The 89,300-nt window shown below is 60.0% G+C and carries 75 protein-coding genes and 15 pseudogenes; 44 read left to right on the top strand and 46 right to left on the bottom strand.

The features are described 5' to 3' along the window. Both NKH41_RS23390 and NKH41_RS23385 read right to left on the bottom strand, forming a co-directional pair. A partial coding sequence (locus tag NKH41_RS23390) for an aminopeptidase P family N-terminal domain-containing protein (RefSeq protein WP_352934229.1) occupies nucleotides 1–491 on the bottom strand: 491 nt, incomplete at its 3' end. 321 nt (nucleotides 492–812) lie between these two features. After that, nucleotides 813–1,730: a class I SAM-dependent methyltransferase gene (locus tag NKH41_RS23385; protein WP_352934226.1), complete on the bottom strand. Its 918-nt coding sequence runs from the start codon at nucleotides 1,728–1,730 to the stop codon at nucleotides 813–815. A gap of 78 nt (nucleotides 1,731–1,808) precedes the next feature. On the opposite strand from NKH41_RS23385, the pseudogene NKH41_RS34205 reads away from it, so the two are divergent. Further along, nucleotides 1,809–1,919, top strand: a pseudogene (locus NKH41_RS34205) (transposase); the annotation flags it as partial. A 303-nt stretch (nucleotides 1,920–2,222) separates the two neighbouring features. On the opposite strand, the pseudogene NKH41_RS23375 reads toward NKH41_RS34205, so the two are convergent. Next, nucleotides 2,223–3,289: pseudogene (locus tag NKH41_RS23375) on the bottom strand (IS110 family RNA-guided transposase). Nucleotides 3,290–3,385: 96 nt separating this feature from the next. Here NKH41_RS23375 and NKH41_RS23370 point away from each other — a divergent pair. From NKH41_RS23370 to NKH41_RS23350, 5 genes and pseudogenes are all read left to right on the top strand, one after another. Next, nucleotides 3,386–3,595, top strand: a pseudogene (locus NKH41_RS23370) (transposase domain-containing protein); the annotation flags it as partial. Between the two features lie 388 nt (nucleotides 3,596–3,983). Further along, nucleotides 3,984–4,903: pseudogene (locus tag NKH41_RS23365) on the top strand (IS5 family transposase); the annotation flags it as partial. Nucleotides 4,904–5,912: 1,009 nt separating this feature from the next. After that, the gene (locus tag NKH41_RS23360; RefSeq protein ID WP_502906044.1) at nucleotides 5,913–7,235 is read left to right on the top strand and encodes an MmgE/PrpD family protein; all 1,323 of its coding nucleotides are present in this window, start codon (nucleotides 5,913–5,915) and stop codon (nucleotides 7,233–7,235) included. A gap of 458 nt (nucleotides 7,236–7,693) precedes the next feature. Beyond that, complete coding sequence (locus NKH41_RS23355) at nucleotides 7,694–7,912, top strand: hypothetical protein (protein WP_352934220.1); 219 nt, start codon at nucleotides 7,694–7,696, stop codon at nucleotides 7,910–7,912. Beyond that, a complete protein-coding gene (locus NKH41_RS23350) occupies nucleotides 7,905–9,242 on the top strand; it encodes an amidase (protein WP_352934218.1) in 1,338 nt (445 codons plus the stop codon). Before NKH41_RS23355 ends, NKH41_RS23350 begins: the two co-directional genes overlap by 8 nt. 44 nt (nucleotides 9,243–9,286) lie before the next feature. On the opposite strand, the pseudogene NKH41_RS34200 reads toward NKH41_RS23350, so the two are convergent. Both NKH41_RS34200 and ectB read right to left on the bottom strand, forming a co-directional pair. After that, nucleotides 9,287–10,557 (bottom strand): annotated as a pseudogene (locus NKH41_RS34200) (MATE family efflux transporter). 859 nt (nucleotides 10,558–11,416) lie between these two features. Next, nucleotides 11,417–12,685 carry a diaminobutyrate--2-oxoglutarate transaminase gene (gene ectB, locus NKH41_RS23335; RefSeq protein ID WP_352934215.1) on the bottom strand — a complete coding sequence of 423 codons (1,269 nt, stop codon included), beginning with the start codon at nucleotides 12,683–12,685 and terminating at the stop codon, nucleotides 11,417–11,419. Nucleotides 12,686–13,242: 557 nt separating this feature from the next. Between ectB and NKH41_RS23330 the strand changes: the two are divergent. Beyond that, a pseudogene (locus NKH41_RS23330) lies at nucleotides 13,243–13,464 on the top strand (transposase); the annotation flags it as partial. Here the strand turns inward: NKH41_RS23330 and NKH41_RS23325 are convergent. Next, nucleotides 13,409–13,630, bottom strand: a pseudogene (locus NKH41_RS23325) (biotin synthase BioB); the annotation flags it as partial. The pseudogenes NKH41_RS23330 and NKH41_RS23325 overlap by 56 nt on opposite strands. Nucleotides 13,631–13,685: 55 nt before the next feature. Then, nucleotides 13,686–13,811: pseudogene (locus tag NKH41_RS23320) on the bottom strand (LacI family DNA-binding transcriptional regulator); the annotation flags it as partial. A gap of 130 nt (nucleotides 13,812–13,941) precedes the next feature. On the opposite strand from NKH41_RS23320, the pseudogene NKH41_RS23315 reads away from it, so the two are divergent. The 5 genes and pseudogenes from NKH41_RS23315 to NKH41_RS23295 all read left to right on the top strand — a co-directional run bounded on the left by NKH41_RS23315 (nucleotide 13,942) and on the right by NKH41_RS23295 (nucleotide 17,398). Beyond that, a pseudogene (locus NKH41_RS23315) lies at nucleotides 13,942–14,961 on the top strand (sterol desaturase family protein). Between the two features lie 15 nt (nucleotides 14,962–14,976). Next, nucleotides 14,977–15,336: a Gfo/Idh/MocA family protein gene (locus tag NKH41_RS23310; protein ID WP_352934212.1), complete on the top strand. Its 360-nt coding sequence runs from the start codon at nucleotides 14,977–14,979 to the stop codon at nucleotides 15,334–15,336. A gap of 9 nt (nucleotides 15,337–15,345) precedes the next feature. Further along, on the top strand, nucleotides 15,346–15,684 hold the full coding sequence (locus NKH41_RS23305) for a Gfo/Idh/MocA family protein (protein ID WP_352934209.1): 339 nt from the start codon (nucleotides 15,346–15,348) through the stop codon (nucleotides 15,682–15,684). 3 nt (nucleotides 15,685–15,687) lie between these two features. Continuing rightward, a pseudogene (locus NKH41_RS23300) lies at nucleotides 15,688–16,727 on the top strand (HPP family protein). 356 nt (nucleotides 16,728–17,083) lie between these two features. Continuing rightward, a complete protein-coding gene (locus NKH41_RS23295; RefSeq protein ID WP_352934241.1) occupies nucleotides 17,084–17,398 on the top strand; it encodes a gamma-butyrobetaine hydroxylase-like domain-containing protein in 315 nt (104 codons plus the stop codon). Nucleotides 17,399–17,439: 41 nt separating this feature from the next. Here the strand turns inward: NKH41_RS23295 and NKH41_RS23290 are convergent, their stop codons facing one another. Then, a complete protein-coding gene (locus NKH41_RS23290) occupies nucleotides 17,440–18,048 on the bottom strand; it encodes a DUF7146 domain-containing protein (RefSeq protein ID WP_502906043.1) in 609 nt (202 codons plus the stop codon). Between the two features lie 904 nt (nucleotides 18,049–18,952). Continuing rightward, the gene (locus NKH41_RS23285; RefSeq protein WP_352934203.1) at nucleotides 18,953–19,288 is read right to left on the bottom strand and encodes a hypothetical protein; all 336 of its coding nucleotides are present in this window, start codon (nucleotides 19,286–19,288) and stop codon (nucleotides 18,953–18,955) included. A 726-nt stretch (nucleotides 19,289–20,014) separates the two neighbouring features. On the opposite strand from NKH41_RS23285, the gene NKH41_RS23280 reads away from it, so the two are divergent. Both NKH41_RS23280 and NKH41_RS23275 read left to right on the top strand, forming a co-directional pair. After that, nucleotides 20,015–20,467 (top strand): helix-turn-helix domain-containing protein, encoded by a 453-nt coding sequence (locus NKH41_RS23280; RefSeq protein ID WP_123170541.1) that lies wholly within the window; start codon nucleotides 20,015–20,017, stop codon nucleotides 20,465–20,467. A gap of 145 nt (nucleotides 20,468–20,612) precedes the next feature. Then, nucleotides 20,613–20,945 (top strand): hypothetical protein, encoded by a 333-nt coding sequence (locus NKH41_RS23275; RefSeq protein WP_352934201.1) that lies wholly within the window; start codon nucleotides 20,613–20,615, stop codon nucleotides 20,943–20,945. Nucleotides 20,946–20,987: 42 nt separating this feature from the next. Here the strand turns inward: NKH41_RS23275 and NKH41_RS23270 are convergent, their stop codons facing one another. From NKH41_RS23270 to NKH41_RS23260, 3 genes are all read right to left on the bottom strand, one after another. Further along, the gene (locus tag NKH41_RS23270; protein WP_352934199.1) at nucleotides 20,988–21,686 is read right to left on the bottom strand and encodes a transglycosylase SLT domain-containing protein; all 699 of its coding nucleotides are present in this window, start codon (nucleotides 21,684–21,686) and stop codon (nucleotides 20,988–20,990) included. Nucleotide 21,687: 1 nt separating this feature from the next. Beyond that, entirely contained in the window at nucleotides 21,688–22,044 is a 357-nt protein-coding gene (locus NKH41_RS23265; RefSeq protein ID WP_352934197.1) for a hypothetical protein, read from the bottom strand. Nucleotides 22,045–22,256: 212 nt separating this feature from the next. Beyond that, nucleotides 22,257–22,706 carry a hypothetical protein gene (locus NKH41_RS23260; protein WP_352934195.1) on the bottom strand — a complete coding sequence of 150 codons (450 nt, stop codon included), beginning with the start codon at nucleotides 22,704–22,706 and terminating at the stop codon, nucleotides 22,257–22,259. Nucleotides 22,707–22,914: 208 nt separating this feature from the next. On the opposite strand from NKH41_RS23260, the gene NKH41_RS23255 reads away from it, so the two are divergent. Continuing rightward, nucleotides 22,915–23,985 (top strand): acyltransferase family protein, encoded by a 1,071-nt coding sequence (locus tag NKH41_RS23255; RefSeq protein ID WP_352934194.1) that lies wholly within the window; start codon nucleotides 22,915–22,917, stop codon nucleotides 23,983–23,985. Beyond that, a complete protein-coding gene (locus NKH41_RS23250; protein ID WP_352934191.1) occupies nucleotides 23,982–24,260 on the top strand; it encodes a hypothetical protein in 279 nt (92 codons plus the stop codon). The genes NKH41_RS23255 and NKH41_RS23250 overlap by 4 nt, the downstream gene beginning before the upstream one ends. 579 nt (nucleotides 24,261–24,839) lie before the next feature. Here NKH41_RS23250 and NKH41_RS23245 read toward each other — a convergent pair. Next, a complete protein-coding gene (locus tag NKH41_RS23245) occupies nucleotides 24,840–25,646 on the bottom strand; it encodes a hypothetical protein (protein ID WP_352934188.1) in 807 nt (268 codons plus the stop codon). 971 nt (nucleotides 25,647–26,617) lie between these two features. On the opposite strand from NKH41_RS23245, the gene NKH41_RS23240 reads away from it, so the two are divergent. Next, entirely contained in the window at nucleotides 26,618–27,346 is a 729-nt protein-coding gene (locus tag NKH41_RS23240; RefSeq protein WP_352934185.1) for a helix-turn-helix transcriptional regulator, read from the top strand. A gap of 666 nt (nucleotides 27,347–28,012) precedes the next feature. Here NKH41_RS23240 and groL read toward each other — a convergent pair. The 8 genes and pseudogenes from groL to NKH41_RS23200 form a co-directional block, all read right to left on the bottom strand. Beyond that, on the bottom strand, nucleotides 28,013–29,656 hold the full coding sequence (gene groL, locus NKH41_RS23235) for a chaperonin GroEL (protein ID WP_352934182.1): 1,644 nt from the start codon (nucleotides 29,654–29,656) through the stop codon (nucleotides 28,013–28,015). A 65-nt stretch (nucleotides 29,657–29,721) separates the two neighbouring features. Next, nucleotides 29,722–30,018 carry a co-chaperone GroES gene (groES, locus tag NKH41_RS23230; protein ID WP_352453535.1) on the bottom strand — a complete coding sequence of 99 codons (297 nt, stop codon included), beginning with the start codon at nucleotides 30,016–30,018 and terminating at the stop codon, nucleotides 29,722–29,724. 628 nt (nucleotides 30,019–30,646) lie between these two features. Continuing rightward, nucleotides 30,647–30,838 carry a hypothetical protein gene (locus NKH41_RS23225; protein ID WP_352934179.1) on the bottom strand — a complete coding sequence of 64 codons (192 nt, stop codon included), beginning with the start codon at nucleotides 30,836–30,838 and terminating at the stop codon, nucleotides 30,647–30,649. Between the two features lie 108 nt (nucleotides 30,839–30,946). Next, nucleotides 30,947–31,475, bottom strand: a pseudogene (locus NKH41_RS23220) (IS6 family transposase); the annotation flags it as partial. A 263-nt stretch (nucleotides 31,476–31,738) separates the two neighbouring features. Next, nucleotides 31,739–32,833: a radical SAM protein gene (locus NKH41_RS23215; protein WP_352934177.1), complete on the bottom strand. Its 1,095-nt coding sequence runs from the start codon at nucleotides 32,831–32,833 to the stop codon at nucleotides 31,739–31,741. Continuing rightward, nucleotides 32,830–34,083, bottom strand: a complete 1,254-nt coding sequence (locus NKH41_RS23210; RefSeq protein WP_352934174.1) for an APC family permease — start codon at nucleotides 34,081–34,083, stop codon at nucleotides 32,830–32,832. Before NKH41_RS23210 ends, NKH41_RS23215 begins: the two co-directional genes overlap by 4 nt. 86 nt (nucleotides 34,084–34,169) lie before the next feature. Further along, nucleotides 34,170–35,057, bottom strand: coding sequence for a YqcI/YcgG family protein (locus tag NKH41_RS23205; RefSeq protein ID WP_352934172.1), 888 nt, complete (start codon nucleotides 35,055–35,057; stop codon nucleotides 34,170–34,172). Nucleotides 35,058–35,426: 369 nt separating this feature from the next. Beyond that, a complete protein-coding gene (locus NKH41_RS23200) occupies nucleotides 35,427–36,074 on the bottom strand; it encodes an RNA-dependent RNA polymerase family protein (protein ID WP_352934169.1) in 648 nt (215 codons plus the stop codon). Here NKH41_RS23200 and NKH41_RS23195 point away from each other — a divergent pair. From NKH41_RS23195 to NKH41_RS34195, 4 genes and pseudogenes are all read left to right on the top strand, one after another. Beyond that, entirely contained in the window at nucleotides 35,958–36,743 is a 786-nt protein-coding gene (locus tag NKH41_RS23195; RefSeq protein WP_352934166.1) for a sugar phosphate isomerase/epimerase family protein, read from the top strand. The genes NKH41_RS23200 and NKH41_RS23195 overlap by 117 nt on opposite strands. Before the next feature lie 614 nt (nucleotides 36,744–37,357). Beyond that, nucleotides 37,358–37,516 (top strand): hypothetical protein, encoded by a 159-nt coding sequence (locus NKH41_RS23190; RefSeq protein WP_352934164.1) that lies wholly within the window; start codon nucleotides 37,358–37,360, stop codon nucleotides 37,514–37,516. 337 nt (nucleotides 37,517–37,853) lie between these two features. Beyond that, nucleotides 37,854–38,020 (top strand): annotated as a pseudogene (locus NKH41_RS23185) (NAD(P)H-dependent oxidoreductase); the annotation flags it as partial. Continuing rightward, a complete protein-coding gene (locus NKH41_RS34195) occupies nucleotides 37,998–38,711 on the top strand; it encodes a MucR family transcriptional regulator (protein ID WP_502906042.1) in 714 nt (237 codons plus the stop codon). The pseudogene NKH41_RS23185 and the gene NKH41_RS34195, both read left to right, overlap by 23 nt. 205 nt (nucleotides 38,712–38,916) lie before the next feature. Here NKH41_RS34195 and NKH41_RS23175 read toward each other — a convergent pair whose 3' ends face one another. Next, entirely contained in the window at nucleotides 38,917–39,267 is a 351-nt protein-coding gene (locus NKH41_RS23175) for a hypothetical protein (protein WP_352698838.1), read from the bottom strand. Between the two features lie 944 nt (nucleotides 39,268–40,211). Between NKH41_RS23175 and NKH41_RS23170 the strand changes: the two genes are divergently transcribed. Further along, nucleotides 40,212–41,450 (top strand): DUF1173 family protein, encoded by a 1,239-nt coding sequence (locus NKH41_RS23170; RefSeq protein WP_352934161.1) that lies wholly within the window; start codon nucleotides 40,212–40,214, stop codon nucleotides 41,448–41,450. Between the two features lie 526 nt (nucleotides 41,451–41,976). Here NKH41_RS23170 and NKH41_RS23165 read toward each other — a convergent pair. Next, nucleotides 41,977–42,576, bottom strand: coding sequence for a thermonuclease family protein (locus NKH41_RS23165; RefSeq protein ID WP_352934158.1), 600 nt, complete (start codon nucleotides 42,574–42,576; stop codon nucleotides 41,977–41,979). A gap of 472 nt (nucleotides 42,577–43,048) precedes the next feature. Here NKH41_RS23165 and NKH41_RS23160 point away from each other — a divergent pair, with 472 nt between their 5' ends. From NKH41_RS23160 to NKH41_RS23095, 14 genes are all read left to right on the top strand, one after another. Further along, the gene (locus NKH41_RS23160) at nucleotides 43,049–44,062 is read left to right on the top strand and encodes a lytic transglycosylase domain-containing protein (RefSeq protein ID WP_352934155.1); all 1,014 of its coding nucleotides are present in this window, start codon (nucleotides 43,049–43,051) and stop codon (nucleotides 44,060–44,062) included. Between the two features lie 12 nt (nucleotides 44,063–44,074). Next, nucleotides 44,075–44,383 carry a TrbC/VirB2 family type IV secretion system protein gene (locus tag NKH41_RS23155; RefSeq protein ID WP_023819752.1) on the top strand — a complete coding sequence of 103 codons (309 nt, stop codon included), beginning with the start codon at nucleotides 44,075–44,077 and terminating at the stop codon, nucleotides 44,381–44,383. Nucleotides 44,384–44,388: 5 nt separating this feature from the next. Next, on the top strand, nucleotides 44,389–44,697 hold the full coding sequence (locus NKH41_RS23150) for a VirB3 family type IV secretion system protein (protein ID WP_023819753.1): 309 nt from the start codon (nucleotides 44,389–44,391) through the stop codon (nucleotides 44,695–44,697). 2 nt (nucleotides 44,698–44,699) lie between these two features. After that, a complete protein-coding gene (locus NKH41_RS23145; protein WP_352934238.1) occupies nucleotides 44,700–47,111 on the top strand; it encodes a VirB4 family type IV secretion/conjugal transfer ATPase in 2,412 nt (803 codons plus the stop codon). Continuing rightward, complete coding sequence (locus tag NKH41_RS23140; protein WP_352934152.1) at nucleotides 47,108–47,989, top strand: hypothetical protein; 882 nt, start codon at nucleotides 47,108–47,110, stop codon at nucleotides 47,987–47,989. The genes NKH41_RS23145 and NKH41_RS23140 overlap by 4 nt, the downstream gene beginning before the upstream one ends. 51 nt (nucleotides 47,990–48,040) lie before the next feature. After that, nucleotides 48,041–48,715 carry a type IV secretion system protein gene (locus NKH41_RS23135; protein ID WP_352688689.1) on the top strand — a complete coding sequence of 225 codons (675 nt, stop codon included), beginning with the start codon at nucleotides 48,041–48,043 and terminating at the stop codon, nucleotides 48,713–48,715. Nucleotides 48,716–48,938: 223 nt separating this feature from the next. Continuing rightward, a complete protein-coding gene (locus tag NKH41_RS23130; protein ID WP_352688692.1) occupies nucleotides 48,939–50,009 on the top strand; it encodes a TrbL/VirB6 family protein in 1,071 nt (356 codons plus the stop codon). A 13-nt stretch (nucleotides 50,010–50,022) separates the two neighbouring features. Next, nucleotides 50,023–50,754: a VirB8 family type IV secretion system protein gene (locus NKH41_RS23125; RefSeq protein WP_352688695.1), complete on the top strand. Its 732-nt coding sequence runs from the start codon at nucleotides 50,023–50,025 to the stop codon at nucleotides 50,752–50,754. Next, the gene (virB9, locus tag NKH41_RS23120) at nucleotides 50,751–51,587 is read left to right on the top strand and encodes a P-type conjugative transfer protein VirB9 (RefSeq protein WP_352934147.1); all 837 of its coding nucleotides are present in this window, start codon (nucleotides 50,751–50,753) and stop codon (nucleotides 51,585–51,587) included. Before NKH41_RS23125 ends, virB9 begins: the two co-directional genes overlap by 4 nt. Before the next feature lie 7 nt (nucleotides 51,588–51,594). Next, entirely contained in the window at nucleotides 51,595–52,920 is a 1,326-nt protein-coding gene (virB10, locus tag NKH41_RS23115; protein ID WP_352934143.1) for a type IV secretion system protein VirB10, read from the top strand. Next, nucleotides 52,886–53,932 carry a P-type DNA transfer ATPase VirB11 gene (gene virB11 / locus NKH41_RS23110; RefSeq protein ID WP_352739483.1) on the top strand — a complete coding sequence of 349 codons (1,047 nt, stop codon included), beginning with the start codon at nucleotides 52,886–52,888 and terminating at the stop codon, nucleotides 53,930–53,932. Before virB10 ends, virB11 begins: the two co-directional genes overlap by 35 nt. Next, entirely contained in the window at nucleotides 53,910–56,231 is a 2,322-nt protein-coding gene (locus tag NKH41_RS23105; RefSeq protein ID WP_352934139.1) for a type IV secretory system conjugative DNA transfer family protein, read from the top strand. The genes virB11 and NKH41_RS23105 overlap by 23 nt, the downstream gene beginning before the upstream one ends. 219 nt (nucleotides 56,232–56,450) lie before the next feature. After that, nucleotides 56,451–56,774, top strand: coding sequence for a type II toxin-antitoxin system RelE/ParE family toxin (locus NKH41_RS23100; RefSeq protein WP_352934136.1), 324 nt, complete (start codon nucleotides 56,451–56,453; stop codon nucleotides 56,772–56,774). Beyond that, entirely contained in the window at nucleotides 56,771–57,052 is a 282-nt protein-coding gene (locus NKH41_RS23095; RefSeq protein ID WP_006205593.1) for a helix-turn-helix domain-containing protein, read from the top strand. Before NKH41_RS23100 ends, NKH41_RS23095 begins: the two co-directional genes overlap by 4 nt. A gap of 131 nt (nucleotides 57,053–57,183) precedes the next feature. On the opposite strand, the gene NKH41_RS23090 is transcribed toward NKH41_RS23095, so the two are convergent. Next, entirely contained in the window at nucleotides 57,184–59,325 is a 2,142-nt protein-coding gene (locus NKH41_RS23090; protein ID WP_352934132.1) for a relaxase/mobilization nuclease domain-containing protein, read from the bottom strand. 125 nt (nucleotides 59,326–59,450) lie between these two features. Next, the gene (locus NKH41_RS23085; RefSeq protein ID WP_352917069.1) at nucleotides 59,451–59,861 is read right to left on the bottom strand and encodes a hypothetical protein; all 411 of its coding nucleotides are present in this window, start codon (nucleotides 59,859–59,861) and stop codon (nucleotides 59,451–59,453) included. A 325-nt stretch (nucleotides 59,862–60,186) separates the two neighbouring features. On the opposite strand from NKH41_RS23085, the gene NKH41_RS23080 reads away from it, so the two are divergent. The 3 genes from NKH41_RS23080 (at nucleotide 60,187) to NKH41_RS23070 (ending at nucleotide 61,701) form a co-directional block, all read left to right on the top strand. Then, nucleotides 60,187–60,879, top strand: coding sequence for a ParA family protein (locus NKH41_RS23080; RefSeq protein WP_352739476.1), 693 nt, complete (start codon nucleotides 60,187–60,189; stop codon nucleotides 60,877–60,879). Next, nucleotides 60,876–61,217: a hypothetical protein gene (locus NKH41_RS23075; RefSeq protein ID WP_352567064.1), complete on the top strand. Its 342-nt coding sequence runs from the start codon at nucleotides 60,876–60,878 to the stop codon at nucleotides 61,215–61,217. Before NKH41_RS23080 ends, NKH41_RS23075 begins: the two co-directional genes overlap by 4 nt. A gap of 211 nt (nucleotides 61,218–61,428) precedes the next feature. Next, nucleotides 61,429–61,701, top strand: coding sequence for a WGR domain-containing protein (locus tag NKH41_RS23070; RefSeq protein ID WP_023819768.1), 273 nt, complete (start codon nucleotides 61,429–61,431; stop codon nucleotides 61,699–61,701). Here NKH41_RS23070 and NKH41_RS23065 read toward each other — a convergent pair. Beyond that, nucleotides 61,659–62,732: a thermonuclease family protein gene (locus NKH41_RS23065; RefSeq protein WP_352934127.1), complete on the bottom strand. Its 1,074-nt coding sequence runs from the start codon at nucleotides 62,730–62,732 to the stop codon at nucleotides 61,659–61,661. The two genes, NKH41_RS23070 and NKH41_RS23065, sit on opposite strands and share 43 nt — an antisense overlap. A gap of 462 nt (nucleotides 62,733–63,194) precedes the next feature. Between NKH41_RS23065 and NKH41_RS23060 the strand changes: the two genes are divergently transcribed. Both NKH41_RS23060 and NKH41_RS23055 read left to right on the top strand, forming a co-directional pair. Next, nucleotides 63,195–63,437, top strand: a complete 243-nt coding sequence (locus NKH41_RS23060; protein ID WP_352934124.1) for a hypothetical protein — start codon at nucleotides 63,195–63,197, stop codon at nucleotides 63,435–63,437. A gap of 328 nt (nucleotides 63,438–63,765) precedes the next feature. Next, nucleotides 63,766–65,061: a DUF2130 domain-containing protein gene (locus NKH41_RS23055; protein ID WP_352934121.1), complete on the top strand. Its 1,296-nt coding sequence runs from the start codon at nucleotides 63,766–63,768 to the stop codon at nucleotides 65,059–65,061. Between the two features lie 147 nt (nucleotides 65,062–65,208). Here the strand turns inward: NKH41_RS23055 and NKH41_RS23050 are convergent, their stop codons facing one another. From NKH41_RS23050 to NKH41_RS23040, 3 genes are all read right to left on the bottom strand, one after another. Then, on the bottom strand, nucleotides 65,209–65,520 hold the full coding sequence (locus tag NKH41_RS23050; protein ID WP_031213246.1) for a DUF736 domain-containing protein: 312 nt from the start codon (nucleotides 65,518–65,520) through the stop codon (nucleotides 65,209–65,211). Between the two features lie 1,116 nt (nucleotides 65,521–66,636). Next, nucleotides 66,637–67,563, bottom strand: coding sequence for an ArdC family protein (locus NKH41_RS23045; RefSeq protein ID WP_352934235.1), 927 nt, complete (start codon nucleotides 67,561–67,563; stop codon nucleotides 66,637–66,639). Nucleotides 67,564–67,900: 337 nt separating this feature from the next. After that, entirely contained in the window at nucleotides 67,901–68,488 is a 588-nt protein-coding gene (locus NKH41_RS23040; RefSeq protein ID WP_352934118.1) for a hypothetical protein, read from the bottom strand. A 514-nt stretch (nucleotides 68,489–69,002) separates the two neighbouring features. Between NKH41_RS23040 and NKH41_RS23035 the strand changes: the two are divergent. Continuing rightward, nucleotides 69,003–69,289, top strand: a pseudogene (locus NKH41_RS23035) (alkylphosphonate utilization protein). Between the two features lie 70 nt (nucleotides 69,290–69,359). On the opposite strand, the gene NKH41_RS23030 reads toward NKH41_RS23035, so the two are convergent. The 12 genes and pseudogenes from NKH41_RS23030 to NKH41_RS22975 all read right to left on the bottom strand — a co-directional run bounded on the left by NKH41_RS23030 (nucleotide 69,360) and on the right by NKH41_RS22975 (nucleotide 84,603). Beyond that, a complete protein-coding gene (locus NKH41_RS23030; RefSeq protein ID WP_352934115.1) occupies nucleotides 69,360–69,626 on the bottom strand; it encodes a hypothetical protein in 267 nt (88 codons plus the stop codon). Further along, complete coding sequence (locus tag NKH41_RS23025; RefSeq protein WP_352934112.1) at nucleotides 69,626–70,510, bottom strand: DUF7007 domain-containing protein; 885 nt, start codon at nucleotides 70,508–70,510, stop codon at nucleotides 69,626–69,628. Before NKH41_RS23025 ends, NKH41_RS23030 begins: the two co-directional genes overlap by 1 nt. After that, nucleotides 70,507–70,983 (bottom strand): UCP036055 family protein, encoded by a 477-nt coding sequence (locus NKH41_RS23020; protein WP_352934109.1) that lies wholly within the window; start codon nucleotides 70,981–70,983, stop codon nucleotides 70,507–70,509. The genes NKH41_RS23025 and NKH41_RS23020 overlap by 4 nt, the downstream gene beginning before the upstream one ends. 95 nt (nucleotides 70,984–71,078) lie before the next feature. After that, nucleotides 71,079–72,817, bottom strand: a pseudogene (locus NKH41_RS23015) (ParB N-terminal domain-containing protein). A gap of 571 nt (nucleotides 72,818–73,388) precedes the next feature. Then, complete coding sequence (locus tag NKH41_RS23010; protein WP_352934107.1) at nucleotides 73,389–73,859, bottom strand: Ros/MucR family transcriptional regulator; 471 nt, start codon at nucleotides 73,857–73,859, stop codon at nucleotides 73,389–73,391. 421 nt (nucleotides 73,860–74,280) lie between these two features. Further along, nucleotides 74,281–74,469 carry a hypothetical protein gene (locus tag NKH41_RS23005; RefSeq protein ID WP_352934104.1) on the bottom strand — a complete coding sequence of 63 codons (189 nt, stop codon included), beginning with the start codon at nucleotides 74,467–74,469 and terminating at the stop codon, nucleotides 74,281–74,283. Between the two features lie 351 nt (nucleotides 74,470–74,820). Further along, nucleotides 74,821–79,883, bottom strand: a pseudogene (locus tag NKH41_RS23000) (helicase-like domain-containing protein). A gap of 86 nt (nucleotides 79,884–79,969) precedes the next feature. Beyond that, the gene (locus tag NKH41_RS22995; RefSeq protein WP_352934101.1) at nucleotides 79,970–80,368 is read right to left on the bottom strand and encodes a DUF3085 domain-containing protein; all 399 of its coding nucleotides are present in this window, start codon (nucleotides 80,366–80,368) and stop codon (nucleotides 79,970–79,972) included. Nucleotides 80,369–80,378: 10 nt separating this feature from the next. Beyond that, nucleotides 80,379–80,984: a DUF1419 domain-containing protein gene (locus NKH41_RS22990; RefSeq protein WP_352492053.1), complete on the bottom strand. Its 606-nt coding sequence runs from the start codon at nucleotides 80,982–80,984 to the stop codon at nucleotides 80,379–80,381. 321 nt (nucleotides 80,985–81,305) lie between these two features. Next, on the bottom strand, nucleotides 81,306–82,205 hold the full coding sequence (locus NKH41_RS22985; RefSeq protein ID WP_352934098.1) for a DUF3991 and toprim domain-containing protein: 900 nt from the start codon (nucleotides 82,203–82,205) through the stop codon (nucleotides 81,306–81,308). Nucleotides 82,206–82,385: 180 nt separating this feature from the next. Further along, nucleotides 82,386–82,574 (bottom strand): hypothetical protein, encoded by a 189-nt coding sequence (locus tag NKH41_RS22980; protein ID WP_352632958.1) that lies wholly within the window; start codon nucleotides 82,572–82,574, stop codon nucleotides 82,386–82,388. Between the two features lie 1,132 nt (nucleotides 82,575–83,706). After that, the gene (locus NKH41_RS22975) at nucleotides 83,707–84,603 is read right to left on the bottom strand and encodes an AbiU2 domain-containing protein (protein ID WP_352934095.1); all 897 of its coding nucleotides are present in this window, start codon (nucleotides 84,601–84,603) and stop codon (nucleotides 83,707–83,709) included. A gap of 388 nt (nucleotides 84,604–84,991) precedes the next feature. Between NKH41_RS22975 and NKH41_RS22970 the strand changes: the two genes are divergently transcribed. After that, nucleotides 84,992–85,714, top strand: a complete 723-nt coding sequence (locus NKH41_RS22970; RefSeq protein WP_352934093.1) for an Abi family protein — start codon at nucleotides 84,992–84,994, stop codon at nucleotides 85,712–85,714. Between the two features lie 16 nt (nucleotides 85,715–85,730). Continuing rightward, complete coding sequence (locus NKH41_RS22965) at nucleotides 85,731–86,063, top strand: hypothetical protein (RefSeq protein ID WP_352934232.1); 333 nt, start codon at nucleotides 85,731–85,733, stop codon at nucleotides 86,061–86,063. Between the two features lie 526 nt (nucleotides 86,064–86,589). Here NKH41_RS22965 and NKH41_RS22960 read toward each other — a convergent pair. The 5 genes from NKH41_RS22960 to NKH41_RS22940 all read right to left on the bottom strand — a co-directional run bounded on the left by NKH41_RS22960 (nucleotide 86,590) and on the right by NKH41_RS22940 (nucleotide 89,021). After that, nucleotides 86,590–86,703 (bottom strand): type II toxin-antitoxin system prevent-host-death family antitoxin, encoded by a 114-nt coding sequence (locus NKH41_RS22960; protein WP_352785185.1) that lies wholly within the window; start codon nucleotides 86,701–86,703, stop codon nucleotides 86,590–86,592. Nucleotides 86,704–86,805: 102 nt separating this feature from the next. Beyond that, nucleotides 86,806–87,477 (bottom strand): hypothetical protein, encoded by a 672-nt coding sequence (locus tag NKH41_RS22955; RefSeq protein ID WP_352934090.1) that lies wholly within the window; start codon nucleotides 87,475–87,477, stop codon nucleotides 86,806–86,808. A gap of 37 nt (nucleotides 87,478–87,514) precedes the next feature. Continuing rightward, nucleotides 87,515–87,808 carry a hypothetical protein gene (locus NKH41_RS22950; protein WP_352934087.1) on the bottom strand — a complete coding sequence of 98 codons (294 nt, stop codon included), beginning with the start codon at nucleotides 87,806–87,808 and terminating at the stop codon, nucleotides 87,515–87,517. Next, nucleotides 87,808–88,371, bottom strand: a complete 564-nt coding sequence (locus NKH41_RS34190) for a DUF2442 domain-containing protein (RefSeq protein ID WP_502906041.1) — start codon at nucleotides 88,369–88,371, stop codon at nucleotides 87,808–87,810. The genes NKH41_RS22950 and NKH41_RS34190 overlap by 1 nt, the downstream gene beginning before the upstream one ends. 401 nt (nucleotides 88,372–88,772) lie before the next feature. After that, nucleotides 88,773–89,021 (bottom strand): DUF982 domain-containing protein, encoded by a 249-nt coding sequence (locus tag NKH41_RS22940; RefSeq protein ID WP_352934084.1) that lies wholly within the window; start codon nucleotides 89,019–89,021, stop codon nucleotides 88,773–88,775. Nucleotides 89,022–89,300 lie beyond the last annotated feature (279 nt).

Here is an 89,300-nt window from a genome sequence, read left to right as displayed (position 1 = left end):
TAGGCGAGTTCCGCCGGCGACTTCACTCGTTGCAGCGTAACAACCATGCCATCGGCATCGATAGCGTTTGAGAGATCCAAGTGACCGGAAAGCGCGGCATGACCTTTCATGCCAAGTATTTTTGCCCCCATTTCGACGCCAATCCGACCGGATTTCCAACGCTCCTTGACCAGATCAGCAATCGGTTGCCATGGCGTGCGCTGGCTCGAACCAATGTATTTCTCCGGATAACTTAGGACGCGCGGTTGGGGCAGGTACGACGTCCGTGTTGCGCAGAAGGTATCGATCTCGCGCAATATCAACCACGGATCTTCTTCGTCCTGACACACGAGAACCAGTTGTGGGACGTAATCGGAATACCCCTCATAACCAGTCAGATAGTTCATATTTGACTCGTTTAGGACGAGCAGTGCGTCAATGCCACGCTCCGCCATCTGTTGGCGAAGTCGATTCGTGCGTTCGCGATATTCTTGTTGGGTAAATGCTGGCATTATTAGCTCTCCTACCTTTGTAAAGATGAAGCGGGCGGCAACCTTGCGGAAACCGACAATGTGCGGAGCCTGCCAAAGCGCGAGCTACCGTTGGGGGATGCGCTAGATGCCTGCCCGACATGCTTTGGCTGGTGAAGGGCGGCGGCGGCCAATTGGCATACTTTCTCGAAGGCGTACGTTGGCCAACGCGCAAAGTCTCAAAAAACCATAGGTCTTGCCGAAATCCCCTAAGATAGGCGTCTAACGATGGATTTCGCCGCTGGATGGTCTTCTAACGGTTTCTCGGACAGACACCAGTTCAGCTAGGCTATGCCGTTGATATTATTTGTGTGCGACTACCACGAGGCGCGAGCTATCGGCTGTAAACGGTTCCCCTTCCTTCCCATAAGCTTCAACAGTCTCGAAGCCCGCGCTTCGCAACATGCGAACATATTCAGAAAACCCATATTGCCTGTAAGAAAGGTGCGTTCGTCTAACGCGTCCATCGCGGACGATAATCCTTTCGAGGTTCTCGCGATCGCTTAGTACATCGTTGCTAAATATATCGATTCGTACATCGTCGTTACGCTGCGCAACGGAGCATATAGGAAACTTGTGGCGCGGGTCGAAGCGAGTGGGGTTATCTATCAGCAGACGTCCGCCCTTTCGAAGTGAAGAAGCGGCCTCACGAAGAACTCTCTCATTATCCGCGTCATCGAAATAGCCAAACGTCGTGTACCATAGAAAAGCCGCGTCGAATCGATCTCTCCAGGGAATTGAGCGCATGTCGCCCAGAACATACTCGACATTTACACCGCGTTCAGCCGCATCCGCTTCGGCTTTTTTTAGCAAGGTCGGCGCGATATCAAGTCCGGCTACCTGCGCTCCTTTTTCCGCCAATCGGTTGGTAATCCGCCCATAGCCACACCCAAGTTCAAGAACTGAGTTCCCTTGGGCAAGAGAAAGAAGATTCCAAATTACTCCAACTTGCCGGTCGCTTGTCGCCGGCGAATTGATCACATCCCCAAAATAGACGTAATCATCTCCGAAGTATGAGTCGATTTCAGGTAGCAAAATGGTTTCTCCTGCAGCATCATTCATATGTTTTTCCTTTAATTTGATGGCATGTTCATCACTTAGGTCTTGGCTTATTTCGCACATGGTGAACATTCTATAAAGATAATATTTGTGAATCTTTTTCACACTATTGTAAAAATTGTAAAATTTTTGCAACAGTCTACACTGTTTTACAACAGTCATTGAGCATCCCGCGTTGGAGACTGTATCGTCAGCCGGCATGGGGTTCTCTCGAGGCACATTCCGGCCTTCTCTTCTGCTGGGCATTATGCGCACCGCGTCGCCGTTTCCAACCACCGCCTCATCGACGTTGAGGACAGCGCGGTTCGTCTCCGCTGGAAGGACTACCTGCCCAGCAATCGGCAAATGGTCACCGTCACATGACGAGTTGCAGGGTCAAGTGATATCGAAGGCGCATAATTCCTCCTTTTCTGTTGGCGGAGCTTCCAGGATTTGAGCCCAACTGCGTTGACGCGGCGCGGCGTATTTCCGAGCCTGGTCCAACTCACATGCGGTCGCCGTCTGGGACGGCTGCACCAATATCCCGCATTCGGCGGGCAAGGGCTCAGGAGGACGCGACCATTCTTCCTGTCGGTGGTTCAGACCAGCGGCGGATTCGGTTGTCTCCCTGGAATCCGCGGGGGCTGATTGGCACAGGCATGCAGGGTTGATCGCCTAGGCGATTTTCATGACGGCGCCCTCGAGGACCACCCCTGCGGTCGCATATTTCCAGAGACCGACGAGCAACTTTCGTGCGAACGCGACGATCGCTGTTTTGCGCCCGCGCCCAGCGTTACACGCTGCTCGTTCGCGGAACCAACGAGAGAGCGCTGACTCGGCCTGGTAGCGCAGCCACAGCCAGGCAAGCTCGATCATCGTTGTTCTCAGCCGGGAATTGGCAGCGTTTGAGACGCCTTGCTCGCGGTCGATTGATCCGCTCCGCCAAGGCGTCGGTGCAAGCCCGGCATAGGCTGGAACCTGCCTTCGGTTGTCGAACTTTCGGAACAGCCCTTCCGTATACAAGATGGCGGCACTCTCGGGGCCAATGCCTTTGAGGTCGAGCAGGAACGCCACAGGCGTGTCAGCGACATCGGCGGCCAGCAACGCGTCACGCTCGGCTTCGACTGACTTGATCTGCTCGAACAGCAGCTCGAGGCGATCGAGTTCGCGAATGAGCTGCGCCTTGAGCTGCCTGCCCAGCACACGGCCATCACCCGTCCGGAGATCGTCAAGCCGGTCGCGCCGGTCACGTCGCAGCGGATCATAGCCGGTTATCCCTTGCGCAAATAGCAGCCCTTGATGCGATTGGCGTGGCTCGTCCGCTCACTGACCAGGACCTTGCGCTCCCGGCAGATCCGGCGCCGATCCTCTGCTTCGGGCGTCGGTGGCTTCGCCATCGCGCATACGCGTGGCTCGCCGCGTTTATAAGCAAGCAGTGCGCGCACCAGCGTTTCGCCGTCGATCTTATCGGTCTTCGCCCGCCGTCGCCGGCGCGAGGTGGCAATGGAGGCAGGGTCAAGAACATGGCTCTCGATCCCCTCACGCTCCAGGACACGGTGGATCCAAAACCCGTCCAAACCGGCCTCTTGGATGACGACAAATCGGAAAGGTCTCCCGGTGCGCAATTGAGCCTTTTCCCGAAGCTGTGCAAAGCGCGCCAGCAGTCCCGCAATATCACCACCTCGCACCGCATGCTTCGACATACGCTCATCCCCGACCGTAGCGCCAAGATGGGTGCGGATAGCGGCAGGCGCCTCGGGCCGATCAGTTGCAACATAAAGCAGGATTTGCCTTCACAAAGTTAATTTGACCAGCAACCCCACTCTGCCACAGCGTGCTTGACCAGAAAAAATGCTCTGTTTGCTGGCCATGAAGTCGGGGCCGAAAACTGGGCGCTGCTCTCATCCGTCGTGGCTACCTGCAGGCTCAACGACGTCAATCCCGTTGCCTACCTCGCCGAAACCCTCGACGCCATCATCAACGGCCATCCGCAGAGCCAGATCGAGGAACTCATGCCTTGGCGATTCCGGAAAACACCAAATCCATAGGCGATCGGCGAGGCGCTTACGAAAGAGGAAGACCGTCGTCGCATTACTCGAGAGCGTCAGGTGCTAACCGGCGAACGAATGTTAACCGTATCCAGGATTATTGTTTGCACAGGCATCTCCGATCGACTGGAACTGCTTCTCGTTCAAGGCCGCGGAGGCCACGCGAGCCGCGTTGCTGGCCAAGGCGCAAGAGGCGGCAAACCGCAATCGTCGGCCGTGAAGAATACGGAAGCCGCTGATATCGCATAGGAATAGTCTACTTTTCAGGCTTCCGAATTGCAGGTAACGGCCAGTTTGTGGATAGTTTTCTCGCAATTCCAGTTTGCGATTTCGCCGCCTGGCGAAGCGTGATTCACTGCTTTCATCGCAGTGAATCGGGAGCCAGGCGATGGGCAGACCACGCGAGCGGCGCGAGACTGGAGAACAGGATCTGTTCCGCGCTCGCCTTGATCAGATCCTCACATGAACGATGAGATGGTGCGGCTGGCCCGCACCATCGACTGGCCGGTGCTGGAGGCGCGCTTCGGTGCGGTCTATTCAGACGGTCCCGGCATGCCGCCGCTGCCGACCCGTCTGATGGCGGGGCTCGCCGTCCTCAAGCACACCTTCAACCTGTCAGACGAGGCGCTGTGCGCACGCTGGATCGAGAACCCGTATTTCCAGTATCTGTGCGGCGAGGAGTTCTTCCGCCACGACCTGCCGTTCGACCGCTCCTCGATGATGCGCTGGCGCAGCCGCATGGGCGAGGAGCGGATCATGGTGCTGCTGCAGGAAAGCCTCAGCATTGCGGTCAAGACTGGGGCGATGAAGCCGCAGGATACGCGCCGGGTCATTGTCGACACGACGGTTCAACCCAAGAACGTGATGTTCCCGACCGACGCCAAGCTCATCCATCGCGCCCGCGAGCGGCTGGTGCGGCTGGCGAAGAAGACGCGGCTCGACCTGCGTCAGTCCTATGTCCGGGTCGGCAAACAGGCGCTGATCATGTATCAGCGCTACGCCCACGCCAAGCAATTCAAGCGGGCCAACAAGGCGCTGCGCAGGCTCAGGACGTATCTGGGGCGCACCGTCCGCGACATCTCCCGTCAGATCGCCGGCGACGCGGAGCTGGACGCGCTTTTCAAATGGTCGCTCTACCAGGCCTCCACCGTTCTCGAACAGCGTCAGCGCCAGCGCGGCCGCAAGATCTACAGCCTGCATGCGCACGAGGTGGAATGCATCGGCAAGGGCAAGGCGCACGCGCCCTACGAGTTCGGGGTGAAGGTGTCCGTGGCGACGACGCTGAAGCGTTCAAAGGGCGGCCAGTTCATCGTGATCGAATGCGCCGTGATGAAGGCTGTTTGACCCTAATTCCGTAATCCGCCAGGACCCGATCATTCCTGGCCGATCCAGGTGGATGAACCGATAGCTGCCATGGCCTGAATGCCGTTTTGTAGAATAGTTTCATCCTCCTGAGCCCTTGCTCGCCGCAAGCGATTTGGGTTGACGCTGCCAAAGTGGAGGCGTTGACCACACCACTTGAAGGAGGCGTCCGTGGGTGAAGTTAGCACAATCGGTCTCGATCTGGCGAAGATGGTCTTCCAAGCGCATGGCGCCGATGCGTCGGCGGGAGATTGGTGCAGCCGTATTGAACGGCGACCGCATTGAGGTTGATCATGCTCGGAGACGCTCGGGTCATGCAACCGGGCTCAGACCTTGGATGCCGAAACAGTCCTGGGGTTCAGCTCATGCGTTTGCTGAATTTATCCTTGACCCCAAGAAGGCCACATCAGGCCAGGTAGCAGCGCACACAAAGATCGCAATCCTCCGAAATGGTTGAAGAATCCCCTGCCACTCTCCATAGCAGAAACGTTGCAACACATCCATCCTCCAGGCCATCGATACCTGTCGGGTTGTCGGGTACCAGACACGGTAGTGTTCGGATTGGCTTCCTGCGGAGCTCTCATCTAAATCTCTGATGAGTAAGCAGAATATTATTTCTGCGGCTCTTTCTGCGCGGTTGGCACGACTTTTGAGACCCATCGTCACGAGGCGGCAGAGGCTGCCAGCCGATAATTCATGTCGTGGGTCATATCGCAATCGATGGAACGAAGGAAAGAAGCAGCATGTCAGGTCCGCGCCAGATCGCATTCGGTGGGGCTATCGGTAATCCAGACCTCCCAAAATACGCTTGCCGCTCTGTCAGCTTCAGGCAGAACTGTCTTGATCGTCGGCTTCGAGCCAAGGCACGGGCAACAAGATGGACAGTGGCGCTAATAAGTGCCGTGCGCGGCAGGCCATTTCATTCGCCAAGAACGTGATCTATCGGAGCGCTAAGGTGCAGTCCCTAACTGAACTCGCCGACTTCGTTAGCAGCTACTCCGAAGGTGCGCTGCCAGCGGCTACACGGCAGACAATTTCATTGCTCATATTAGATCTCATCGGCGCTACCGCCGCGGGCCTGCAATCCCCGTTAGCGGATGCCGCCAGGAGGGCCGCGCTGGAAGCCTACGGCGAAGGCTCCATCAGCATTTGGTTGACAGACCAACACTCTAGTGTCGTAGGCGCCGCGATGGCGAATAGCGCTGCCGCAAGCGCGCTGGACATCGATGATGGTCACCGCAGCGCAGGGGGCCATGCCGGTGCCGGCGTCATTCCCGCCGCCTTGGCAGTGGCTCAGGCTGTCGGCGCGTCAGACTCGGAGACCGTGGTTGCAATTGCACTCGGATACGAAATCGCTCTGCGAGTCGCGAGCTCTCGTCCTGTTAAAACAATCGATACCTATGCAAGCGGACGGTGGGTCAGCTATGGAGCTGCGGCAGCAGCTTGCCGTCTCTTAGGTTTGAGTGCAACAGAAACCGCCCATGCGCTGGCGATCGCCGGCTCCGAAGGACCTATCGTCTTTTTGACCGCGAACTCCAAGTTCGAGGGCAGCACGATCAAGGAAGGGATTCCCCCTGCCGTGGTTGCAGGTATCACCGCGGCCTATCGCGCGCGGGCAGCCGCAACTGGCCCGCTTGATCTTCTTGATGACCACGATCGGTTCACTCGCCAGCTATTGACAGGCAATGTTGGGTCATCGTGGGAAGTTGAAAGGTGCTACCTCAAGCCATATGCATGCTGCCGCTACATTCACGCAGCAATCGATGCGATCCTTGCCATGCGTCGGGACGGAGAAGAAATACGAAAGCTACGCATCGAGACTTTCCCGCAGGCGATGCGCCTAGCAAACGAGCGTGCCCCCAGCACCTTGGAGGGTGGACAGTACAGCTTCTATTTCAGCTGCGCGGTGGCGGCTTTATACGGTCGGGAAGCTCTACAGCCTATGGAGATGGAGCGTCTTGCAGATGCACATGTTCTCGAGTTGGCCGCGCGCATTGAGCTTGAGCCGTCGCCCATTTTTGCTTCCGCATTTCCAGTCGGAACCCCTGCACGTGTCGTCATGGATCAAGGGGGCGGCCCCGAAGAGATGATCGTGTTGCATCCGTTAGGAGATGTCGCGAACCCGTTATCTACGAACCAGATAATGGAGAAGTTCAAAAACATCGCCCGAAAAAGCCTTCACCCGCAGTGGCAGGACGAGATCATATCGGCGATAGCTAGCCTCGACACCGCAGGCTTTCTGCCTCTTCTGGCTGCACTCACGCCGCTGGAAAGCTGAAACTTTGAAAGAGATCGCGCCGGAGGGAAGGCCCCACGTGAGGTAGCCTGATCTTCCAGAATTTGTCAGCCCGATGAGTGAGGCGTTCACTCGGACTATGCAGGGGACCGCCAACATCTTTCGTGTCAGCGGGGCGGGGCTTGAGGGGGGCTTGAGGGGACCTGGGGCGGCATAAGGAGACAGAGGAATTACGGGCGAAGCTCGGCGACGCCTTGCCACGCTCGACCTTTATGCTGCTGAATTCCGATGGTGCCGTCCAGCATGTTGCCGGCATGGAGAACTTCAAGTTCATGGTCGCCATTGACAAGAACGCGGAGGCGCGATGCTGACATCGCGCCGGCTGTCACGGCTGTATCGGATCCGTCAACTAACTTTACAGAATCTTTGCAACCGCAGGTCGCTGACAATGGTACCTTGGTGAGAGTAATTCACTGAGCATCCGTGGCGAGAGAGGAACGATGGCAAAACCGCGTCTGGAGACCTTGAAGTCCATCGCCCCCGAGATTGTCGGTAGACAACTCATCGACGACGACCTTGAGCAGTTGATAACGACCCGTTTCGGAGTCGTCTCCAGCTTTGAGAGCGTGCTCTCGGATTTGCGCAGAATTGTCGCCAAGGACCTGGGCCACATCGGGCCGGACGCCGCGGCGCAAGCATCAGACTCTGGCCATGACTGATTCAAGGTCAATCAAGACGATCGTGGCCGCACTCGAGAGCGGCAACCGGTCCGCGGTCGAAATTGTCAGAGAATGCATCGCTGCGGCCGAACGGACCAATTCCTCGTTGCGCAGCTTCATTACGGTGGCCGCTGACCACGCGCTGAACCAAGCAGGGAAGTCCGATGTACGCCGAAGGGCGGGCCGCGTTCTGGGCCCACTTGACGGAATTCCTTACGCCGCGAAGGACATGTTCGAAACGCGCGGCATCCGAACCACCGGTGGCAGCAGGGTTCTAGAGAACAACGTGCCGGACACGTCGGCGGCAGCCATTTGCATGCTGGACGCGGCGGGGGCGGCCCTGATCGGGAAAACGAACCTCCACGAATTCGCCTATGGCGCGACCGGGGAGAACCGCTGGGCCGGAACGGTCGTCAACCCGCATGACGAGACAAGGCTCGCTGGCGGCTCTAGCAGCGGCTCCGCGGCGGCCGTGGCGGCTGGCATTGTGCCGTTCGCGCTCGGCACGGATACCGGCGGCTCGGTTCGCGTTCCGGCCGCGCTCTGCGGCATCGCCGGGTACAAACCGAGCTATGGCCTGATCAGTCTCGATGGCGTCATCCCCTGTTGCTGGTCGTTGGACCATGCGGGCGTACTCGCGGCCTCAGTTGAGGATCTAGAGCTTGTCGTCAGGCACATCGCGAAGCTCCCGCCGGCGACGCAACCCGGCGCGGCGCTGAGGGTTGCGCTGGTCGAGGGCTGCGAGGAAAAATGCGAGGAGTCGGTGCGAGACGCGTTCCTCGCGACCAAGGCGCACATGCGAAGGTGGGGGGCAACGTTCGGCGCGATCGAACTCCCAGACCAGTCCGAAGCCCGCACAGTCTCGTTGACAATTCAACTCGCCGAGACCCTTACCTATCACGGCCCCAATCTCGCCCGCGATCGCGATCGATTCGGTGCTGACCTGCGCTGCGGTATGGTGTTGGGCCAGTTTCTGTCGGCAGAAAGCTACATCCAGTGTAAGCGCATGCTGGGAACTTACAGGCGAGCGTTTGCGCAGACCATGCAGACGTTCGATGTCCTGCTGACGCCGGCGTGTCCGATCACGGCGCCGCAGGTCGGGACCATTGACGTAGCCTTTGCGGGGCAGACTATTCCGGTTGGCAATGCGTTGACGTTGTTCACTTCCTTCTTCAACTTGGTAGGCGCGCCGGCGCTAGTGTTGCCGGTCTCCTCGCCGAGCGGCGGCCTGCCGGTCGCTGTGCAGATTGTTGGATCGCCCGGCTCCGATGCCCAGCTCTTCGGGATCGCCCTCATTCTCGAGAACCTATGCAAGGTGTGCAAATCCTGACCATGGCGAAGCAGTCCCTTCAAGCAACCCGGCACGATGAGTGGTCATTCCACGAAAGCGGTGTCGGCGCGGCGACGCAGGATCAGCAACAGGCTTGTCCCTCGCACGAGCTGAAAAACATGAAATGCGGCCCAGAGCCCGTGGTTGCCGAACATTTGGCCGAATGCGATCAAAGCAATGACAAAGGCTGCGAAGGATAAGAGCATCATATTGCGCACGTCGAGCCACCAACTTGCGCCCACGAAGACGCCGATGATCTGGAAGGCCAGTACGCCGCTCGGTGCCGCGAAGGCGGACCATGGAAGATAGTGAACCGCCTCGGCACGCAGCTCCGCTGCCATTGTTATGGCGCCAATGAGCTGTTCGCCGAATACCAAGATCACAACGCTCGCAAGGCCCGCAAGCACGAATCCCCACCCTGCAGACAGTCTGACGGCTCGCGAGAAAGCCGGCTGACAACGTGCGCCAATGGCTCGCCCGGCGAGCTGTTCGGCGACTGCCCCAAACCCATCAAGGAGTTAGGCCGCAACCATGCATATATGCATCAGCACCGCATTGGCGGCGAGGGTCAACGTACCAAGCTGGGCGCCTGTCCCGCGGACAGCAAGTAGGCGCCCAGGAGCATACACGAAGGGATCACTATGTCACCGCTGAGGTGAAGCATCCGCCTTCTCGCCACCATGTTGAACGTATGCTGTCGCGACATTTCGCCTGCAACACCCCAGCCGAGATAAAGACCTAGGAAGACGACATTCATCCCGTTCAGAAGAAGTCCGAGGCCTGAATTGCCGCGACCTAGTCTAGGAAATTGCCGAGAATGGTATAGTTAAGTGAGGGCGGCAGGCACCGCACCGCAACAAGGCGGATGCGGATGTAGAGGTCCATTGTGGCGGTCACAGGCTGTCCCGTGTTCATGAACGATTCACCAGCCGTGGCAATCAACGGCGAAAACAACAGCAAGGCCAGCCCGGAAATCGCGGCGATGACAAATGCCCGCCAGAAGACCGCCCTCTCTTCCAGAGCGTCGTTCCTCCCGAAAGCCTGGGCTACTAGCGCGGTCGTGCCGGAGCGCAAGTAATTGAAGGTTGCGAAGACGATGTCGAAGAGCACCGCCCCGGCCGCAAGACCTCCAACCGAAGCTGCATTTGCCGAATCGGCCGACTACCGCCGTATCGACGAGGCCGAGCAGTGCCGTCGTGAGGTATGCGAGCGTCATCGGGATGGCGACTGCTAGTACCTGCCGACTGGTTACCCGGAACGGCCTGGAGCTCGGATTGGCGCTTTCTGTTCCATTTTCGGCTCCTGTTGGATCGATTGCACCGTTTTTTATTACCGGCGATATGCCCCGGAGCCACGGGATCGCCGCAACAGCCAGACCGGCGATCTCTGCCATGGGCCTACATCACCAAAGGCTGACCTCAAGGCCTGAGAGGAGCGCCATTGTTCGACCAAACCCGTCAGGACGAGGTAGCTTCCACCTGTCTCAAGTTCGATCCGGCTAGCCAGTACGAATCTTTTCGGTATCCGGTTCGTAGACAAGGCTGGTCATATCGCCGTGTAAGGCAAAGACAGTGGCGTGCAAGGCATTACGAAGCGCGGAAGTCTTCCGAACTGTCGGCGAGATAAGTGTGCTTTTGCCAGAAGTGCTCCTGCTTCGTTTCCTGCCGGAAGAACATCCACCCGGCTTGACACGGACCCACTTGATCTCCGGCTCTGGGTATCCTTTCAGTTGCGGGTTGTTCAGAAAGGCTCTGAGAAAGCGCCCAAACTTCATCGCGCGCGCCTCTGCCTTCTCGCCCGGGTAGAAGCCGATGGGGCCTTCAAAACGGCACTTGCTTGGCCCCGAGGCGAGCCACTCGCCTCCCGATATCGTGCCGAACGTCAACGCTATCGGTTGGCGACGCCGGCGTAATTATGCTGAGTTCTGGGTCGCTCCGCGAGATCTTAGTCGTGCTTTGTCGGATAGCTGATGTCGATGTGATACGCCTCACTTGCGCCAGAGCCAATTGGGTCGGCGTTGTGCAGCACGTCAACGGAGGGACGCTGCAAATCGTGGAGTTCAATCTTCGCGAGAGCAACGCCACGCAAGAGCTCGGCTGCCAGAACGGGTGGGTCCACATCTGCATAGTCAAGCCGGCGGGCTCGGTTCCTGCCAGTCGTGTATTGCACAATGTCTAGGCGTTTGCGTGCACAGACGTATCCAGAATGTCCAGACCACGATGAAGCGCCTGCTTGTCGATGGTTAAGGGAGGGAGAAGCTTGATGACCTCGTCCTCTGCGCCGCATCGCTCCACCACAAGCCCATCTTGAAAAGCCTTGCTGACGATTTTTTCGGCAAGTTTACCCGTATTGCAATCAAGCCCTAGCATCATGCCCCTTCCACGGGCGGAGAGGCTGTGATCTCGGCTACGTTCAGTGATCTGCCGAAGGCGCTCGCCCATGATTCGCCCTGCCTCTGCAACGTGATCTGACAACTTTTCATTGGTCCAGTATTTCTGTAATGCGGCAGTCGCCGTCACGAGCGCAAGGTTATTGCCTCTGAATGTGCCGTTGTGTTCGCCCGGTCGCCAAACGTCTAGTTCAGGTTTGAGCAGCAAAAGAGACAGCGGCAGCCCACAGCCACTAAGGGACTTGGACAACAAAACGATGTCTGGCGCCAAATCAGCGAACTCGAAACTGAAGAAACTGCCCGTTCGTCCGCAGCCTGTCTGAATATCATCCACAATCAGAAGGACGCCGTACTTTTTGCAAAGTCGCTCGATTGCCCGTAGCCAATCTTTGGTAGCAGGGTTTATGCCGCCCTCGCCCTGGACGGTTTCCGTAATGATGGCAGCGGGCAGATCGACACCACTGCTTGCATCACCAAGCACCCTGTCCAGACAGTCCGAAGTGTCTTTATCGGCTCCCCAATACCCATCATAGGGCATGAACACTGCGCCGGTTAGAGGAAGGCCTGCCGCGCCTCGGTAATATCGGTTACCCGTTACCGCAAGGGCGCCCAAACTCACTCCATGAAAGCCGTTGGTGAATGAAATGATACCGGGCCGCCCGGTGACTTTGCGTGCGAGTTTCAAAGCGGCTTCCACGGCGTTGGCTCCGGTGGGACCAGGAAATTGAAACTTGTAGGTCAGACCACGCGGCCGCAATATTATTTCGTCAAAACGCTCTATAAACTCTCTTTTGGCTGAGGTAGCCATATCCAAGCCGTGAACTATCCCTCCCGAGTCCAAGTATTTAATTGCGTCATTTAGCAAATCAGGATCGTTGTGACCGTAGTTGAGGGTGCCCGCGCCAGAGAGAAAGTCGACAAACTCGCGACCGTCCTCGTCCTCGAGAATGGCTCCTTCAGCCGTCCTGAATACTACAGGAAAGGACCGCGAATATGACCGCACGTTCGATTCGAGGTTTTCGAAGGTAAGTAGCGAGTTGGCGTTACTGAGCATAATCGATCCTCAAGATTACAGTCCTGCGCACGATCTTATGCGAATCGTTGAGCCAACGCTTTACCATATCCCTGTGGCTCATAAGATGATTTTAAGTGAATTTCAGGTTACGAGAGTTTTTCTGTAATGTAATATTTGAAACAATATCGCCGTTTGATCTTGCATGGGCAGATAGGCAAATATGCACCTCGAAATCTCGATAAACGCCCGGTTCGCCGGTCGATCTCGATTTGCCGCACGCCAGATCCAGAGGAATATTGATCGGGCATAGTGCGGGCGAGAGCGGTCACGGCTTCCAAGGCATGGCCGGTACGGCGATCCCCGCTCTACGGGCCACGGCCAGACACTCGTCCACCACATCTATCGCGCCGTCGATTTCGACCAGGCTTCCGTATGGAAGCTGTGGAACGGCGGACAAGGCCTTATAAACTGCCCCCGGCCGCCTCTCGAGCATTCAAAGGCGCTTCTTCCAGGCAATCCATGAGGCGGTAAGAGGCCGTTTCGAAAATCGGCTTGCTGGGGTTTCGTCTGAGGCTGGGTTATGATTCAAGCTGTGGATGTGGACAAAGCAGAGCCGTGGCCGGATGGCCCAGATCGCCAAGAAGATCAAGCGCTACCCGTCGGATTTGACGGATGAGGAGTGGGAGCAGTTCGCGCCGCTGATGCCCAAGCCTGGGCGGCGTGGCCGTCCGCGCGAGGTTGATTTTCGCGAGGTGATCAATGCGGTGCGCTACCTGGTCCGTTCGGGGCCGGCAGATTGGCCAGCGTCACCAGCATATCGATCCGGTCGATTGCCTCTTCGCCCATGCCGGATTGACGGACATGCTCGAGCGTCTCGAGACGGTCGGCGAAGCTGCGCGTGCTGATGATCTCGCTGTAGTGGCGTTCCGACGTATCGATGTTGTGGTTGTAGGTTTCCCGGTGAGGCCATTGCAAAGGCGATGCGGATGGTGCGCAGCGGGGTTCGAAAGCTTAGCCGATCCAGCCGCAGCCGGTGGGCCGCCGCCAGTACCAGCTGCTCGCGCTTTGGCGACACACCACCGCGATTGTTGATGATCCGGTCCACGGTTGAAAGGCTGACGCCAGCATCCCGCGCGATCTGTTTCAGCGTTGTCGTCTTGGTCATGGCCGATTTTGAAGGTTTCCCTTCAAAATCCAACTGTCGGGCCGGTCCGTTGTCAAGCTAATTTCCCACGCCACGCCATCGCGGCGGCTATGTTCGAGGCCGTGCCGGCGGCGGGATGCGGAGGAATGTCATGGACGACGCGCGTTACGGGACCCCGACAAGCGCGGGGACTGGAAGCCTAACAAGCTGATCGAATATCCGCCAGTCTTCGTCTGGCCGGCGCGGCCCTTGCGCATTGGGAAATGGCTGTTCGGCTATCCGGGTTACATTCTTCCCTGGAATTGGTCTATGCAGTTCTCGCCGCGATCCTGTGGCTCTACCTCACGCCAGACAGGGCGACGATGAAGACTTTCTCGCCCGGCTGGGTGGGGTACCTGCTCGCGCGAAATTGGGTAATCGTGCTGCTGTTCTTCGGCGGCTTTCACCTCAGGCTCTACATCCGCAAGCGGCAGGGAAGCAGCTTCAAGTTCAACGCCAGGTGGCCGTCCACGGACAATCCCGCCTTCCTGTTTCGCAACCAGACGGCCGACAACATGATCTGGACGCTGCTGAGCGGCGTGCCGATGTGGACGGCCTACGAGGTGCTGACGCTCTGGGCCTTCGCCAACGGCTTCATCCCCTATGTTAATTTTCAGGAGCACCCCGTTTACTGTATCGTCGTGATGGCGCTGATCCCGACTTTCCGCGACCTGCACTTTTATTGCGTGCACAGGCTTATCCACTGGCCGCCGCTCATCATCTGTGCACAAGCTGCATCATAACAACGTCAATCCGGGGCCGTGGTCGGGGCGGGCCATGCACCCGGTGGAGCACCTGCTCTATTTCTCGGGCGTGCTGATCCACTGGATCGTGCCGTCGCACCCGCTTCACGCCGTCTTCCACCTGCTGCATGGGGGCTTTCGCCGGCGCCTGGCCACGTCGGCTTCGACAAGCTTGTGGTTGGGGAGGGGACCGTGGTCGACACCCATTCCTATGACCATTACCTCCATCACAATGTTTCGAGTGTAACTACGCCGATGGCGTTATCCCGCTCGACAAGTGGCTCGGCACTTTTCACGACGGTTCCCCCGAAGCGCAGAAACGCATGGACGAGCGCTTCATGGCGCGGGCTCGTCGTCAGGCGGAAAAGCATGCTTCCAGGTCGGCCTGAGGACCGGTCGCGCTCTTGACCATCGGAATCGGTGTCGTCGGCGCAGGCATCATGGGGGCGGACCATGCGCGCACGCTGGCAACCCATGTCGGCGGCGCCGAACTCGTCGCCGTCTCGGATCCCGACGAGCGGCGGGCGAGCGAAGCGGCGCGGGCCAACGGTGCACGCCGCCACTACACGGACGGCTTCGCGCTGATCGAGGACGAGGCGGTTGAGGCCGTCGTCATCGCCTCTCCAGATCATACTCATGCCGGGTTGGTGCTCGCCTGCCTGCGGACGGGCAAGCCGGTGCTGTGCGAGAAGCCGGTCGCGCCGACTGTCGGGGAGTGCCTCGAACTGGTCGAGGCCGAGCGCCGCACCGGTCGCATGATCTAGGTCGGTTTCATGCGCCGCTTCGATCCTGCCTATGCCGGCATGCACGAGACGCTCACGTCCGGCCGGCTGGGGCGGCCGCTGCTGCTGCACTGCGCCCATCGCAACGCCGCCGCGCCTGGCTGCTTCACGCCGGAAATGTCGATCACCAACGCGACGGTACACGAGTTCGACATCCTGCACTGGCTGACCGGGCTGGAGGTGGTTGCCGTTACGGCCATGCGTTCGGCCCGCAAGGGCGAGGGCGAGCTGCGCGACCCCATATTGCTGCTGCTCGAACTAGAAGGTGGTGTGCTGGCCGACGTCGAGATCTTCATGAACGCGGCCTACGGCTACGATATCCGCGCCTAACGTTTGCGAGAAACGGCACGGTGGAGCTTAGCCGGCCGGCGCCCAACCTCGCCCGGCACAACGGCGCGGAGGCGAGCGCCTTCCCCGGCGCGGCTGCTCGCCTGCATCGGGGCCATTATCGGCATCGCATTGACTGGCGTGATCAGTGCGCTGGCGAACGGGTCTGGCCCACATGTCGAACTGCTGGTTGCTCCAATGGGAGCATCGGCCGTGCTGCTCTTTGCCGTGCCTTCAAGCCCGCTGGCGCAACCTTGGTCGATTATCGGCGGCCATACGATTTCGGCGCTGGTCGGGGTGATCGTGGCGCATTTCGTGCATGAACCCGTGCTTGCTACCGGCATTGCGGTGGCGCTGGCTATCGCCGCTATGTCATTCACGCGCTGCCTGCATCGGCCGGGCGGCGCCGCCGCCTTGACCGCGGTGTTCGGCGGACCGGCCGTCTTCAGCTCCGGCTTGCTGTTTCCCTCGTTCCGGTGGCGCTGAACTCGATCGTGCTGGTCGCACATGTGGCGGCCCCTGCCCTTAAAAGCACGCATGAAACGATCGATCCGCCGGCGCGCGAGCGGGTCGGATTCCGGCCCGAGGAAGTCGATGCCGCGCTCAGCGCGCTGGAGGGAACCTTCGATATCGGCCGCTCTCGAGCGGCTGCTGCGGCAGGTCGAGTTGCAGGCGATGGTACGCTCCCACTGGACCCCGCTGTGCGAGGACATCATGTCGTGCGATGTGATTTCGGTCGATGAACATGCGCCTGCCGACCAGACGCGTTATTTGTTGCTTGACCACAACATCCGGACGCTGCCGGTGACCGACGCCGAGGGCGGGCTGGTCGGCGTAGTTGCCCTGCGCGAGCTGACGAAGGCGACCGACACGGTGAGGGCTGTGATGTCGAAGGCTGGCACGGCCTCTCCCGACACGACGGCGATGAGCCTTTTTTGCTCATCGTCCATGCCGAGCGACGCATTCTTGGGCTGATCACTCAGACCGACCTGCTGGCGGCGGCAGCGCGCGTGCACATGGCAGACACAACGCTGGCAGCGGCATAAATAGTGATCCGGATTTAAGTGCGGCCTTCCGCCCTAAGAAATTCCTCTTTACAAGTACATCGACCTTCTGAAACGCGACCGCGCTCTCAACCGCTACACTACTCTCTCGGCTGGCCTTCGGTTCGTGCAGCGGGCGCGGGATACAGGCAACCTTTGCCGCTCTATAGCGACACGCACCGGGAGCGAGCAGATGTGAAGTCGATCGCATTGGCCAAGGTAGAGGCCAGCGACCGGAGGACCCATTATTTGGCACGCTCGATGCCGTTGAGGTGGGCGGCAACCAACCCATCTTGTTCCGCCCCGATTTATCCCGGTTTCAATAAGCATGCTGGCCGCAGGCAATTTATTGCGTGTCCATGTTCCGCTGGTCCCTAGGATGGGGCGAACCATCAGGGAACGCCGTGATACCTCTTGAGCTCAAGGTCACCGCCGCGCGCAACCTTCTCTCCGTTCCATGGGATGACGGTGCGGTCTCGCTTATCCCGGCGTCCATACTGCGGGCGCGCAGCCGGGCGGCACAGCAGGTGCGGGCGGACATCGAGGGTACAAACGTTCGTTCGACACCGTCACCGGGACGAGCGCAGAGGCGGATCGGTTCATATGCCATACGTCTGGTTTTCTCCGACGGCCACGTGGACCCGCAACTTTGTGATGTCGATGGTTGGTGCTAGGTCGGCGATTACAGGTGACGGCAAGCTGGCCGCCGAGACTTTCAGGTGGTGGCGAGTGTTTTGCGCAGCAGAAGATCCAGGGATAAGATCTCGGTGGTCGGATCGTCCTCCCACAACTTCGCGAAATCGCGATCGTCGGGCGGTCTGTGAATGAGGACCTGGCGCCCAGGGTTGGCTTCGCGAACGCGTTCGGCCGCGCTGAGGCCGGGCTTGTCTGGATCGGCGAAGACGACGACCCGCTTTACGCTCGCGGGCATCTGAAGGAAAGGCAGGCGGGGCGCTCCCAGTGAGCACCATACGGGCAGGCCGTAGCGCAGCATTGCGGCATGGCCGGTCTCGTAACCTTCGGCAATGCCAAGGATGTCGGCCGCTGGGGCGAGCCGCAAAGCAAAGCCCCGGCTCGGGCCGATGATGCGGCGCGGCTCGTCCAGCGCCGCCTTTTCTGGCCGTGTCGGGTGCAAGAGGGTGAGTTGCACCGAACAGATCGAACGGTCTGGGGCCTGCAGAGCAGCCACCAGCGCTGGAAAGCGCCTGTTTCCCAATCGATAATTCGGCAGAAAGCGCAAAGTTGGCAACACGTCGCCGGCAGACGGCGAGAGGCAAGATAAGCTTCGCCGTGCGTGCCGGCGAGCGCCATCGCTAACGACCAGAGCGCGAGCGCGTCCGCTGCCGTGGTTTTGGGCGCAGCCGGACGAACACGACGCAGAGGCTCGGCCGCGCGCTTCGACAAATCCAGGTCCGCAATGGCGGTCTCGATGTCGACGGGATCGCAGCCCGCAAAGCAGTGGAGCATAAGACGATAATCCCCGTCACGAACAGAGAGGGAGGGATGGCGGTCGCCTTTCCATTGCCCGTGACTTGGTACTGGGCAACGGCACAAGTAGCTCCCGCGCGCCGGGAATCCTCCCAAGGCGCGATATACCTGGGCAGCGCTTGGCCATGACACCTTTGTCATGGGCCTGATAATGCCGCCAAGCCGCTCTCGGATCAATAGAATGATTTAATAGCGAGTCGAACATCCCCGGCGAAATAGCCGGGGCGCACGCGTTCTGCCGCTTGGAATCGGTCCGCGAACAGCGGTGCGTTGTGCTCCAACCTCTTCGCAAGGTTGCGGCGCTGCTGGCGCCTGCCTCGGGGCTCCGGCGCCGAATGGGCTTCTGGCTGGCCAGTTCCCAGCAGACGGCATAACCGCGCTCGTGCGACCAATGGCGCGTAACCTTCTCGGGGCACGGTTTCCGCGCCGAACGAGGACAGCGGCGGGAACCTTCGGGCCGGGCGGCTGGATACGCTGAGAGCGCCCTTCGCAACCTCGAGATTGGCGACCAGGAGCCGTTGCATCAGGTAATTACGAGAACCACTTGCGCCGACCTTCGGACGATCGGCACATTGGCGGCGTCCCTGGGCGTCTCGGTATGGGCCTGTTGGGAATTCGGGACGCCGCCGTGCGCCAGCGTTGAATCATTTGGGGCTACCGTATCAGGAGATCGCAGACCTGACGGAACAGGAGGATCGTCTCTGCGCGTGATTGAGCAGATCCTGGCACGGTAGAGCCTGTTAAAGTTTGAAGCGGCCAACGCGCTGATCGTTGAGGCGGTACTGCCAGACCAGGTTCGGATCCTTAGGGTTGACGCCGGACGTCGACCAGGCGGAGCGCTCGAACTTTGCAGCGTCATGCAAAGGAAGATCGTCATCACAGCGCGACGGCTGTAACGACGAGCGAAGACGATAATGTTTGATACTTTGAGTTAGAAATTCGATGACACAGACGGCGGCGAGGGACAGGATCAAGAAAGCAGTGGAAAAGCTGAGCAGGCGAAGGCCGGCTTCCTGATCGGGCAGGGCGAAGAAAGCGAGTACGCCGCCGGCGAAAATTGCGAACGCGAACCTCATGAGCATGACACATAGCCTCCTATTTCGATGTTGATCATTATAATATCACAGATCAAGAGTCATTATAATGATCAACGGAGATAGGATGGCCCCTCATGGATCAAGCGTTTTTCGAAGGCTGGGGGCATGGTGCCGCCTTTGGCGGTATCGGCTTCAGAGTGCGGCGTATTACCCGGCGCCTTTTCCAGATCGAACAGGGATAGAGATTGGATCCTCGCCGACTCCGCGGGGGCCAAGCCTTGCGGGCCGTTTTGAGCGATCGGCAATGCGAATCGTGAACTGCACAGCCGCCACATCGTTACCTAGTCGGGAAATCATCCACCCTCTTGAAACAGAGGCGTCGAGGTTTCGCTTCTGCTCGATCTGAACCAGGTCTTTCGAAATGGTATGGGGCAACGATTGCAGGGCCTGCCTGCCGCAGGGGCAGAGAAACAGGGTGTCCCTCCGGATGAGGAGTTACACGACAAATTCATAAGTTGGATGACATACCATCCAAACTGGATCATTTAATCATTCATTCTCAACAGGGCATGCACATCGAAATGCTATCGTGCTCTGGCAACGATTTGGCGGCGGCCAAAAGCTATACGCCGTCACTTTGCGAGAGTATGGGGAATGCCGCGACACTTTAATAGGGCAATGAGTCATCGTTTCGGCTAACCCTGAGCACTAGACATTTTACAAAAAATGGCCGTCATATTCCGACCGATAAGCAGGAGTGCAACTGTGCCGATATTTAAAAACAAGACAGAAGACAGCGATGGTTGGCTTTCGATCCTGCTCGCCCTGCGACTTCGCCAAATCGAGAACGAGTATCCGGACTATGCGAGTTTTGCCGACGCTACGGGGCTATCGCGCGGCACGCTCTACCAGTTGCGGACGGGGAAGGGGAACCCGACATTCGTCACCCTGGAGCGGCTGGCACGGCACCTGAAGGTGCCGGTGTGGACGCTCATTGGGCGTACTGGTGACGACGACAGCGTGAAGCGCGACATCGAGACGTTCGGCTTCAACTTCAACGAGATTGCGCGGCATATTGAGGCCACGCGTGCTGTGAAGCGTTCGATGACGGAGTTCAGTGGTGTACCTTCTTTGAAAGAGGCCGCCATCCCCGCTGGGGCAACCTCCGAGAAGAAGCAGCTACCTCCGGCCAAAAAGAGACGCAGGACAAGCCAGTAGCATACAAGAAAAGTAGACGCTGCTAAACAGTCGGCGTAGATTCATTTGCTACGATAGGCTAAAAATCTGCCGTATATTTCTTTGACTGGCATTAGAGAATCCGCCAGCGTCGATGCAATGGCATCATTTTGCTGAAGGGTTCACGATGCAAGCGAATCTCTGGCAAGTCGCAGGAGACAATGCGCTCTATAAGGAAGCGGCGGCGTTCGTCGATTGCCGCCCGAAACCATGGGTGGAAGAGGTTTCCGAATTTCTGCGCAAGAAAGGCAAGCCCGAGACGATCACGTTGGTGATCGGACAGTTCATCGTGGCGGCTTTGTTCGAAGGACGATACGCGGATCTGCTGTACTGGTCGCTGGTTGCGGCCGAAGTGAACTGCGTTGTGATGGAGCAATGGCCTGATGATGTGCGCCAGGAGCTGGCAAGCCATCTGAAACGGGGATTTGTAAAGCTCTCGTCGCGCAATCTCTCCCATTGAAGGCGGCGGGCCAACGGCGTGGCCCTCAATGGGAAGGCGGGGTTACACCTGACCAGGGGCAACGTTGATGTCGCTGCCGGCGGGACCGGGAGCGGATGAAGCGAGTTTTGTGTCACCACCATTGGGCGTCGGAAAGTCGCCTGGTCCCATTTGGCAGACCGCTTGCGCGCCGCATCCCTGAGGAATGGATTGGCCGGCCGAATTGAGGGCGGCATAGCGGCGGTTTACGTCGTTCGTCCAGTTACGGCGCTGGCTTTCAGTGCTGCCGTTGTAACGATCGGCGAGGCAGCGAATACTCGACGTGCCGCCGCACGATTTGACGGCATCGCGAAGCGTCATTACGCCGCCTTCAATGTTTTCGGACAAGATGCCCCGATCCATTCCGTGGGCCCGGCCGGTCGCCCCTGTAAGCTGCATCGGTCCAAGAACGCCACTGAAGGAGCCGGCACATGCTGACATCGCGCCTTCGTGAGCGGACACGGCAAGCGCGAGCTTGGGATCAACGCCATACTTGTTGGCGGCGTCAACAATCATATTGGCGATGTTCGGGCTGCGCTCCATCATCTCTTGCGTGGACGGATAGCTCGGCAGACCCGCTCCGTTCTTACAAAGGGAACGCAGGGTTGTGTTGTCATTGAGGTCGCAAGAATTCGCATCCTGGTCGAAGGAATTCGCTTGCGCAACAGGCGCTTGTCCGACGACCAGGAGCGCGGAGAGGAGTATTGGGAAGGGGCGCAGCATCTTACTTCCCCGGGCAGAAATTATAGATGGTGCCATTGATGGAGAGCGCGTCGCTGGATGGGCGCGTAATCTTCATCGGCGTGATGACCGGGGAGCCGCTGCCACGCTCTGTACATGAGGCTTGGAACGCATCGTCTGCATGACGGGTGCCTGCTATCTTGCAGGTGCTTGTGCCGACGGTGATTGCGTCGCCGTCGAACTCAGCAAGTTCGAGAGCGCCGACGCCTTGGTCGAGATCGGCACATGTGTGCGTCGAGGCTACATATGATCCCTGCGGAGCCTTGAGCGGATCAAGCGCTTGGGCGGTTGCCGGCGAGATCAAGACGGCTAGAGTCGTGAAGATTGTCGGGCTGGCCATGGCAGATCTCCTGAACGTCATCCCGCCGCGGCCGCCGGCAGGAGCCGCGGTCACGGCCGCGCATCGCGCGCCGTGAGGGAAGCCTTGATCCGGTGGCGATGGCCGGTGGCAGCCTGGTGTACTGAATAAGGCCAGGTTTTCCCTGCCGATCATGATTGCGCTCCTTTCGAATAGCGAAGTTGCCGGAAACGCACCGGGCATCGCGGCTTCCCCTAGGGTTGCGGGACAGGGACCCGGAATTGACATTCCGGGGCGATTTCACCTTGGAATACGATGCCGGCGCGAATGGTTTTGGCTTGAACATCATATGCACCCATCGCACCATTCCGAGCAATGTCGGGGCGGACGTCATTCGGTTGCGCGCCATATTCGATGAAACAGCCGGAGCCAGCGTCAGCGACCGTTGATCGGCCGTTCTGGTAGATCGCCAAGCGCATGGGACATCGTTTCAGCGTGGCATTGCCGACAGGATCGGTGCGGATCGGCGAGCAGCCGGTGAGCGTGTGCAGGACCGAGAGGACGACGGTTTTGGTCGGGCTGCGAACGACGATGTGACTCTCGGAAGCCGGCGCGTTGGCGGCCGCAAAGCGTGTATCGCCTTTGGCCACGTAGGCGTCGTTGTTCTGCTTCAGTCGGTCGGCCCATAGGGAGGCGTAGGGCACGGCTTCCGAGTTCGGGAGCTCGAGATCGGTATAGGCGACGGCGCGCCAGGCGTTCGGATCATGCGTGAGCGACTGGGCCGAAGCGTGGGGCGCCAATCTAAGGGCAGCCGCGACTGCGACAAATGTCAGGCGTGCATGCATTCCTTGCCTCGCTTGTGTGCCCTATGATTAAATCAATGTTGTGATGATTGTCGAGCGTGATATTTGGATGAGACAAAAAGCCCGCCTATCGGGGCTGGATGAATTGCGAGGCCTGGCGATCGGGCTGGTGGTGCTGTCGCATGTCGGGCCGGTCTTCGGAGAAGGCGGGACGGTCGCCGCTCTGCTGTTTGCGCCGGCGTGGAGCGTCGGGGTCGACCTGTTCTTTGTGATTTCCGGCCTGGTGGTGGAACGCTCATTGCGAAGCCTGCGCCTCGAGCGCGGTGCGCTCGAGGCGGCCTCCGCCTTCTATGTCAGGCGTGCTATGCGGATCGTGCCGCTGGCCTGGTGCGTCGGCGCCATCCTCTCGATCGGGTTGATCATCCCGGGAAGCGGCGTTGAGCCTGCAGACGCGAAGGCGGCAGTTGCCTTCATCTCGAATGCGCATTGGGCACCCTGTTTCGGGGGCGCCACAGGATGCGGGAACGCCTTTGCGTTTGGGCCATTCTGGTCGGTTGCCGCCGAGATGCAATTTTATCTACTGGCTCCGCTCCTGGTGTTCTTGCTACCGCGGCGGGCGCTCCTCGCGCTGGCCGGACTCGTTCTCGTGGTCGGGACGTTCACGCTGCGGCCCTGGGGCGGGACGCTTTGGACGTTCCGCATCGATGCAATCGCGGTCGGGCTGGCGATCGGAGCAACCATGGGCACAAACGCATGGCCCCGTCTGGCGGAACACCTGCGGGTGATCGGCAACATGGAAGCGGCGTTCTGGATGTCGATCGCGGCCTTCATGTTGACGATCTTGCCGCCGGCGATGCATGGCGTGGCGACTGCCGTGCTGGCGCTGATGTGCGGGTGGATCGTGACAAGGGCGACCTTGCGGGATGATCCTGTGAACTGGCCGGGGAGGATGCTGCGCCGCTTGGGAGGCATCTCCTATGCCCTCTATCTGATCCATCTGCCGGTGCTGGCGCTGTTCAACTGGTCGCTTGGCCAATTCCTGGACGCTCCGGCGACGGCAACGCTCTCGATCGCGGTCGCGATCGGGCTGTCTCATGTGCTGACGGTGGCAATCGGAGATCCGCTCCGGCAGTTCGGCCGCCAATGGTCAAATCGAACAGTCCGGGAGGTGTTGCCGTGACGGAAGAAAATCGTCAGTGGTCGCTTGGTGGTGAAGATGTCGATCAAATTCCGCGAGGAGCGAGGGCCCTGGCGGAGCAGCTATTGACCGAGACCGACGGCGATGCCTTGGCAGCGCTCGTCGCGGCATGCTGCGTCATTGGAGCCATGGGCTCGGCGGTATCGAGGGGTATGGTGCGCAACGGATCGCCGTCAGTGGTCGATATCGCGCAAGTGCTGGAGGTGTTCGTGCGAAGCGAGCCCCCAGCAGAAGGGCAGAACCTAACCGGTAGATGACCTCGATCTGAAGTAGCTACGATGTTGGGAGGCTGTGCACCCTACCGCTCGACCCCCCGGAATCCTGAATGCACGATACCCGCGGGTGATCTTTCGTGGGCGACCTCAGCAATACCCAGCACTGATCCTGATTTCGCCCCGAAAAGGGGTTGAACTAAAGGCCTTGCGAAACGCTTTGGCCGAACGACAGATCGATCTCGCATAGTGCCTTTGAAATAGTCGCACGCCGGGCATGTTCTTCCCAAAAGAAAAAGTGCGGGGAGCTTGATTTTTCGGCCGGAGGGAGCGGTGCGGCCGGCGTGGTGAAGGTTGCCATGACTGCTGGCGCGACCACACGCAATAGGCTCGAAGTCGCCGAAGACGACCGTCGCCATCTTCGAGCTGGGTCTGCACGAAAGAGGCGCGGTTGTGAAAGGCACGCTGCGTGACGACACATCCGGAGCGTCGTAAAAGCCGCTCGCAGCTTACCTCTCATACGCCGCAGACAATCTTGGCGACGCCGGCGCCTTGCCGTTGGTTTGGCCGTCGGCTTCTATGCGCATCTGGCCTGCCGACACGCGGTAGTGTGACGGCCGCCGCTTAGTAGCGGTTGCCGAACCAACCCTTGCTCTTGGGTGGCGAGGGTTCCGGATAAGCCCACGGGACGGATTTGTAGGACGGCCTCGGGTCTTGGACGTGCCAAGCCTTCTGCCAGTAGTAAAAATTGAGGGGTACTCGGGCGAGTACGCGACCATCGGCAGACAGGAGGTCGGAAGCGCAGGCGACGACGGGGCCGTCGTAATATTGCACGCGGCCGGTATAGCCATTGAGCGCTCCTGGCCGGCAAGCAAAGACGCGAACGCCTGCAGCGATCGTGTCCGGGGCTTCCGCAGGGACGGAGATCGTCTTGATGCCTTCCTTGGTGATGAGCATGCGCACGGGCACAGAGCTCCAATGCGAGCGGCGCAAGGCGTTATTCGCCTGAGTTTCGGTTGGGTAGCCGGTACGCTGGGTAATGATCGGCGGGAAGCGGCCCCAGTCGGGCGCATATTCCTGCCGGCTGCGACTGACCCGATCGGGCTTCCAATAGGCGTCCGTAGCCGAAACGGGTCCACCCGGGGCCGAATGTGCAGCATCCGGCACTCGCCCGGCGCAACCGGCGAGCAAGGCCACGGATGCGACGATGGGGAGGATGTGACGAAAGGTACGCATATCGTGCTCGAGGGTCATGGGTTTCGCAGGTGAGGATTTCCGGTAGAGCCAAGGCATCTGGAAGGTGCTGGCCGAAATGCCGCGATGGGTTTTGCGAGCCTCGCGCCCGATCTGGGTGTAGAGGGGGATGCGACGATCGGGATCATCGGGGAGGGTGACGCCTGCTTTCAGCCTCTCGCCGGCGACGTCGGCCATTTCGCTGGTTGGACGACGCCCGGACGATAGCCTCGTCTTTCCGGATCGGCGAGCTGACAACCCATTTTTTCAAGGTGGTGGTTACGAGCCATGCCATGGCGAGAACGCCACAAGGCCACGTCTGCTTTCCCAGCGTCGCGGTCTGGCCCAGGTCGCAGTCGACGCCGCGATAGGTGCACGAAGCAAAGTTGATTGCTGGTTCCCATGAATCACTCCTCTTCAGATTCATTGAATCAGTAAACTATCTTCAAATCGCCGTGCAAGTGTCTCTGACTCATATCCAGCGAGGGAAGGAGGGTGCTCGTATCCGGATCGGTGCCCGATGGGCCGGGTAGGGGTCTCGGTGTCGAGTTGGCGCGGGGCGCTCTGATTTTGTGGATTTCGGCAAGGGCTGGGACCATCAGGCAATCGACACTCTGAATGCGCGCTATGCCGCGGCGGTCGCAGCGGCATCCGACTGGACGAACTCAGCGGCTTCGTGGGAGCCTTGCCTGATGTCGCTGCAAGCCTCTCGAAGCCGCTGTTCGAGCGCTAAATAGCGAGTCGTTATCGCATTCAGTTTTGTGAAGAACTGCTTGCTCTGCGCAGGGTTGCCCGGCACAGGCGGAGGCGACAAAGCGAAAAGAGCGTCCCTATCAGCGTCTAATTGTTCCAGCTCCGCACAGAAACGGCAAACCTCGTGGTCGGTCGTTCCGGAACTCCGATGTGATGCACGGCGCGAGGCACGTGTTGAGTTAGTCTGCCGACCCACATCGTTTGACGAAAGTACGATCGTATCCAAGGCGTTTCCTCCACGCCGGTTGTGGCCGTGCAATCTGGAATAAAGCGGGTTGCAACCTAAGTATACTGGCGGTTTCGCCTGTCACTTTTGACGGGGCGCAAGACGCTGGAATCCAGCGAGGAGCAACCTAGTTAAATAGCCCGCGCGAATGGCTCGGAGAGGCACGTCGATAGCAAGGAGGTAAGCGCAATTGGACTCAAATTTTCACTACATGACTGAGGGTATTCGAGCAGTTGCCTCTCCTGCGGACGCAACGGACCTTCTGAACACAATTGTCGAAAGTTACGGCCTGGAGACGGCGGCCTTTCTTACCGTCAGGCCGGTTTATGAGGAACCGAGTAAGCCGTTCTATGTGACCACCTATTCGCCTGACTGGGTGAAACGCTACATCGAGAAGGATTTTTTCGAAATCGATCCCGTGCTTCCCTACGGGCTGCGTGCTGTGACATTGGTTGATTGGAAGGAAATCGACCTATCGGACAAGGCTGTGCGGACATTCTTCGGTGAAGCGAGGGAACATGGGGCCGGAAAGCATGGCGTCACGTTCCCAGTTAGGGGTGTCGACGGCGACCGCGGCATTCTGAGCGTGACGAGCAACGAGAACGCAGCGGCGTGGCAGGCGTTTCTCAAATCCGAGGTTCGTGACTTCCAGCATCTCGCCGGCGAATTTCACCATGCTATCGGTCGAATTCAAGGAAGGGCTCTCCATCAGACGGTCTGCTCCGATAGAGAGATCGAATGCCTGAAATGGTACGCGAGGGGAGAGAAGGTCAAACGGACCGCAGAGATACTGTCGTTATCCCCTCGCACGGTGCGATTTCATCTTGATCTGGCACGGGCCAAGCTGGGGGCCAAAAGCTTGGCGCATGCAGTTGCGATCGCGACAGAGCGCGGCCTTTTCTTCCAAAGACGGTTTTGATCGCTAGCCAAGCGCTTCGCGGGAAGGGCCGCCGGCGATGGTTCCCGCCGGCAATATTCGTACCGTTTCGTGAATCTGGGATTATAGAATGATGAATGACTAGATCATGGGGATAGAAGGGAGACGGCGCTCTGTAAAACCTCATCCGGAAAGGCGCGCGACCCTCGGAGGGCAGAACGCTGGCCAGACCAAATGCCCTATTCGCAAACCATACGGTACCGTTTGCCGGGCTCGCTGACGTTCTTGCAGACAAGCAGCTTGTGCGGCTCGGAAGAGGAGAGCGGAGGACTTGCGACCCGCGATCCACGTCTGTTTGATGTCTTGTGACTTGCCGTAGGGCGCGGTTCGAGCCTTTCCGGCTCCTGTGGAGCAACCGGAAACACGCTGGCTTCGATCTGTGGCTGCTGCAGGGGTGGCGGCTCTTTGTCAAAGAATCGCCTGGCATCAAGCGATCGCGGAATAATGACCGTACCATCATCGCTGTGCGCGCAGCCGCTGCCCAACAGTAAAGCCAGCCCCAGGAAAAAAGGCGGTGTCCGTCCAAACATAAGCACAACCTCGGCGGGCATACCCCGGCTTGCCGGTCGCCGACAACCGGCGCAACGGGCACGAAGAAAGGGCGGCATTGCTTGCCGCCCTTTCGAAATTGTAGAGATGCGAGGACCTTTAAAAGCCCATGGCGCCCATGCCGCCGCCGGGCATACCACCCGGCATGCCGCCAGCCGACTCCTTTTTCGGAGCTTCGGCGATCATGGCTTCGGTGGTGACCAGCAGGCCGGCGACCGAGGCCGCATCCTGGAGAGCCGTGCGCACGACCTTGACCGGATCGACGATACCCATGGCGATCATGTCGCCATATTCGCCGGTCTGGGCGTTATAGCCGAAGGTCGCGCCCTTGTTGTCGAGGATCTTGCCGGCGACGATCGATGCTTCCGCACCGGCGTTGGCCGCGATCTGGCGAGCCGGAGCCTGCAGCGCGCGACGCACGATGGCGATGCCGGCGGTCTGGTCGGAGTTGGCGCCGGTGACGGTGATGGCCAGCGAAGCGCGCAGGAGTGCGACGCCGCCGCCGGGAACGATGCCTTCTTCGACGGCCGCACGGGTCGCGTTGAGGGCGTCATCGACGCGGTCCTTCTTTTCCTTGACTTCGACCTCGGTCGCACCGCCGACGCGGATGACGGCAACGCCGCCCGCCAGCTTGGCGAGACGTTCCTGCAGCTTCTCCTTGTCGTAGTCCGAGGTGGTCTCCTCGATCTGCTGCTTGATCTGGGCGACGCGGCCCTGGATCTCGGCCTTCTTGCCAGCACCGTCGACGATGGTGGTGTTCTCCTTGGAGATCGACACCTTCTTGGCGCGGCCGAGCATGTTGAGGCCAACATTTTCGAGCTTGATGCCGAGGTCTTCGGAAATGACCTGGCCACCGGTGAGGATGGCGATGTCTTCCAGCATGGCCTTGCGGCGATCACCGAAGCCCGGCGCCTTGACGGCGGCGATCTTCAGGCCGCCACGCAGCTTGTTGACGACGAGCGTGGCCAGAGCCTCGCCTTCGACGTCTTCCGAGATGATGACCAGCGGCTTCGAGGTCTGCACGACAGCCTCGAGGATCGGCAACATGGCCTGCAGGTTGGAGAGCTTCTTCTCGTGGAGAAGAATGTAGGCGTCTTCCAGATCCGCAACCATCTTGTCGGCGTTGGTGACGAAGTAGGGCGAGAGATAGCCGCGGTCGAACTGCATGCCTTCAACGACTTCAAGCTCGGTCTCGGCGGTCTTGGCTTCCTCGACCGTGATGACGCCCTCATTGCCGACCTTCTGCATCGCTTCCGCGATCATCGAGCCGACCGAAGCATCGCCATTGCCGGCGATGGTGCCGACCTGGGCAACCTCTTCCGAGGTCTTGATCTTCTTGGCGTTCTTGATCAGCGTCGCGACGACGTCGGCGACGGCGAGGTCGATGCCGCGCTTGAGGTCCATCGGGTTCATGCCGGCGGCAACCGCCTTGTGGCCTTCCTGGACGATCGACTGCGCCAGAACGGTCGCGGTGGTGGTGCCGTCGCCGGCGATGTCGTTGGTCTTCGAAGCAACTTCGCGGACCATCTGCGCGCCCATGTTCTCGAACTTGTCTTCAAGCTCGATTTCCTTGGCGACGGTGACGCCGTCCTTGGTGATGCGCGGGGCGCCGAACGACTTGTCGATGACGACGTTGCGGCCCTTGGGGCCGAGCGTGACCTTCACCGCGTCGGCGAGGATGTTGACGCCGCGCAGCATGCGCTCACGGGCATCACGGGAGAATTTTACGTCTTTGGCAGCCATTTTTTACTCCTGGGCATCTCGCCCGAAATTCAGATTGGATGGTGCGGATGAAAGGCGGCGGCTTGTCAGCCGATGACGCCCATGATGTCCGCTTCCTTCATGATCAGAAGGTCTTCGCCGTTGAGCTTGACTTCGGTGCCCGACCACTTGCCGAACAGGATGCGGTCGCCGGCCTTGACGTCCAGCGGGACGAGCTTGCCGACCTCGTCACGGGCGCCGGAACCGATGGCGATGATCTCGCCTTCCTGCGGCTTTTCCTTAGCCGTATCGGGGATGATGATCCCGCCGGCGGTCTTCGCTTCGGACTCGACGCGGCGAACGACCACGCGGTCATGCAGCGGCCGGAAATTCGACTTTGCCATTTTGGATTTCCCTGGTGCGGATGTTGAACGGTTCTCCGTTGCCGGAGCGTGGTTAGCACTCACCAGAAGCGAGTGCTAACGCGGCAGTGAGATAGGCCGTAGGCTCCTGCTAGTCAAGACGGAAGAGGGACGGGCGAAGAGCAAAAGAGCGTGGAAGCACCGAGCCTTTTACGTGGACGACGGCGGAGAACGGACATGGATGGGAAGCCTTCGCCAAGGGCTTTCCGCGACCACGGCCTCAAGCATGTCAGGACAAGGCCTATACGCGCCAACGGTGCCGGCACCACGATGGAGCCCTCCGTAGAATTCTCGTCACGCCAAGATACAAGCGCCATTCAACCGGCCCCCCGTTACGCCTCCAGGCAGACAGGCGATCGCAATCGAATCCGCGGCATCGGTCAATTTCTCCGGTTCGGAGTGGCGTTGCGCCAAGATGGACATTCTGCTGAATTTTACCTGCGGCGCTGTTCATGGACGCGCGCTTGGCCCCATTTCTATTGCCCGCCTCGGCTCATGCGGGGCGGGCTTCTTGGCGTTCTGGGAGGATTTGCTCACCATGGTTCATAGTGGCGGCGCAACCGTCCGGTGAGCGCCTCACCTGAGGCTACAGGCGGCCGTGGAGATTGCCTCAGGAGCGGCGCCCAATCGGAAACCTTAGCACCTCCGCGTTTTGACGTGGCTGCTTGAACTCTTCGACGGCAACCGCCTCAATTAGCAGGTCCAAGGCTTCGCGTCCCCTTCGACTCATCGGGTCATCGCCACAAAGGTAGTCATACGCTCGATCTAAATGCATTCGGGCGGCGGAAAAATCGCTTGTCATAGGGCCCTCTCTACCCGCCCGCATTGCCGTCTACGAGGTGAAGGTCGCGCAATCGTCAATATCTACAGACAAATTTGAATTAAATCGGGGATGATCGGGGGAGTAGCTACGCCTGTGATCCTGTTCGATCCGATTGTTGAGATACCGGCTTTTGCGGATGATGATCGGCTTCACGCCGCGATCGGTGCCGCAGGCGGCTTTCAGCGTTGCAGGAAAGGATCGCCTCGTGATTGGTCTGGCTGCCGTCGATGACGACGCGCTCCGGCTGGCCATGGCGCGCCAGCGCCTTACCGAGGAAGCGTTTGGCCGCCACCAGGTCACGGTTTTCGCTGAAGAAGAACTCGACCGTGTCGCCGAGGCTGTCGATGGCGCGGTAGAGATACATCCATTGGCCGCGGACCTTGGTGTACGTCTCGTCCATATGCCACGTGCTGCCGACAGTACGCTTGCGCCGGTTGAAGCGCTCCAGCAGCTGCGGCGAGAAGTGGACGACCTAGCGATGCACGGTGGAGTGGTCGACCTTCAAGCCGCGTTCGGCCATCATCTCTTCCAGATCGCGCAGGCTCAGATTGTAGACCAAGTACCAGCGCACGCACAGCAAGATCACCGACTGGTCGAAATGACGGCCCTTGAATATCACGTGCTCCTCCATAGCTGACGAGCGTTCCATGCCATGCTCCGCTTACCGAAAGGTTTGCGACCGCTCATGTTGCCGCGGTTCGCCGAACAGGCCGACAAGGAAGGCTGGCCAACTGCCCCTTTCTCGTCGCGACTATCGAAGCATCAGTTGGCCGAATGATGCGATCGAAGTCGCATCCGCGCGGCATCTCGCCCCTCCGTCAAACACCTTCGCCTCAGCGTCTAGCAAAGCGGCAGCAGGCCATGTCGTACCCTTCAGCCCTACAACCACTTTTGTTTCCACAGCATGAATTCGATCTTGCCGGGGACATCAAGATGCTCCGGAAAATCGGGAAAGGAAATGGGCTTGCCGTCGCGGACGAAGATAGCCACATCATTGCTGCTATTCGTCGCAACATAGTTTTCTCGCCTCATTTTTCCGCCTTTGGAGTCGAAAACAAATCGTGTCGAATTGATCCATGATGGTGAAATGAAGTTAAGATGATCAGCGATCTGCCAGACGCGACCCAAACGCACGCGGAATGCTGCAGAGAAGTTGATGGGATCTGGGATGAAGATTGAGAGGTTGCGTACGCCAATCTCATCAAGCCTCTCCAGGAGACGACTGAGAACTAAATGATGATCATTTGTGTTGCGCAACAACGGAAATTGATTGTAGAGCCTGATTCCGCGCCGTCGAAGCTCTTCGATTTTTTCAGATACATCTGTGCAGATTTCATACGGATGCACAATGTGAAAAACTACGCGGACGTTGTGCGTCGCAAAGATTTCAATTTTCTCTGGTGTGAACGCATCCGGTTGATACACAATAGCTCTTGTATGAATACGGATTGACTTTACCGATGGAACCGAGCGAATCCCCTCCATGGTTACCTCCAGCCGGGATGTTGGCAGGATCAACGGATCTCCGCCTGATAGGATTACCTCCGTGACCTCTGGGTGGGTGCGTAGATATTCGAGCAGCTGGCGCAGATCTGCATTCTGTCCATTTCGCGGGTCAACGGCATTGTTCTCTGTAAGCACGTCTGTTCGGAAACAATACTGGCAATGCCCAAAGCACTTCGAGGTGGGTAGGAAAAGGATGCGGTCCGCGTATTTTCTGATCATGGACGTTTTGTTCGTATCGCCGAGCGCATTTGATCGGTCATCGACGAAGTCGTTCACCTCATTGGGAGCCCTCAATGAAATTTTGTCCTGCGTTGGAAAGGACGCTCGATGAAGCGGCCCCAGATGATTGCCTAGCGCCTCAACTTCTTCCCTGACTTTCATTTCATAGAATGGCGTGACCTTCACGGGCAGCAGTCCCTGCTTGATAGAGATGGTCTTGAACGCCTGATTGATGGAGGACTGGTTCATGTTAGTTCCGCTCGATTGTTGCGGTTCAAAACAATGGCTATGAGGGCGATAGATGCAATATAAGGGAGAGAGACTCCGGCGCCGAGTATGATCAGCACAGCGGGAATGACAATCACAGCAGCGAGTAGCCTCGAAACCAATCCTTGCCTGAGTCGGACCAGTGCAACCGCCGAAACGACGTAAATGGCAAGAAAGTTCATTCCGGCCAAGCTGAACATTAATTCGATATTGAGCAGCCCAATCTGGTCACAGGCGACGACTATGATCAGGGCTGCAGCCACGCAATAGACACTGTTGCGAGGCGCACCATTGTGCAAGCAACCGAGACTGGCGGGAAGGAAGTGTCGTCTGGAGAGGTAGAATACCAGCCGTGAGACGGCCACAACTGACCCGAAGAGATTGGCAGCGACCAGCGATGCGCCAAGCACGGGAACCAGCCAATGTGGAGCGGTAGGTGCGATTTGCGCCGCCGCCTGGAATATTGGAACATTGAAGTTCGACTTAATATCAGCGATATGCACGAGCGCCGCGCTGCCGACGTAGACGGCGCAGATCAGAATAAAGGCAAAGACCATTGCTCGGCCAAAATCCCTCTTAGGATTCCTAAAATCCGCGGACAAATGGGACGCGATCTCCCAACCGGTGAAGGAGAAGAAGATCAGCGGAATCTGGCTCGCAATCGACGGGAAATCTGAGGGTCGACTGAAGCGGACACCGTTGGCCCGTACTGCCAGCACGATTAGCACAAAGAGAGCGCCTATCAAAAGCGATAAGGACCAGCCGCCCACCAGCTTCACGCCACTGCGGAATGTCTCACCAGCGGACAGGGCGAAAAAGCCAGCAAGCAAAATAAGTAGCGCCGCAATCAGATGAACATCAACACCGGGCCAAGTTAGCATTTGTAGGTAGGCCGAACCCACAATCGCGATAGATGGCAAGCCCAAAATTACTGCTCCAAGAAAGAGCATTGACACGAGCAGTTCAAGGTATTGGCCAAAAGCAAGCTTAGCGTAGTACGCAACACCGCCGGCACTCGGATATGCACTGCCTAACATAACCATCGTGGCGAGGATTGGCGCAGAGAGCAACGAGCAAGCAACCCATGCGTAGATGCCGTCCCCGCCGATTTTTGCGAACACTAGTCCTGGGAGCACAAGAATGCCGGATCCAAGGATCACTGTAGCTATAAGCAAAGTCCCTGAGACGAGTCCCAGATGTCCCGTGAGTTCGTTATCGATAATATCTTTCATAATACCCTCGGAAAGTATAATTCGGCACTAAGATGACAGTCGCAATATAGGCGGGGCGGATGGCGAATCCTTTGGTGTACTGTCAATCATTTGAAGTGCAGAGGGCACTCGAGTGGGGCCTCCTCATTGTTGTCGGGGATCATGTATTGCGGCCACTGCGCTTCGCCGAGAAGGTAAGATCCCAGCAACGAGCTGTGTGCGACATCGTCGTAGATGTCGATGTTGCGCCTGATCGTTGCTGTTATGGCTCTGCCTTTCCGATCAGCGGGAGCAGCTATGTCGAAGATCTTGCGCGGATTTATAACGAATGCCAGCCCGGGGCCTAGGTTTCTACTTTTACGAAGAACATGCCCTGGATGACTTACATTCACGAAAAGTTCACAGCCGTCAAAGCACATCGTCCAAGTATGATGCGCAGGATCCTTGGATACGTTCGCAGGCCAAGTTCCGTGATCCTCATCCAGTAGAAACTGCATCGCTTCTATGAATACCTTCTTGAAATGATCTGTGGCTATAAGAGTGGTTATTGGCTCAAAAAGCACTAGTAGTGGGCAATGGTGGTTGAGGTCGATGGAGCGAATATTAGTGTGTGCGATGTAGGTGCGTAGCCCAGAAGCCAAAACACCAAGGTCATATTGTGAAGTCTCGAATTTGTATGGAATGAGGAGGAAGCATAAATTGCCTCGTTTGACCGCGTTCTGCCCGAAAATACAGGGAAATCTAGGGCGGGTTTCTGTCTCGGCTTCGAACTTCGACAGAACGTGCGAAATCGCTGCGTGGCCCCACCAGAATTCAGCCGTGAGGTTAGCAAGTTCTCCTTGGTTGATCAGCATGTCTTTCTCCCAATTCGATTTGGCAATCCGTTGTTGGAGTTCGTTGCGCAGACGGATTTGTGCAATGCGGCGTGCATGTATCCGATTGCCCGCGAGCCGTGCTATCGCCGTCACCGCCTTCGCGCCGAGAGCTGCGCCCACACGGTGGCTGTCTCTCCGCGCGGCTCAATCCGGCAAAACGACAAATCAAGCCGGGGCCTGAAAACACCTGCTAGTTGAGAGATGCCGGATGTGCCGCTGTAATGCGCAATATCTTCCGTCGGCTCGGAAAGCTCGGTTTTCGCGGGTAGACCGCATGTTGGGCGGGCCTGGTCATGGTTGATGTCTCCTCAGTCCGTGCCTCAACGCGTTTGGGGATAGCCCTGCATGCATCGTGCCGAACCAGAATATCCTGTGAAAACAACACGATCCCTCATAGAACGCTGTGTCTCATGTCCTAACATCGTCGAGGATCCGACAATGAGTATGCGGAAGAACCCGATCAGGATGAGAGTTTCGCGGTAGGGACGCTCATTGCTGTGCGCCCCCGGCACAGATCCACGCGGGCGGCTTCCCGCACGTGGCTCCTACCTCGGGTGTTTGACGGCGAAGCGAACACTCGGCCATGGATGAAGGTTGCAAGGCTTGGGAAGGTAGTCGTTGGCTAACTGCGCGATCCATTCCCACGTAGCGCCGTCCTTCTGGCTGCGTCGCTGGAGCGTACGCCGGCAAAGGTCGATCACATGATACCTGAACGCTGTGAGCGCCGGATATTTGTTGGAACCGCGAAGTATGCGAAGTGCCCCCCAACGGTCTGCTCAGCCACTTCCGCTGCTTGGGGATCGACCAGTGCATGCGCCGCCGCAATTCCACCTTGATGTCCTTGAGTCTCGCCCCCATGCGGCCGCGGGTCTTCCTTTGAAGCTGGAAGTGCCGTTGACGCGATTTTCCGCAGATGAGCGTAAACTCCAAGAACGCAAAGGTCTCCGGTTTGCCGAGCCCACGCTGCTTGCGGTTGGCCGCCGCGTGGCGACCAAACTCAATCAGGCGGGTCTTGTCCGGATGGAGCGACAGCGCAACCTCCTCAAGCCTCGCGCGCATCTCACTAAGGAAACGCCGGGCGTCGTGCTCGCGCTCGAAACCGACGATTACATCATCGGCATAGCGCACGATGATCATGTCGCCGGTGATCGATGCGTGTGCTGCCCGTGGTTTCGGCTCGATCGTCTTCTGGCGCCGCGAAGTCGGTGCGGGGGCGAACGAGATTGGCGAGCGGGTGCGCCCGGCAGACCTTTCCGTCGCCGGGCTTTGCCGCACACCGTTCCTTGTACCGAAGCGATCGACAGGACAGCGGGTCTCGATGAGGCGAGGGCGTCCAGCTTGAAGATTGTCGCTGAACGTGTTGCCGACCTCGCACTCTATGCGGCGGACCGCAATGTCAAGCTAGCGCTGGAACCTCTCAATCCCGTCTACGCCGGGGACCGCACCTGCCTCACGACTGTGCGTGACGCTGTTGATATCTGCGGGGCGGTCGATGCGCCGAATCTGGGCGTTGCCGTCGATGTCTACCATGTCTGGTGGGACCGCGACCTTGACACCCAGTTGCAGCGCGCCGGCATAGACAGGATTTTCGACTATCACCTTTGCGATTGGCTTGCCGACACGCGCGACGTGCTGCTGGACCGCGGCATGATGGGCGACGGTGTTGCCGATCTCAAGGCGATCCGCGCGAGTGTCGAAGGCGCCGGCTATACCGGTCCCGAGTTCGAGATTTTCTCCGCTAACAATCTGAAGCGGCAACTCTTACTAAATGGCCGCTACAATACTCAGCTCCATAATATACTTTAGGTTGTGGAGCTAAGTTAAAATGTCCGGGTTTGGCAAAGTAGGAATGTCGCTCCTGCTTGTGCGCTGTCAATCTCTCCGCCGACGGTCGCATTACGCGTTGAAAACCTTGGTACGAAGCCCGACGAGGCTGTAGTTGTCGAGCTGGACATTCGTTCGCGTGCACAATTCATCCATCCAGAGACGTTTCATGCTCTGACCGACTTTGGCATTGATCTGCCCTCGCCGCCTAAACCCCTCGGTCTAGCGATACCAAATCTCGCCGAACAGCTTGCGGCTCGGCACGCGCATGACCATCGGTTCGTCGAGGTATCCGACAAGCCTTCGGAACGGTCGAAGCGCTTCTTGTGCAAATTCGTGGTCGCGTTTGTCCCTCCGAGGGACGAACAGACGGCGGTCGTTGAGGTGTCGGTGCGATCTCGCCATCTGTCGCAGAGCATCGTGCGCAGAGTTAGAACCGCCATCGTCTTTTCGAAATTCGGCAAGGAAGACGTTGTCGCGCTTCTGAAAGACCCGCACGGATTGATGGCAGAGGAGTTGCGAAGCCTGGTTGGGCGGGCGTTGGCCGCCCAAGAATGCGGATGAAGCTTCGCTCAGTGATGGCGGGACGGCCGATCTTGATCATCGACTTTGACAGCAACGGCTGGATGGCTCTGCTCGGCGAAGCGCTGCGCTGTTCGGTTCCCGAGAGCGCCCGGCGATCCCTACCATCCGCCAGGGTGACGTATTACGAGGAGGCGCCCGACGCCTTGATCGACGACGCATCCCTGAGCTAGGTCGTCGACGCCGTCCTCGACTGGATCAGGGCGAACTCGCTCCAAGTGTACCACGGGACAAGGCTGACCGACGAGGAGGCCCGGCTGTTGAAGCGGGACGGGCTGCGTCCGTTGTCCCTTGGCGATCGCATCGGGTGGCTGCGATCAACGTTCCCGGACCTTCGGGATACCCTCACGGAAGCGGTCGTGACAGCAGCCATGCACAAGGCCAACTCCGGCATCGCGAGAACCAGGTCCACGCCGCCATCTCGCGCGCCGAGATGCTCAGAGGATACGACTACCTCTTCGAAGGCTCGGAGTTCAATCGGCGCCTGCTGCAGTTCGGCGGTCATCCAGCGATCTGCTGGAGCCCACCGCTTTCAGCGGTAAGCCAGTACTTCTACCGCAACCGGAGGCGGGGACCGACACGCGTTGATGGTCGAGCATCAACTCCGGCCGCTCTTCTGGTTCTTCGAGGCGCGGACCCTGGCGACGGGGATCTATGCATCAGAACGGGAGTTCGTCTATCCCGCCTCCGTCTCCCCGCCGCCCGGTAATCATCAGGCGTCAGCCCGTGACTGGTCGGTCCGGGTTGCCGGATTTGATCACGAGCGTGAATTCGGCCTTGTCCAATATTGGCCAGCAGTCTCCCATAGCAGGTCCGGCTCCCAAGCCAGCAGTTAATCCCAAAAGGTCAGTGTTTCCAGACTATATCATCAGCCTCGAGGACGGCAAAAAATACAAGTCCCTTAAGCGCCATCTTGCGCGATCGGCTTTGGCAAAATCGCTAGGCTTGGGTAGGAAACCTGCTCTCCCTAAGAAACCGCGACGAAAAGTAAAGCCAAGGGAAGACGCTGGAGCGGGAGAGGGCCAAGCGCGGCCTATCCCCATATGCACATGGCCGGGCTGTTCCGGACCGTTGAGGGCCAGCGACGACCGCGCGTCAGAGAAACAACGTCGCCCTAACGACGCTGCAGACCATGCCAAACGGTTTGCAGGTGTCCTTTGCCGGACTGCTCGCCGACGGGAAGACGGTTCCGGAGGGCGCGCCCATCAGTTGGACGAAAATGCGATCCGCAAGCGTCTGGCGCACATCATCGACATGGAGCGAAGACAACGCGCTTTGCACGCTATAAGATGGCCGAATTCAGGGCGTGGCGGAGGCGACATTCATGAAATTGAAACACAAGCGGCAATATCAGCGTCAACACAATAGCCGCGGTCGCCAGGGCGCTGAAACTTGATCCAGCGACCTTCCTCTTTTCCGACCCTGACAACGACTGATCCACCCGTTTTCTGACGCAGCCGGAGACGTAGGCATTCAGTTCGTAGAGCCGTAAACTTCCAGAGTCATCATCCGTGCAAGGCTAAAGGGAATGCCTGATATGCATAAAGACCGTTCCGCCGAGGCGGCCATGGCTTCAATGAACGCAAGTTTGACGGTAGCGACTAAGCAATCGAACCGTGATGTCAATGACCTTCTGAGCTTCCTCCCATTTAGGAAGATCTCGTTCGCCAACACGCGTAGCGATCGCGGCCAGTATCCAACCTACGCAGCTGATGTCTTCGGCGGCCTTCAGTTCCTGATGCTGCAGGATGCAAGCTTCAATGGCCGGTCGCGGCAGAGACCCGGGCGGAGTACGCTCAGCGATTAGCTTGAGACCGGCGTCATAGGCGACGCAAATTCTGATTCTGTCGCCCATTTCCGATTGCATCACCACATTCGCCCAAAGGGCCAGCTCCGTGAAAAGATCGGTTACTTCATCCCTCATTTAACACTGCCGCTGTTTTCTTCACGAAAGAATTCCACGGTCAAGGTCCAGATAGCGCGTGGCCGGGACAATGAGCGAGGTATTGTCAGGTTTGTTATAGGCGAACCATAACCAGAGTGTTTTAAGCTTGCTGAGAACTCGTCAGGACGCTCAGTTTGCTCGGCAGGGTCTCCGTCGAGACATAGCTGGCAGACATACGCATGCGGTTTCGTCACGACCAAGACCACCGATGATTTGTGGCAGCGATCACAGGCAAGAGCCGGGCGTGCAGTAGGCCAAACGTCATTTTCTGTCTTTAAAACACGGAGCCGCATGGTTTGGCAGCCAGTCATCTTGCTGCAGCCAGCGGAGGGGCGCTGGGCTGGTACAGTGGTCTCGGGTTCAAAGCGGAGGTATGAGAAAGCGAAGCTCTCCCGGCTCACTGCGCCAGCAATCGTATCGGCACTCACAGGGGCATCCCAGGCTGATTGTGGCCCGTAGCGAGAAAACTCGATCGGGCGGGTTTGGCTGATTAACTCGCATTCTGACCGCCGAATTCAAGAATAGTGTTGCCCTTAAGAAAACTCTTCCCGCTTGAGTTGCACGTATGCAACAGTCACTACCGACCTGGAGGAGGCGAGAATCCGAAACTTCCCGGCGCCGCAGACGCCCCCTTATTTGAAATCGCGTCTTGGCTTGCGACCTGGATGCTTCGCGCGCATATGCCAGTGTGATGGTACAGGCGAAGGGCAGCTGATAAAGCGATCGGCAAGTCCGACGGTTACATCGCCGCCACGCCGCTGCTCGCCCGTTCGTGGTCGCCACGCGAGACATGAGCCCAGTCGAGTCTGGTTGGTCAGCCCAATCAATCAACTAGGAGCGTCGTTGAACCCAATGGGTTGAACGAAACATCGATTCAATGATTTAGTCATAAGGCGCACGATCTAAAGTCGGATGGCATCCTTTTGAGTGATTTTGCTATTCTGGGTCGCACGGTTGGCCCCCAGCACCGGGAAATTCAGACGCTCTTGCGTCAGGCGCGGGATCAGCAGGCTCGCGTCTTGTGTTTGTGTCGGCATCCCGGAGTGCCTATGTACATCGCCGCCGTCGGCGAGGAATTGATTATCAAGCGCATGCCTAACACCGGCAAGGACCATGCGGTAGACTGTGATCGCTATGAACTGCCCCTTGCACTGTCGGGAAAGGCGGAGGTCCTGGGTCAAGCGATCGTTGAGGATCCTGCCTCGGAGGCGGCGCGGCTGAAGCTGGCCTTCGCACTGACACAAGGCAAGGCGCGACAGGGGCCATCCGGCGAGGGGACTTCCCACCACACTGTCAAAGCCGATCCGAAGAAGCTTACGCTGCGAGGCTTGCTCGACTATCTCTGGGAAGAGGCGGAGCTGACAGTAATGGCACCCGGCTTTGTGGGAAAAAGACATTGGGGATTGGTCCGGAAATTTCTTTGGGGCGCGGCCGATGCAAAGTCGAGCCAGAAGTTCCAATTGCGCGAGCTGCTGTTTATGCCGGCAATGTACTCCCCTGAGCACAAGGATCGCCTGGCAGCGGATCGGGAGCGGGCTTTCGCGGCAGCAGCCAAGGCGAAGCACAAGAAGATCGTGATCGGCATTGTGAAATCGCTCGACCCCGCCCGGTTTGGCGGCAAGCTGTCGATCAAGCATATGCCCGACGCGCCGCTCTTCCTGGACGAGAAAATGTTCAAGACAGTGCCGAAGCGCTTTGCAGCGGAATTCGACCTGTGGCGACTGCACGAAAATTCGCACCTGATCACCATCGCAACGGTCATGCAGAGGCCGTCCGGCATCCTGGCGATCGACGAAATCGGCTTTATGAACGTGACGGAGCATTGGATCCCGTTTCAGCACAGCGACGAAAAGCAATTGATCGAGGTACTGACCGGGGAGCATCGGCGGTTTGTGAAAACGTTGCGCTACAACGTCCTGCCAGCGGTGCCGATGGCGTTCGGTCTTCTGACTGACGTTGACCAGCAGGGAACGGCGCTTTTTGTCGTGCCGCATGATGCCAAGGAGGCCATACGGGCGGAATTCGACCATCTGGTTTCAAGCTGCGAGCTTGAGACCTGGTGCTGGGACGCAAGCGGCCCCCAGCCGGCGCTACCGGACAAACAGCAGCGGCTTTCGGCTCCGGCTAACAGGCAGGCTTTGGAACATCGACCGAACACGTGAACCGCGGCAGTGCGTGAGGGGGCCGCGGCCGCCGTGGATCGAACCCTGTCAAGGGTTCGGTCCAGTCTGGACCTAGCCAGAGCGTTGCCCGGCCAGGTCAGGCGGAATAGAGTCCGGCGCGGCGGGGTCATTTTATCTTGAATGCGACTTCGCAGCGATCCCAATGGCTATCGCATGCAACGATCGGTGCATGAAACGTAGCTACTCCCTCAATTTGGATGAACACCGCAAGATCGAGCGCTGGCGCCAAGCGCCTTACGGAGGCGGATCGCTGTCTGGACCAGCGCCTCGTCACCGATGGGATGAGCATGAAGGTCGTTGATGCGGGCGGGGCATGCCGGACATTAGCAACTATCGACGCAGAGAAGCGTATTGTCGTTCCGCGTTCAAAATCACCGAAACGGCCGTCAATCTGATACGCTCATCGCCGCTTAGCGCGCAGCCAGACTCGTTGCGATCGCGTCTTCTCCAGACGTCGCCTACGATGGCCCCTACAGAATGTGTGATGCAGCACGCCGGGGATCGGTTATCGATTTGCAGGCGGATCCGAAGACTGACCAGCCGCGTTAGAGGCGTTGCGGATTTTCTGGAGGATGATGGCATTCGGATCGGGAACGTCGGCGAACTGCCACAGGCCAAGGTGCTGCTTTTTAGCGACCTCCTGCGCGACGATATAGGGAGCATGAACCGGAGCGCCGTTCGGAGTGACGGCCGCAAAAGCCCAGCCGGTCGAGATCAGCGCCGTGCCGAGATCGATGCGAGAACCGGCCGCGGATCCTGAAGTAGGCTGTGCGACGCAAACGACGAAGCGCGTTTTGGTCGCGGCCCGCCAGGCGGCCGTGTAGCACTGAGGTTTGAGATCCCGGATAAGAGAGACGAGCATGGCAAGGCTTGCCTCCCCGCAATCGACACGCCCGCCTGCCCCATTTGTGAAATGAGTGCCTCGCAGGCAGGCTTGAACGCCGTAGAGACGGTGGGTCTCACCGGCATAGGTCCAGGTGTCGCCGGTGCTGAAAGATGCCGTAGCGGGAATCGGAAACCAGGGATTGGCTTTGTCCTCGGCCCATGCCGGAACACCGGCGAGGGAGGCCGCGAGAATGCCGGCGGCGGCGAAGCCAGGCTTCATTATTGATACCTGCTCAGATCGAACCAGAAGCGTTGTTTGCCGTCGCTCGTCGTGAGATCGAGATAGTTTGGCTCCGTCCTCTGCTCGCGCGGCGTCACAGCCGATGTTGGACGCGCACCGTAACCCGAACCTCTCGGGTAAGTGCCCCAAGAGGCATTCGTCGCATTCCGCGGAGCACAGAAAGCGCCGTTGCTGTCGGGCTTGTAGACAGTTTGTGAGCGAGAGCTGTTGTCGCTTCCGCTCGATTCCGTCTCGGGCGAGACGGCGGTCGTGGCGTCCGGGCAGGGTTTGAATTTCTCATATCCGATACGACCGGAACTGCCGGCCTCGGGGCACTGAGGCCAGGGCTCCCCCTGCGTGACCATACGGAAAGCGCGCTCGACCGGGGGCACACATTCGCCGACGCTCGCCCAACCCTGCGGGTTGAGGATGCACAGCAAGACCTTGCAGCCAAAGTCATCAGCATGGGCCGGTGCCGCCGACAGAGCCGACAAGGGCGGCAAAAACGCCACAACGGGAAGAACTCTGCTCATTTTCATTGTGCCAGCCTCATTTTCGCGATTGCGGTTCATCGGTTCATTGTATTAATTCAGCATTCCAGAATCGGCAACGGCGTAGGATTATTTTAATGATTCGATCCCGCAAAACGGTACTTGCAGCGGGTGCGATCCTGGTGACGTGCCAAGCGGCGTCTGCACAGGAAGCTTCCCGGAACTTCCAGGGCAGCGTCACGGCACCCACCGGTCGCATCGTCAATGCGGCCGTCGACGCCAAAGGCCGGGTGATGCCGGCCTACCAGGTCGAAAGCCAGGACGTTCAGCGGATCGGTGCGGCGGGAGGTGCTGACAGCGCGGCCGCTACGGTGACACCGACCTTGGCTGACAACCCCTGCCCCGGCGTCGCTGCGCTGCCGAAGGAAGAAGGACAGCGTATCGTCGAAACGGTCGCGCGCCAGCAAGGCTTTGCTCCGCCGCTCGTCTTCGCGGTTGCCCGGGCCGAAAGCCGCTTCAATTCCGGTGCGCTATCGCCCAAAGGAGCCTATGGCCTGATGCAGCTTCTGCCGTCCACGGCGGTAAGCTACGGGGTCGATATCTGCGATCCCGCGGATAATGTGAAAGGTGGAATCGGCTTTCTGCGGGATCTGCATCGCAAATTTCCGAACCCGATATACATGCTCGCCGCCTACAATGCCGGCGAGATCGCGGTTCTCAAATATAAGGGCGTGCCGCCCTACCCCGAGACGGTCGGCTACGTCGCCAACGTCATCAACGATTTCTACCAATGGCCATCGGTCGGGTCTGAGGCGGTGATGCCCGCCTGGGCGGTGAGCCTTGACCTGGCCGGCGTTCAACCGGCTGCGGCCGGCGCAGCGGATCAACGAAATGATCCGACATCCCGCGCCAACTCCCGCAATGGCAGCACAATGACGTCTCGCGAAGCGACGGCGCCGGTCTGGCAAGGCGGGATGGTGCAAAACTTTGACTGAGGAGAAGCTTTGATGACCTTGTGGAAGATGTTTGCTGCACGCAGCACTGGTGTGGCGATGCCGCTCATGCTCTTGGCAACGCAGGCGATGGCTGGGGGCGGAAATCTCCAGCCGGTGCAAAGCACGCTACAGACGTTGGTGCAGACCTTGACCGGTCCGATCGCGACGGCCTTGGCCGTTCTGTTCTGCATCTTCATGGGCTTCATGGCCTGGGCGGCACGCCTGTCATGGTTTGTGGCCGGAAGCTGGGTCTTGGGTATCGTGCTGGTCTTCGGCTCGGCCCAGATCGTCGAATTCTTTCAATCCGCGGTCGGCAGGTGATCGGCATGGCAGACGGCCGGATCGATCCTGGCGAGCCCAAATTGTTGATCACTCCGCTGGTCAAGGGCTTGACCCGAGCGCCGACGGTGCTCGGCATTCCCTACGAGCTTGCGGGGTTCATAGGCGTGCTGACGGCGGTCGTGTTCCTCGCAACCCATAATCTGGTCATGCTCTCTATCTGCGTGCCGCTCTATGCGGTTGCCAGGATCGCGATCATGCGCGATCCCATGTTCATCGAGATCATGTTCATCCGTTCACGCAAGACGCCGCCCCGAAGCGCCAGCTTCTGGGGTGCGCGCAGTTATCGGGTGTGACCGTGGCGATCGCGCGGGCTCTTCGCGATGAACTGAGTTTCGGGGCCGTGTCTCGTCGGGAGAATCCGGTTTCGGCCCATATACCCTATTCGCGGCATGTGTCCGACGAGGTGATCAAGACGCAGGACGGCATGTTGATGTCCTTCGTTCACATGAGCGGACTGTGCTTCGAGACGATCGATATCGCCGAGATCAATTCGCGCCTGCTCGGCCGCAACGATCTCATTCGGGGGTTGGCGAATTCCCGCTATGCGATCTACTCGCATATCGTGCGCCGCGAGGTGAAGCCCGCGATCGAGTCGAGCTTCGAAAACAAGTTCTGCCAAGAGCTGGACCAGCGCTATACGGCGGCCCTGCGCACCCAGCGCATGTTTGTGAACGATATCTACCTGACCATCGTGCGGCGCGAGCTGCAAGGCACGGTCGGGACGGCGGATCTCGTGATCCGCAAGCTTTTGGGACGAAGGGCTGCGAACGGTCGCTCTTCGAGCGAGGAGCGGGCGCTGATCGAACTCACGGACGTGATGAAAGCCGTCCGAGAGAGCCTGCAGGCGTATGGCGCGCGGGTTCTCACCGTCGTCAAGCGCAGTGACGTTTGGCATTCCGAGCCGCTGGAATTCCTGGTGCAGCTCGTCAATGGCGGATTTCCACGGCCGATGGCACTGCCGCGCATGAAACTCGCGGAGGCGCTAGCGACGAAGCGGCTGTTCTTCGGCCCGAATGCGCTGGAAATTCGCGGGGCGTTCCCTGGCGAAACGCGATACGGTGCCATCATTTCGGTAGGCGAGTACCCCTCCATCACGGGACCGGGGATGCTCAACCCCATGCTCAAGGTGCCGCACGAATTCATCGTGACGCAATCCTTCGCCATCATCGACAAGCCCCAGGCGCTGACCCAGATGGAGCGGGTCGGGCGCAAGATCGACATGTCGGATGAAGCCGGCTCGATCGTGGCCGATCAACTTGGTGAAGCGCGCGATGAGCTTTTATCTTCGGAAGCGCTCTATGGTTTGCATCATCTGACGGTGCTGTGCCTTGGGAAAACCATGGACGACGTGGCGCGCTGCGTGACCGACGTCGGCACCGCGCTGACGGAGGTATCCGCCCTGTGGGTTCGCGAGGACCTGAATTGTGAACCTGCGTTCTGGGCCACCCTGCCTGGCAATTTCGCCTATGTGGCGCGCAAGTCGATGATCTCATCGAAGAACATGGCGGGCTTCTCGGCCTTCCATAACTATCCGAGCGGCCGGACTGGCGGGGTCCATTGGGGAACGCCGATAAGCGTCCTCGAGACGACGTCGCAAACGGCCTACTTCTTCAACTTCCATGTTCGAGACCTCGGCAACTTCACTCTGAACGGTCCCTCGGGCTCGGGCAAGACGGTGCTGCTCGGCTTTCTCGCGGCACAGGCGCAGCGCATCACGCCGCGCCCCAAGCTGGTGATGATCGACAAGGACCGTGGCCTGGATATCTTCGTGCGGTCGCTTGGCGGCCGCTATGAGGTTTTGAAGGCCGGAGAGCCTTCCGGCTTCAATCCGTTGCGCCTGCCCGATACGCCGCGCAACCGGGAATTTCTCTTCCAGCTTTTCAGCTTCATGCTGCGTCGATCCGACGGACACGCTCACTCGACGCGGGAGGAGCAAGTCATCCGCAACGCGATCGCTCAGGTGGCGAGCGCGCCGACCGAAGGTCGAACCATGGAGGAGTTCGCCGAGCTGTTGCGCGGTGCGATGCGCGCCGGCGATGACGATCTCTATTCGCGCTTGCAGCCATGGATGAGGCGCGATCAGCGCGGTTGGTTGTTCAACAACGCGGAAGACTCGTTTTCGATGTCGTCCATTTTCGGCTTCGACATGACGAGCGTGTTGAGCGACGCAACGACCAGCACGGCGGCTTTGCTCTATATCTTCCATCGCATCGAGGAGCTGCTTGACGGGCAACCGGTCATGATCTTCCTCGATGAAGGCTGGAAGCTGCTGGACAATGATATTTTCAGCTACTTCATCAAGGACAAGCTGAAAACCATTCGTAAGCTGAATGGCATCGTTGGCTTCGGCACGCAGTCAGCGGCGGACATTGTGAAGTCATCGATCGCCAACACGCTGATCGAACAGACGCCGACCAATATTTTTTTCCCCAACCCGAAGGCCGACGAGGAATCGCACAGGGCGTTCGGGCTGTCGGAGCGCGAGATCAAATGGATCCGCGAAACCCCGCCCGAAGCCCGCAAATTCCTGATCAAGCATGATCAGGACAGCGTCATTGCGCGCCTCAATCTGGGCGCGATGCCTGATGCGATCAAGATCCTCTCCGGTCGAATTGAGACGGTTCAGGAGCTCGACGCGCTACGCGCGCGTGTCGGCGACGATCCGCAGGTTTGGTTGCCAATCTTTCTTGGGAGGGACCCGGAATGAAGACCATTATGGGCACGACGGCCGCCCTTGTGACGATTTTCGCGGGATCGACGGCCATGGCGGCCGTGCCGGTTTCTGACAGCCCTATTCTGTCGCAGCGGAGCGAGGACAAGGCCGACAAGGTTCAGATCAAGCTCATCCAGGAGGACACCAAGTCCGCCACGCAGGGCGTCAATTGCTCGGTAACGACACCCAAAAAGGCGCAGAACGTGAAGAGCCCGAAGGCTTCGGTCGATCCGGCGAGTGGCCGGGCGTCCTTGGAAGAGGCCAATCCGGACATCAAGGGCTCTTCGGCGTTCGACTCGACCGGGTCGGGATCGGGCGCTATCGGCGGCAATGCCGGCGAAAGGGGCCAGTTGGATATCACCGGTCAGGTTCTCGGCGGCATGAATGGCAGCATGTCAACGGTGGCCCCCAATAGGCAGTCCTTCGAGACCATGGGTCAGGATATCGGGACTGACAAAACGGTCATGGAAGCCTTCGACCGCAACAGCGCAATCCGCGCCCAAGGCGGGCTGAGCTTCAACGAGGTGATCCAGGCGACAGGGTTCTTCGCCCAAGCTTTCAACGTGCGCAACATCGGCACTGCCACACTGACAAGTCGGGGATCCTCCGGCCTGGTGGTGCCCACTCCCGCGTCCCCGCCGCCTGGTTCGGGTGGCTCGACAAGCTGTCCCGGGGCTACGAGCGGCGGCGGCACGGCCGGCAACCCGTGCTGCCCGTTGACGGACGGCACATGCACGGCGCCGCGCACGACCGACACGGTTGAAAACGTCTCGCCCGTGCTTTCGCAAATCCAACGGGACGCGAATCGCGCTCCCGTGACAATGACGACCGACGAACTGATGTCGGCCATCAAGCAATATCAGGCTCAATAGGAGAAGAGGGCTATGCGTGGAATTCCGTTAACAGCGGCACTCTTGCTTGGCTTGGGCGGCATCGCCTTTGCGCAGGTGCCTACGATCGATGAGGCCAATCTGGAGCAGGCACGCCAGATTGCGTCGGCCACGAGCGAGATCCTCAACACCGACCGCAACATCATGAACTATACGCAAAAGACGCTGCAGGCCGTCACCGGCGACCGGTCGAGCCAGGCCGGCCAGCTCGCGCAGATGGCTTTGGGCAATGGCGGCTTCTCCATGGGGGAGGCGCCTTCGCTTGGTAGCGTGATCTCGGGCGGCTCGTTGTCGTTCGCCGGCCTCGGCAATGGATCGCAGGGCATCGTTTCGAACATGATCAATGGCTTGCAGCTGGTGAAAACCATTTCGGGCCTGATCAATGGCCAGACGACGCAGATGGATAAGAACTACAGCGCCCTGGTGAACGTCGCGGCCACGGTCACCGGACTGGTCGACTCCTCGCAAAATGGGGTGAAGACCCGTTCCAGCGCTTTTCAGTCGGGCGCTCAACGGATCGGCACGGCGCAGGACATCAAGGGCTCGATCGATCAGAACAGCCAGATCATGGTGCAAACGGGTCTGACCGTGAACGAGCTGATCGGCGCGGTGAACACAGCTACTGCGGCCGCCAATCAGGAAAACATCGATCGTATGAACCTGATCACCCAGGCCTCACGGGGGCTCGAATACAAATCCGGCCAATGACGGTGCGCTTTCTTCTATCAGCGGCCGCCATCATTGGCGCTGTCGCGACCGGGTGCGGCCACAAGCCGCTCAAGGCTCCATGCTCGCGCGACGAGGGACCGATGCAGCCGATGGCGTTCGCGGCGCCTGAACCAAGAACAGAAACGAAGAACCCATTCGAGTGCGGTCCGATGAAGGCACTCAATAGTGATCCATCTCTGTTTCCAGGGGGGACGGCAAAAAAATGAACTTCAATGTCACGACGCTTCTGCAGCAGGTCGACAAGTTCGGCAATAACTATGTATCGCAAGCCTACCAGAACCTCGCGTCGGCCCTGACCGGCGGCGGACAGGGGGGTGTCGCCGGCCTGATGCTGACGCTGTACGTGATATTTTGGGCCATCAGCATCTGGCAGGGAACCTCGACTGGATCGGGAAAAGAGATGGTCTGGCGGCTGTTCCGCGCCTTCGTCATCTACGCTCTGGCGACGAGCTGGGGGGACTTTCAAACATATGCCTATTCGTTCGCGAATGAGACACCTTCCGCGATCGGGAACAGCCTTCTCACGAGCGTTTCGGCCAATGTGACCGGGACATCGGCCGGGCTGAACTCCGTCGACTCCGTGCAGACGGCCCTGCAAAACATCTGGGATTCGCTCGCCAATTCCACCTCCGCCTTTATCAAGAGCCTTGGCGTGTTGAACTTCGGCGGCTACGTACTGGCGGCGATCATCCTTGTCGTCGGCGCGCTGCTCATCGGCTATGCGATCTTCCTCATCATCCTGTCGAAGATCTTTCTTTGGCTTTTGCTGGCGCTCGCCCCAGTGTTCATCATTCTTATGCTGTTCGGCTATACGACCCGGTTCTTTGCCGGCTGGATAACCGCGATCGTGCAGTACATGAGCGTGCAAATTCTGGTCTACGCCTTCTGTGCCTTCTTCATCTCGATTACCCAAACCTATTTCGACGCGGTCAACCGGTCGAATGGTGCTGCGACAACGACCTTGACCGAAGCCGCGCCGCTGATCCTGATCTGCCTCGTCGGCGTGCTGCTGCTGTCGCAAATCACCAACGTTGCCGCCTCGCTCGCGGGCGGAATTGGTATTGGAACGCCTTCGTTTGGGCGCTTCTACGGCGGCGCCTTCGCAGCGATGGGCCAAGCCGGTCAGCGCAGGCTGATGGGACGCTTGGGCTGGAGCACGCGGCAGGAACGCCTAGTGGGTCGCGAGCGGGCACGCGTGAGCCTCGCACAGAGAAGGTATGAGGATTCAGCGGAATATGCACGGCTTTCCCGAAAGCTGACGGATCCCGCATAGGTTTGGGGCACCAATGAGCGATGTGAAGGAAAGCGCTGGGGGACCGGCGAAGGAAACCGAGTCTCCCTTGCCGTACTACGCGGATGCGGCAATCTGGGAAAAAGATATCGCCCGGCGCAATCGCTGGTCGCGATCTCTGGCGTGGTGTGTCGCAAGCGTCGCCTCGGTCATTGCCGTTGCAGCGGTGGGCGCGCTGATCCTCGCGCTGCCGCTCAAGACTTATGAGCCCTACATGGTGGTGGTCGACAAATCCACCGGGTTTGTCGAGGTCAAGCGGCCGCTGGCCGACGGGCCTTTGCAGCAGGACGAGTCGATGGGGATGTTCGATATCGTCCGTTATGTGAAGGCTCGCGAGACCTACGATCCGAAGGCGCTGAAGGACAACTTCGATCTCGCGCAATTGCTGAGCGCCGGCGATGCCTCGAGGGAGCTCGTCGAGCTTTTCAGCCCGGCAAACAAGGTGACGAACCCGGTCGTGCTCTATGGGCGAAACACCGTCGTGGCGGTGACCGTGAAGTCCGTGACATTTCCCAACCAAAGGACCGCCCTGGTCCGGTTCATGACGGAGGAAAAGAGCCAGGCGAACACCGTGCAGCGGCATTGGGTGTCGTTGATCCGGTTCCGCTACACCGGCGTGCCGGCAAAAAACGAGATCCGCTTTCAAAATCCGCTCGGCTTCCAGGTGCTCGAATATCGGCGCGATCAGGAGACGGCGCCGGCACCCACCGCGGAGACACCGCAATGAAGGTCGCCGGCATCCTGATGGCAATCGGGCTCGGCGTTTGCGCGGTTCAGCCGGCCCTTGCCGAACAGACCCCTCGGGCGGGATCTCGTGACAGTCGCATTCGCTTCGTCTGGTATCAGAAGGACGATGTGGTGTCGGTGCCGGCCAGCTATGGCGCCTCGACCATGATCGAATTCGGCGATGACGAGAAAATCGAAACCCTCGGCGCTGGCGACGTCCCGGCCTGGAGCATCGAGCCCAACAAGAAGGGCAATGTGCTCTTTGTGAAGCCGATCGAGAAGAATGCGGGCGGGAATCTCAACGTCCTGACCAACAAGCGCAGCTATGTGTTCTTCCTCAACGGCGAGTTTCGGCCGGTTGCGCAACAAGTCTATGCGATCAAGTTCCGCTATCCCGAAGACGTGTCGGACGCGGCGCTGATGGACGAGGCCCAGGCCCGGGCGGCACAGCCGAACCGGCAGGGTTTCAAGGCCGAAAACGCCAACTCGTCCTATGCCTATAAGGGGTCGTCGGCAAATAAGCCGCTCGTGATCTACGACGACGGCGTGAAGACCTGGTTCCGCTTCGATCCGGCAAGGGAAGTGCCGGCGATCTATGTCGTCGACAGCGAGCGCAATGAGACGCTTGTGAATTATCGCCGCGAGGGCGCGTACATCGTCGTCGACAAGGTCAATTACCAATGGACGCTGCGCAATGGCAACGAAGCAACCTGCGTCTTCAATCTGAGACTGAACAATGTGAACGAACCGACCGGGCTTGAACCTTACGAGCCGCAGCGTGTCGGCGGTGGGACTGTTCGGAAAGTGAGGGGGCCTGATGCCATCTCCCAATGAGTACAGAATGCTCGCCGAGGAAGGCACGGCGGTCGCCCCGCCAAAATTCGGGGCGAGCACATTCTTCAAGATCGTGGTGCCGCTGGGTGCGGTGGTCTTCGCCGGCTGGATGATCTATGCGGCGACGCGTGCGCCAGACAAGCCGCTGTTGACGGCGTCGGATGGCGAGGAGTTTCACACCACACAGTTTCCCGCACCGGGGCTCGATACGCCGCGTCCTCAGCTTGATAACGGCACCCTGAAAATCCCGGCGGCTCCCGCGGAGCCGCCGGCGACGGTCGAGGCTCCGCCTCCCCCTCCACCAGCCTTGCAACCGCCTGCAGCTCCACCACAGGTGCAGGATGATTCCGAGGCCCGTCGTCTGGCTGAGGAAGAACGGCGCAGGCAAGAAGAAGAGGAGCGCCGCAAATGGGAGCGCTTGCGCGCCAAGCAGCTCGTCGTCGATAGCGGCGATGCGCCTGGCAGTGCATCAGCGCTCGGCGGCAATGGAGCGGATGCAGCGGCGGCCGTAAATGCGGGCGAGGGCGAGGGCGAGGGCGAGGAGGACCCCAATCGGCGTTTTTTGGCAAGGGCGAGCCAGAGCGGAGCGGATACATCGAAAGCCACGATGAACCCGCGCACGGACGCTCTGGTCGCCCAAGGGACGATGATCAAGGGCGTACTCGAGACCGCGATCCAGAGCGATCTTGCCGGTATGGTTCGGGCCGTCGTGTCGGAGGATGTGTGGTCGTTCGACGGTCGCAGGGTTTTGATCCCCGCTGGCTCCCGCCTTATCGGTGAATATCGCAGTGGTCTCGCAACCGGCCAAACGCGGGTGTTCATAGTGTGGACACGCCTGCTTCGATCGGACGGCATGTCGGTGCAGCTCGGCTCGACCGGCACCGACGAGCTCGGTCCCAGCGGCATGCCGGGCGAGGTCGACAACCATTATTTCGAGCGGTTCGGCTCGGCGATCCTTCTAAGTGTCGTGGGCGGTGCGACGCAATTCATCGCCAACCTTGGCAACGACCAGAATGGGTCGAACGCCAACCAGGCCTACACGGACCCGCAGACCGGACAGACGGTGACAATCCAGACGCAGCCCAACCAATACCTGCAGAGCGCGCGCCAGATCGGCGCGCAACAGATTTCGCAAAGCCTCAATCGCATTGCCGAAGAGGCGCTTCGAAATTCAATCAACATCGCGCCCACGATCCATGTCGATCAGGGGTCGCGCATCATGGTGTTCGTCCGCCGGGACCTCGATTTTTCCGAGTTCTATCCGGACCCGGTGCGCGAGGCGTTGACGGAGATACGACGTGAGCGGGCAGCAAAGAACCGTCTTTCTAAATAAGGCGCTGGAGCCGGTGCGGCGCTGGCTCGACGACGATCGCGTGGTCGAAATCTGTGCAAACGGGCCTGGACTTGTGTGGGTCGAAATTGTTGGCTCGACACATATGGAGCCCTTCGACGTCCCCGAGCTCGACCGCGCCGCGATCACTTACCTCATGGAACGTATAGCGGCATCATCCTCGCAATCGATCAGCGAGGAAAATCCCTTGCTTTCGGCCGCCCTCCCCGGCGGCGAACGCTTCCAGGGCGTGCTTGCGCCGGCAACGCCGACAGGAGGCGCCTTCGCGATCCGCAAGCAGGTCGTGAAGGATATGCGCCTTGAGGATTACCGGAAGCGGGGGTCGTTCGATGCGATCTCCGTCCAGGATCCCGGCGAATTGAGCGAGACCGACAGCGCCCTTTGCGAATATCTCGACGCCGGCAAGATCGAGGATTTCCTCCGCCTGGCCGTGCGGGAACGGTATTCGATCTTGCTTTCAGGAGGCACATCGTCGGGCAAAACGACGTTTCTGAACGCGATTTTGCACGAGGTGCCTTCGGATGAGCGAATCCTCACCATTGAGGATACGCGAGAGGTTAAACCACACCAGCCCAACTATCTGCCCCTCGTCGCATCAAAGGGCGACCAGGGCCTGGCGCACGTGACCGTTGAAACGCTGCTGCAAGCCGCCATGCGGTTGCGGCCGGATCGAATCTTCCTGGGCGAGATCCGGGGAGCGGAAGCCTATTCATTCTTGCGCGCCGTCAACACAGGTCATCCCGGATCGATCACGACGATCCATGCGGACAGCCCGACCGGTGCGTTTGAGCAGCTAGCATTGATGGTCATGCAGGCTGGGCTCGGGCTGAGCAAGGCAGAAATCATCGATTACGTGCGGTCGGTCCTGCCGATTGTGATCCAACAAACGCGCCGGGGCGGCTGGCGCGGAACTTCGGCGATCTGGTTCAACCGCATGACCGAATGGAGAGCCGCCAGAAAGGTTCCCCAGAATGTCTCGCGTATTCGCTTATAGGCTTCTCCTCGGCCTCATCGGCCTCGCCGCCTTCTTTGCCCTTTGGAGCCTGGCCTACGAGCTGGTGGCGACATGGCGGTGGAATCCCGCGCTGCCCTCTGAAGGCGCCTCGCGCTGGGGGCTTCTAAAATACCAGAACGCGCAACGCAGCCTAAGCGGCCTGTTCGTTGCCTGGCAGCATTTCAGCCAGCGCCTGGCCTATCATCCCACGCAGGGCGAGACGATCATCCGGGGCGCGATCGCGGTCGCGGTTGTCGTGGCGATCGGCGTCGGCCTGATCTTTGCAAGCCTGATCAACCGCAAGCCAAAGCACTACGGCAATGCGCGGTTCGGCACGATCATGGACGCCGAAAGGAAAAACCTGCTGGCAAAGCAAGGCTTGATCCTCGGCAAGATGGGTGGGGCGACGATCCGCTCGGACGAGCCCGCGCACGTCTTGGTGGTCGGGCCGACCCGATCCGGCAAGGGCGTCAGCTTTGTCATTCCGAACGGTTATATGTGGCGAGGATCCTCGGTGTGGTTCGATCCGAAGCGGGAGAACTTCGACGCGTTCGGTGCGCACCGGCAGGCTCTCGGCGACAAGGTCTTCTTCTTTTCGCCCGGCGAGCAGGATTCGCATCGCTATAATCCGCTGGATTTCATCCGGCGCGATGCGCGCATGCCGACGGACTGCGCGGTGGTCTCCTCCTTCATCATCCCCGAGGCGACAGGAAGTTCCGAGATCTGGGCGCGCGCCGGCCGGCAGCTGCTTTCGGCCATGATCGGCTATGTGCTGACGTCACCACGCTATGAGGGGCAGCGTCATTTGCGCGCCGTCGCGATGCTTCTTTCGACCGGCGTGGATTTTCTCAGAGTGCTGACGAATATCCGCAATGAGGAGGAAAAATATCTGCCTTCGTGGGTCGTGCACGGGCTCAACCAGTTCATTGCGCTGGAAAAGGAAACGCGAAACTCGGCCTACTTCAACCTGACGGCGGCTCTCAACCCCTGGACCAATGATCTCGTTGCAGCCGCTACGGCGTCGACCGATTTCGATATCTCGAAGTTTCGCAAGGACCCGACGGCTCTCTTCATCGGCTGCTCGGTGGCGCAGCTCGACGTGTTCCGGCCCATCATCAAACTCCTGGTTCAGCAAATCCATGATGTGCTGATGGCTTCCTCACCAGGCCCGGACGAGCCCTATCAGGTCCTGGTGATGATCGACGAGTTTCGCCAGCTCGGCAAAATGGAGTCCATCGTTTCCAAGCTGGCGATCAACGCGGGCTATGGCTTTCGCATGGTCCTGATCCTGCAGGATCTTGCCCAGCTTGACGAAGTCTATGGAAAAGCGACGCGGCACACCACGGTGACCGCGTGTCAGGTGAAGCTTTTCATCCGCATGAACGACGTGGAGACCTCGGAACATGTCTCTGTAATGCTGGGACCGACCACGATCGAGGTGCCCACCCCGATCATCAGGGCTGGTCAAGGTATATTTGGGGCCCGAGACAAGAGTTTAAGTTATCAGGAAAGGCCGTTCCGGACGGCGGCGGAGCTTCGGCAAATGCCGGCGAAGCAGGCCGTGGTTCTGGGCTCGAGCCCCCCTGGTTTCAGGGTGCGCAAGATCACCTATTATAAGGACGCTCCCTATAAGGCGACCTATCAGGAATTTCGCCACCGGCGCTTGAAGGTTCCGCCTCTCTCACGATGGCAGGATCTTCCGCTGCGCTCCATGGCGGAGGTCGAAGCGGCGGCTAACAACGCGCCGGCGGCCCCTTTCGAGCTGGGGGAACCTGATACCGTCGAAGCGTCGGCTTCGGGCGATACAGCCTATGCCGATGCGGTGCCGCGTGCGACTGCGGCTGAAAGGGCTGATCCCGTCGCGTTAAAGCCGAAAGTAAAGAGCGACAGCGCGGACGCACCACAGGTGCTGCTAAGCTCAGGCCTTTCAACGGGCGGTGAGGCTGAAGCAAAGAGCGAGGTCGCCGCTGAAGTTCCGGAGTTGAAGCCGAAGCGGGCCGATCAGACGGCTGATGATGCGCCGCGGCCGCTTCCCACGCTTGGCCGGCGATCGGCGCCGGCAGCGTCAAAGACGTCCGACCCGAGTGCGTCTGAAGGCAAGGCGAGTGTCTTGCAATTCCAAGTCCGGCCGGGAAACAAGTCCACGTCGATCGCCGCGCTGCTCGCATCGCTCGATCAGGAAGTGGAGGCCGGCGCTCGTTCCCTGTCACCGTCAGTGGATAGCGGAGATGTCGACGGGCTACCGTCAGCCGCTCTTGAGGCGCTGCAGGATCAAATTAGACGTCACGGCGATCGCTAGGACGTGAAATTCAGTTGAATACAAATGAGCGATTTGTGCCTTCGGTGCCTATGTCGAGTGAGAACAAGACGAAGCGTCTCTAATCCGATGGCGGGCGCATCGAACCGTTTCGTTGCGCCTCCCGGTTCTTGGTGGGGACGTGAGTTGATTGCTGGTCCGTAAAACGCGATTGATTTTCACTCTACCCAACATGTATCAAAACCGATACAGTGCACCCCGATGAAGGTGATTGAATGGCTTGGAAGCAGCCGGGCGGATGTTCGAGCGTTTCCTGACGATGCGCGGATAGAGGCCGGCTGGCAGCTCGAACTTGTCCAGCGCGGCGACGATCCCGACGACTGGAAACCTATGCAGATCGTGGGGGCCGGCGTCAGGGAAATCAGGGTTCGGGAGGCATCGGGAGCGTTTCGCGTCATCTATCTGTCGACCCTAGAGGACCGCGTTTTGGTGCTTCATGCGTTCCAGAAGAAGGCACAGGCCACATCCAAGAAAGACCTCGATCTGGCGGCTCAACGGCTAAAACGATGGAAGGCAGAACGATGAACGTAGAAATCTATGAGAACGTCTGGGATGCCCTGGCGGACACCGAACAGGAGGCAGCAAACCTTAAAGCGCGCTCGGCGCTGCTCTACGAAATCCGTAAGGCAGTCCAGCGTTGGGGCATTCCCCAGGAGGAAGCCGCCAAGCGGCTCGGCCTGACGCGCCCTCGTATCAATGATCTGCTGCGCGGTAAGCTCGCCAAGTTCTCGCTTGACGCGCTCGTCAACATCGCCGCCTCCGCTCACCTGGATATAGAAATCCGGGTGAAGGAGGTTGCATAATCACGAGATGTCTAATCCTCGTCTTTCCTCGGAGTACATCCGCGTTTGGACGCGAGCGTGTGCCGAACGGAGCCCCTGCAGCGTCCGGCTTAGGGAACAACGAGCCCACGCAGTGCTGCGTGGCGAGGCAACTACTGCTTTTGCGGCTTCTGTGAATCCGGCTCTTCGCCTTCGACTGGAGCGGTGTTGATGCTCCTCGACTGCAGGCGCTGCAGTTCTTCGAGCCGTTCGCCTTTGACGATCTCGGGATCAAGCCGCTCGTTAGGATTCTGTGCCAATGATCGCGCGGCTTCGCTTGCGGCTTGTGCCTCGCGCGCTTCCTTCGCGGCGATGCTTTCGGCGTTGCGCACCATTTCGCGGTCTTGCGCAACCTGCTCAAGCGAGGTCGGATCAGCCGATCCGGCTCGTTCGTCGCGGATCTCCTGCTCGATGGCGCGATTACGGATCTCGCGAGCGCGATCGGCCTCAAGCCGCTCAGCGGCCTCGATTTCCTGGGCGCGATGGATCAAAGCTTCGGCGCGCGCTCCGGCAATCCGATGGGCCTGGTCTTCGCTGACATGCGTGACGCCGCCTTCCTGCAGGGATTTGAGATCCGTCCGGATCGCCAGCAGTTCCATGGTGGGCGCTGCGCGCCGTAAGAACTCCGCTTTCGTCTGGCCGTTCATCATGGCCGCTGTCTTGTTAACGGTCTCGTTGATCTGTTTTAGGTTTTCCCGCATCTGGTCCGCGGTGGCATCTGAACTCATTTGAACACCCTTTCCATCTCGAATAGCGACCACAACAGTACCGGATCGGGAAGCTTGCGTCATCCGAACAATGAATTGACTCGCTATCGCGTTATCCGGCCGGGAAGCAGCAACCGAGTGCCAGTCCCGAAGGCTTGCCTGGGTGGCCTGCAGCTGGCGCGCCGAAATCGGAATCTTTATCGGGTTGGCCCTCGCGTGGTCGATCCGCTGGCGGGCTTTCTCGATGACGTGCGGGTTTGCACGGGCGTAGGCGCGGTCACGCGCCTCCCTGCCCGGCCGCGGCTTTTCGGCCGTGGCCACAATCGCCTTGTCGCGCGGGCCATAGCTTTGTGATGACGCTCGATAGGCCGCGGAGGTCGCGACGATTTTCATGCCCTGTGCTTGTGCGTGCTGGGCATAGAGCGCGCGCCATTCGCGAAGCTGGGCCGGACCTGGTCGCAAGCGCTCACCGTCCTCACCCTTCACCGCAACGATGGCGTGGACATGAATATGACCGCCCTCCTCGGCCATGTCGGCATGCATGCCGAAGGCGAATTTGTGATTGGGGAACTGCTCATGCAGGAACCCACGTGCGGCCCTTACCAGAGCTTGCCTGTCCTCGCCCGCCTTGGCCGACAGGATCATGTGCATGGTGTCGCGAGGCTTGTAGGAATTCAGGGTCTTGTCCCAGGACTGCGCGGTCTGCCGAATCGCCTCCTCAGACGCGATCGCGGCGCCGTCGGCGCCGATCGCCGGTCCGTCATGGCTAAGGCGCGCGAGCTGGAACACGACACCGGCTTTGCCGTGGCTGGGCTCCCCAATTGGCTTCACCGAAACGGTATCCTCCTTGACCCCAAGCGCCTCGGAGATCCGCGAGGCGATCATGGCCCGGGTCGGTGCCGAGAACTGGCGATCCTGCTGGCGTCGATCCGAAAAGTGAAACCGATGCTTCACCTTGTCGTCCCCGTTCTCACCCCGCACGACGCTGTGTCCGGCCATGGTCGCGACGACGCGCGCGACGCTCGATCCGTCCTGCAGTGTGTCGATACGATAGGCGAAACCGTGGCCGGCGAAACCTGCCTGAACTGCCTGTGAAAGGCGCTCGGCATTCTCCTGCCCTCCCAGCGAAAGCCGAAACGTCGCCACATCCTCGCTCTCCCGCCGCTTGTCGAAACCCTTGCCCCACTGTTTCATTTCCTCGGCAACAGCTTCCTGCGTTGCCAGGATACGCGCGTCATGCGTCTCGAGCGCGACGCCCTCCTTCTGGATATATTGACCGATGGCGGCTGCCCTTGTGACGCCATGCCCGTAGGAAATCACCTTCAGAACGGCCGGCTGATACCCGGCCGCCAGCTTGTCGGCAGCGGCCCTCGGCGCAGGTCCGCCGGCAAGCTTCCGTCGCTTCGCTGGCAGGCCGAGGTTTAGGCGCCCGGCTTTACCGCGCGGCGGCTCCAGTTCCCCGGGAGACGAGCGCGGCACGGCGGGTTCCGGTGGCTGGCTTGCCCCGAGACCGCCCTCCCCCTTCCGGCCGCGAACCGTCTTGAACAACGCATCATCGCCATTTCCAGCAAAGGACAACAGGGCCCAACGCCGGCGCTTGCGGTTCTCTTCTTCAAAAGCCGCGCTCGCGCGAATCCGATCGGCTATGGCCTGTATAGAAGACTGGTCTAGGTTCACGCGCCCTCACCATCCAGCAGATGCGCCGCCTTCCGAAGTTTCAGGCCATGGGCGATCGTCATCGCCGTCAATTCGGCGTCGACAGCTTTCACCCTCTCATCCAGCGCTTCCCATATCGGCAACGCCGCCTCCATGGGGGCAGCGTGGCCGGAATGAATGGCATGGAGAAGCTGGCTGAGGTTTCGGCCGACCATCCGAACTTCTGAGGCCAACGCCGCGACAGTGCGTGAATTCTCAGCTGACAGAGCGGGACCGACATCCAGGCTGGCCCGGATAATGCGCCGCAACGTCTCCGCTCGGTCAAGCTGGAACACCTTGCAGGCCTCATCCAGGAGCGCGCCCGCCTCCGGCCCAATATCGATCCGAGAGCGCTTTCGGGTGTCCTTGTGGGCGGCGCTGGTGTCCAAAAATTCCTCGCTATGGCGGATGGGCCTCACGTCGAAGACGGTCCAGGTCGAAGCGAAGCGACGACCTGCTCAGCCAATTTGGACCCAAATTGCGTATCCTGTCAATTCAATACGAAACATTATACTGATTCACTGACACATTAATGCAGAGCCGATCATGCATCCTGGGACATTGCACCGATGTGCAAATTCATATTATCACACAGGCACTTATGCGCCTCGGCACTTTGTTGCATCGGCGCATAGTCATAATGCAAGAAAGTCACTTTGGCGCCAAATCGCCTATGCGCCTTGACGCCAAGGTACGCAACATTGGGAAAAAACAATGCCGGAACAACGCGCGGTGCAAATCACAGTGGCCTCTCCCAAAGGCGGGGTCGGCAAGACCATGACCACCATCCTGCTCGCGGGCGAATTCGCCGCCGCCGGTCATCGGGTGACGGTGCTCGACACCGATCCGCAACTGTCCGCGGTGGAGTGGAGCAAGAACAGTCGCCGAGCCGGGTACGCGCTTTCAAACATCGACGTCATCCCCATCAGCTCGACCGACGACCTGATCGATCGCCTGGCGCAATCCGACGCCGAGGACCTGCTGCTGGTCGATGTGCAGGGCACGGCCGTGGCTGCACTCGGCCCGGCCGTCGCCAACGCCGACTTCGTGCTGATTCCGACGAAAGCGCACGTCTTCGATGTCAAGCAATGTCTCGGTCTGATCCGGCACATCCGCTCACTTGGAGGGCGCCACCGCGAAATTCCCCACGCGGTGATGCTCAACATGGTTTCGGGGATCGAACACAACACGATGGCCTTCCGCACAGCGATCCAGCTGCTGCGGCAGGCCAACGCAAGCGTGCTTGAGACCTTTTTGTCGCAACGGCCGACCTTCGCCTCAATCGCAACCGCCGGGACGCTTTACGAAGTCCAGCCTATGAACAAGGCCGTGCAGGACGCTCGCGACCAGACGAATGCCCTGACCGCCGAGATCATCCGCAAACTGAACGGAGCCACCCCGCAATGAACGAGAAAAGCGATCGGACCGCAAACCAATTGCCGCTGCCCGCCTTGAAACCGCGTGCCCGTTCGGATGATCCGTTCTCGCGCAACATGGCTGCCATTGTGGAATCCAGCATCAGCGAAACCGACAACCTGGAGCAGCAGACGAGAACCCAGTCTGCCAGAGCGGCGAAAGCGAAGCTCGAAAGGCCAAAGACAGACGGCGAGACAGCCCGGCTGCACACACGCATTCCGGTCTCGCAGATGATCGAGCTGCAGGTCCATTGCGCGCGCAACAGAACAACCATGCAGGAGGTGGTGCAGGGCTTGATAACGGAATTCCTTGCTCGGCAGCCGAAGTAGCCAGACGCGCTATCAGCGTCGATTTTCGTACGACCGACCGCCCAGGACTCTGGCCCAACGAGGATGGCTACATCTCTTCGGGGAAGGCCATCAAAGACGCTGCTGAGCGACTGACGTTCGGTTCCATCCATCATCAGAGTGAATCGATCCGCGTCCGCTGATTCAAACCATTCATTGGACGCGCGCGTCCGGCTGCGCGATTCTGTCCGCAATGATCGCGCAGCTCTATCGCCTCTGTATCGAACGCCGCGACGCGGATCGGAACATGGCGCGCTTCTATGCACTGTCGATCGAGGAGACCCTGTTCGGCCAGACCTGCCTGGTCCGGCGTTGGGGCCGGATCGGAACCACCGGCCGCACGGTACAGCACTCCTTTGATACCGAGGGCGAAGCCGTCGCCCTTTTCCTCGAGCTGCTGCGCGCCAAACGGATGCGCGGCTATCAGCCGCGATCCGCCCGACGCGCAGAAGCGATCCCGTCTTGACAGGTAGCCGGTAGAGTGACGGGAGCCAGGTTTTGGAACAAAGTCGCTCGTGTACGCGGCGCTGGCGCGATGTCGCCAGTCGTGAAGTCAGTGATCTCGACGCTGCCGCATGCTCGCACTTTCGGGGCCCTGCCGAAGCACTCACCGTTCCCACGGCCCGCGCCAGCGCAGTATAAAAGCAGGGCAACACCTGCTTTGCGCCAACCGGCGGCCACCGCCTCTTCGTCGCTGCAGAACCACCGCTCTCCCTTGCTGGTCGACATGACGGTGCGATCGTAATACTCTTGGCCAGGCATGTGATAGATGTGCTCACCACGGGCGTTGATGTTGCCCTTGATGTTGCAGGCACCGGGCGATGCAGCGAGCAGGGGAGCGATCGTCGATCGCTGTTCGTTGTCAGCGCGATGGTCGGCACGCCAGTCCCAGGGAGCTTCAAACGTTCCTGCCAAGATGCCAACCCTTGCTGCCTTGGCCTTCTCCTGCAGCATGGCGTAGGCACCTTGGCTGTATTTTGGCCAATCAAGAGCTTCGCCGTTCTCGACCATCCAGGCGGCGACGCTGGCACCATCGGCCCGCCTGCAATTACCGACATAGCGGCCGTACCGATCCCATGACACAAACGTGCACTGGGTCGGTCGCGAGGCGGCGAGAAAGGCATCGAGAGCGGCGGCGGACTTCGCGCCACATTGATAGTGGAAGCCGTTGGCGTCGTCGCACTGCTGTGCTGACTCCGGTGCATCGATACCATTGAAGCGAATGCGCTGGCCATGGATCTCGATCGTGTCGCCGTCGATCACAGATGCGACCCCAGAAATTGCTACCGGTCTCGGCTTGATTACGTTCTGCAGATTGATTTCCGGCAGCGATCCGCTGTTATGCATGACAAACTGCGTCACCAGAGCGGAAGCCGCAGCCACGGTCACGAAGACCAGTCTCATCGGCACGCTGGCCCAGCGGCGTACGAGCGAGCGTCCTGCGCCAGTACGCTTGCGCAACGAGCTTGACCGATCATCGTAGCGGGATTTATCCAAGCCCCTTCTCCCCGGCGAAAGAATGCGCCCAAAATACCCACAAAGTCCAGAATCCTATCGGACCCGCTCAACGGCTCGCTTGTTATGAAATCGAAGGCACGTTGCCTATTCTAGGAGCTGTCATGAAACGGCTTCTATTCGCATCCGCCATGTAGGCCTTGTCTGCGGGCCCTGCATTTGCTCAGTCGAGCAGCACTATGTCATCTCTGCGAGCGATTGACGACGTTCTATCGAACGATCATTCCGCATATGAGTTCGAGGCCTACCAGAGGTTCAGATGGACGTGTTTCTTCGCGCCCAAGGGCACGAGTTCAACCGAGCAAGGCCCATAGAGGTCCTTCACCGATCCTGGTGCCGTTCCACCGGATGAACGCCTCGTCAAAAATATAATCGCATTAGCGGAAGTAAATTTCGACTGTTTCGGCTTGCCGCAAATTAGGGTCTCGGTGGCATAACTCGGGCATGACTATCGGGGTGCTGGCAGGAAGACTGATGCGCGGGCGTGGATGGATCAACGCGTTGCGTCAGGACGATGCCCGACAGGTGCGTGCGCACATTGCCGAACTGGAGCGCAACCTCATTGCGACCACACCTCACGGGCGCAATCGACGTTTCGACGCCGGGAATGAACTTCGTATTGCGAAATCGCGCCTGGAGCGTCTCGAGGAATGTATCGCCGCAATAGCGGAGAAATGTGGGCGTTAGCGGAAGCTCGCTGCTTGCCGACCAGGCCGAAGCCGCAGCGAGGATTCCGGCAGCCCTGCAGGCGACAGGGCTGGGTCAGCCTCAGGCGGTGTTTAATTTCATTCTCGGGTCAAGTTCCCGCGGATTGCCGATCAGATCGCAAAAGAGAAACAGTCATTCGTAGAAGACGGTGGGATTCACCGTGCCGTTTTGCGGGAATTCGACGACGAAATAGCCCTTCCGTCCGCACGCTGGGGATTATACCAATGTTCGCTGTTTGTTCTTTTCCAAAAGCGGTCGATAATATATAGTCTGGGTCTACATCAGCCCTCAGTGAGTCAGCCCGCCAATGACTGTCCAGCCCAGGATTCTCAATGAACCGACAATCAGCTGCCCAAGCTGCAAAACGGAGATCAAGCTCAACGAGTCGCTTGCGGCGCCGCTGATTGCCGCGACTCGCGAGGAGTATGATCGGCGTTTGGAGCAGAGCAACGCGTCAATGGCGGCCCGGGAGGAAGAGCTTAAACGTGAGCGGGCGGCGATCGACGCCGCCAAAGAGGACATCGGCAACCAGGTCGCTGAGCAAATCAAGCTTGAGCGTGCCGCAATCGCGGTCGAGGAAGCCCGCAAGGCAAAATTGCTGCTTTCGGTAGATCTGGAGGAAAGGGATAACAAGCTTGCCGAGCTGGAGGTAACGTTGAAGGCGCGCGACGAAAAGCTCGCCGAGGCCCAGCAGCAACAGGCGGAATTCCTGAAACAGCAGCGTGCACTTGACGATGAAAAGCGCGAGATGGCGCTGACAATCGAAAGGAAGATCCAGGAGGGATTGGACGCCGTTCGCGTAAAGGCTAGGTCCGAAGCCGAAGACGGCCTCAAAATGAAGGTTGCCGAAAAAGAAGAACAGATAGCCGGCATGCAGCGCCAGATCGAGGAGCTGAAGCGCCGTGCGGAACAGGGTTCTCAGCAGCTGCAGGGCGAGGTCCTCGAGCTTGAGCTGGAGTTCCTCATAGCCAGCCGGTTCCCGATGGACACCATCGAACCGGTCGCCAAGGGCGAGTTCGGCGGAGATGTCCTACACCGCGTGGTCGGACCCGCCGGCCAGCCGTGCGGCGCCATTTTATGGGAATCGAAACGCACCAAGAACTGGAGCCAGGGCTGGCTTGGGAAGCTCAGAGGAGATCAACGAGCCGCGAAAGCGGATATCGCGCTGATGGTCTCGGAAGCGTTGCCTCCCGGCGTGGAAACCTTCGATCTTGTGGACGGAGTCTATGTCGCCCATCCCAAATGTGCGATCCCGATCGCCATCATGCTTCGGCAATCCCTGATTGAACTGGCCAACTCCCGCCTCGCCCAGGACGGTCAGGCCACCAAAATGGAGCAGGTCTACGGCTATCTGACCGGCCCGCGGTTCCGCCACCGCGTCGAGGCGATCGTGGAGAAATTCTCGGATATGCAGGAGGACCTCGCCAAGGAACGCAAGGTCACAACACGCCTGTGGGCCAAGCGCGAGGCGCAGATCCAAGTGGTGATCGAGGCGACCGTCGGCATGTATGGTGACTTGCACGGTATCGCCGGAAAGGTGATGCAGGAGATTGAGGGGCTGGATGTGCTGGCGATTGAAGCCTCTTGGCCTGAAACTGAATAGGAGACCTTCAGGTCGGCCAAGGCGAAGACGGGATCCGAGTCCCTGCTCCGCAGCCATCGCTTCGTCATGCTGATTCCTTCCGCCTGCCCACGTTCGTTTGAGGAAGGCCGAAGGCCCCGCCTTGCGGCGGAGCCCTCGTCGAGGCGATCAGTCCCGGTTGGGGCGAGACCAGATCAGCTGCAGGCCTTCCTCTCCCTCCACCTCGATCAGGGTAGCGTAGATCGGAGCGGGGAAGCTCGGGTCGTCCAGCTTGACCGAGAGGTAGTCACGCCCGGTTTCCCTGGAAACCTTCTGCCAGGCCGCACCCAGCTCGACCGGACCCGAGAAGATGCGGAAGTGGGGACCCTTGTCGGAGGGGTTGTCGACGCGGACCAGCTTGGCCTTGACGTTGAGGTTAAGCGTCTTGATCGTGCCCGCAAAGCCGTTATCCGAGGAAGTGAAGTTGCCGATGGTAGCCATGATGTCGTCTCCTTGAGTTTCTCGGGTCGCGACCACCGCGACCTCGATGGCGGTCGACAGACCGGAGGCGATCGGCCCGCACCCACCGGGGTCCCCATTGCGCGCGCGCATGGGGTGGTCCTTAGGGCCGCAACGACAGTGAAGGGCAGCCAGGGGGAGGCTTTCTTGTTCCGCGCGGAATGGCGGCGCAGCCGCCAGGGGAAGAAAGTCGCGAACCGGCTGTTGCGGGTTTGAGAACGAGGCGCAGCGAAGCGAAGACGGCCTTCGGTCAGAGCAGCCCCATCGAGGACGCAGGTGGTGGGCCTTTCCATGAAACCGCCGGCCAGACGACGGTCGAGCTCCCATCGGCATGATCACCGCAACTTCGACTAACGTCAGGCATCATCAAGCCTGGCCGTCCCCGTCACGCCTCATTGTAGAACGACGGACAGCTCGGAAAGAAACGCACCCGCCTCCTGATATCGGTCGACCGATGACGGGCCGCGAGGCGAGTCCCAGGAGCCCGATAATCTGCTGTTCAAGCAGGAGCGGCCGCATAGCGGACATCGATAGGCATCTTTGGGCTGGACGCCGGCACCAGCCGGCTGATCAGGGTTCGGCCCCGGGTTACCGCCCGAACGGGGCCAGCCGCAAGGCGGGGCCTCAGCCTGGTGTGCTCTGCCGAGCGAACGACGCTTGCCAAACTGGACCACCACACGCCGCACATCCCTCATTTTGCCAAAGGTCGAGCTGGCATTAGCCGGCCACGTCAAGATGTCGACCTAGTTGAGGCAATTCTGCCGAATTATGCGCTTCTCTATGGCCTCGCGGCTCGGCTTATCCGCATGGAAATCCCGGTCGACGGTGCCGGGGTAAAGCGGGAATCGATGCCCAATGCTTGCCCTCAGCGACGTTGGGGAGATTTCGCGCAAAGGGCAGCACATTCGGCGAGGCAACCAGCGAAGATGGTCGTAGACAACGGCCGCTTCCCAGCAAGTATCGACGAATATAGCGCTAAAATAACCGTGTGCCGCCATCAGGACGAGGGGGTCGATTGCACTCCCGCGCCCAGACTGATGACGCGAAAGCGGATCGAGGGGGGCTCGGCCCTCCCTTGTAACAGTTGAGCGCGTAACATCAGGCCGCACTCGCCAATTCTTCCGCCTGCGGCTGGAATTCGTGGAGATAATTGACCGCGCGTTGTGCGTGGGCGGCCGCCTGAAAGATCGCCCGCTTGTCGCTGCCCAGCAGGCTGGCCCAGCCCTGAATATAGGCGGCATGATCGGGCCTCGGCTCGAGCTCAGGGACGATATCGAGGTCCGCGCAGAGCATCGCAGCACCCAACTCCACGAGCAATTCTTCGCGCGCGCGATCCGTGCGGTCCTTGTGGTAGCGGCTGAGGTCCCTGTTCAGCCGGTGAGGAGCCGATGTCCAATGCAGGGTCTCATGCGCTCTCGTAGCGACAAATGAAGCCATGTCCCGGAAAAATTCCGGCGACGGCAACTGCACATGGTCGGAAGAGGGAGAATAATAGGCCTTGTCTCCGCCATACCGCACAACCGCTCCGGTGTTGTCGAAAAAACGGTCGGCGTGCTCGATGCGCTGGACAGGATCGGCGGCAGGCTCTGGCGCCGCATGATAGTGGGGCGGCAGACCTTCAATCTGGTCGGCGCAAAACACCGTGTAGGCCTTGAGGAAAGGAATACCCCGCTCGACTTCCTCGCCATGCGCGTCAGTTTCCGCCGTAGTGAACCGGCTGGCGTAAACGACCATGGAGCCGGTCTCGCCCTTGCGAACATGACCCCCGAGCTCCGCACTCTGCTTGAACGTCATCCAGACCGGAGAGACAAAGCCCCTCGCGACCGCCTCCGACCACAAAAGCAGTGTATTGATCCCTTGATACGGCAGGCCGTTGTGACGGAGCGGCCGTGTGATGCGACCGGTCGTATTCGCAACGCTCCACGGTTTGACCCAGGGACGCACGCCCTTCTCCAGATCCGCGACGATACGATCGGTGATTTTCGCGTAGATGTCGACGCGGGGCTTGTTGCTCTTCCTGTCCATTTCAAACCTCCATTCGAGGCCGCGCCAATCGCGGCCGTCACGAGGTCCGCACGCGCAGGACCGCAGGTCCGCGAACCCGCGGACGATCGATGGGGAAGCTGAGTACCATCGCTTGCGGGCCGCAACGTCAGTGGAGGACGGCGCAGCCGTTTCGCGGCACGAGGACCGGAGCAGGACCATCATTCGTGACGGCCGCGATTGGCGCGGTCCCGACGACCAGCCCATCCCCATTCTTTGAGTTCGGTGCCTTTGGCACATGCAAAGAGGCCGGCGACCCCGAGGGACACCAGCCTCAGTATGAGAGGAGCGGGCGGAGCCGAAGCTCCGCCTATTGGGATTAGCCAAGGGCCGCCATCTGGAGATCGGCTGCCTGCCGGTTGACGGTCTGGCCGGGGTTCTCGGTCTGGCGTTCGTAGGGCTTCCAGCTCTCGCCGACGATGTGCTCGTAGGCGGCAACGGCGCCCTCGGCCGCCATGCGCAGTGCATGTGCCTGAAGGCCCATTTCGGCGGCGAATTCGCGCTTGCGCTGGGCCTTGCTGTCGAAGCCGACCGGACCGTCAATGTCCTCGTCGCGGGTGTCATTGGCGAGCTTGGCCGTGGCGTCCTTCGCCTCGGTTACGGCCTTCGAGTAGAACTGGCCTGCTCCATAGGCGGAGCCGACATGGGAGCCGACGATCCTTTGCAGGTGGATCTGCATGGCCTTTTCGGAAAGGCCCTCGGAGAGCGTATCGGCGCTTTCGATCAGACTGCGCTCATGGAATTCACGGATGCCGTCACTGTCGAGGATGGAGAGGCCGAAGCTTTCGGAAATGAGGGTGGCCTGGCGGCCATCCGGGCAGCAGAGCCGGACCATTTCGAGGGTTGTGCCCTTGCGGAGCTGGACGACGCGGGCCTTGGCCTTGATGGAGCGGGTTGAACTGGACATTGAGCTTTCCTTTCTAGCGATGCCCTTCAGGTGTTCCGGCCCTTGCCGGTCTTTCTTGCGGGTGCGGTCAAAAGGAACCGGCGGAAGCTGGAGGCTTCAGGGTCCGGAGCCTGCCAGGCGAGCGAGGTTGGCTTGCGGACAAGCGGGGTCAGTTCTTCACTGGCCCTGCGCGGGACGCGGGCCGCCTTGCCGAGATCGGCGGGATCCGGCCGCCCCGCGGCGCGATAGCGGCCTTGAAGCGGACAGCCGCCGGTTCAGACCGCAGCAAACCCGCCGTGAAGACCGGCAAGGGATGAATTCGGATATCGGTATGCACGAGGAAATGCAGTGTTCAATTCCCGCGTCCACACGATCCGCCTGCCCGCAAGGCTGCGCGAGGGTCGACAGTGGTTTGAACGCCGGCTCCTGCTGGTATAGATGAGCTGCGCCGGTCCGCCGCTGCGGATCAACTCTTTGGCCTGCTCCCATGTCGGGCTGGCAGCGCACTGTATTTAATCTCGAGGCGAGGGCAGCGATGACCGGTCACAACGACGACTACGTCTATGACGACGCAACAGGGGAATGGCGACCAGCGTCGGAGATGGCTGCCATTGCAGCTTCCGCCGGCAGCATCGAAGTGCGCGATGCCGCCGGCAACGTGCTCGCCGATGGCGACTCCGTCGTCCTCGTCAAGGACCTCAAGGTCAAGGGTGCCGGCCAGACCCTGAAGCAGGGGACCGTGATCAAGTCGATCCGGCTCACCGAAAATCGCGTGCGATCAAGGGGCTGGTGTTGCGAAGCGAATTCGTACGCAAGCGCTGAGCAGACACCAGTATCAGGCACGCAGCAGGTCCTGCGGGATCCTGTCACGCAGTGCTGCGATTGCAGCGTCCTACCTGGCCAGTTTGCGCGAGAGCGCATCGATTTCGTGCTGCCTTTCCTGTGTGATCGCGGCAAGGTTCGATCGATACCTTTCGAGAAAGGCCCGGGCATCAGTAGGGTTTCGGCGTCGGTGGCCGATACGCTGGAGCTTTAATTGCGGAATGATCGCCGTCATCTGCCTCATGATCTGCCGGTCGATCATATCGAGCTGGCGCTGTGTGTGGCGCCGAGCCTCCTCCATGCGAAAGAGCTGTGCGCGGCGATCGGGGACAGACATTATGTGTCCCTCCCCTGCCAATCCATGAAGCTCGAGGGCCCGCCATAGACGCGGTGGCGCGCAACATCGATGACGAATCCAAAGCGGCCGACATGGTATTCGTCGGTCGCAACGAGAAAGCGACGTTCCTCCGTGCCCGCTCCGCGCCTGCCGCCAGGGGTCGCGATAACCTCGGTGAAACCGGGCTGGTGCCCGGAACGGATCGCCGACACCACGATCCAGTCATCGGTATGCTTCTCGAAAAATGCCCGCTCGTCCTTTTTCGCGGATTGGCCGGGTTCGAGAACCCTCCCGTGGATCGCCTCCCAGGCATCCGGGTACCAGTCGCGGATCGACTTTTCCGCACAAGCCCTCTCGAAGTCCGTGAAGAGTTGGGGGAAGGCTTGGGCGACGGCCGCCCAATGGCAGTCCTCTTCATACCAGCCATCATTGGCACGGAGCATCTCATGGACTTTGCGATTTCGCTCCGCCGACAGATGGAACCCGCCATGGCCTGCCGTCGAGTGAGCCACGACGCCCTCGGCATAGACGGTCGCTCCCTGCGACGTTCCCCATGGCGTGTGGGCTCGGGAGTGGATTTCGCGACGTCCGAGAGCCGCGCGCTGCTGCTGGTGGAGGGCGCTCTCCTCGACATGCGCGCGAAACGCCGCCTCATCCGCAAGCTCACCGACATGGCCGTAGAAATCGCCGCGCGTCCATTCGGCCATGGGCCGGCGGATACGCCAGCCTGTGACAAGATAGTGCCGGCCATCACGGGCTGGAGCCATGGCGAAGGCGTGCTCGCCGACAGTGGCAACGCAAAGCCCATCGGCGCTTCGCCCAAAAGAAACTCCCGGAAAACCGGGGGTTTCGACGACATGGGTTTCAGAAGTCCGCGCAGTCATGGTGCCGTCCTCCCCTCCACAGGTTCCGCCGCTACGGTGTCGGCCGTGGCTTGCTGCAACACGGCGTTGGGATAGTCGTGGCGGGTAAGCCATTCCTCGGCGGCCGCGCGATTGGCGGCAAGATGGACAAGCTCCGCATCGGCGCCGGCGCGGTCGAGCACCAGGACGGAGCCGATTGCGGGTCGCTCCTTGACCGAAAACTTCAGGTCGCTGTTCACCGAAAACGTCTGGTGGACGCGCAGCACAATGGTTCCCTGACTGCCATAGTCGCCCTTGTGCAGGGTGATCGAGGCGGGCAGCGTCGTACTGCCGACGCGGGCCTCGGCCTGTTTGCGGATCAGGCGACCGCCGCCGTTGCGATTTTCCCAGGCTGCGAGCTTCTTGCGATGCCGCTCTGGCGGGCGTGGGGATCCGTCGGAATACGTCACGACGGATGCGAGTGGAACAAGGTCATAGATCAATTGGGCGGACATCGTTTTCTCCGTGGTGCTGATGGTGGAAACAGAACCGCCGCCGGTGATGTGCCGGCGGCGGAATGATCGTTCGGGGAAAGGTAAGGCGCAGCCGCCTACTCGGCGGCCACCTTGTAAGGCTCGATCTGTTCGTCAGTGAGGTCCTCGTCCTGCGCAGCGTCATCGTCGCCGACATGGTCATGTGCAGGATCGACGATCGCATCGCCATCGAGCTCGTCCTGGTCCTCCAGCGTGCCGTCAGGCTGTTCCCTGGCTTGGTTCTTCTTCAGCCAGGAGGTCAGCTTTTCCGGAGTGGGCGCAAACAGCGCCGACGGGTGGACGAAGCGGCCTTCCTTGAAATGCTCGACAAGGGCCGCACGGGTATCCTTGACCTTCTGACGGGGCAGGACGGATGTATCCGCGCAGGCGCTTTCCAATGCCTGCCGCGACAGGCATGACAGGAAATCCTCCGTCCCCATGTTGGCCAGGAAGCTGTCGGCGGCGATGACGTCGCCGGCGACACGGGCGACAACGCCGCTGTCCGAGCGATTTTCCCTGCAGGACAGAACGTCGATCAGCAGGGAACGCACGGCAATGCGCAGCGTGTCCATGTCGAACGCGAGCTTGCCCTCCTGGTCGAACAGGCGCGCGGCATGTTCGCCGAGGCCTGCCGCCCCGTAATAGGAGATGTCGCGGGCGCCAGATGCCACTGTCACATTTTGGCCGGCGAAGGCGAGAACGAGCAGCGCCATCAGCATGTCGTCCTCGATCGGTGCGCGCGACAGCGCCTCGTGCAGTGCGTCGGTACGAAGGTCGCCTATCATCTCCATGCCTTTGCGCGTCACGTCCGGACGCGGCTTGGCCGTAACGACCGTATCATCGCCATCGGCCTCGACATCAGCGCCATTCTTGTCCCTGGACTTTTTGACCGCCGGCATACGATACGCGACCGACTGCACCTTGCCGTCGCGGTCGAGATACATGGCGGTGTGATCGGATTTCGACGCCTTACCGTACAGACGCTCGGCCTTGGCCGGCAGCTTCGGCTCGCCCCACTGACCGGCTTCCACGATCACGCCACGCTTGGGCACAGCGTTTGCCATCCACTCCTGCTGGGCGCCAAGAAAGGCCTCGACATCCGTCGTGTAGCGGCTATCCTCGTCGGTCGGAGCGAACAGGTCCTCGACCCAGGCAATGCCGTAGGCCTGGGCGAGATCGTCACCGAAGCTAGCGTCGCGCGCGTACATGCGGCGCTTCGTCAGGCCCTGCGCAACGCTCCACCACGACACCTGGGGATCGGCCTTGGAGGGCTTGTGCTTCTTCCAGACCTCCTTCTGTTCATCAAGCGAAGCCGAGGCGATGGTGCGCAACTGCTGCTCGTTGGGCATGTCGCCCTTGGCCATCTGCTCCAACATGGCCGGCAGAACGTTGGCCAGCAGGCGCAGCTTCCTGATCTGGCGGACGGGCAGCGCCAAAGCGACGGCGATCGCTTCCTCGGTCCAGCCGAGCGCGACCAGTCGCTCGATCGCACGCCATTGGTCGACGGGATTGAGCTGCTCGTGAGCGAGCGTTTCCGCTAGCGAGCGCATGGCGCCGCCATCCTCGGCCCTCTCGATCACCAGCACGGCGATCTCTTCGAGACCGGCCGCGATCGCCTGCTCACCCGACGATGGCCGGCATCGATGACGTAGCCATTGCCGCCATCGGTCTCCAGCGCGACGACAGGCGGCTGCACGATGCCGACGGCACGGATCGTAGCCAGCAGCAGCGCGTCGGCCTGCGGACTCGACTTCGAGCGTCGCGCCTTGTCAGGGTTATCCTTCAGCGCGCGCGGGTCGACAAACTTCAGTTCCATGGGGATGCTCCTTCAAGGGTTTTGCGGGACACCGCTGATCGCTGCGTCCTTCCTCGTCTTCTTCCTGAAGACATCCCCCGGCCCGCGGAGCGGGCGGGCCGGTGCACCTGCGGCCGAGCATCCCTGCCCGGCTGGCCGAGCGGGGCTAACAGCCCTGCGCAGGACGACGCGGCCGGGATCGCGAGCGGCGCGGTTGAACGCCAGCGTCAGCGGCCCGCCCGATCTGCGAGCGGGTTTTATTCCTAAGCTCACAGGGTTTTTGTTCTACGTTGGTTTTTCTGAAGAGAAACCCGGGTGCTAGCGAGGGAACCCGGCATTGTCCCATTTCGGGACCAAAGTGTTGGCATTGCGCTTGCTTCGGTCGTGGTGCCGGTGGATCCCGGTCCTGATCGCGTACTTTGATCAGGTCTAGGCTCGCCGGGCTTGAGGTGGCTGGGGTTTCTTCGCCCGGCGAGTTCCGCCACGCTAAGAACAAAGGCCGGCGCCCTCGCTGGAGCTTATCCGAATGGCGCCGGCCACGGGCGGGATTGGGATCCGCCGCGCCTTGACATAGCTGAGTCGTTACGTAGCGTCAGGTGGTGGCGGACACTTTGGCTTTCCGCTTCGCGGGTGCCTTCTTGGCTGGTGTGACGGGTTCAGCCTTGCGTCCAAGCCCGATGGACTTCGCCAGTTGCGAGCGCTGAGCGGCGTAATTCGGAGCCGTCATCGGATAGTCGCGCGGCAAGCCCCACTTCTCGCGATAGGCGTCCGGCGTCAGACCGAAGTCCGTGCTAAGGTGCCGCTTCAGGGATTTGAACTTCTTGCCGTCTTCGAGGCAGATAATGAAGTCTGGCGTCACCGACTTCTTCGGGTTGACCGCGGGAGTTTGCGGCTCAACGACAGGCGCGATCGGCGTACCAAGCCCGGACAGAGACATGTGCACGGATGCGATTAGTTCAGGCAGGCCGGTAGCCGGTACAGGGTTCTTACTTACGTAGGCGGACACAATCTCCGCAGTAAGCTCGGCTAGTTCGGCGGCGCGGCGGCCGGATTCTTCTGTCAATGTGTCGGTCCTTTTGTCTGATTTGTCCCATCTCTATTTGAGCAATGTCCAGTACGCAACCGGGCATGATCTATTCTAAGCCAATGATGGCATCCGGCATTGCGGCGCTGGGCAAGAACGACGCCAAAATTTGACGCGTTCTTTTTGGCCGCGACTAAGCAGTAGACCAAAAAACAAGCGGCCCGTCAGCCATCTAAGTGACGGGCCGATTACATGCCGATTAGCTAAAATAACGGAACGTCCAACGGACAAGTACGGAACCAAAGCGGTTACGTCAGACCTTTGCTCGCATTGCGCAAGACTTTGGTCCTGCCGTCGTATGGTGAAGAACGGAAGTTGATCGGCACGACATAGGGCAGCCCCGCAGCGGATCAATAGCAGACTGAACTTAGGCGGCTATGGTGCGAACGCGGAAGTCGGGTCAGACGCGCTTGAAGTCCTTAAGCCCCAGGCGTATCCGCTGGCCTTCCGCGAACGCAAGGGCGACCGATTCTAAGTCGCATGATCGGGTAAGTTCTTCGCCGTTCCCAACAACACGGACGAACCACTCGGCCAGCGCCTCGACTATCTCAACGGACGTGTGCTTTGCGCCGCCTTTGGTGTCGTCCATCGCAACTGCCTCGTGTCTGGATGGGGACAAGACGAACAATATGAGTGCTCGCCTTTCAAGCGCTAAAAGGCCGGCGCCTACTTTTGCGGGGGGCTCTGGCAGGCGCCGGCCGGACGGTCCAATCAGGTCCGCCGCGATGATCCAGTTAGCTGATTCTTGACGTTACGTCATGTGGTCTGGCTGGCCGGAGCCGAGCATGACCGAAACGTGGCATCAACATGGGTAAGCAGTTCGGCGCGCCTCTGCATCGCCTGCACCCGAGCCACCTTGAACCTTTGCCGCCGGTCAATGACTGACATGAGCGGCAGCCTGTATCGAGCCTGCTATGCGGCTGCACGCGGATCCTGGCCATCAATCGAAAGACGCAAGATCGTTTTCGATTTCCGCAAGCTGCCGGCGCTTCTCAGCCAGTTCACCAGAGAATCCGAACTCGCCGCCCTGACGCGAGCGATAGGAGGTGAGCCTGAAGTCGGCATCCTCAAGACGCTGGCGGTATTGTACCTGCTCGCTCTCGAAGCCGGCCAAGGCATGCTCGAGGCGAGAAATCGCACCAAGCGGCGTGGTGGTCACCGGCAGCTCGATTTCATAATCGGCGCCGGTGCGCATCAGCATGGTGGCATAGCGGTAGCCGTCCTTGCCGAAACGCTCGCCGGAAAATGCCAAACCGAACCCGCCGATGGAGGCAATAGTGGTTTCGCCCTCCTGCTGAAGCTGCACGAGTGTCAGGATTTCCTTCATCAGCGCACGACCGGCGAGTTTGCGCTCCGTGAACGCGTCGCCCCCGACCACCATGCGGAACCCATCGCCGGTCGTCGGCACGAGGCGCTCGATATCCTTGGCCACCTCGCCGATGCGCCGGGTCGCGTATTCGATATCGCGCTCGGCGTCGCGGATCTGCCGTCGAACGGCGTGCTCATCATCAATGTGGGCCGCGCGAAGGCGCTCCAGACGGGCAATGTCCGCCTCCAGACCTGCCTTCTGCATCAGACGTGGATCGCCCGAGGCGATCGCCTTGGCCATCGCGAACTGGTTGGCCTGCCCCTCACCCATATCCTCCAACCGCCGAATGGACGTGTCTCCGGAGAGGGCGGCCGCGATGAACCGGGCCTTGCGCTCGTTGTTCTGCCACATCTGGGCGTCCATCGATCCTTCCGTGGCGTAGGCGAAGATATCGACGACATCGTGCTGGTTGCCCTGCCGCAGGATACGACCTTCACGCTGCTCGATCTGGGAGGGAAGCCACGGCACATCGAGGTGATGCAGCGCCTTGAGGCGGAGCTGCGCGTTGACGCCGGTGCCCATCGTGTCGGAAGAGCCGACCAGGAACCGGATTTTTCCGGCCCACACATCACCGAACAGGCGCTGCTTGGCCTCCGACTTCTTGAAATCCTGCATGAACGCAATTTCCGATGCCGGAACGCCCCTGCGGACCAGTTCGTCCCTGATCCAGCGATAGGCCGAAAAGCCTCTGGTTTTCTCGACGCTGATCGTGCCGAGATCGGAAAAAATCATCTGCGCTGCGCCAGGAAGCTCGAACGGCTTGCCGTCGGCGCGGACATAGCTGCTTTGCGCTGTTTCTTGCCAGATACGGAAGGCATTGCCGATCAGATCGTTGAGCTTGTTGTCCGGCTCATTGTCATTGTCGGGATCAACCAGGCGCAGGTCGATAGCAGCGTGCCGGCCATCGGTGATAACCGACAGCAGGATGTCGTCACCGGCTTCTGCCGGACCGTCGCGTTCCTCGATCGCCTTGATGCGGGCGTCGAGCACCATCTGGTAGCGCTTGAAGGCCGCGGACGGCTTGGCGGTGATGATCTGACGCGCGCCGGTCGAAAGCGCCGGCACCTTCACATAGTCGCGAAGGTCTTGCGGCATCACCACATCCGCGAAGGAGCGGAACATTGCGATCAGCTCCGGCACGTTGACGAAGGTGGCGAAGCGCGTCACCGGCTTGTATTTGCCGGATGGCTGCAATTCGAGTTCAGTCGTGACGTCGCCGAAGGTCGAAGCCCAGGCGTCGAATTCGTGCAGGCCGCGCTGAAGCAGCGCCTCGTAACCGAGATAGCGCTGCACCGAGAACATCTCGCCAAGCGTGTTGGTGATCGGCGTGCCGGACGCCAGCACGAGCGCCCGGCCCGGGTTCTTCGTCTCCACGAACCGGGATTTGACATAAAGGTCCCAGGCCCGCTGCGAGCCGTTCGGATCGACGCCCTTGAGCGTCGACATGTTGGTGGCGAAGCTGAGCTTCCTGAACTCCTGGGCTTCATCGACGATGATCTGGTCGACGCCGATCTCGGAGATGGTGAGCAGGTCGTCCTTGCGGGTCGCCAGCGCCTCCAGCCGTTCCTTAAGCCCCTCCTTCAGCCGCTCGAGGCGCTTGCGCGAAACGCGGTCGTCGCTCTCGACCTTGGTCAGCAACGTCTCGTAGAGTTCCAGTTCGTCGTGGATCATCTGTTGCTCGAATGCCGACGGCACGCCGATGAAGCGGAAGGCGCTGTGCGTGATGATGATCGCGTCCCAAGCAGCGGTCGCCGCCCGTGACAGGAAGCGATGTCGCTTGGCTAAAGAAAAATTCGTCTCGTCGGCCACCAGGATTCGCGCGGTCGGGTAGAGCGCCAGAAATTCGCGAGCCATCTGTGCAAGGCAATGGCCGGGAACGACCAACATGGCCTTGGCGATCAGGCCAAGCCGGCGCTGCTCCATGACGCCCGCGGCAATCGTCATGGTCTTGCCGGCGCCGACGGCATGGGCGAGGTAGGTCGAGCCGGCCGAGACGATGCGCCAGATGCCGCGCTTCTGGTGCCCATAAAGAGAAAAGGCGCCGGAGGCGCCTGGAAGTTGCAGGTGTTCCCCGTTGAATCTTCGGGGGGCGATGTTGTTGAAGCGGTCATTATAGACCCGCGCCAGCCGATCCGTCCGGTCGGGATCGGACCAGATCCAGTTCTGGAAAGCGGTCTTGATCTTCTGCAGCTTTTCCTTGGCGGCTTCCGTATCCACGACATTGAGCACGCGCTTTTCAGCCTGGCCCTCCTTCACCGTATCGAAGATCTGCGGCACCCGGCTGTTCAGCGCGTCGGCCAGGAGCTCGCCTGCATGACGGCGATCGGTGCCCCATTCGGACGTGCCGGCCGCCATCCATCCCAATTGCCGCGCCTCTACCGTCCACGATGCCAGCTCCGGCATATGATGGATCCTGATCTCGGCGCCCATCGTCTCCTTGACGAAGGCGGCAACATCGGCGGCGGGGATCCATGGTGCGCCAAGACGGGCGGTAATGTCGGAAGGCCGAAGATCGGCCGGCTGAACCTCGACCAAGGCACGGACATTGCGCTCGAAGACGGGGTCGAGGGCGGCAGCGGTTTTTGCGGCGTTGAGCTTGTCGCGGACCTGGCCGGAGAGATAAGCGTCGGCTGTTTGCCAGGAACCGGTCTCGGGATCGCGGTAGACGGCGTCGCCGAGTTCGGCGATGACTGCTTCGGCATCGGCGTGCAGCAGCTCGGCGATCTGATCGACGTCGACATGGCCGCGTTCGTTGAGGACGACGGCAAGCGCATCGGCAGCACTTGTGATGATGGGTGCCGCGGGCGGCGCGATGACGCGCTCGGTGAAAATCGGACCCGGCCGGGCCGTATTGGTTTCGAGATCGTAGTCCTGATGGAAGCCACCAGCCAGCAATCGGGATCGTCAAGGAAGGGCTGCAGGTTCGGCCGGCGATGCACTTCGCGGACCTCGCCGGTCTCGGTGTCCTCGCTGGTGGAAACGACGGTCGTGTTGATGGGGCCGAATGCCCGCACAAAATTCGACCAGGCGATGCGCAGCCTGACTTGGGCCGGCTTCCAGGGCCGGTCGAACTCCTGGGCCTTCAGGACTTCGCGCACGGCATCACGGATGGGGATCAATTTGCGGATGATACGCGCGTGCTTTTCCGGCACGCCTTCGCTCGCCCTGCCCTTGCGTATGGTGATGGTCACGGCAGCGCCATCGATCATCTGCACGAGGGCGGTATTTTTCGCGACGAAGAAACTGCCCTCGCGCACGCCGGCGCCTTCCGGCAAGTCATCGACGATATCGGCACCGGGCTCGGCGTCATGATCAATCTCGTCCGGCTCGCCGTCATAAATGGCATCCGGAAGGAGGAAGATCGCTGCGGTGAGCGCCCGCTCCAGATCGACACCGGGATGGGGCAGGCAGGAATAGGCCTCGCCGTAGGGCCCCGGGACAGTGGCATGGGTGCCGAGCACGAAATCCGGGTGGCGCGCCAACCAGCGGTTCACGCGGATCGCGCTCTCATCCTCCGTCGCGGCCCGAACTTCTTCGGTCTCGAGCCATGACAGGCCGCCCTCTGGCTCGCCGATCTTGCGCTTGCGGAAGAACAGGATGTCGACCACGACATCCGTCCCGGCGTCGGCCCGGAAACTGCCCTCGGGCAGGCGGATGGCGGCAATCAGGTCGGCGGTCTTCGCGATATGCTCGCGCGCGGTCGTGTCCGCCTTATCAAGCGTGCCGCAGCTGGTCACAAAGGCGGCGAATGCCCCCGGCTTCAACAGGTCGACGGAGCGCGCGATAAAATAGTCATGCAGCCGCAATGCCATCGACCGATATGCCCGATCGGAGCGCACGGTTCGATCCGAAAACGGCGGATTGCCGATGGCGAGATCGAAGCTCGCCGGCAGGTCGGTTCGGGCGAAATCGCCGGCTATGATCCGCGCTTGCGGCTGCAACAGCCGGGCGATGCGCGCGGTGACGGGATCGAACTCAATCCCGGTGACGTGGGAGACGCCGCGCAGGGACTGGGGCATCAGCGCCGGAAACAGGCCGGTCCCAACGCCAGGTTCAAGAACCCGACCGCCGCGCCATCCGAGACGCTGGAGACCTGACCAGATCGCCCGGATGATGAACTCAGGCGTGAAGTGGGCATATTGGGTGCAGCGTGCGAGCGAGGCATAGTCGATCTCGCCGACGGCATCTTCCAGGTCCGAGCCGATCTCGTCCCAGCCCTTACGGAATTCGAGCTCGCCGGGGCGGCGGAAGACACCATTGGCAAGGTCGGACGCGCCGAAGCCGGTGAACCGGATCAGCCGCTCCTGCTCCTCACGCGTGGCAGGACGCTCATCGGCCTCGATCTCGGCGGCGAGCCTGATCGAAGCGATGTTGTCGCGGGCCCGATCTTTCCAGCCACGGGCCAGCCCACGATCGCCGGCAAGATGAAAGTTCAGTCCATGAATCCGTCGAGGCTTCGACGTCGGTTGGATGGCTGCAACCGCCGGCGTGACCGGCGAAGGCGCGGAAGAATCGGGATCATCTTCATCGCCCGGCCCGAAGTCAGCCGCGAAGGCCGTGACGCCAAGGCCAAGGCCGGACGAAATTGCCGTGCTGCCGAACAGGTCGATGGTAAAGGGGTCGTCATGAGCCATGGGAAATCTCCTTGGATTTGAGGGCGAGCACGATCGGGCGGACGGCGTTGGCGTCCGCGTGAAAGGGCTGGCAGGTTTGCTGGGGGTTAGCGGGCGATCAGCGAGAGCGAGACTTCGGTCTCGGTGAGTTGCACGTTGAGATGCGTGCAGCGAAGGTTGCGATCGAACAGCGGGATCAGTTGCTCGGCTTCGATGAATTCCATGCCGTCGTCGCCACCGAAATGGCGCTGCTTGTAGTGAAACCAGTCGGGGTTGCCGATCGGGTGGCATTCTTCGGAATAGAGGACGAGCGGGCGCTCGCCGTCTGCGAGTTTTCCGTTCGACAATAGGTAGACACCTTGGTCTCCAACCAGCCACAGGCCGGGGATCTCGCCCTGACCGGGCTTGAGGCCATAATAGGGATTGCGAAAACCGCCGTTGTTGGCGGCATCGGTTTTTCCGCGTTCGATGACCTTGCGAACTGCAAGAATGGGAAAAGTGAACATCGCATCCCCCTCACGCGGCAACGGCCAGGGGAAGGTGGCGCAGATGCACCGGCAGCTTCGCCGCGATCTCATCATCGGTGAGCTCGTCGAGCAGCTTCGGCATGGCGCCCTGCCGGCCGCCATAACAGAGCACCGTGCGCTTGCCGCAATGCTCCGGCAGCCAGCGGTCCCCGGCATAGCCACGGTACTCGTCGTGCGTGGCGCTCCAGATATGCTCCAGCCGCTCTTCGCGCGTCATCGCCTTCACCGGCCAGGTCTCGCGCTCGACGATAGCATCGCGCATTTTGGCAGGCGATCGCGCCACATTCAGATCGCAATAGGCATGGAAGTAACGCGTTCTGCCGTCGATGCGCAGCGTGTAGAAGACGCTGGTAATGCTATCGGTAAGGAACTCGCGCAGCGCGAACATCTCGCCTCGCATCCAGAGCGGTGGCAGGATCTCCAGCATGTAGTCGTGCTCGACGGGGCCGACTTCGAACCACTCCCCGCTATAAAGAGATCCGGCATCGACGTGATCTCGTTCCGGGCGCTGCGCATGGCGATCGAACATGCGAAACATCTGCCGGCGGTCGGCGATGCCCTGGTAGACTTTACGATTGGGAAAAAAGGGGTTCATTTGGGGGCTCCTTCAGCCTCGTCGGGCCTGAGCGCGCAGCACCCTCGTGGATGCCCATCATCTTCAGCCCTTCATGACCCCTCCCCTGCGGCCGCCTCTCAGTCCGGGCGGGTCAAGGGCCGGCGCAGCCGGGCGAAGTTTCACCCTTGCACGCGACCGGCGGGCATGCGGCAGCCGGATTTTCTTTTCTACCTTTCCCATCTTGCCCTCCCCAATTTGGTGGTGCGAACCGACTGTCATGGCAACGTGCGCACCTTTTCGAGCGGACATGACTACGGCCGGCGATCTTTAATCCTGCACCCGGTTGAGTGATCGGCGCCATCAGGCGGATGCCGCGTCCTGCAGCATCGCGTTCCAGTCTTCGGCGCGCGGCTTCAGCCGCTCAAAGTCACAAGCGAGCTCGCCGGCAAGCTCACGCAGCCTCGACACGAATGCCTCGCCCTGCGGGTTGGCGTCGGTGGCCGCTACAAGCCGCGTGTTCGGCCTCCCCGCCAACAGGCGAAGCGCCGTGTCCGTCGCCGGCGACCAACCGCCGCCGGTGCTTGCATACAGCGTGTCGCGCCTTATCCGTTCGATCGCGGCCAGGCTCATGGCGTCGATCGCCGCTTCGCTGACGCAGATGCGGATGGCTTCCGCCGTCCCCAACCGGAACAACACCTTGCCGCCTCCGGCGGCAAAGCCACGCCATTGCGGTCCGCGCTCCTCCCAGCCGGTGACGAGACCGGCCGCGTCGCTGTGGGCGGCCCACATGCTGCCGCGCGGGCCTTCCGTCAAAACGTTCTGAGCGATCGCTGTCGCGATGACCTGTTCGGGAATGTGCCGCTCATCGCGCAGATAGCGCCAGGTCGCCGACCCGCGCCACGGCTTGCGTCGGGCCGCCCATCGCTTCGGAACCGACTGGTCGGGCTCGGTCTCCCGAGACTGTCGTTTCCATTCCGGCTCGCTCGGCACGAACCCCGCAAGCGAGGCTACCTGCAAGAGGGCTTCCAGGAAATCGCCGCCATCCAGATGCTGCACCAGCGAATAGACATCGCCCTTTCGATCCGACAACGGGTCGAACCATCCCTTGCCGTCATGGATGACGATGATGATATCGTCGCCACGACGGTATTTGACCGCTTTGCGCGTGCTTTCCTTGAGGTCGACCGCAAAGCCGCTGGTCTCCAGCACCGCGGCACAGCCGACCCGGCCGCGCAGCCCTTCTATATCCGTCTTTTCCATTTTTCTCTCCCGAGAGCCTTCCGGCCGGCCTTTCTTCAAGTCAATTTGTTCCGCACAATTGGCGGAACACTCCCCAACCGCCGCGAAGAGCAAAGGGCGCAAGGGCGCGGCTTTCGCCGCGGCGCAGCCTCCCTTGCGGCCTGCCGCTCGCAAGCGGCACGCCGTGGCATAGAGGCCGGTTCAATGAACCGGCCGGCCTCCTGTGTATGGACAGTATTCGGCGATCGCCTCGACCTCGTCGCCGTCGAGGTCTTCGGCAGGGAGAACGCCGTACTCGTTGTCATTGACCCTGAACAGGATGACCGGCGTCATCAGGGTGCGAGCGAGGTTCCAGGCGTGGCTCTGAGCGAGGCTGAGTTCGTGGGACATTTGTTTGGCTCCCGTGTTCGCGGGGACCATTCCCCGCTCGACAGGCGCCCGTCGGGTCCAGCCGGGACCGCGATCATCGCGATGGCGAAGCCTTGAGCGACGGCACGCTTGCGTAGTCCGACCCCGAAGCGGGTTGATCGGCAAGGTCCGGGCTGGAACAAGGGAATTAAGCCGAAAGAGCGGGAAATGGACCCCGCACTGGAGCCAAGTCACTCGCCACGAAACCTCGCGGATTCATGCTTGCGGCACTTTGCGGCTGAGTTATGCCGGCTTTATCTAGGTCTAGGCGAAAAAACCGTTCTTCCTGTGCCGACGACGCCGCCACGATAGTGGCGTCCGCACAAAGAACCCATCCGGGCAACACCATAGCCGCCGAGAATACGAGAGGCACATCAAGCCTGATCGGGCTGACCGCCGATAGCGTTGTCGCCTAGGACTGGCGGTGAAGGAGCTGCAAAAGCCGCGTTCCAGGTTCTTGCAGGTATCGATGGGGAGGCTGGAAAGGCGACCGGGGTAATCCGGCGCGCCCCTCGTCGATACTGATCAAGTGAGGGACGCGCCGGATTTCAGCGAGCAATGCGATGATTATTGCCGCGGTATGCTGCGAATGTTTTTGGCCCGAATGGCCCCGCTGCCTCAGCCGCAAGCTTCGCCATGAAACGTCGCGTGAGCTGGCCTCCAAAGCCCATGAGGTGGCGAGGTCATCGACATTGAATTCGTCCACCATGACCCAGGCCGGCGTATAGAGCTTCGCCCTCTTCGCCTCAGTCTCCGGGTCTCGACGCGACGCCGGTCAGGTCCCGGGGCCTTATTCGTGATGGGAAAAAGCAGAGGCCGCGTGCGGCCATCCTTGCCTGCGACGATTGCCATCACGCAAGTCGGCCGAGCCGTTCGGCCACTTTCTTCACCGCGATCGAATTCGCCCGCCCCTAGGTAGGAATAGAGAGCGATGTGGCCGTGTTCAGGCTCGGTCATTCTCCGCTATCCCTCAAGGTGACGGCGTCCAGGCCAGCGAGAATTTCATCACGCTCGGCTCCCTTGAGATCTTCGACACGGTACGCCCGCTGTGCGCTTCGTCCCGACAATCGATCGAACTGCTCGGCGGTCAGGAGCACAAAAAGGCAGGCAGCATTCAGAGACCCGCCGGATCGATTGACCAGTTCGCGACCTCGCGATCGATCACACGCCACTGTTCGGCCAGATCAGTGATGTCCGCCTTTTGTACAACCGGCTGATCGAGGCCCTGGAACTGGTCTCCGATATATGTTGTAAGGCCCGTGCCGCCTTCATTTGCAAACCAGACCCCGGTCAGGTCGGCAACTTCCTTCAGCTGCTTAAGGGTCTTTTGCGCATCGCGTTCGTCAAAATCGTCGAGCAGCTTGTTAAGGCGGCTCTCCTTGTTGCCGGCATGGGCTACGTGTGTGCTGACATGCACCGCGATTCCATCCAGGGCCGCTAGGCGGGCCTCGATCCGGGTGAAGATCGCCGGATCGACGAGATCATCGGGACTACGTGCCAAGTGGGATACACCGCTTAGGGTATCGAAATGACGGTGCGCGGCTTCGCTCTTCATCAGTTCAGGATCGCCCCAGATGACCCCTCCCTTCGCCGCGGTGAGTTTCTCATGCTGTTCCCGGCGTAGTCGATCGAGATCGTATTGAGCATCCAGCACCTTCTCGACGTAGATCCTCCGGGTGAGCCATTCGCGGCTTGTCTCCACGTCCTTTACGACAGAGCGGATCGAATACACGCCCTTTGGGCCGTTGAGGGGCGCTTTGTCCAGAAGCCGTCTTGTGCCTAGAAGCAGGCTCGACCAGTAACCCTCTGATATAAGGTTGAACAGCATTTGGTTGAGTGGCGGACGCGCCTCGCGCCTTTCGTTTGCGAGCCGCACGATCCTTACCGTCGTCCGGAAAGCAGCGTAGTTCCAGAGGAGGTCCTGAACGGTTTTGTGGATGCCTGTCGTGTCGTCGCGAAATGCTTCACGCCAGCGAGATATGCGTTCGATCTGCTGTGCCGATCTCTGCATCGATTGACCTCGATCATGTCAATAAACTTCGCAGCATGTACTCTGATTTGGCGCAATAACGTGCAGGTTTTCGCGTATTTCACCATCCAAGCAGGCGAGCTGCCGTTGCCGACGCGCGGCAGCAGTGGGATAGAAGATGGCGATTATCAGGGGTGTTGGACCAATCCCCCTGATCACGACCGTCGATGATGGCGCGCATTGAAAGCGGCGCTCCAGGGCCGAAGCCATAACGATAACTTCGGGCTTCGTCTCAAGTAGGCTTGCATGATATCCAAAAATGAAACACCAGGTGAGGACTGGCCTGACCTGGTGCACATAAATCGGTGTCGACGGCGCTTGGCAAGCCAGTGGGGCCAGTTCGACTGCTTGGGGGAGTTATCTTCGTTTCATGGCGGAAAGTCAAGTTCCTTATCTGTACTCGCAACCCACGATGCAGGCGATCAGGGCCTCCATCTCTGAGCCACGGTTTGCCACCTACCTATCCAAGGGCGGCAACCACGAAGAGTATGCGTTGGCGCTGTATCTTTACAACGCCCGCGTCGCGAAGGCGTTCCTGTATCCTATCAACGTGGCGGAAGTCACGCTTCGCAATGCCGTCGATGAGATCCTCGTCAGTAAGTTTCAGCAGAACTGGCATCAGGATGCCGCCTTCCGGGATCATACTTTGACGCCGGAGGGTCTATGGACTCTCGACAAGGCCATTCAACGGGCGGGACAGAACGCTTCCCGAGATCAGATTGTCGCAACGCTTACATTCGATTTCTGGTCGAATCTCTTTCGATCTGAGTATGGCTCGCTCTGGCGCACGACCGTCAACCTGGCCTTCCCCCATCTGCAGCATGGGGAAAGCCGGCAGGACATCCAGAACCTCGTAAGGCCAATCAACACGTTCCGGAATCGAGTTGCTCATCACGAGCCAATTCTGGACATGAACATCACGGATATCTATGCAAGGATCGTTCGACTGACCGAGTTGCGCTGCAAAGAGACCGCAGAGTGGATGAGGCATCACTCCACGCTGAGCGCGGTCGTCAGAACCCGACCGCGCCGGGACGGTACTGCGGCAAATCGCTGCGAAGCTCGACAAAGCGTTCTTGAGCGTAACTCCTGACACCGCCTTGAACGATGTGATCGGGCTGGTCGATGAGAAGCATCACGCGATCGTATGTGTGGATAGGGCTGGCAGGCCAACAGGTGCCTTCACGTCCGCTGATGTGACACGTTATATTGCTACCCGGGCGAAGGAACTCGACGGGTTAATTGCGCTTACCGAACACAAGGTTTCTCATCTCATCGAAAGCATCGACATCGGCGCGCTTTGGGCCTCAATGGATGAAGCTGCACCGGTAGGGTTGGCGGTGAAGGCCCTGCAGAAGCCGCGTATCCAGGTCCTTGTAGGCATCGATGTGGAGTCTGGAAAGGCGACCGGAGTAATACTGCGCGCCCATCGTCGGTACTGATCAAGTTAGGGACGCGCCGGATTTCAGCGAGCGGTGCGATGATTATTGCCGCGGTATGCTGCGAATGTTTTTGGCCTGAATGGCTGCCGCTGCCTCAGCCGCAATCTTCGCCATGAAACGTCGCGTGAACTGGCCTACCGGAACGGTGAACTCCAAAGCCCATGAGGTCGCGAGGTCATCGACATTGAATTCGTCCACGAGGGCCCAGGCCGCGATAGAGTTTCACCCTCTTCGCCTCAGGCTCCGGGATCTCGACGCCGGTCAGGTCCCGGAGCGTTACTCATCGGAAAAAGCAGAGGCCGCGTGCGGCCGTTCTTGCCGGCGACGATTGCGATCACGCAAGTCGGCCGAGCCTTTCGGCCACTCTCTTCACCGCGATCGAATTCTCGCGCCCACAGATAGGAATAGAGAATGACGTGGGCGTGTTCAGGCTCGGTCATTCTCCGCTATCCCTCAAGGTGACGACGTCCAGGCCAGCGAGAATTTCATCGCGCTCGGCTCCCTTGAGATCTTCGACACGACGCGCTCAATGTGCGCTTCGTTCCGACAATCGATCGAACTGCCCGGCGGTCAGGAGCACAAATTTGCGCTTGCCGCGCTTTGTGATCTCGACAGACCCTCGGTATGCCGCCTCGACCACCTCGTCGGATTTGTTGCCGAGTAAAGCTGGTTATCGTGGCTCTCCATCTTCCCCCATAAAATAGGCGAAATAGCTGTTTTCAATGTGGCTAACTTACCTGCTTCACGAAGTACCTTCCCGATCAAATAACGCCCCGTTCGGTTGCTGTCCCTTGAAGCGCACGCGAGCGAACTCGAGGAGCGCACAGTCTATCTCGTCCTCGGTCCAGCCGGATTCCCCTGCGCGCTCAACCAATTGCTGGAGGGCCGATTCCAAGGCGAGCTGGCATTGAAGGCCGCGGTCCGGATAGTCGACTGGGTAGCCTGGTTGCACGATCGCAATGCTTGATCGCTTCATTGCGGGCCATGGGCTCTCGCCCTTCTCCTTTAGCCAAACGAGGCGCGCCAACTCACGTGTTGTTCGTGCGCGGCTCGGCAACCGTTTCATCTTGTCAACCAGCCGCTCCAGCGATCCCGCGCGTTCCAACTCCGTAAAAAAATGATGCGGCGTGACGCTACCGAGCCGGTGCATCTCGGCCAGGTTCCACACATACGGATAGTCGACCATGAATTCGGTTCGAGGCGAGGCCTTGGACGGTTTAGCCTCGGTCAAGATGCCGCCGCCCACGAGCCGATCGGCCCTCTCAATGATTTGGCGCACTCTCGATGTCGATAAGCCATGTTCCTGCGCCAGGTCGGCGAAGCGCTTGCCCTTCAGAAACCCCTCAACCAGGGCGACGTTCCTTTCGACAGTCGGGGTAAACCCCCAACAGGCCCGCAGTTTTTCCAGCATCATGCCGTTCGTTCATCCGTTGTTCGCGCCCCCGCAAATACTAACCGGCCAAATCGGCGCTTGGAAGCCCTCCGAGAATCACATCGTGGCCCGGTGCATACGTTGCTGTGAAACCGGCCCCTGACAGAACAATCCGCGAACTTCTGTTCTGACCTCGGTACCGATGCGACCTGACGTTGTGAACACGAAAGATGCGGGCGATCACCACTGATCGTTGTTGACCTTCCGGTTTCCTTGGCAGGTGGCTGATACTGCCGATCCGGCCGCCTTCACACAGGCCGATCGAAAACTCATCTTCGGGCAGGATAAGTCCGAGCGCCGGCTTGATGACCATCAGCGCCGGCTCCAGGCCACGGCCAGCGCATGATCATCAACGAGCGTCACGCCCAGCGTTGACGCCAGGCCCTGGAAAACCATGCCGCGCTGTCGCCGACGACAACAATGTCGCAATGTCGATCGACGAGCTTTGGAATCGGCGCAACCTGTGTTCGTTGGCAATGTACGGGCGCGTGAACACCTGCTCTCCGCCTCAACAGCGCAGCCGAGACCGGGCAGTTCTTTCTGGAGTTCCCAACCGCCGGAGTGCATTTTTCGCCAGACGCTCAAGAAAGAGCCTCGGGTGTACGAGATTTTATTGCCCTGGATCCAGACGGAACTCTCATATTGTTTGCTGGTCCAGCCGACGAAAGGAGGCCGGCATGGCTCTCGGGCAAAAGGCCGCTCCGTGTGTCGCAACAGACCACGAGCGGTTCTTATAGACCGCCAGCAACCTTGCGCGGCCATCCAACGCTTGGAGCCGAACACACCTTGCAGCAGCGCCGGCACATCCACATCGGCATCGAGCTGCGGCCAGTGCAGGCCAAGGCCGGTCGGGCTAATCCCGATTTCGGTGGACAAGTCTCAGAAGAGCCGACATGGGATAAATCGGTTTGTCGGGGGCGAGGATGGCCGGCAAGCGACACTCTTTCCCGAGTGCCTGGACGTTTAGGTGATGCAGGACAATCCGGTCCGACTCATCGAAGTCTTCATCGAGAACTCGACCTCGGCGCCGTCGGCTTTGCCGGGTCGTGCTGTTAGCGACCAGCGGCCTGCCTATCCTCCGAGGCCGATCCTGCGAAGCCAGTTGCTGCGCCGTCTGTGTGGAGACCCGCTCCGGGGCACAAGCGGCGCGAACTCCATTCTCCTTTCCATCAATATATCGCAGTGCCGCTCTTCGCGGCGAACGGCTGCTCGACGCTGAAGCCGAACGCGGTGCTCGAACCTGGGCATAGCCAACCGATATCGCGCGGCTTCACTTTTTAGTCACTGCGCAGGATTTTTGCTTCGAGCGCGGCTGCGACGAAAGCTCTTCGTGCAGCTGGTGGATGAGCCTCGCCACGCAATACTTGCCGACAGGCGTCCATCGCTATCTTCCGTTTCTCGGTCCGACCACTAACATCACGGAGCAAGATAGCGGCCGCGTCATTGACGTCGAACACGACACGCTCCGAGCTGTGACGGCTAACCTTAACAACCACTGGCCGCTCAAATCTGCTCAAGCCGATCATCTCTCCGCCTCCTCGGTCGCACTTCTTTGCCAGCCGAGTGGTTCCGCTGCATCTTCGTCGCTGGACTTGGCACTAGCGACCGAATGCAGTGGGTCTGGTTTGTGACGGGGGTTGCGCGAGATCTGCCGTTTTGCTGTTGATTTTGAGAAGCTTTTGCTTTCGGCGAACTGTGAAATCTCGACACAGTACCCTCCTAGAGCGGAATGAATTTAGGTTGGGCATATCCGGCCTCGGTGAAGTAATTTTGGCATTCGTTTGAAGTGACAATTTTGAGGATTT

It is taken from the genome of Mesorhizobium sp. M1169, assembly GCF_040318345.1.
GTDB lineage: Bacteria > Pseudomonadota > Alphaproteobacteria > Rhizobiales > Rhizobiaceae > Mesorhizobium.
This window is presented reverse-complemented; position numbering and strand designations above follow the sequence as displayed.

Excerpts from the sequence above, each read along its gene's own strand:
- NKH41_RS23270 (WP_352934199.1), bottom strand. The coding sequence starts at position 21,686 with ATGCTGCGCCCCTTCCCAATACTCCTCTCCGCGCTCCTGGTCGTCGGA.
- NKH41_RS22985 (WP_352934098.1), bottom strand. The coding sequence starts at position 82,205 with ATGGAAAAGACGGATATAGAAGGGCTGCGCGGCCGGGTCGGCTGTGCC.
- NKH41_RS23105 (WP_352934139.1), top strand. The coding sequence starts at position 53,910 with ATGTCTCGCGTATTCGCTTATAGGCTTCTCCTCGGCCTCATCGGCCTC.
- NKH41_RS23225 (WP_352934179.1), bottom strand. The coding sequence starts at position 30,838 with ATGACAAGCGATTTTTCCGCCGCCCGAATGCATTTAGATCGAGCGTAT.
- NKH41_RS23255 (WP_352934194.1), top strand. The coding sequence starts at position 22,915 with ATGAGACAAAAAGCCCGCCTATCGGGGCTGGATGAATTGCGAGGCCTG.
- NKH41_RS23165 (WP_352934158.1), bottom strand. The coding sequence starts at position 42,576 with ATGAAGCCTGGCTTCGCCGCCGCCGGCATTCTCGCGGCCTCCCTCGCC.
- NKH41_RS22955 (WP_352934090.1), bottom strand. The coding sequence starts at position 87,477 with ATGATGCTGGAAAAACTGCGGGCCTGTTGGGGGTTTACCCCGACTGTC.
- NKH41_RS22990 (WP_352492053.1), bottom strand. The coding sequence starts at position 80,984 with ATGAACCCCTTTTTTCCCAATCGTAAAGTCTACCAGGGCATCGCCGAC.
- NKH41_RS23385 (WP_352934226.1), bottom strand. The coding sequence starts at position 1,730 with ATGACTGTTGTAAAACAGTGTAGACTGTTGCAAAAATTTTACAATTTT.
- NKH41_RS23140 (WP_352934152.1), top strand. The coding sequence starts at position 47,108 with ATGAAGACCATTATGGGCACGACGGCCGCCCTTGTGACGATTTTCGCG.
- NKH41_RS23030 (WP_352934115.1), bottom strand. The coding sequence starts at position 69,626 with ATGTCTGTCCCCGATCGCCGCGCACAGCTCTTTCGCATGGAGGAGGCT.
- NKH41_RS23285 (WP_352934203.1), bottom strand. The coding sequence starts at position 19,288 with ATGAGGTTCGCGTTCGCAATTTTCGCCGGCGGCGTACTCGCTTTCTTC.
- NKH41_RS23175 (WP_352698838.1), bottom strand. The coding sequence starts at position 39,267 with ATGAGGGATGAAGTAACCGATCTTTTCACGGAGCTGGCCCTTTGGGCG.
- NKH41_RS34195 (WP_502906042.1), top strand. The coding sequence starts at position 37,998 with ATGCATCAGAACGGGAGTTCGTCTATCCCGCCTCCGTCTCCCCGCCGC.
- NKH41_RS23100 (WP_352934136.1), top strand. The coding sequence starts at position 56,451 with ATGAAGGTGATTGAATGGCTTGGAAGCAGCCGGGCGGATGTTCGAGCG.
- NKH41_RS23075 (WP_352567064.1), top strand. The coding sequence starts at position 60,876 with ATGAACGAGAAAAGCGATCGGACCGCAAACCAATTGCCGCTGCCCGCC.
- NKH41_RS23040 (WP_352934118.1), bottom strand. The coding sequence starts at position 68,488 with ATGTCCAGTTCAACCCGCTCCATCAAGGCCAAGGCCCGCGTCGTCCAG.
- NKH41_RS23355 (WP_352934220.1), top strand. The coding sequence starts at position 7,694 with ATGGCAAAACCGCGTCTGGAGACCTTGAAGTCCATCGCCCCCGAGATT.
- NKH41_RS22950 (WP_352934087.1), bottom strand. The coding sequence starts at position 87,808 with ATGGTCATCAAGCCGGCGCTCGGACTTATCCTGCCCGAAGATGAGTTT.
- NKH41_RS23265 (WP_352934197.1), bottom strand. The coding sequence starts at position 22,044 with ATGGCCAGCCCGACAATCTTCACGACTCTAGCCGTCTTGATCTCGCCG.
- NKH41_RS23080 (WP_352739476.1), top strand. The coding sequence starts at position 60,187 with ATGCCGGAACAACGCGCGGTGCAAATCACAGTGGCCTCTCCCAAAGGC.
- NKH41_RS23210 (WP_352934174.1), bottom strand. The coding sequence starts at position 34,083 with ATGAAAGATATTATCGATAACGAACTCACGGGACATCTGGGACTCGTC.
- NKH41_RS23295 (WP_352934241.1), top strand. The coding sequence starts at position 17,084 with ATGTTCCGCTGGTCCCTAGGATGGGGCGAACCATCAGGGAACGCCGTG.
- NKH41_RS23070 (WP_023819768.1), top strand. The coding sequence starts at position 61,429 with ATGATCGCGCAGCTCTATCGCCTCTGTATCGAACGCCGCGACGCGGAT.
- NKH41_RS23215 (WP_352934177.1), bottom strand. The coding sequence starts at position 32,833 with ATGAACCAGTCCTCCATCAATCAGGCGTTCAAGACCATCTCTATCAAG.
- virB10 (WP_352934143.1), top strand. The coding sequence starts at position 51,595 with ATGCTCGCCGAGGAAGGCACGGCGGTCGCCCCGCCAAAATTCGGGGCG.
- NKH41_RS23150 (WP_023819753.1), top strand. The coding sequence starts at position 44,389 with ATGGCAGACGGCCGGATCGATCCTGGCGAGCCCAAATTGTTGATCACT.
- NKH41_RS23350 (WP_352934218.1), top strand. The coding sequence starts at position 7,905 with ATGACTGATTCAAGGTCAATCAAGACGATCGTGGCCGCACTCGAGAGC.
- ectB (WP_352934215.1), bottom strand. The coding sequence starts at position 12,685 with ATGCTCAGTAACGCCAACTCGCTACTTACCTTCGAAAACCTCGAATCG.
- NKH41_RS23125 (WP_352688695.1), top strand. The coding sequence starts at position 50,023 with ATGAGCGATGTGAAGGAAAGCGCTGGGGGACCGGCGAAGGAAACCGAG.
- NKH41_RS23195 (WP_352934166.1), top strand. The coding sequence starts at position 35,958 with ATGGAGCGACAGCGCAACCTCCTCAAGCCTCGCGCGCATCTCACTAAG.
- virB9 (WP_352934147.1), top strand. The coding sequence starts at position 50,751 with ATGAAGGTCGCCGGCATCCTGATGGCAATCGGGCTCGGCGTTTGCGCG.
- NKH41_RS23055 (WP_352934121.1), top strand. The coding sequence starts at position 63,766 with ATGACTGTCCAGCCCAGGATTCTCAATGAACCGACAATCAGCTGCCCA.
- NKH41_RS23275 (WP_352934201.1), top strand. The coding sequence starts at position 20,613 with ATGCAAGCGAATCTCTGGCAAGTCGCAGGAGACAATGCGCTCTATAAG.
- groL (WP_352934182.1), bottom strand. The coding sequence starts at position 29,656 with ATGGCTGCCAAAGACGTAAAATTCTCCCGTGATGCCCGTGAGCGCATG.
- NKH41_RS23305 (WP_352934209.1), top strand. The coding sequence starts at position 15,346 with ATGCGCCGCTTCGATCCTGCCTATGCCGGCATGCACGAGACGCTCACG.
- NKH41_RS23245 (WP_352934188.1), bottom strand. The coding sequence starts at position 25,646 with ATGGCCGACGTCGCCGGCGAGAGGCTGAAAGCAGGCGTCACCCTCCCC.
- NKH41_RS23060 (WP_352934124.1), top strand. The coding sequence starts at position 63,195 with ATGACTATCGGGGTGCTGGCAGGAAGACTGATGCGCGGGCGTGGATGG.
- NKH41_RS23200 (WP_352934169.1), bottom strand. The coding sequence starts at position 36,074 with ATGATCATCGTGCGCTATGCCGATGATGTAATCGTCGGTTTCGAGCGC.
- NKH41_RS23095 (WP_006205593.1), top strand. The coding sequence starts at position 56,771 with ATGAACGTAGAAATCTATGAGAACGTCTGGGATGCCCTGGCGGACACC.
- groES (WP_352453535.1), bottom strand. The coding sequence starts at position 30,018 with ATGGCAAAGTCGAATTTCCGGCCGCTGCATGACCGCGTGGTCGTTCGC.
- NKH41_RS23155 (WP_023819752.1), top strand. The coding sequence starts at position 44,075 with ATGACCTTGTGGAAGATGTTTGCTGCACGCAGCACTGGTGTGGCGATG.
- NKH41_RS23025 (WP_352934112.1), bottom strand. The coding sequence starts at position 70,510 with ATGACTGCGCGGACTTCTGAAACCCATGTCGTCGAAACCCCCGGTTTT.
- NKH41_RS22975 (WP_352934095.1), bottom strand. The coding sequence starts at position 84,603 with ATGCAGAGATCGGCACAGCAGATCGAACGCATATCTCGCTGGCGTGAA.
- NKH41_RS23020 (WP_352934109.1), bottom strand. The coding sequence starts at position 70,983 with ATGTCCGCCCAATTGATCTATGACCTTGTTCCACTCGCATCCGTCGTG.
- NKH41_RS23130 (WP_352688692.1), top strand. The coding sequence starts at position 48,939 with ATGAACTTCAATGTCACGACGCTTCTGCAGCAGGTCGACAAGTTCGGC.
- NKH41_RS23045 (WP_352934235.1), bottom strand. The coding sequence starts at position 67,563 with ATGGACAGGAAGAGCAACAAGCCCCGCGTCGACATCTACGCGAAAATC.
- NKH41_RS22995 (WP_352934101.1), bottom strand. The coding sequence starts at position 80,368 with ATGTTCACTTTTCCCATTCTTGCAGTTCGCAAGGTCATCGAACGCGGA.
- NKH41_RS22970 (WP_352934093.1), top strand. The coding sequence starts at position 84,992 with ATGGCGGAAAGTCAAGTTCCTTATCTGTACTCGCAACCCACGATGCAG.
- NKH41_RS22980 (WP_352632958.1), bottom strand. The coding sequence starts at position 82,574 with ATGTCCCACGAACTCAGCCTCGCTCAGAGCCACGCCTGGAACCTCGCT.
- NKH41_RS23005 (WP_352934104.1), bottom strand. The coding sequence starts at position 74,469 with ATGGACGACACCAAAGGCGGCGCAAAGCACACGTCCGTTGAGATAGTC.
- NKH41_RS22940 (WP_352934084.1), bottom strand. The coding sequence starts at position 89,021 with ATGATCGGCTTGAGCAGATTTGAGCGGCCAGTGGTTGTTAAGGTTAGC.
- NKH41_RS23050 (WP_031213246.1), bottom strand. The coding sequence starts at position 65,520 with ATGGCTACCATCGGCAACTTCACTTCCTCGGATAACGGCTTTGCGGGC.